The sequence below is a fragment of the Streptomyces sp. B6B3 genome (genome assembly GCF_039871525.1).
Lineage (GTDB): Bacteria > Actinomycetota > Actinomycetes > Streptomycetales > Streptomycetaceae > Streptomyces.
In genome coordinates this window covers 1-115,343 of sequence record NZ_JBDPLU010000021.1, presented here as the reverse complement: position 1 = coordinate 115,343, position 115,343 = coordinate 1, and the positions used below count along the sequence as shown (strand labels likewise).

The 115,343-nt window shown below is 72.1% G+C and carries 59 protein-coding genes; 18 read left to right on the top strand and 41 right to left on the bottom strand.

The features are described from left to right. Positions 1-290: 290 nt before the first annotated feature. The 3 genes from ABGB06_RS32000 (at position 291) to ABGB06_RS31990 (ending at position 5,180) form a co-directional block, all read left to right on the top strand. On the top strand, positions 291-566 hold the full coding sequence (locus ABGB06_RS32000; RefSeq protein WP_347596350.1) for a hypothetical protein: 276 nt from the start codon (positions 291-293) through the stop codon (positions 564-566). Between the two features lie 319 nt (positions 567-885). Next, positions 886-1,701, top strand: a complete 816-nt coding sequence (locus ABGB06_RS31995) for an endo-1,4-beta-glucanase (RefSeq protein ID WP_347596347.1) — start codon at positions 886-888, stop codon at positions 1,699-1,701. Positions 1,702-1,874: 173 nt separating this feature from the next. Further along, positions 1,875-5,180 carry a glycoside hydrolase family 2 TIM barrel-domain containing protein gene (locus tag ABGB06_RS31990; protein ID WP_347596344.1) on the top strand — a complete coding sequence of 1,102 codons (3,306 nt, stop codon included), beginning with the start codon at positions 1,875-1,877 and terminating at the stop codon, positions 5,178-5,180. Between the two features lie 91 nt (positions 5,181-5,271). Here ABGB06_RS31990 and ABGB06_RS31985 read toward each other — a convergent pair whose 3' ends face one another. Then, on the bottom strand, positions 5,272-5,943 hold the full coding sequence (locus ABGB06_RS31985; RefSeq protein WP_347596341.1) for a GntR family transcriptional regulator: 672 nt from the start codon (positions 5,941-5,943) through the stop codon (positions 5,272-5,274). After that, entirely contained in the window at positions 5,940-6,467 is a 528-nt protein-coding gene (locus ABGB06_RS31980; protein ID WP_347596338.1) for a peptide deformylase, read from the bottom strand. The genes ABGB06_RS31985 and ABGB06_RS31980 overlap by 4 nt, the downstream gene beginning before the upstream one ends. Positions 6,468-6,491: 24 nt before the next feature. Here ABGB06_RS31980 and ABGB06_RS31975 point away from each other — a divergent pair, with 24 nt between their 5' ends. Next, on the top strand, positions 6,492-7,463 hold the full coding sequence (locus tag ABGB06_RS31975; RefSeq protein WP_347596335.1) for a pyridoxal-phosphate dependent enzyme: 972 nt from the start codon (positions 6,492-6,494) through the stop codon (positions 7,461-7,463). Here ABGB06_RS31975 and ABGB06_RS31970 read toward each other — a convergent pair. From ABGB06_RS31970 to ABGB06_RS31960, 3 genes are read right to left on the bottom strand one after another with little or no spacing between them, the layout of a single operon-like run. Then, a complete protein-coding gene (locus ABGB06_RS31970; RefSeq protein WP_347596332.1) occupies positions 7,440-8,633 on the bottom strand; it encodes an amidohydrolase in 1,194 nt (397 codons plus the stop codon). The genes ABGB06_RS31975 and ABGB06_RS31970 overlap by 24 nt on opposite strands. After that, a complete protein-coding gene (locus tag ABGB06_RS31965) occupies positions 8,630-9,937 on the bottom strand; it encodes an MFS transporter (RefSeq protein WP_347596329.1) in 1,308 nt (435 codons plus the stop codon). Before ABGB06_RS31965 ends, ABGB06_RS31970 begins: the two co-directional genes overlap by 4 nt. 30 nt (positions 9,938-9,967) lie before the next feature. Then, positions 9,968-10,495, bottom strand: coding sequence for a peptide deformylase (locus ABGB06_RS31960; protein ID WP_347596326.1), 528 nt, complete (start codon positions 10,493-10,495; stop codon positions 9,968-9,970). A 124-nt stretch (positions 10,496-10,619) separates the two neighbouring features. On the opposite strand from ABGB06_RS31960, the gene ABGB06_RS31955 reads away from it, so the two are divergent. Further along, positions 10,620-12,902 carry a pyruvate dehydrogenase gene (locus ABGB06_RS31955; protein WP_347596323.1) on the top strand — a complete coding sequence of 761 codons (2,283 nt, stop codon included), beginning with the start codon at positions 10,620-10,622 and terminating at the stop codon, positions 12,900-12,902. On the opposite strand, the gene ABGB06_RS31950 is transcribed toward ABGB06_RS31955, so the two are convergent. From ABGB06_RS31950 to ABGB06_RS31935, 4 genes are all read right to left on the bottom strand, one after another. Further along, a complete protein-coding gene (locus tag ABGB06_RS31950; protein WP_347596320.1) occupies positions 12,894-13,049 on the bottom strand; it encodes a hypothetical protein in 156 nt (51 codons plus the stop codon). The two genes, ABGB06_RS31955 and ABGB06_RS31950, sit on opposite strands and share 9 nt — an antisense overlap. Positions 13,050-13,114: 65 nt before the next feature. Beyond that, a complete protein-coding gene (locus ABGB06_RS31945) occupies positions 13,115-14,362 on the bottom strand; it encodes a hypothetical protein (protein WP_347596318.1) in 1,248 nt (415 codons plus the stop codon). Then, positions 14,334-15,968, bottom strand: a complete 1,635-nt coding sequence (locus tag ABGB06_RS31940; protein WP_347596315.1) for an ABC transporter ATP-binding protein — start codon at positions 15,966-15,968, stop codon at positions 14,334-14,336. The genes ABGB06_RS31945 and ABGB06_RS31940 overlap by 29 nt, the downstream gene beginning before the upstream one ends. A gap of 119 nt (positions 15,969-16,087) precedes the next feature. Next, positions 16,088-18,019: an ABC transporter ATP-binding protein gene (locus tag ABGB06_RS31935; protein WP_347596312.1), complete on the bottom strand. Its 1,932-nt coding sequence runs from the start codon at positions 18,017-18,019 to the stop codon at positions 16,088-16,090. Between the two features lie 129 nt (positions 18,020-18,148). On the opposite strand from ABGB06_RS31935, the gene ABGB06_RS31930 reads away from it, so the two are divergent. Next, positions 18,149-19,306 carry a glycosyltransferase gene (locus ABGB06_RS31930; protein ID WP_347596309.1) on the top strand — a complete coding sequence of 386 codons (1,158 nt, stop codon included), beginning with the start codon at positions 18,149-18,151 and terminating at the stop codon, positions 19,304-19,306. A gap of 45 nt (positions 19,307-19,351) precedes the next feature. Here ABGB06_RS31930 and ABGB06_RS31925 read toward each other — a convergent pair whose 3' ends face one another. The 15 genes from ABGB06_RS31925 to ABGB06_RS31855 form a co-directional block, all read right to left on the bottom strand. Beyond that, entirely contained in the window at positions 19,352-20,458 is a 1,107-nt protein-coding gene (locus tag ABGB06_RS31925) for an FAD-binding oxidoreductase (RefSeq protein ID WP_347596306.1), read from the bottom strand. Between the two features lie 114 nt (positions 20,459-20,572). Continuing rightward, positions 20,573-21,553, bottom strand: coding sequence for a pyridoxal-phosphate dependent enzyme (locus tag ABGB06_RS31920; RefSeq protein WP_347596303.1), 981 nt, complete (start codon positions 21,551-21,553; stop codon positions 20,573-20,575). A 183-nt stretch (positions 21,554-21,736) separates the two neighbouring features. Next, positions 21,737-22,465, bottom strand: coding sequence for a hypothetical protein (locus tag ABGB06_RS31915; RefSeq protein ID WP_347596300.1), 729 nt, complete (start codon positions 22,463-22,465; stop codon positions 21,737-21,739). Between the two features lie 77 nt (positions 22,466-22,542). Beyond that, the gene (locus ABGB06_RS31910; protein WP_347596297.1) at positions 22,543-23,694 is read right to left on the bottom strand and encodes a hypothetical protein; all 1,152 of its coding nucleotides are present in this window, start codon (positions 23,692-23,694) and stop codon (positions 22,543-22,545) included. Between the two features lie 185 nt (positions 23,695-23,879). Beyond that, on the bottom strand, positions 23,880-25,292 hold the full coding sequence (locus ABGB06_RS31905) for a long-chain fatty acid--CoA ligase (RefSeq protein ID WP_347596294.1): 1,413 nt from the start codon (positions 25,290-25,292) through the stop codon (positions 23,880-23,882). Positions 25,293-25,302: 10 nt separating this feature from the next. Further along, positions 25,303-25,584, bottom strand: a complete 282-nt coding sequence (locus tag ABGB06_RS31900) for a hypothetical protein (RefSeq protein WP_347596291.1) — start codon at positions 25,582-25,584, stop codon at positions 25,303-25,305. A gap of 97 nt (positions 25,585-25,681) precedes the next feature. Next, complete coding sequence (locus tag ABGB06_RS31895) at positions 25,682-27,094, bottom strand: fatty acid--CoA ligase family protein (RefSeq protein ID WP_347596288.1); 1,413 nt, start codon at positions 27,092-27,094, stop codon at positions 25,682-25,684. Between the two features lie 303 nt (positions 27,095-27,397). Beyond that, positions 27,398-28,309 carry an aminotransferase class IV gene (locus tag ABGB06_RS31890; protein WP_347596285.1) on the bottom strand — a complete coding sequence of 304 codons (912 nt, stop codon included), beginning with the start codon at positions 28,307-28,309 and terminating at the stop codon, positions 27,398-27,400. Further along, entirely contained in the window at positions 28,306-29,457 is a 1,152-nt protein-coding gene (locus ABGB06_RS31885; RefSeq protein ID WP_347596282.1) for a glycosyltransferase family 4 protein, read from the bottom strand. The genes ABGB06_RS31890 and ABGB06_RS31885 overlap by 4 nt, the downstream gene beginning before the upstream one ends. Beyond that, the gene (locus tag ABGB06_RS31880; RefSeq protein ID WP_347596279.1) at positions 29,454-30,686 is read right to left on the bottom strand and encodes an FAD-dependent oxidoreductase; all 1,233 of its coding nucleotides are present in this window, start codon (positions 30,684-30,686) and stop codon (positions 29,454-29,456) included. The genes ABGB06_RS31885 and ABGB06_RS31880 overlap by 4 nt, the downstream gene beginning before the upstream one ends. 41 nt (positions 30,687-30,727) lie before the next feature. Further along, positions 30,728-31,168 (bottom strand): hypothetical protein, encoded by a 441-nt coding sequence (locus ABGB06_RS31875; protein ID WP_347596276.1) that lies wholly within the window; start codon positions 31,166-31,168, stop codon positions 30,728-30,730. 121 nt (positions 31,169-31,289) lie between these two features. Continuing rightward, positions 31,290-32,234 carry a ParB/RepB/Spo0J family partition protein gene (locus ABGB06_RS31870; protein WP_347596273.1) on the bottom strand — a complete coding sequence of 315 codons (945 nt, stop codon included), beginning with the start codon at positions 32,232-32,234 and terminating at the stop codon, positions 31,290-31,292. A gap of 184 nt (positions 32,235-32,418) precedes the next feature. After that, positions 32,419-33,498, bottom strand: a complete 1,080-nt coding sequence (locus ABGB06_RS31865) for a glycosyltransferase (RefSeq protein ID WP_347596270.1) — start codon at positions 33,496-33,498, stop codon at positions 32,419-32,421. A gap of 247 nt (positions 33,499-33,745) precedes the next feature. Then, positions 33,746-36,727: a BTAD domain-containing putative transcriptional regulator gene (locus tag ABGB06_RS31860; RefSeq protein ID WP_347596267.1), complete on the bottom strand. Its 2,982-nt coding sequence runs from the start codon at positions 36,725-36,727 to the stop codon at positions 33,746-33,748. Between the two features lie 115 nt (positions 36,728-36,842). After that, positions 36,843-37,013: a hypothetical protein gene (locus tag ABGB06_RS31855; RefSeq protein WP_347596264.1), complete on the bottom strand. Its 171-nt coding sequence runs from the start codon at positions 37,011-37,013 to the stop codon at positions 36,843-36,845. Between the two features lie 246 nt (positions 37,014-37,259). On the opposite strand from ABGB06_RS31855, the gene ABGB06_RS31850 reads away from it, so the two are divergent. After that, on the top strand, positions 37,260-38,027 hold the full coding sequence (locus ABGB06_RS31850; protein ID WP_347596261.1) for an FHA domain-containing protein: 768 nt from the start codon (positions 37,260-37,262) through the stop codon (positions 38,025-38,027). 490 nt (positions 38,028-38,517) lie between these two features. Here the strand turns inward: ABGB06_RS31850 and ABGB06_RS31845 are convergent, their stop codons facing one another. Together ABGB06_RS31845 and ABGB06_RS31840 are read right to left on the bottom strand one after the other, a co-directional pair. After that, positions 38,518-40,467: a family 43 glycosylhydrolase gene (locus ABGB06_RS31845; RefSeq protein WP_347596259.1), complete on the bottom strand. Its 1,950-nt coding sequence runs from the start codon at positions 40,465-40,467 to the stop codon at positions 38,518-38,520. 49 nt (positions 40,468-40,516) lie between these two features. Next, on the bottom strand, positions 40,517-41,413 hold the full coding sequence (locus tag ABGB06_RS31840; protein WP_347596256.1) for an alpha/beta hydrolase: 897 nt from the start codon (positions 41,411-41,413) through the stop codon (positions 40,517-40,519). Positions 41,414-43,476: 2,063 nt separating this feature from the next. Between ABGB06_RS31840 and ABGB06_RS31835 the strand changes: the two genes are divergently transcribed. From ABGB06_RS31835 to ABGB06_RS31825, 3 genes are all read left to right on the top strand, one after another. Beyond that, positions 43,477-44,550, top strand: coding sequence for a non-reducing end alpha-L-arabinofuranosidase family hydrolase (locus tag ABGB06_RS31835; RefSeq protein ID WP_347596253.1), 1,074 nt, complete (start codon positions 43,477-43,479; stop codon positions 44,548-44,550). Between the two features lie 725 nt (positions 44,551-45,275). Next, positions 45,276-46,484 carry a GNAT family N-acetyltransferase gene (locus ABGB06_RS31830; RefSeq protein ID WP_347596250.1) on the top strand — a complete coding sequence of 403 codons (1,209 nt, stop codon included), beginning with the start codon at positions 45,276-45,278 and terminating at the stop codon, positions 46,482-46,484. 68 nt (positions 46,485-46,552) lie between these two features. After that, positions 46,553-47,794 carry an MFS transporter gene (locus ABGB06_RS31825; RefSeq protein WP_347596248.1) on the top strand — a complete coding sequence of 414 codons (1,242 nt, stop codon included), beginning with the start codon at positions 46,553-46,555 and terminating at the stop codon, positions 47,792-47,794. Positions 47,795-47,848: 54 nt separating this feature from the next. On the opposite strand, the gene sbnA is transcribed toward ABGB06_RS31825, so the two are convergent. Continuing rightward, positions 47,849-48,814 (bottom strand): 2,3-diaminopropionate biosynthesis protein SbnA, encoded by a 966-nt coding sequence (sbnA, locus tag ABGB06_RS31820; protein WP_347596245.1) that lies wholly within the window; start codon positions 48,812-48,814, stop codon positions 47,849-47,851. A 719-nt stretch (positions 48,815-49,533) separates the two neighbouring features. Here sbnA and ABGB06_RS31815 point away from each other — a divergent pair. Next, entirely contained in the window at positions 49,534-50,118 is a 585-nt protein-coding gene (locus ABGB06_RS31815) for an AfsR/SARP family transcriptional regulator (RefSeq protein ID WP_347596242.1), read from the top strand. On the opposite strand, the gene sbnB is transcribed toward ABGB06_RS31815, so the two are convergent. From sbnB to ABGB06_RS31800, 3 genes are read right to left on the bottom strand one after another with little or no spacing between them, the layout of a single operon-like run. After that, the gene (gene sbnB, locus ABGB06_RS31810; protein ID WP_347596239.1) at positions 50,106-51,182 is read right to left on the bottom strand and encodes a 2,3-diaminopropionate biosynthesis protein SbnB; all 1,077 of its coding nucleotides are present in this window, start codon (positions 51,180-51,182) and stop codon (positions 50,106-50,108) included. The two genes, ABGB06_RS31815 and sbnB, sit on opposite strands and share 13 nt — an antisense overlap. Then, a complete protein-coding gene (locus ABGB06_RS31805; RefSeq protein WP_347596236.1) occupies positions 51,179-52,549 on the bottom strand; it encodes a cation:proton antiporter in 1,371 nt (456 codons plus the stop codon). The genes sbnB and ABGB06_RS31805 overlap by 4 nt, the downstream gene beginning before the upstream one ends. 22 nt (positions 52,550-52,571) lie before the next feature. Continuing rightward, the gene (locus ABGB06_RS31800; protein ID WP_347596233.1) at positions 52,572-53,513 is read right to left on the bottom strand and encodes a TauD/TfdA family dioxygenase; all 942 of its coding nucleotides are present in this window, start codon (positions 53,511-53,513) and stop codon (positions 52,572-52,574) included. Between the two features lie 205 nt (positions 53,514-53,718). Here ABGB06_RS31800 and ABGB06_RS31795 point away from each other — a divergent pair, with 205 nt between their 5' ends. From ABGB06_RS31795 to ABGB06_RS31775, 5 genes are all read left to right on the top strand, one after another. Beyond that, a complete protein-coding gene (locus ABGB06_RS31795) occupies positions 53,719-58,239 on the top strand; it encodes an amino acid adenylation domain-containing protein (protein ID WP_347596230.1) in 4,521 nt (1,506 codons plus the stop codon). 55 nt (positions 58,240-58,294) lie between these two features. Further along, positions 58,295-59,359: a ketoacyl-ACP synthase III family protein gene (locus ABGB06_RS31790; protein WP_347596227.1), complete on the top strand. Its 1,065-nt coding sequence runs from the start codon at positions 58,295-58,297 to the stop codon at positions 59,357-59,359. A gap of 20 nt (positions 59,360-59,379) precedes the next feature. Beyond that, positions 59,380-64,722: a type I polyketide synthase gene (locus tag ABGB06_RS31785; RefSeq protein WP_347596224.1), complete on the top strand. Its 5,343-nt coding sequence runs from the start codon at positions 59,380-59,382 to the stop codon at positions 64,720-64,722. Between the two features lie 32 nt (positions 64,723-64,754). Beyond that, on the top strand, positions 64,755-66,305 hold the full coding sequence (locus tag ABGB06_RS31780; RefSeq protein ID WP_347596221.1) for a tryptophan halogenase family protein: 1,551 nt from the start codon (positions 64,755-64,757) through the stop codon (positions 66,303-66,305). An 84-nt stretch (positions 66,306-66,389) separates the two neighbouring features. Then, positions 66,390-66,902 carry a flavin reductase family protein gene (locus ABGB06_RS31775; RefSeq protein ID WP_347596218.1) on the top strand — a complete coding sequence of 171 codons (513 nt, stop codon included), beginning with the start codon at positions 66,390-66,392 and terminating at the stop codon, positions 66,900-66,902. Positions 66,903-66,955: 53 nt separating this feature from the next. Here the strand turns inward: ABGB06_RS31775 and ABGB06_RS31770 are convergent, their stop codons facing one another. From ABGB06_RS31770 to ABGB06_RS31725, 10 genes are all read right to left on the bottom strand, one after another. Continuing rightward, a complete protein-coding gene (locus tag ABGB06_RS31770) occupies positions 66,956-68,299 on the bottom strand; it encodes an NAD(P)/FAD-dependent oxidoreductase (RefSeq protein ID WP_347596215.1) in 1,344 nt (447 codons plus the stop codon). Beyond that, positions 68,296-68,589 (bottom strand): phosphopantetheine-binding protein, encoded by a 294-nt coding sequence (locus tag ABGB06_RS31765; protein ID WP_347596212.1) that lies wholly within the window; start codon positions 68,587-68,589, stop codon positions 68,296-68,298. The genes ABGB06_RS31770 and ABGB06_RS31765 overlap by 4 nt, the downstream gene beginning before the upstream one ends. Before the next feature lie 36 nt (positions 68,590-68,625). Then, entirely contained in the window at positions 68,626-73,767 is a 5,142-nt protein-coding gene (locus ABGB06_RS31760) for an amino acid adenylation domain-containing protein (protein WP_347596209.1), read from the bottom strand. Between the two features lie 121 nt (positions 73,768-73,888). Further along, on the bottom strand, positions 73,889-94,324 hold the full coding sequence (locus tag ABGB06_RS31755) for an amino acid adenylation domain-containing protein (RefSeq protein WP_347596206.1): 20,436 nt from the start codon (positions 94,322-94,324) through the stop codon (positions 73,889-73,891). 87 nt (positions 94,325-94,411) lie between these two features. After that, entirely contained in the window at positions 94,412-94,630 is a 219-nt protein-coding gene (locus ABGB06_RS31750) for an MbtH family NRPS accessory protein (protein WP_347596203.1), read from the bottom strand. A gap of 173 nt (positions 94,631-94,803) precedes the next feature. Further along, complete coding sequence (locus tag ABGB06_RS31745) at positions 94,804-97,032, bottom strand: MMPL family transporter (RefSeq protein ID WP_347596201.1); 2,229 nt, start codon at positions 97,030-97,032, stop codon at positions 94,804-94,806. A gap of 247 nt (positions 97,033-97,279) precedes the next feature. Further along, positions 97,280-97,549: a hypothetical protein gene (locus ABGB06_RS31740; RefSeq protein ID WP_347596199.1), complete on the bottom strand. Its 270-nt coding sequence runs from the start codon at positions 97,547-97,549 to the stop codon at positions 97,280-97,282. After that, positions 97,546-97,860, bottom strand: coding sequence for a winged helix-turn-helix domain-containing protein (locus tag ABGB06_RS31735; RefSeq protein ID WP_347596432.1), 315 nt, complete (start codon positions 97,858-97,860; stop codon positions 97,546-97,548). Before ABGB06_RS31735 ends, ABGB06_RS31740 begins: the two co-directional genes overlap by 4 nt. 212 nt (positions 97,861-98,072) lie before the next feature. Further along, positions 98,073-98,636 carry a VTT domain-containing protein gene (locus ABGB06_RS31730; RefSeq protein WP_347596196.1) on the bottom strand — a complete coding sequence of 188 codons (564 nt, stop codon included), beginning with the start codon at positions 98,634-98,636 and terminating at the stop codon, positions 98,073-98,075. 141 nt (positions 98,637-98,777) lie between these two features. Beyond that, positions 98,778-99,581: an alpha/beta fold hydrolase gene (locus tag ABGB06_RS31725; RefSeq protein ID WP_347596194.1), complete on the bottom strand. Its 804-nt coding sequence runs from the start codon at positions 99,579-99,581 to the stop codon at positions 98,778-98,780. Between the two features lie 236 nt (positions 99,582-99,817). Between ABGB06_RS31725 and ABGB06_RS31720 the strand changes: the two genes are divergently transcribed. Then, positions 99,818-107,029, top strand: coding sequence for an amino acid adenylation domain-containing protein (locus ABGB06_RS31720; protein ID WP_347596192.1), 7,212 nt, complete (start codon positions 99,818-99,820; stop codon positions 107,027-107,029). Between the two features lie 32 nt (positions 107,030-107,061). Beyond that, on the top strand, positions 107,062-114,996 hold the full coding sequence (locus ABGB06_RS31715; RefSeq protein ID WP_347596189.1) for an amino acid adenylation domain-containing protein: 7,935 nt from the start codon (positions 107,062-107,064) through the stop codon (positions 114,994-114,996). Positions 114,997-115,107: 111 nt separating this feature from the next. Here the strand turns inward: ABGB06_RS31715 and ABGB06_RS31710 are convergent. Then, positions 115,108-115,343, bottom strand: a 236-nt coding sequence (locus ABGB06_RS31710) for a 3-hydroxyacyl-CoA dehydrogenase family protein (RefSeq protein WP_347596186.1), incomplete at its 5' end; no start/stop codon positions are given.

Genomic DNA, 115,343 nt, shown 5'->3' with positions numbered 1-115,343 from the left:
CAACGCGTTCTGGACGGCGATGGACGAGAGCATCGGCGTCCGCAGGAACTGGCGGATCCAGGACGGCAACGCCTACGGCGAGAAGCTCGCCGCCATGCTCGCCAGCAGCGAGATCCCGGACCTGGTGTGCATCCCCGACGGGGAGTTGGATGGCCAGATAGCCCAGGCCATCTCCAGCCGCTTCGCCGATCTCGGCTCGTTCCTCACCGGCGACAGGGTGCTCGACTTCCCCAACCTCGCCGCCGGTCCGCACCGAACAGGGCAACGCGGAGGTCGTTCCGGAGGCCCACGTGTTCATCTGCTCGCCCGAGAGCGTGGTCGCCTACCCCGACCTGCCGCAGATCGTCGAGTATCTCACCGCCTGGCGGCAGCGCAACCTCGGCTTCGTCCGGGACCCGGTCCTCGTCGGCCGGCAGATCCAGGAGCCCGCCCGGCCGGCCGGCATCTCCGACGGTTTCGAAGACCTGGTGAACGACGTGGTCCGCGGCCGCCAGTCCCTCCGCGACCTGCGCAACGCCGTGGACGAGTGGCGGCGCAACGGCGGCGACGAACTAGGGGCCACCTGATGGCCGCCGTTCCTTCGACCCCACAACACCACACGCGGAACTCCGGACGGCCGGCCGGGCCTCGCCGCGACGACCCACGCCTCAAGGGTGGCATCACCTTCCGGCACCAACCGCGCCGGCCACTTGAGGACGGCACCCCCACCGGCGCCGTCAAAGGCGGAAACCCACCCCCACAGACCCGCCTCCGCAACAAGAGGAGACAGCCGGTGGCCGCACTCAGCGACGCGCCCGGGAGGCGGTCGCACATCGTCAACGTCGCTGGGGCGCGAGCTGCCTTAACCCCCACACCCCCACACCCCCACAGGAAGGAAGAGCTGTCATGCGACGCTCACGACGCCCGCGTCTCCCGCGGACCCTGGCGCCGGTCACCCTCACGCTGGCGACCGTCCTCTGCGTCACCACGGTCACCATCGCCTCGGCGGAGGAGGACAACTCCGCGGCCCTGCTGGCCGAGGTCTGCGATGACTTCGGAACGATCGAGCAGGGCAAGTACTACCTGAACAACAACGTCTGGGGGCAGGACTCCGGCACCGGCTGGCAGTGTGTCCACGACTCCCCGCCCGCCCAGGAGGGCACCATCGCCTGGGGCACCAACTGGGAGTGGTCGGGCGAACCGACCTCGGTGAAGTCCTACGTCAGCTCGGTCCTCGGCTGGCACTGGAGCTCCATCGACCCCGACACCGGCCTGCCCGTCCAGATCTCCTCGGGCACCCCCGTCAACACCGTCTGGGACTACCAGGTCAGCGACAACCCCGGCACCATGAACGTCGCCTACGACCTGTGGCTGCACGCCATCGACAACCCCGGCTCGACGGACGACCCGACCGACGAGATCATGATCTGGCCCTACCGCAGCGGCGGCGCGGGCCCGATCGGCGAGACCGTCGCCACCGTCGAGATCGGCGGCGCCACCTGGGAACTGCACGAGGGCAACATCGGCTGGGACGTGTATTCCTTCGTCCGCACGGAGAACACCGAGTCGGTCGAGTTCAACCTCATGGACTTCCTGACCTACCTCGCGGAGAACCGCGGTCTGGACGCCAACAAGTACCTCAACAGCGTCCAGGCCGGCACCGAGGTGTTCACCGGCGCCGGGTGGCTTGAGACCAGCCGGTACGCCACCGACGTCGGCTGACGTCCCGAACCAGGACCCGCGAAGGCGAGCACACCGGCGCCCCCACGCGGCAGGCCGGCCGGTGGCCGACAGCACACAGCGGTCACCGGCCGGCCCTTCCCCGTCAGCCTCGGGTAGCCCACCTGCTCGCGGCCCGTCGGCCGGGGGCAGCGCGGAAACAGAAGGAGACAACGATGTCCAACCCGTCAGAGCGACGACCGCGGTTCCGCCGTCGCACGGTCCTCGGCGGCGGGCTCGCCGCTCTGGGAACCGCCGCCGTGCCACGGCTGACGGAGGCCACGGCGGCGGCACCGGCCCCGGCGCGGGAGTGGCCCGATCCGCCCAACGGTTACCCGGAGTGGCGCAACAACCTCGGGATCTTCGAGGTCAACTCGGAACCGGCGCACGCGACGTTCGTGCCCCACGGCACCCTCCAGCAGGCGCTGGACGGGGACCGGACCGCCTCGCCGTTCCGGCTCGACCTCGACGGCACCTGGCGGTTCCAGCACGCCGACAACCCCGACGCCCGCGACACCGCGTTCCACGAGCCCGACGTCGACGACAGCTCCTGGGGCACCATCCCGGTGCCGGCCAACTGGCAGCTGCACGGCCACGACTTCCCGATCTACACGAACATCGCCTACCCGTGGTGGGGCCCCAGCGGCCAGAGCGAGGCCCCTGAGCCGCCCGAAGTGCCGATGCTGTTCAACCCGGTCGGGCAGTACCGCCGAACCTTCGAGCTCCCCGCCGACTGGGAGGGCCGGCGGGTCCACATCCACTTCGAGGGCGTCAAGGCCGCCTTCTACCTCTGGATCAACGGCACGAAGGTGGGTTACCGCGAGGGCTCGTACACCCCGGCCGAATTCGACATCACCGACCACGTCCGGGCGGGCGGCAACCTGATCGCCGTCGAGGTCTACCGGTTCCCCGACGGGGACTGGTTGGAGGACCAGGACATGATCCGGCTGTCCGGGATCTTCCGGCCGGTCTTCCTCTACTCCCTCCCCGCGGTGCACCTGCGCGACTTCACGATCACCACGCCGCTGCGGGACGACTACACCAACGCCGACCTGGCGGTCGCGGCCAGCATCCGCAACAGCGGTGCCGAGCAGACCGGCACCTTCACGGTCGAGACCCAGCTCTACGACGCCGAGAACCAGCCGGTCTGGTCCACGCCGCTGAGCCTCACCCTCGACATCGGCTCCGCCGCACCCGGCGAGGACGTCACCGCCGAGGGCGCCCACGAAGTCCGAGGGCCGCTGCTCTGGTCGGCCGAGCATCCGAACCTGTACACCGCCGTGCTCCGGTTGCGCGACCCGTCAGGCGCCGCCATCCAGACCGTGTCGGCGCGGGTCGGCTTCCGCGAGTTCGCGCTGGTCGACGGCCTTATCCGGATCAACGGCCAGCCGGTCTCGCTGCGCGGTGTCAACCGGCACGAGTTCGACTCCGACCGCGGGGCGGCCCTGACACGCGAGGACATGATCCGCGACATCCACGTGATGAAGCAGCTCAACATCAACGCCGTCCGCACCTCCCACTATCCGAACAGCCCGGTGTGGTACGACCTCGCGGACGAGTACGGCCTCTACGTGATGGACGAGGCCAACCTGGAGACCCACGGGATCATGGACAGCTACCCGGGCTCCCACCCGGAGTGGACCGAAGCCGTCCTCGACCGGGCCAGGCAGATGGTCCACCGCGACAAGAACCACCCCTCGGTCGTCATCTGGTCGCTGGGCAACGAGGCCGGGCGCGGCGAGAACTTCGTCACCATGCGGAACTGGATCCGATCGGCCGACCCGACCCGGATCATCCAGTACCAGGGCGACAACCGCCCGGAGGTCAGCGACCTGCGCGTGGAGGGATACGAGTCCCCGTCCGCGGTGGAGGCCCGCGTCGCCGAGGCCGACCCCCGGCCGTACGTGATGCACGAGTACGCCCAGTCGATGGGCAACTCGAACGGCAACCTCAAGGAGTACTGGGACGTCATCCGGGCCCACGACATCCTCCAGGGCGGGTTCATCTGGGACTTCGCCGACAAGCCCCTGCGCTGGCCGATCCCGGGCGGCGGCGGGGACACGTACCTCTCCTACGGCGGCGACTGGGGAGACCGGCCCGACTGGCCGGGCTACTTCTGCGCCAACGGCATCGTCTCCGCCGACCGGGAGGCGTTCGGCAAGGCCGTCGAGGTCAGGCGGATGTACCAGGCGATCAACGTCGCCGCCGGCGACGACATCGCCGGCGGGGTGGTCACGATCACCAACGAGTACCTCTTCACCAGCGTCAACGCGTTCGAGGCCGCCTGGGCCCTGGTCGCCGACGGCGTGGTGGTCCAGAGCGGCACGCTCACCGCCGCTCAGACCGACATCCCGCCGCTGTCGAGCGCGACGGTCCAGCTGCCGATCGAGCGCCCGGCCGATCCGGCGCCCGGGGCGGAGCACTTCCTCCAGCTGTCGTTCACCCTCACGTCGGCGACGGCATGGGCCGACGCCGGATTCGAGGTGGCCAGGCAGCAGCTGCCGGTCACCTTCGACGGCCCGCCGATCGAGCCGACTCCGATCCGGAACGTGCCTGCGCTGACGACCGCGGTGACCGGCACCGCCATCACCGTCACCGGCGAGGACTTCGCGGTCACCATCTCCAGGTCCACCGGGGAGATCACCGCGTACGAGGCGATGGGCGTGCGACTGGTGAGCGCCGGCCCGGCGCCGAACTTCTGGCGGGCGCCGACCGACATCGACCGGGGCAACGGCCAGCAGGACCGCAACGCCACCTGGCGCCACGCCGGCACCGACCGGACCGTGACCGGTGTCACCGTCGAACGGCGGTCCCGCCGCGCGGTGCGGGTCGCCGTCACCGGCACCCTGCCGACCAGCACCGAGTCGTCGTACACCACGACGTACACCGTGTACGGCAACGGGGAGATCAAGGTCGACAACACGCTGCGCCCCGGCTCGTCGAGCCTGCCCTACATACCGGAGGTCGGCACCATCCTGTTTCTCTCCGGCGAGCTGCGGCAGCTGCACTACTACGGCCGCGGACCCGAGGAGAACTACTGGGACCGCAACAACGGCTCCGACGTCGGCGTGTACCAGTCGACGGTCACCGAACAGTGGACCGGCTACGTCCGGCCGCAGGAGAACGGCAACAGGACCGACGTCCGCTGGGTCGCCCTGGTCGACGACAGCGGCAGCGGCCTGCTCGCGTACCGCGAGCCGTCGGCGGGCGAGCCGCTGCTGGAGATGAACGCGTCGCATTTCACGCCGGAGGACCTTTCGGGCGAGATCAGGCACGACCACGAGCTGACGCCGCGGCGGGAGATCGTGCTGCGGCTGAACCACAGGCAGATGGGCGTCGGAGGCAACGACGGCTGGGGCGCGCAGACCCTCGACGCGTACAAGCTCTTCCCCGACCGCGACTACGCCTACACCTACCGGCTGCGTCCCCTGTCCGACGTCGGTCAGGCGATGGACCTGTCCCGGCGGCCCGTGCGGGGATGAGGGCCCGCCCGGCCCGCTCCCCGGGCGGGCCCCGGACACCTCCGCCCGCGCGACGGGGCGCGCGAGCCGGACCGACGCCTGGATCGGCCAGTCAGCCGGTGCGTTCCAGCCACTCCAGGACCAGGCGCATGCCGTGCTGCCAGTGGGTCTCCAGCAGCTCCGCCGCCCGGTCCGGCTCGCGCGCCTCCACCGCGGCCAGGACGTCCCGGTGCTGGTGGTCGGCCTCGTCGCGAACCGTGACCTCCCGCATGTAGGCGAGCTCGTAGCGGGAGACGTTGATGCGGAGCTGGCCGATCATGCCCTGGAGGTGCCCGTTCCCGCTGGCGGCCGTGAGCGTCCCGTGCCACCGGGTGTCCAGCTTCCAGCGGCGGACGGGGTCCTGGCAGCGCTCCAGCTCGGCGAGCGTGCCGCGCAGGGTCTTCACCGTCGGCTTCGGCACGGGGATGGCCGCCCGCACGGCGAGGGCCTCCAGGCTGGCCAGGATCGGATACAGCTCCTCGACCTCGCGGCGGACCAGCGGCCGGACGGTGAAGCCCCGGGCCAGCGCCGACCGCAGCACCCCCTCGGCCTCCAGGCGCAGCAACGCCTCGCGGACCGGGGTCCGCGAGACCTCGAGCGCGCGGCTGAGACTGGCCTCGGTCAGTGCGGCGCCAGGCGGGTACTCCCCCGACGAGATGAGGTCGACGATGCGGGCGTAGACGGCCTCGCGCAGCGGCTCGCCGCGGGCGATGGGTTCCCGGACGTCGGGGGTGTGCGAGGTCATGGTCGGTACGGGCTTTCGTCGCGGTGTCGCCGCTCGAACTCCGAGCGCATACACAGCGTATCCACCGACGTCATGCGATCAACGGCGAGGACGCCGTCCACATGGTCGATCTCGTGTTGCAGCAGCTCACCCAACTCGCCGTCGGCGCGCAGCCAACGCCGCCGCCCGTCCAGCGACTGGTACTCCACCTCCACCCAGACCGAACGCCGCACCCGGCAGAAGACCGACACGGAGAAGCTCAGGCACGTGTCCCAGGGTTCCCAGGTCTCCTCCGACCGCGCCACGATCTCCGGGTTCACCAGCACCGTGGGGCGATCGAAGGCGAGGTAGACGAGTCGCTGCCGCGCGCCGATCTGGGGCGCGGCGATGCCCCGTCCGTATCCGGTGCGCCGCACCCAGTCGGCCAGGGTGTCGGCGAGGTCCTCGGCGGTGGGGTGCGCGTCGGCCAGTTCGGCCTCGTCGATCGGGGGAACGGGGTCACGCAGTTCGGGGTCACCCAGCTGGAGTGTGGTCCGCACGGTCATGGAGATATCGTATACGATGAACAGATGCCGAACCATCTACGCGTCGAGTCCATCGAGGCCGCCGCCGAGCTGATCGACCCCGCGTTCCGGAACACCCCGCAGTTCACGGATGCCTCGCTGTCGCGCCGGATCGGCCGCGAGCTCGTCGTGAAGCTGGAGACGTGCAACCCGATCCGCTCCTTCAAGGGGCGGGGCGCCGACTACTACATGCGGGACGTGGCGTCGGACCAGGAGGTGGTGTGCGCGTCGGCGGGCAACTTCGGCCAGGCCATCGCCTACACGGCTCGCGCCCGGGGCATCGAGGTCACCGTGTTCAGCGCGCGGAACGCCAACCCGGTCAAGGTCGCCAGGATGAAGGAGCTCGGGGCGACCGTGATACCTGCCGGCGAGGACTTCGACGCGGCGAAGACGGCCGCCCGCGCGTACGCCGACGAGCGCGCCGGACGGCTGTTCGTCGAGGACGGTGACGAGCCCCGCATCGCGGAGGGCGCCGGCACCATCGCGGTCGAACTGGTGAAGGCCCGGCCGGACGTGGTGCTCGTGCCCGTCGGCAACGGCGCCCTGATCGGCGGCATCGGCTGCTGGATGAAGACGCGCGCTCCCCGGACCCGGATCGTCGGCGTCTGCGCGGCCAACGCGCCCGCGATGGCGCGGAGCTGGCGGCGTGGCGCCGCGGTGGCGACCGCGACCGCGCGGACCATCGCCGACGGCGTCGCGGTGCGCCTCCCCGTACCGGCGGCGGTCGAGGCCATGCGCGCGTACGTCGACGACGTGGAACTCGTCGAGGAGGACGACATCCGCGAGGCGTTGCGCGTGGTCCGGGACACGATGGGTCTCCTCCTGGAGCCCGCCGGCGCGCTCGGGATCGCGGCGGCGATGCGGTCCGACCGGGACCGCGGTCTCACCACGGCGACGATCGTGACGGGCAGCAACTTCTCGGAGGATCTGCTGGCCGAGCTCGTGGGCGTGCCCTCACCGGTGCGGCCGGTGGGGTGAGCCGCCGCACCGCGCGAGGACGATGCCGAGGAGCAGCGTCATGCCGACCCCGAGCGCGTCCTCGTCGAAGTCGAAACGGGGATGGTGGTGGGGATGGTCGGGCCTGCCGGCCCCGACCAGGAGGAACAGGCCCGGTATCCGCTCCTGGTACCAGGCGAAGTCCTCGCCGGCCATGATCGGGTCCATCTCGACGAGGGCGTCGTCGCCGAGGTGCTGCCGTGTCACCCGTTGTCCGACGGCGGCCACGGTGGGGTCGTTGACCACGGCGGGCGAGCCGAACGTGTAGGCGACCTCGGCCTCGGCACGGTGCGTGGCCGCGACCGACCGAGCGATCCGGGTGATCCGGTCGGCCGTCGTCCGCCGCACCCGCTCGTCCAACGCGCGCACCGTTCCGTACAGGCGGGCGGTTTCCGGCACGACCGCGTTGTGCTCGCCGCCGTGGAAGCCGGTGACCGCGACGACGAGCGCGTCCGCCGGGTTGGACTCCCGGGCCACGATCTGCCGCAGGTTCGTCACGGTGTGGGCGCCCGCCGCGATGGGATCGACGGTGTCGTGCGGAAGCCCGGCGTGCCCGCCCCGGCCGGTGATCGTGATGTCGAAGTAGTCCGTGCTGGCCATCAGCGGCCCGGCGGAGGCGCATACCCGCCCGAGCGGCAGCGAGGACCACAGATGCAGGCCGACGATCGCGTCGGCGCCGTCGAGGACGCCCTTCCCGATCAGCTCAGGCGCACCGCTGGGCAGCGGCTCCTCCGCGTGCTGGAACAGCAGCCGCACCTCGCCGGCCAGCCGGCCGGCGAGCGTCCTGACCGCCCGGGCGACTCCGACCAGGACGGCCATGTGTCCGTCGTGGCCGCAGGCGTGCATCACGCCGTCGTTGCGGGAGGCGAAGGAGTGCCCGGTGTCCTCCCGGACGGGCAGCGCGTCCATGTCCGCGCGCAGCACCAGCACCGGCCCCGGACGGCCGGTGGGCACCCGGCACACGATGCTGGTCTCGGTCGGCCGCGTGGGGGTGAACCCGACCGAGCGCAGCTCGTGTTCGACGCGCGCGGCCGTCTCGCGTTCCTGGTACGCCAGTTCCGGGTGCTGGTGCAGGTGCCGACGCAGCCGCGTCATGTGCTCGCGTTCCCGCGCCACCAGGGACCGCACCAGCGCGGCCTCGTCGCCGGTCACCGGACGGGCCCGAGGTCACGGAGGTCGTCGTCGCGGCGGTCGATCAGGGTCAGGCTGACCAGCAGCGACACCAGGCACAACGCCGCCATGTACCACGAGAACAGGCCGCGTCGGCCGATGTCGTCCAGCCATTCCAGGACGTAGGGCGACGTGCCGCCGAACACCGCGACGGCGAGGGCGTAGGGCATGCCGATGCCCGCCGCCCTGACCTCGGTGGGGAACATCTCCGACATCAGGGTGGGCGCGATCGAGCCGTAGAAGGCGAACACCAGCAGGCCGAGCGTCTGGACGAGGAGGACGCTGCCGACCGTCGGGGTGAACGCACTCATCAGCGGCACCGCCGAGACCGTCGCGACACCGCAGAACAGCAGCATCCACAGGCGACGCCCGAAGCGGTCCGAGGCCCGGCCGAAGAGCGGGAGCACGGCGCAGAAGACCACCAGCGCCGCGATCGAGGCGACGTCGATCCGGCTCTCGATGGACGGCTCGTCCGCCTTCGCGTTGACCGGGAGGTAGACCGCGAAGACGTAGTACCAGATGGTGATTCCCGCGGTCATCCCGAAGACCTGCAGGGACGCCTTCGGGTAACGGCGTATGCCGTCGAACAGCGAGGCCTTCGGCGCGTTCTCGATGGCGGAGAACACCTGGGACTCCACGAGGCCGACCCGGATCCAGAGCGCGACGACGCCGAGCACGGCGCCGAGCAGGAACGGGATCCGCCAGCCCCACGCGGCGAGTTGCTCGGAGGTCAGCGCCGAGTGCAGCACCAGCGACGTCGCGACCGCGAGGATCGTGCCGACCGCGGTGCTGATGTAGAAGACCGACGAGTACAGGCCGCGCTTGCCCGGCGGCGCGACCTCGGCCAGGTAGGTGGAGGCGGCGGCGAACTCGCCTCCCGCGGACAGGCCCTGCGTCACCCGCGCGACCACGAGGATGATCGGCGCGCCGATCCCGATCTGCTCGTAGCTGGGCGCGGCGGCGACGAGCAGGCAGCCGAGGGCCATCAGGCCGACCATCAGCGCCAGCCCTCGTCGCCGGCCGATCCGGTCGACGGCCGCCGCGAGCACGAGCCCGCCGAGCGGCCGGAAGAAGAACCCGATCGCGAAGACGAGCAGAATGTGCAGCAGGCCCGAGGATCCCTCGCCGTCCGCGAAGAAGCTGCCCGCGAGCGCGACGGAGAACACCGCGTAGATGTTCCAGTCGAACCACTCCAGGGCGTTGCCCAGCCCCGTTCCCAGCAGTGCCCTCCGGCGGTCCCCGCGGCTGAGCACGGAAGCCGGGGTGATGTCGTCAGTCGTGCTCATGGCATGACCCTTCTTCGCGGCGCGAGGCCCTCAACGGCGGTATGGGCTGTCGTCTCGATGGCGGCGTTCGAACTCCGAGCGCATGCACAACGTCCCGATCGAGGTGATCCGGTCGACGGCGACGATCCCGGCGAGGTGGTCGATCTCGTGCTGCAACAGGTGCGCCAGGTCGCCGGTCGCCCGCAGCGCGTGGCGTTCGCCGCCGAGCGACAGGTAGGAGATGTCGACCCAACGGGCTCGGCGCACCTGGCAGAAGATCTCGACGGAGAAGCTGAGGCAGGCCTCCCAGGCTTCCCAACTCTCCTCCGACCGCCCGGTGATCACCGGGTTCACCAGAACCCGGTGATCACCCAACGACGCACACACCATCTGGACGGCCGCGCCGATCTGCGGCGCCGCGATCCCGCGCCCGTAGGTGGTACGCCGCACCCAGTCGGCGAGCGTGTCGCGGAGATCCGCCGCGAGCCGGCGGGTCTCCGGCGCGCGAAGGTCGGTGATCTCGGCGCAGCGCGTGCGGAGCAGCGGATCCCCGAGTTGCAGGGTAGGTCGTACAGCCATCTGCGCATCGTATACGATAAGCAGATTGCGAGGAAGGGTGGTGTCGGCGATGGGCGTGACGGTGTCCGCGGGGACGGGGAGGTCGAGAGGGAGGTCGAAGGGGAGGTCCGGCGAAGAGGCCCGGGTGCTGCGCGAGGTCGAGGACCGGGTGCTGTGGTTGTCGACGGCGATCGTCCATCACGCCAACCGGGTGCGGCCGAACCCGTCCGGGTTGAAGGTCGGCGGTCACCAGGCGTCGTCGGCCTCGATGGTGTCGATCATGACGGCGCTGTGGTTCGGGCAGTTGCGTGCCGAGGACCGGGTGTCGGTGAAGCCGCACGCCTCGCCGGTGCTGCATGCGATCAACTACCTGCTCGGGCGGCTGGATCGGTCGTACCTGACGCGGTTGCGGGAGTTCGGAGGCCTGCAGAGCTACCCGAGCCGGTCAAAGGACCCGGACCCGGTGGACTACTCGACCGGTTCGGTGGGAATCGGGGCGACGGCGCCGATCTGGGGCGCGCTCTCACGCCGGTACGTGGACACCGCGTTCGGGAGCGCCGGCACCGGGCGGCAGTTCTCCCTGGTGGGCGACGCCGAGCTGGACGAGGGCGCCGTCTGGGAGGCCGTCATGGATCCGGCCGTGGCCGAGCTCGGGGAGGTCGTGTGGATCGTCGACCTCAACCGGCAGTCACTCGACCGAGTCGTGCCGACCATCGCGACCGACAGGCTGCGTGGCATGTTCGCGGCCGCCGGCTGGCAGGTGATCACGCTCAAGTACGGCCGGCTGCTGGAGGAGTTGTTCGCCCGAAGCGGCGGGGCGGCCCTGCGCGACCGCCTCGACGACATGAGCAACCCCGAGTACCAGCGCCTGCTCCGGTGCGGGGCCGACGAGCTGCGGCGACGGCTGCCCGGAGCCGGGCCCGGGGCCGACCGGATCGCGGAGTGGGTGGCCCAGCGGGACGACGCCACGCTGCTGGAGGCGATCGGCAACCTCGGCGGGCATGACCTCGACGCGCTGGACGACGCCTTTCGCGCGGTCGACGACAGCCGGCCGACCGTGATCTTCGCCTACACGGTCAAGGGACGCGGCCTCGCAACGCGCGGGCACCCGCAGAACCACTCCTCGTTGCTGACCGAGGAGCAGATGCGTGCGCTCGCGGCGCGGGTCGGCGCGGACCCGGACGACCCGTGGCGGAACTTCCCCGATGACAGCGACGCCGCGGCCCTGTGCGCGCGGGTCGCGGAGCGGCTGCGGCGGCCGGAGCCGCCGCCGCGCGCCGTTCCCGTGCTGCCGACCGACATCGGCCGCACACCGTCTGGTACCGCGACCACCCAGGCGGCACTGGGCCGGGTGCTGCTCGACCTGACCCGTGAGGCCCCGGAGGCGGCCCGCCGCGTGGTGACCGTCAGCCCCGACGTGAGCTCGACGACCAACCTCGGCGGCTGGGTGAACAAGGTCGGCGTGTGGTCGGCCAGCGAGCGGCCCAACTGGTTCGCCGACGATTCCGAGAGCATCCTGCAGTGGTGGGAGAAGCCCACCGGACAACACATCGAACTCGGCATCGCCGAGGTCAACCTGGTGGGGCTGCTGGGCGAGCTGGGCGCGACCTGGAGCAGGTGGGGCCAACCGCTGCTGCCCATCGGTGTGCTGTACGACCCGTTCGTCGCACGCGCGCTGGAACCGTGGTCCTTCGGCATCTACGCGGGCGGCCAGTCGATCCTGGTCGGCACGCCGTCCGGGGTGACGCTGGCACCCGAGGGCGGTGCGCACCAGTCGATCACCACGCCGTCGATCGGGCTCGAGCAGCCGGGCTCCGTCACCTACGAGCCGGCGTTCGCCATCGACACGGAGTGGACACTCCTGGCCAGCCTGGCTCTCCTCGGCAGACCGGACGGAACGTCCGCCTACCTGCGGCTGTCGACCCGCCCGGTCGACCAGACCCTCGCCGCGGTGCCCGCCGACCCCGCGGCGCGGGAACGACGGCGGTGTCAGGTCGTCTCCGGCGCGTACGCCCTGCGTCGTCACGACCGCGCCAGGGTCACCATCGCCGCGATGGGAGCGGTGGTGCCGGAGGCGCTCGCCGCGGCCGACCGGCTGGAGCGGATCGGCACGCCGGCCGACGTCGTCTGCGTCACCAGTCCCGATCTGCTGTTCCGGGCCGTGCGCGCCCGCCAGGGCCGAGAGCAGGCCGACACGTGGATCCTGGACCAGGTGTTTCCCGACGACCGGGCGAACCCCATGGTGACGGTGGTCGACGGCCATCCGCACACCCTGGCGTTCCTCGCCACCGTCAACCGCGTGCCGGCCATCTCGCTCGGCGTCACCCGGTTCGGGCAGGCGGGGTCCGTCGCGGACGTCTACCGACACCACGGCCTGGACGCCGACAGCATCGTCCGCGCCGCCCTCGACGTGACCGGCTCACCGTAGCCAGGGCGCCCGGCCGAAGTCGGGCAGCCGACCGGCGATGGCCAGGAACTCGCCGAGGCGGCCCGCAGGGGAGGCGAGATCGCCGACCCCGTCGAGGGCGACGGCGCCGACGATGGTGACCTTGCCGTCGCGGTGGCTGTACAGCACCGGCCGCGCTCGCGCGCCGCCGTGATGATCAGCCGATGACGGTGGGTGCCACGGTGAGTCGGCGATCACGTCGCCGGATCCCGCCGGCCGGGGCGGAGTCCCCCTCGTTCGCCGAGCGGACGGGGCTCCCCCTGGCGAGGCGGTGTCCGCCGATGGCGTGACCGAAATCGTTCGATGGCCTCCTCGGCGAAGACGAAACCGCCGATCTGCGGGCTCGTCGGGGTCATGCCCTCGCCGTTCATGAATGCCAGATGACGGTGTGTCTCCTCCGCGGGCACGCCCTTGCCCACGGTGGGTGGGAGGTGCTCGGCGGCCAGGTGAACCAGGGGCGACAGAATGCAACCGGGCATCTCCTGGGCGCTTGACCGACCGGTGGGCCAGCCATCCCTCTCCAGCAGCACCTCGGGGGCGGTGGTGTGAATCTCGAAGGGTTTCCGGAGCATCGCCGAGCCTCCGTAGGTGAAAAGCACGTCGCCGTCCGTCAGGGCTCGGTCCTTGGCGACCTCGACGCTGAAACAGTGGGGGACGGAATCATCCACGATGAGACACCCGGGAGCGACACGACGAACGTCCAGAATGTTGGGAGCGCTCGCACTGCCAACGATGAACGAGGCGTCGTACAGCGGCCGATCGTCCCGATCCGTCGCACAGAACTCGTAACGGACCTCGGGATGGCCGGCCCTCAGCCCGGACAACAGGCTCTCCACGGCCTCGCGCCTCGTCGCCAGATCACAGACGATGACCTCGTGCGGTGAGCCGAGACGCGCCAGCGCGGCGGCGAGGACGCTCAGCCCTATCGAGCCGGTGCCCAGGATCGCGACTCTCTCCGCCGACCAGTCCCGTCCCGAGAGGTGGAGGAGCGACTCAATGGCAAGGATGATGCAGGCGGTAGCGGTGGCGTGTCCCGTGGTCACGCCGATGTCGGTCCAGCTCGGAGCCACCAGTTCGCCGTAGTCCGCCAACGCGGCAAGCAATCCGGAAAGCGCGACACATCGCGCACCGTGATCACGCGCGACCCCTATGGCCCGGTTGATGTGGCCACGCGCCGCGTCACGATCCCGCAGGAGGTCGGACATCGTCAGAGGCAGTGTGACGACCGCCCCGACGCCATGCTCCGTATACGATCGTGCGCTGACGAAGGGGACGGCACCCAGCTTCTCTCGGATCTCCCTCCGGTCGGTCGGATTCGCCCCGGGGCGCTTGTTGAAGTAGAAGATCGCCGCGCCGTCGACGGACGGCTCCGTCGCGTGATCGCCCAGTCGCATGTCCCGCCCTTCCCACCCTTTACCGATATGCCCGAACCTGAAGTTCATACAGTTCGCTGTAACGGCCGCCGCGCCGAACCAGCTCCTCGTGGCTGCCCACCTCCGCCAGGCGCCCCTCGCGGAACACCAGGACGAGGTCAGCACTCACCCCCGGCGATATGCGGTGGGTCACGAGCACCGAGATCCCGGAACCGGTCACGATCCTTTCCCGCGCCCTCATGTAACGCTGGTACAGCCGGTCCTCGATGACGGGATCGAGGCCCGCGTTGGGCTCGTCGAAGACCAGCAGGTCCACGTTGCTCCTCATGAAACTGCGAGCCACCGCGACCTGCTGCCACTGGCCGCCCGAGAGTTCCCGACCACCCCACTGCCTGCCGAGTTGCGCGTCCAGATCGGCCACGGAGAACCGTGCCCCCGAGTCGGACAGCGCGCGCCGCACGGACTGGCCGTCGTCGAGGCGATCGATCGCTCCGACTCCGATGGACTCGCGGAGCGTGAACTCGAACCGTGCCGCGTCCTGGAAGGCGGCCGTGGCGGGGGTGCGGTCGCCGGAACGGGCATCAGATCCCGGGCCGGAGAACGTCACTTCTCCTCGCGTGGGCGTGGCAAGGCCCAACAGCAGCCTGACGAAGGTGCTCTTTCCTGCGCCGTTCTCGCCGACGATCATCACGGAGGTGCCGCCGGGAATGGACACGTTCACGTCGGACAGCGCATCGGCCTGGGCGCCCGGATAGCGATACGACACGTCGGTGAAGGTGATGCCGGTGGGTCCGGACGTGCGGTTCACGGTGGCTTCGCCGCGTGGCGCGCGGCGGCTGTGGCCCTCGAGCCAGAGGTACCGCTTCACCATGCCCGTTCCGCTGACGAGATCGTGCGTGAAGCCGGACATCCCGGTCACCTGATTCTGGATGACGTTCGCCATCGCGATCACCGTCGCGACCTGGCCAACGCCGATGTCACCCGATGCGGCCGAGGCCGCCACCCACCAGAGGGCGGCGCACCAGGCGGCGCCGAAGAAGATCCACCCAACGAAGACAAGACCGCTCGCCCGCAGATCCGCCCGGGAGAGAATCCGGTTCCCGTCCCGCCGCGCGGCCCGGTGGGCGCCGAGGAGGAAGCCGCCGCTCCCGAAGATCCTGACCTCCTTTCCGTGGTCCGGATCGGTCAGCACCGAGAACAGATGGTCGGACGCGCGGCGTGTGGTCGCCGCCTCGTCGAGGGCGCGGTTGCGCATCCGTCCCGCGACCCGGGTCGCGACTATCACCGGCAGCCCGGCGAGGGGAAGCAGCAGCAGGAGCGGATCGACATAGGCGAGGGCGGCCAGCGCGGCGCCGATTCCGACGATGAAGGAGGCGCTGGAGATGGAGCTCCAGACGACCGAGACGATGACGGAGGGCTCCCTGCGCACCGTCGTCAGTCGGTCGACGAACCCGGCATCCTCGAACGGCTCGATCGTGCCCATCCCGTTCGCGAGACCCATCAGGCGCTGGTCGACCTCGTGAATGGACCGTTCGGTCACCGTCGTCTGCACGGGAATCATGATGGAGAAGACGCCGAACATCAGCGCGACCAGGAAGGCGATCAGTACGCTGCCGGTGACGACGTGCGCCGTGTTCCCGTCGGCAACCCCCTCCACCATGACGCCGAGGGCCACGGCGGTCGCCGATCCGTGCACCGCCAGCAGCAGATGAGCGACGACGACGATCCCGATCCGCCACCAGCCGGACCGGCCGGCGATGCGCCATGCCCAGGCGTAGGCCCTGAGACTCTCCTTCATGACACGTACCTGCTCGCCTGCACCCGGTACATCTCCGCGTACCTGCCGTCGAGTCGCATGAGCTCGGTGTGCGACCCCGACTCGACGATCCTCCCGTTGTCGAGGACGTGAATCCGGTCCGCTCGCCGCACCGTCGAGAACCGGTGGGAGACCAGGATCGTGGTGACGGAGGACGCCACGGACATCAGCTCGTCAAAGAACTCGAGTTCGGCTCGCACGTCCAGGGACGCCGTCGGTTCGTCCAGGACCAGGAGCGTGGAGCCCAGTTCCAGTCCGTACAGCGCCCTGGCCAGGGCGATGCGTTGCCACTGGCCGCCGGAGACGTCCACGCCGTCGGGGTAGTCCGCGGACAGCACCGTGTCCCAGCCATGCGGCAGCCGCCCCAGCAGCGAGTCCAACCCCGCCGCCGAGGCGACCCGGCCGAGACGGGCCTCCCCTTCCGGACCGAGACCGCCACGGCCGAGACACACGTTCTCGCGCAGCGAGAGCTCGTACCGACCGAAGTCCTGAAACACCGCCGAGACCGTGGCGGCCGCTTCCCGTTCGTGGAGGCCGGTGGCCTCCGAGCCGTTCACCGTGATCGTGCCCGCGGACGGTTCCAGCAGTCCGGCGATCAGCTTGACCAGCGTGGTCTTCCCCGCCCCGTTCTCGCCGACCAACGCGACGGTTTCTCCCCTGTCGATGTCGAACGAGACCTTCTCGATCACCTGCTGGCCCGCGACGTAGCCGAAGGAGACGTCACTGACGGACACGGCCGCGGAGTGTGCCGGCTCACGGGGGGCGGCGGTCCGCGTCGGCCCTGGGATGGACTGGATCTCTCGCACCGCGGCAACGCTCTCGAACCCGTACCGGATGGGCAGGTCGGCCTCCGGCTGAAGACCGCCCAGATAGATGAGTGCGGTCAGCGCACCACCCAGCGCGATGGCGTCACCGGGCCCGATCCGGCCGTCGATGAGGCCGCGGGCGATCACCAGGGCCGCCAGGCACCCGACCACGAAGACGGAGCCGGCCACCGACACCATCTGGAGCCCGACCACGGACCTTCGCTTCCACACCTCCCGCATGGAGCGAAGCCACAGCTCGGTATGCCTCGCCACGATCCAGTGCGACAGTCCGAAGACCTGGATCTCTCGGGCGGTGTCCCGTTCCAGGGCGAGGTTTCTGACATAGTCCGCTCGACGGATTCCCTCGACGTCCCCGTGCAGCACCTCCAGGGAGCGGAACCACAGGACGAGCGTGACACGCCTGATGACCAACGCGCAGGCGAGCACGCCGACCCCCAGCCACCAGTGAAAAGAGGCGAGCAGGGCCACCAACAACAGTCCGGCCAGCTTGTTCGGCAGGAAGTAACCGTATCCGCGTATCGTCGCTCCGGGACTTCGGTCCTCGGAAACGAGACCTCTGGATTTCGCCACGAGATCCCGAACACGAGGCTGCTCGAGCTGACTCACCGGCAGCCTCCCGGACGTTGCGGTGAGGAGGTTGTGGCGGAATTCGAGCTCAATCTCCCGGGCAAGCGTGGACACCACCGCGTCCTTAACCGCCGGAACTGAGGCGATCAGGAAGGCGGCGATCGCAGCGGCCAGCACCCAGGGGACGTATCCCGTCCCGCGGCTGACCGAGTCGATGAGGCGGCCGGCAATCACGTAGCCGGCAGCGGGAATCAGGCCGACGACGAGAAGCACGATACAGGCAGCAGCGGTCAGCGCCGGCCGACGCCGTACAGAGAGCCTGACGACTTCGGTCAGCGCCCCCCTGCGGGAGAAGTCTCCAATACCGAACAGTGTGCGGAGACTTCTCCCGCCGTGTCCCGAGAGGACACCATCATTCCTGCGGTTCGGAACATGCAACGTCGCACCCTCATCTCGCCTCGCGTGGCCCCCCGGCAAACCCCGCACAAAGTACGCCGGGCTCCCGTTTCCTGGCAAGGTTTGCGGGACGCGGTCCGGCCTCGTTCGCTATCCCGCCACGGAATACCGCGGAAGACGACTGACCACTCGTCGAACGCATGCGCCTCCCGTACCATGAGCCGTTCCGCGGCACTTGGTTGCAGAGAGGTGACCGAATTGAAGCTGCTCTTCATGCCCTACGCCTCCGCGTCCGGAACCTGGGGCTGCACCGTCTACATGCTGTCGATAGCCCAGGAGGCCAGGAAACGGGGACACCAGGTGTTGTTCCACGTGTGTCCGCCGAGCTCCGGGTTGCTCGCGGAAAACGGCTTCGCCGTGCGCGAATTCGAGGGAGTTCCCAGCAGGAACACGGCGGCTCCGGTCGACGACATCTACGACGTCTTCGCCTCGCTCCGCCTGGACGACGCCGACTACTGGGCTCACCTCATGGAACGCGAACGTGAGGTCATCGAGGACTTCCGACCGGCCGCCGTCGTCGCCGACATGCGGCCGACCGCCACCATGTCCGCGCGGCGCCTCGGCGTTCCGCTGGTCGGCATGGCCTCGATCGGAACGGATCCCCGCTCGCAGAAGCGGACGCCCGGCCACCCCCTGGACGACCTCGCCCGACGGGCGACTCGACGGTATCTCGGGCGGGCCGTCGACACCTTCCCTGAGCTGCTGTTCTGGTCCGCGGACAGGAAACTCGCATCGAGCTTCGCGGAGTTCGAGCCCGAACTGGCCGACGTCCCCGGCCTGGCGTACGTGGGGTACCTCGACGGCACGAACCGACGGGGCCTGGACGGCCTGCCACCCCGTCCGGAGCGGCTGGTGGTGGCCTATCTCAGCACCGTCGGATGGAACTCCGACACCATGATCCGTTCGCTGGCCCGCACCGCCGAGCTCGCCGACGTCGAGATCTGGTGCGTGACGAACGCCAACGGGCGGACGGAGCGGGTCAACGAGCGTCTGACTCTCTTCGACTACCTCCCGCTCGACGAACTCCTGCCGGAATGTCGCGGCCTGCTGTTCCACGGTGGCCAGGGCACCGCGCTGTCCGCGCTGTTCCACGGGGTACCCGCCGTCGCGTGCCCCGGCCAGAACTACGAGCGCCGATACAACGCGGAGCGCATCGAGTCCCTCGGGTGCGGCGTCCACGCCTCGGTCCTGGACCTCAGGCCGCGCACCCTCTCCGGACTCCTGACGCGGATCGTCGACGATCCCGCCTTCGCCACCGCCGCGGCTCGGGGGCGGGACCTCCTCCGCGCCCTGCCGGGACGCGCCGGTGCCGTGGACGTCATCGAGGACCTCATCGAGAACCGCTGAGTCCGCCCCGCCGACGATGCCGGCGCATGCCGCGGGGCCCCGGGCTCAGGGCCACCGTTCGACGCGGACCCCGTCACCCGGGGGGTCGTCTCCAGCCACCGCCGCGACGACTCGGCGGGCGATCGCGGGAGCGTACTTGAACCCCACCCCGGAACACGCCACCAGCGTGGCGACCCGAGGGGCGACCCACCGCAGCACGAAGGCGCCGTCCGGCGTCTGCGTGTAGCCGGCCCGCACGGTCGTGTGGTTCCGCGCCTCACCCACTCGTGGATAGAAGCGCGTCAGAGCCTCGAGGTCCCTGCGCCTGGTCACGCGAACCAGCTCCTCGGCGCTCAGCCGGCTCGCCCCGGCGGGAGCCGCGAAGTGCCCGAACTGGAGCCGTCCTTCGGGGCCGAACGGGACGACGCAGAAGCGCTCGTCGCCGTGGGAGACCAGGTAGAAGGCCCCGGGTTCGGGGAGGCCCGGGCCGTTGCGGAACGTCGCGAGTTGCAGATGCGCGGGATCCACGCGCAGCCCGGGGAGGCGCGCCCACCCCGGCAGCCGCACGGTCCAGGCGCCGGCGCAGATCAGCAGCGTGCCGGCGGCCACCTCCTCGTCGCCGACGCGCAGGGTCACCGTCGAACGCTCCGCCGGCCGGTCCCCACCGAGTTCCACCCGCTGCCCGAAGACCAGTCGGGCTCCCGCCCGGCCAGCCCCCTCCCGGAGGGCGAGCACGCTCGCGGAGGCGTCCAACAGCGCGCAGTCGGGATCCCTGACGCACGCCCAGCCGTCCGCCAGCGCGAGCCCTCTCAGCAGCGGGTCGTCGGGAGCGACCCGTTCAAGCCGTCTCCCCCGGGCCCGGAGGATGTTCGGACGCCGCCGGTCCGCGCCCGTCGCGAGCAGGACCGCGGGCACGGACCGAACGAGCCGCCGTCCGCTCTCCCGGGACAGCAGCCGCCACTGCTCGGCGGACTCCCGCGCCAGCGGGCCGAGCGAGGCACGGTGCGGATCGTTCTCGCGGAACATCCGGACGGGGCCGCCCGACGCGCCCCACACCTGGTCGCGCGGGGACTGCTCCACCCCGAGAACCCGCCACTTCCGCGCGGCGAGCTCGCGGCTGACGGCGCTGCCGTGCACGCCCAACCCGATGACGGCGACGTCCGTCCGGATCATCGTCCCCTCTCCTCGCGGTCGCCGATCCCTGAGGTCCGCCGCCGCCCCGAGCACGGCGTGCTCGGGGCGGCGGCGGAACGATCCGCGCGGCACCCGAAGGTCCCGCGCCGGGAGCTACGACTGCCGATCCTGCGGAGCGGAACCACTCACCACGATGGTGAGGCGCTCGTGGGGACTCAGCAGACCCTCGCGGGCCGCCTCCACGAGGCCGGCCCAGCAGATATGGGCGGACTTCTCCAGCGCGTAGTCGAGCGGCACGCCCGCTTCCGCGCAGCCGTCGGTGAACGTCGCGGCACTCCGCTCCACGCGATCCGGCGTCACGGCGTCGATCCGCGAGCCGGTCCGCGCCAGGAACCTCCTCATCAGCGGCAGGGTCCGGTTCGGATTGGTCGACTGGAGCGTGGGCTCGAAGGCGCGCTCCGGCGGCACCATGTCGTTCGGGTCGATCTCGTCCCGGCCCTCGCGGATCGCCGCTCCCATGACCCCGGCGTCGTCCGCCTGGAAAAGCCGGTAGGAATGGGTACTCACCGAGGGCAGACCGACCGAACGGGCTCTCCGTATTCCGCGTTCCATGCCCAGCGGTCCGTATCCGCTCGCGATGGTCACCGCGATCAGCGTCGTGTCCCGGCAGTGCTCGGCGATGGCCAGGCCCAACGGGACCTTCCCCTCGATCTTCCACTGGCTCGGGGTCAGCCGGACGGCGTCATGCGCCTCGCTGTGCGCGATCGCCGCGTTCGCCGCGGACACCATGTTCCCGGATACGGCCACGATGGCGGAACGCCCCAGTGACATCGTGGGGCACTTGTGCGCCGACGCCTTGGGAACGAATCCGGTGCAGGCGATTCCGGCGCGCTCCAAGTAGTGTTGGTAGGCTCGCGCGGTGTTCCCGGAGCTGTGCATGGCGACGGACCGGAGTCCCCATTCCCTGCACTTCGCCGCCACCAGCACGGCCTCGTTGTCCTTGAAGGTTCCCGTTTCGTTCCGCGTCTGCGGCAACAGGCTCACCGACGTCACGCCCAGCACCTCCGCCAGGCGGGGCGCTTCCACGGGTCGGAGCGCCGCGTCCGAACTGGCCAGGGGCCCCGGGTCAGCCACCGGCAGGAGGCTTCCGTACCTCCCCACACCCGGTACGTCGAGTACCGCATCGTCCCATTTCTCGTACGTGTCGAACGTCGGCTGGAGAGACCCGTCACAACGGGGACAGGTCCATTCCGTCGGGCCTTCCGTATCACGCACGACACCGCGGCAGTCAGAGCAGAGGAACGTCACCGTGGCACCTCACTTCCCACTCGTTCGACCGAGAACCGGGCGCGACGCCGTCCGACAGGCCCTCAGCACGTCCGAGATCCGCCGTCCGACGGACGCGGGATCGTGCTGCCGGTCGCCGAGCAGTGCGCTTCCCATGGTGAAACCCCATGCCCCGGCCCTTGCTATCCGTTCGATCTGGGCCGTCTCCGACACGCCCCCGGCGACCAGCACCGGCGCCGTCGCGGCGGCCGTGACGGCGGCCAGGAGCTGAGACGGTTCGTGCGCCTCCTGGCGGTACGGCATCAACACGACGCCGCCGACGCCGCTCTCGCGGCCGAGTTCGTCGGCCAGCGCGTACAACTCCTCGGCGGAGCTCCCAAGCCTCAGCGGGCTGCCGGAGAGGGCGCCGAGGAAGGGCCAGTACTGCGGGGCGTCGTCGGACTTCAGGGCGTCGAGGAAGTCCTCCCGCCAGGTCGCCACGACCTTCTCCACGCCGAGGTCGATCGCGAGTTGCACCCCCGCCTCCTGTCCCCGCGCGCTCATGTCGGCGACCTCCAGGAGGACGGACCTGCCGTCGGCGTGGGCCGCGTCCGTCACGTCCCCGAGCAGGCCGGGGTCCGCCCCGACGTCCTTGACGGCGATGTGGTGGAGGTCGTGGAGGTCCCGCTCCGCCAGCCTGGTGTACACCTCCAGCGCGTCCGGGATGGTCACGTCCCGCTCGGTGAGCATCAGGACGAAGTTCGTCGCCGCGTCACTCATGTACTCGACCCCTTGCTGTGTCGGCGGATGTCGGCGGATGTCGGCGGGGCGTGCGGAACCGGCCGAGGGCAGCGCTGTCACGGCGCCTCGTCTCCCTTCCGCACCGGGGGGATCGGCAGCGGAACGACGCTCCACGTCGTCCCGTCCTCGAACCTCACGGTCCCGTCCGGGGGTACGTCCACGGGCAGGTGCGCGAAGCAGAGGGCGCGCCGGTCCCTCGGCGAGTAGCCGGCCGACGTCACGTACCCGGTCAGGCCGTCGGACGCGCCGCCGAAGAGGCGTTCCCCGACGGTGCGGCAGGGCGCGTCGGGGCTCGTGGGGCGCAGCCCCGCGATCCGCATCCGGCCGCCGGCCTGGGCCGGCTTCTGGAGGGCCTCGAAGCCCATGTAGGGCGGGTGCTTGCGAGCCGACACGACGTGCCCCAGGCCCACGTCGAAGAGGTGGGTGCCGCGATGGATGTCCAGGGGGCACAGGAAGAAGGAGAACTCCTGGCACTCCAGCCGGTAGGTGGCCAGCACGTCCCAGCCGCACGGCGCGTACGTCTCCGGGGCCGCCACCATCGCTCGCCATGCCAGGTGGATGTCTTCGGGGGCGGCCCACATCTCGACGCCGATGAGGGTGCGGACGACCCACACCCGCGCACCCCACCGCGTGCGTGCCCGCAGACCACGAAAGCGACCCAGACGGGCCAGGGGCGTGGCGAACTCCTCGGCGAGGAGCGCCGCCATCGCCGGCAGCCTCGCGGATCCCTTGATGTTGAAGGAGCTGATGTCGACCTCCTCGACCCGGGTGCCGGGGTGGTGGTCGATGGCGTCATGGAGCCACGTCGGTGGTCGGGCCTCTCCTCCGATCGACACGTGGAAGCCGTCATCGCCCACCCGCAGCACGACGCCCTCGGTGTCCACCGTCCCCTCCGGGGTCGTGAAGACCACGAAGGCGGCCTGGCCCACCTCCAGCAGGTCGACCCGGCGCGGCGTGAGCAGGTTGAGGACGTCCGAGGCGTGGGGCCCGGTCACGGAGAGGTAGTACATCCCGCCGCAGGGGAACACGCCGGCGCCGCGTGTCACCGCGGCGTACTGGTCCTCGAACGAGATGCCCCGCCAGGTGCTGACGGAGGCGACGTTGCCCCCGAGCACGCAGTAGGACTCCGGTTCGCCGTATCTCTCCGCGATGGTGCGGATGGCGTCACCCGGATCGTTTCTCCGCAGCGTCCTGGGGCTGTCCCGCATGGCGGGGTGATCGGGGGGCAGCGTGCGCCAGGTCCACCCGTCGGCCGGAAAGGGGATCTCGGGCCCGGTGTCGAACCGCGGCCCCAGGTCCCACGGACGAAGGGCGACGGAAGGGGATGCGTGAAGTGTCAATTCTCAGTCCTCACATGTCGGTCGTCACCGCGTTCCTGTCGGAAGAGCGACGCTCACCTCTGCCCGGCGTCGGTCAGCCGGACCTTTCCGGTGTCCGTTCTCGGAATCACGTCCACGACGCGGACCTCCCGCGGCACCTCGACGTCCCGGAGCACGGAGCGGCAGAAGTCGATGACCTCCCGGGGCGAGGCCGTCAGCGAGCCGGATTCGGCCAGCAGGATCGGCACCGGGCCGAGGCGGGGATGGTGGCCGACGGTCAGTGCGAAGTCGCCGAGCCCGGGACATCCGCTCACCAGCCGATGTACGTGGGAGAGGTCGATGTTCTGCCCGGCGACCTGGATGACCTGGTCGGCACGCCCACTGAGGGTGAGTGTCCCCTCCCTGAGCGATCCGAGGTCGCTCGTGCGCACCTCTCCCCCCGGGAAGGGCTCGAGCCTGCCGGCCCTCCGGTACCCGAGTCCGTGGTTGACGCCCCCCACGACGATCCGGCCCGCAGCGTCACCGGGACTCACGGGTTCGACCCGGATCGTCACGCCGTCCAGGGGCTCGCCGACGGTCTCGCGCAGCGTCCGGTCGGAGGTGGCGGTGTTGAGGGTGACGGTCCCCGCCTCGGCGAGGCAGTAGGAGTTGCGCGGAGGAACGCCGAGGTGCCGTCGGATGCGGTCGAAGGTGGGCGCGGGCAGGGGTGCGGAGCTGCAGATCGCCCACCTGAGATCGTCGTACCCGCCGGCTCCGGCCTTCCTGGAGAGGACCTCGTACGTGTACGGCACGCCGTAGACGAGCGTGGGCCGCGCCAGCCTCACCTGCCGGTGCGCGTTCGCGATCCGCGATCCGCTGAGCCGCCCGACGTGAACGATGGCGTCCGCCAGGAGTCCCGGCAGCACGACCATGCCCAGCACGCCGGCGACCGACAGCGGAAGCGGCGAGTACAACACGTCGTGCCGCGTCAGCCCCAACCGGCGTGCGTAGGCGCTGACGTTGTGGGACAGCCCAGTGTGGGCGAAGCTCACGCACTTGGGGGTGCCGGTGGTTCCGGAGGAGACGAGGTCGAGGGCGACGTCCCCGGGGGCGCAGGTCGCCTCCGGGGCCGTCACGGCATCACTGGCCAGGAGATCGGCGTACGTGGGTCCGTCGTGGTGGATCGTGGGCAGGCACCGGAGGGAGAGCGCCGCACCGGTCTGGTTCCGGATCGACGTCAGCTCCTCGGGCGCCGTCGCCCCGCCCACGACGGCCGGGCGAGCGCCGACCCACCAGGCGCCCAGGACACACGCCAGGAGGTCCGCGCCGTCGCCGTCGTCGACCATCACGACGCCGTCGTCGTGGCCGACGCCTCGCGCCCGGAGTCCGGCGGCCGCCGCGCGGGCCGCCGAGACGAGGTCGGTGGCGCGATACTGCTGACCGCCCATCACGACGAAGCCGCGGCTGGCACGGACGAGTTCCAGGAGGGTTTCCGCTGGGAGAGTCATCGGGCGTGTCCTAACCGGGCTGCTGCTCCTCGACCTGTTTCCCCCTGCTGAGCGACGCGATCGAGGCGACCAGGCCGTCCAACGAGGTCCACCAGTCGAGTTGGGTGTCGATGATCTCGTCGGAATCGATGTCGAACTCCTCCTCGAGCAGGACGAGCAGTTCCAGGACCTGAAGGGAATCGAGGTCGTTCAGGTCGTTCTTCTCCGCGTCCGGACGAAAGCCGAGTACCTGGTCCACGACGGTGAGGACGCGCTCCCGGATGCGGTGCTCCTCGATAGGCCGATCTGGCATGAGTGTTCGCTCTCCATGTCCTTGAGGACGCAACCGACCACGGATTCCTGTCGCTGCGTACTCGAGCCGTCTGTGAGGCTTTGGTTTGCGGGGATGGTTACTGATCGAACCGGACGTACCTCGGCCGTACCGGCTGGCCCTTGAAGTCCTTTGGTATTTCCACGACGAACTCGATCCGCTGCGGAACCTTCGTCGCGCTGAGCTGCTCCCGGCAGTGCCCCAGCAGTTCCTCGGCCGCCGTGCCCGGCGAGGCCACGACGCGCGCCGTGGGTGTCTGTCCGAGCCGCGGGTGGTCCTCGCCCACCACCATCGCGTCGGTGACCGCCGGATGGCGGAGCAGGGCGTCCTCGATCTCCTGCGGGTCGAGCTTCGCGGCACCGAAGTGAATCTTGTGGTCGTTCCGGCCCGTCAGATGGATGAACCCCTGCTTGTCGCGATAGCCGATGTCGGTGCTGACCACCCAGTCGCCCTGGAACACCGAGGCGGTCTCCCGCGGGTTCTTCCGGTACCTGGTCGCGGTGAACGGACTCCTGACGCAGACGCGGCCCTCCCGCGTGTCCGGCAGCACCGCGCCGTCCTCCCCGCGGATCTCGACCTGCACCCCGGGGAGCGGCCTGCCGACGGAACTGGAGATGACCTCGGGATCCTCCGACTGGTTGTACGCGATGTGCCCGGACTCGCTGGAGCACATGATGTTCCGAGGAATGATCCCGGCGTCCGCCATGAGCTGACGAATGGTCGTGGGCCGCAGCCGTGCGGAGGTGGTCAGCGCGAGACGGACGGTGCTGACGTCGCTCGGACGGGGCCGCTTCCGAATGGCGAGCTCGTAGGCGTAGGGCGTCCCGGAGACCACGGTGATCCGCTGCTCGCCTATCGCCTGCCAGAACTGGCGGGGCGACTGCAGCGGGATCGTCACCACGGTGGCCCCGGCGTAGAGGGCGGGGAGAACGGACGTCGTGGAGAGCGCCGTGGTCATGGCCGTGACACGGTCATCCGCCGTGATTCCGGTGGCGGCGACCAGCTGGTCGATGTCGTGGCTGAGCCGGCTGACCCGCCGGTCCACGCACTTGGAGCGACCCGTCGTGCCGCTGGTGAACGTCTCGTGCCAGGCGCTGTCCTCCGAGGTCGCGACGGGGCCCCGCGAGGCCCGGAGCAGCGTGGCGAACGACAGCGATCCCGGCGCGTCGATCGTCGTGTCCGAGACCTCCATCACGGGTTCGCACGCAGCGAGGACGGATTCGCGTTCCCGAGCCTTCAGATAGGGCGGGAGAACCGCGACGCGCAGCCCGAGCGACCATCCCGCCAGGGTCAGCGCCAGCGACTCCTCGAGGTCGGGGTGGGAGACGACGAGGCACACGTCGCCGGCCTCCCGGACCCTGGGCCGAAGTCCCTGTGTGAGCCGACCCGTGAGATCAGCGAGTTCCCCGTACGTCGTCACGCTGCCGTCCCTGACGATGGCCGGACGTTCGGCCCTGTCCGCTTCCAGCACTGCGTTCACGATGCTTGCCATGTGCTCTTCCTCTATCGCTCTTTCCGGGCTGCGCGGATGCGCCGGAATCGATTGGGAGACGGTTTCGCAGAGGGGCAAGAGACGGAGGTTTGTTCGTCGGCAGAAAGTTGCGCTCGCGTCGCCTCTTGGAATCGCATAAGACACCACGGTCTGGCGGGCTGTCAACTAATGCCGATCACACCTGAACACGCATTCTCATGCTCTTGCCGGACCACTGGAAAACCGCTATGGCGGTCGTCATCCATCGCCTTGGGAGGCGTGGGGTGTGTCCGGGGAAGAAGCGGGAACCGGTGGCGCGTCGGATCAACGTGACGAGAATTCCGAGAATTCGAGGAGCGGGGACAGCTCACTGCCCGAGAGTGCGGACCGGAAGTGCCGTCGAAGTGTGGCGATTGTCGGGCCCGGCGGAATATCCGCGTCGTCCAGGCAGGAGACGTCCACGAGGTCGGCGAGCGTGCCCGCCAACGCGACGCCGTCCGCCGCGGTGACGTCCGGCAGCGGGATCGGCGCTCTGCTGAACGGTATTCCGACCTCGGCCGCGATGCGCTCCATGACGTCGACGGTGATGGACGGCAGACAGCCCTCCCAGGATGGCGGGGTGAACACCCGGCCGTCTCGCTCGACGAGCACGGCGGCGCCCGCGGCCTCCGCCAGGCGCCCCTCCGGGTTGAGGAAGAGGGCGTCGTCGAAACCCGCGGCCCGTGCGCCCAGGCGCGCGAGACGGGAGAGCTGGTAGTTGGCCACCGACTTCACCTGCGGCGGCAGGGAGTCCGGCCCTGGCCGCCGGAGGGCGGAGACCTGCACGCGCACCGTCGCGTCGTGGTCGGCGGTCTCCTGCGCGAACGCGGCGATCGTCAGGCTGCACGGCCCGGCCTCGTCCGTGAGGCGCGCGCCGAGCGCCATGGGCCGGACGTAGGCGAGAGTCCTCCCGGTGGCGTCGAACTCCGCGCGGGCGACGACCGACGCGGCGCGGAGAATCTCCTCCTCGTCGTAGGCCACCGCGATCCGGAGGGAGCGCGCGTGTCGGAGGAGACGTCGCGCGTGCGCCCGTCCGCTCAGCAGCCGGACCCGGCCGTCACCGGTCAGGTCCGCCCGCATGCCGTCGAACACGGCGGCCGCCCGGACCACGGCGTCCGACATGAGGGGTACCGAGAGCGAGCGCCACTCGCGGAGGCTGCCATCGGCCCAGGCGGTGCCGTTCTGCTCGTCGCTCATGTTTCCTCTCCTTGTGTCCACGGGTCGCTGGTCGGCGCGTAACACCACGCGGCGGTGACCGATCTCAGGCGTTCCTCGGTCTGCGAGAGCGCCTGGGGCAGCGCGAAACTGCTCTCCACGTGGGCCCGCGCGCCCCTGCCCAGGTGCACGCGGACGGGCGCCTCGGCGAGGAGGTAGTCCAGCTTGTCCAGCCACTCGTCCGGTCTTCCCGGCTGCGCCAGGACCCCGTGCCGGACGCTCCTGACCACGTCCCGGTTCTGCGGGCAGTCGGCGGCGAGGAGCGGCCGGCCCGCCGCCAGGGCGCGCAGTGCCGGAAGCGTCTCGTCGACGGTCGCGCTCGGCACCACGACGACGTCGCTGTCGGCGTAGCGGGCGGGGAGTTCCCCGCGGTCACGCACCAGCGTGATGTCGCCGCCGCTCCAGAGATCTCCGGTCTCGCCCGGACGGTCGCCAGGAGCGAACACCACCGTGTGGACCCGCCGCCGGCGCTCGGCCCGGACGCGGTCGAGCAGGGAAGCCACGAAACGTTGATCGTCGAGCGGCGTGGCGGACGCGTCGAAGAAGACGCGGAGGCGGTCCCGTGCCGGCGACGTCGTCGTGCGGCGGCCGCGTTCCGCGGGCCCGACGCTCGTCTCCAGCCGGATACCGGGCGGCACCACGAAGACCCTGTGCCGATCGGCGCCGTGCCGAACGGCGGCTCGGGCGTGGCGGTCGGACTCCACCAGGAGGCAGTGAGCGGGCAGGTGCCGGCAGACGAGTCGGCGGTAGCCGGGCGCGGGCGGGGCGGGGCCGAACAGGTTCGCGGGGAGGCAGAGAACGAGCGGAACCCCGAGGGAGTCGGCGAGGATCGCCGAGGGGACGGGCGCGGCCATACCCATCGACAGCACCGCCTCCGGCTTCGGGGCGAGGCCCGTCAGGCTCCACCACGTCGCCGCCGGATGCGGCGACATCCTCTCCTCGGGCTCGGATCCCGGTGACGACCGCCCGCCCGTGTGTTCCCCGTCGGAGGCGGACGACCCGGTGTCCGCGAGGACGTAGAGGGTCACCTCATGCCCAAGATCGCGCAGTCCGTCGGCAACGACGTGCGGATCTCGGGAGCAGTCTCCCTCCGCCGGAACGGCGCCGTCCGCGACGAGAGCGATTCTCATGGGGCGTCGTCTCCCTGGAAGAGGGTGTCCCGCCGCAGGAGCGGAGTCACCTCCCATTCCTCGGGTCCCCACCGTGCGGCGGGAAGCAGGGAGAGAGCGCCGTCGGAGCACGGTGCCGGCGCGCTCCGGCCGTCGCACGACCGGGCATGTGGAAGGACGGCGTCCGCCAGTCGCTCGGCGAGGAGCGGCGCGAGGACGAGTTTCCCCGGAAGCCCGACCAGGACGTTGTCGAACGAGGTGGGCAGCACGGCCATGTTGGACACGCCGAGTGCGAGGTCCCTCCGCGGCTCCACCTTCACCGCCGGATAGATCCCCCACAGGGCGTCGTCGTCGTGCCAGACGTCGGGCAGGAAGCGCCTGATGACACAGCGGATCCCCGCCAGCCAGTGGGAGCGCGAGAGCGTGGCGTCCGCGCTCGGCGCGTAACTGATGAAGTTCGATATCAGCAGGTACCGGCCTCGCTCCTGATCGCGGGTCCGCGGCACGGCGAAGAGGCCGAGGGCCTCCTGCTCCGGGACGGCCAGACCTGTGGCGCCGACGGCGTTCGACCGCACCACCAGCATGAACGAGAGGCGTCTCGTGACGCGGGAGGAGATCCGCGCGTCGGGGAGCGCCGCGGTGAGGCCCTCGCCGTTGGCGAGGACGAAGCTGTCGGCGCGAATCCGAAGCGTTCGCTGCCCGGCCCGCACCACGAGGGAGGCCGCTCTGGTGCCCGGACGGTCGGGCACAAGGCTCACCGCCCGGCCGCTGCGCAGGGTCACGCTGGAGGGCGCGAGCGTGTCCCGGAGGACGTCCAGCGGCCTGATCGCCGATTCCGGTCCCGACAGGAGCCACCTGAAGGGTCCCGCGACGACGTCGTCGGATCCGCGGTACTCCAGGCCGAGACGGTCCCAGGTTCCGGTGATCACGTCGTGCGTGCGCTCGTGCACCCCGCCGACGCGACAGCCCACCAGGGTGTGATGGCCCGGTGCTCGTCGCACGATGCGATCCCAGCGCCGGGCGCCCCTGTCGAGCTGGTCGACGTCCTCGGCCTCCGCGTCCGGGAACACCGCGCCTCGGTGGAGCCATCCGTGGCATTTCCCGGTCTGTCCCGAGCACAGACTCTCCTGCTCGACGACCAGCGTGGATATCTGACGCCTCTCCAGTTCGAGGGCCGTGAGCAGCGCGGTGACGCCGCCTCCGGCGACGACCGCGCCGGGCCAGCGGATCTCCGGCGTCGGCTCGGGCACCGCCCCGGCCCTCTCGTGCCTCGTCCGCGTCGGCCGCCTCGTCATCGGCCGTCCACGCCGATGCGGGTGATGTACGTCATGTGCAGGCCGCGTCGGATCAGCATGCTCTGCAGGCGCGGCAACGTCCCCTGGGGGATGCTGCAGTACCAGGGGTCACGTCGCCGGAGGACGCCGATCTCGAGCCAGCCGGGCACGGGCTGGAGAGGATCGCCGAGCGTGGACTCCACCGCGGCGCACCAACCGGGTTTGGGAAGGGGATCCAGCGGGGTGGGCTCGCCCCTGTCGAGCGAGAACCGCAACGTCCGGTCGGAACCGGCGGTGGCGACGAGGACTTCGGTTTCCTTGCCGACGAGGTAGCTGGTGGCACAGAGCCCGGCGAGCACCGTTCGATTCCTTCGCGGGGACCCGAAGCGCACGGTCCCCGACTCGGGATTCGCCCACACCATCGAGGAGCCGACGCGCAGCGGCGTGCGAGCGAGCATGGCGTTCCCCTTCCCTTCACTGAGCGGACAGCGGACACAGGCGGCGCGACGCGGGGCGGAACATCGATCGGCCACGAACGCACCCGTCCGCTCCACGTCGCGGGCGCTTCGGCTCCCGGTCTCAACCCGCCCTCGGTCCCTCGGACCTCCGCGCCTCCAACGCGTCCGCCAGGCTCAGCCAGCCGGCGGCGCACTGCCGTGCCACCCTGGCGACCAGCTCGCTCCGGTGGGCGGGCACGATCTCCGCCAGGAGGGCCCACTGCTGTTCGTCGGCCTGGACGCTCAGCAGGCGCAGCAGGGCCCGGCCCTGCTCGGTGAGTCGCAGCGCCGGATCACGGCGCAGCCTGAGGACCATGGACTTGGTGTGCTGCCATCCGGACGTCGGACGCTGGGGCATGTTCCCGCCGGTCCGGTGCCGCGTGATCCCCACCGGAACGTTCCTCCTGCGCTGCGAGTCCGGAACGGGATCCAGCCCCTGCCGCAGCCGCTCGCGCACGTCCATGGCGGTGGCCGGAGCGATTCCGGCGGCCGCGGCGACCTCCCGGACGGAGGCCTCCGGATGGTCGGCCAGGAACCTCTCCGCGCGCTCCCGCCCCGCGGCCGCGTCAACCGGGCGGGATCGGCCGTCTCGACCGACCCGCCGGGTGTTCAAGTGGCCGATCTGATCACTTGAACGTCGAAGCGTCCCCACGGTAGCGGGGGCCAGGCCGGCCACGGACGCTATCCTCCTGTCCGACCAGGAGGGGTGGCTCCGCATGATCCTCACGGCCGCCGCCGAACGGTCCTGCTGGCTGAGTGGCAGTCCGTGGCGCGTGTTCTGCCTGACGGCCTCCACGAACTCGTCCGCGGCGACCCCCTCGTAGAACCGGGCCTCGATGAACGTGTCGCCCCGCAGCTGCGCGGCCCTGAGGCGATGCATCCCGTCGATGACGCGCATGGTCACGCGGTCGACGAGGATGGGCGGCAGCCTGCTCTCGACGCGTGCCAGCAGCTCGACATGCTGCGGGTTCTCTCCCTCCAGACGAGGCGAGTCCGCTGGCTGGAGTGAACTGATCTCCACGCTCACGACAGAAGAATCCGACCGCGCCGCCCGGGAATCGCCGCCCTGCCTCCGGACGTCGAGCCTGACGGGGAGGTCTGTCGACGTCTTCCGGTTTCCTGCTGTCCTCTCAGCCACGACATGACCTTTCGCGAGTTCTTATCGGCACAGGCACCCGGTGCCCCACAATTCCGCTCGGTCGCGGTCGCGATCAGCCTCGCCACGCGAGTTCGTCCGGCAGCTCACCGGTGCGGAACCAGTCGACTATCAGTCCCGGATTGCCGCGCACTAGGGCCAGAAACCGTTCGTAGTAGGCCTCTTCCCGGCGCAGGTCCGCCCCGGTGCACCGCCGGATAGCCCTCTCGTACAGTGGCCCCGTGAACTGCCGCAGGATAAGACGCCAACGGAGAAGAAGCTCGTACGGCCTGCGGTACTTCTCGACGAAGAACTCGTAGTTTCGCACCCAGTCCGACCATTCCTGTTCGAGGTCGTGGTGGTGCGACAGGCCGAACGCCGGAACATCGATGATCCGGTACTCGGCGCCGGCCCGGAAGAATCGGTAGCCGATCTCGTTGTCCTCCTCTCCCCAGCCGACGAATCCCTCGTCGAAGCCTCCCTGGGAGTCGACCAGCGAGGAGCTGAAGCCCGCGTGTCCGGTGGCGAACGACACCCAGGGATGCCGCACCGCGCCCCTGGAGATGAGCGAGAGCCATCGCCCGTGGACATCCGGGGACCACGACAGCTCGTTGAATCCCCTGTCGCCGGGCTGGTCGAGGAAGAAGTCCCGCGGCACGCCGTCCGGGTAACCGAGCTCCCCCATTCTCCTGTTCAGAGCCGACAGGACCTCCCTCGGCGCGTCCCGCAGGCGGTCCGACGGTTCGCCGTCCCCGGTGTGTTCCCGGATCGGGGAGGTGGCGACATGCCGGACGCGCCCTATGGTCACGAGCGGCGCGTTCGCGCTCCGAGCAACGCGATCGTGTTCGGCGAGCAACGACTCGGAGGGCACGACGTCGTCGTCAAGTGAGACGACGTACTCCCCGCGTGCCAGGCGGAGGGCCTCGTTCCGCGCCGCCGATCGTCCGGCGTTCGTCGCGAGGTGAGCGACCCGCAGAGCCGCCCAGGTCGCGTCCCAGCCAGCCGCCCGGTCGAGGAGTTCCAGGGTTCCGTCTGTGCTGCCGTCGACGGCCACGACCACGTCGTAGTCCACGTCACCGCGTTGCCGAGCGAGCCGGCGGAGCGTCCATTCGAGGGCGTCTCTCTTGTTGTACGTTGCGATGATGACGCTGAGCACAGCGCAGTCTCCTTTCGCATGACCCGATTCACGGGGACACTCCGTGCGGTGTCGCCGTGCGGGGCCGGCGCGGGTGAGGGCGTGGTCATCGGCGCCCGGGGCAGGGAGATCACGGTGATCTGCGCGGCATCGTCGACCACCTACGTGCCCACGGCGGTCCCTCCCTTCGCCGTCGGTGGAACGCGTGACGCACCCTGCTACACCGACAGCCGACTGACTACCTCGTAGGTCATAGGGGGTGCGAGGGTCACAGGCCGCTGGAGGCCCTTATCCGGTCGAGCCCTTGCCGCGCCCGCGTCGCGCGGAACGCCAGCCCGTTCCGTTCGGTGATCTCCAGCACGCGCCGGAAGCACGTCTCGGCCGCCGCCGGGTCGTTCCCGGCGGCATGGATGTTCCCCAACACGTTGAGGGCGAGCGCCTCGATGTCGGCGCTGGCCATCTCCCGCGCCAGGGCGAGCGCGGCACGGCATTCGACGAGTGCCTGGGCGGTGTCGCCGTCGCGTCGCAGGCAGTCGGCGAGGTAGGCACGCCCGCGCGCTTCGAGCTCCTTGCTGCCGACGTCCCGGTTGAGCTCCAGGCCCTGACGCAGGTGCCGCAGCGCGGATCGCAGCTCTCCCTGCTCGGTGCACGCCCATCCGAGGTTCGTCAGGGCCAGGAGCTCCGCATGACGGTTCCGCATCCGCTGGGCGAGTCCCAGCATCTCGAGGTACGTGGCGACCGCCTGGTCGTACTCACCGAGGTAGGTGTACGCGACGCCCAGGTTCCCCAGCAGGATCGCCTGGTCGCGCGCCGAGCCGGCGTGCCAGATCAGGTCCCTGGCCTGGAGCAGGATGGCGAGGGCATCGGAGGGCTGCCCCAGCCGGATGTGGACGATGGCGAGATTGTTCAGGATGCGCCCGGCACCCAGATCCGTGCCGCGTTCGCGCTCGAGCGCCAGCCCGTCCCGCAGCGTCCGCAGGGCGTCCGCGAAACGCCCGGCGCCGATGTACCCGAAGCCGAGGCTGCGGTGGATGGTGGCCTCGCCCTCCGCGGAGTCCGCGGCCCGCGCCGCGCCGAGCCCCAGCTCGTAGCCGGCGAGCGCCTGGTCGACGTCCCCCTGCCGCAACAGGCAGGAGCTGAGGACGGCCGCGAGTTGCCAGGTGAGCTGGAGCAACCCGTGGGCATGAGCGGACTCGATCACGGGGAGGAAGTTGTGATGCGTGGCGGCCACCACGGCCTTCGCGTCGGCCATGGTGCGCAGCGGCGGCAGCTCCGAGCGGTGGCGGGGGCCGGGCGCGATCAGCTGCCGGCCGGGATCCACCAACTGCTCCACGGCGTAGCCGAGGTCCAGGTAGTGCTGGGAGAGCCGACGAACCGCCGCCTCCCGCTTCGTCGCCGGCTCCTCGCGGCACACCGTGTCCCGGGCGTGATGCAGCACCAGGTCGTGGAAGTGGTAGCGGCCGGGAACGCGCTGCGCGAGCAGATGTCCGTCGAGCAACGCCTCCAGCAGCCGCTCGGCCTGATGCACCGGGGCGGCCAGCAGCGCCGCCGTGTCGTGGGCGTCGAAGTCGGTCCCCGCGTGCAGGGCGAGCAGCCGGAACAGGCGCTGCTGCTCGGCCGGAAGATGCCCGTAGGAGACACTGAACGCGGTCCGGACGCTGCGGTCTCCGGCCGACAGCTCGGAGAGCCGGCGCTGTTCGTCCCGTAGCCGCTGCGCCAGGTAGGCCACGGTCCAGGCGGGTCGATGGTGGAGGCGCGAGGCGGCGATGCGGACGGCGAGCGGCAGCAGGCCGCACAGCTCGACGACCTCGTCGACGTACTCCGCCTCCGGCTCCGTGCGCCGGACGCCGGCCACCCGGCGGAACAGGTCCACGGCGTCGGCACGCGCCATCAGGTCGAGCGACAACGAGGTCACGCCATCGAGGGAGACCAGCCGCCGCCGGCTGGTGATCACGACGCCGGAGCCCGGGGAGCCGGGCACCAGGGCGCGGACCTGGGCGGCATCCGACGCGTTGTCGAGCAGGAGCAGCATCCGGCGGGTCGCCGTCTCGGAACGCCACCGGTCCGCCCGCTCCTCGGGATCCGAGGGGATCTCCTCGGGCGGCACGCCGAGACCGAGCAGCAGCAGTTGGAGCGCGGCGGCCGTGCTCAACGGACTTCGGCCGGGCGTGTGGCCGTGGAGGTCGACGAACAGCTGCCCGTCCGGGTACTGGTTGGCGATCAGGTGGGCGACGCGCACCGCCAGCGTGGTCTTGCCGATGCCGGCCATGCCGTCGAGGGCGGTGATGAGCAGCGCCGTCCGGCCGGACTCGCCGGCCACGGCCAGCAGCCGGCTCAGCTCGCTGGTTCGCCCCATGAAGTCGGCGAGATCGCGCGGCAGGGCGCGCGGGTGCCGAGGGGCTCGCCGGGCGAGGTGCGAAAGCTGGGCGGGTTCAACGGTGTGCGGAAGGTCCGAGACCGGCTGGTCACCGCCCAGATCACCGGCCCGGTCCTGCGCGAGGCCCAGCGTGCCGTGCGGGGTGGCGGATCGCGGGGGCGGTTCCGGGACGTTGCGCAGGACCCGCAGGTGCAGCGCGCGCAGCGCCGGTCCCGGCTCGATGCCCAGTTCCTCGTCCAGCCTGCGGCGCGCGCGCTGGTAGACCTCGAGGGCGTCCGGCTGCCTGCCCGACCGGTGCAGCGCGAGCATGAGGTGGCCCGCGAGTCCCTCCCGCAGCGGGTGGTGCGCGACGAGCTCCGTCAGCTCGGGCACCAGGCCGGCCGCCTCACCCACCGCCAGACGCAGCTCAAACGACAGTTCCTGTGCGGCCAGGAGCTGCTCGTCGAGCCGCGAGGCCATCGCCTCGATCGCCTTTCCCGTCAGGCCCGCCAGCGCCGGGCCCCGCCACAGCGCCAGGGCCTCGGCCATGGTCTCGACGGCCGCCCGCTCGCGGGCGGCCTCGCGGTGGCGCAGCGCCGTCTCCACGGCGCGGTTGAACCGGTGGGCATCGATCTGTTCCTCGGCGATCTCGACGCGGTACCCAGGGCCGTCGGTGACGACGAGGGCACGGGCCGGCCCGAACTCCCGACGGAGCGTCGCGATCGCGTTGTGCACCTGGCGACGCGCGGTGTCGGGAGGGGCGTCGTCCCACAGCGCGTCGACCAACTCCTGGGTGGTCACCACGCGGTGAGGGTGGAGCAGGAGCATGGCGAGCAGCCGCAGCTGCCTGGGGCCCGGGAGATGCTGGCGCACGCCGCCGATTCGGATCTCCATCGGTCCGAGAATCCGGAACTCCGGTCCGCCCGCCGCGGCCTGGTTGCTCGTCGGAATCCTGATTCTCTCCGCGCGTTCCCCGTCCGCCATCGCCCCATGAAGAGCTGGCGTAACGTCAGCAAATCCCCCCGCCCAGAGGACCGCAGCCGTGGTCCAGGACGCCGATGGACCGCGCCGTCGTCGCGTCGGCGTGCGGTTCGGCGCCCGTAGCCCAGGCGCCCGAGGCCAGCGCGATGGCGCAGCCGAGCACGACGAGGGTCCCGGTCAGCTTCGTGATGCGTGCCATGGTCTTCTCCCGTTTCGTTCGCGGTCCGTCCCACTCGGCCGCGGTGCGCCGCCGAGTGGGACCCAGGCTCACGAACGGCGCTATCGATCCGGCATCGGTCGTGCATCGGCGGAGGGCGCCGGGATGCCACGCCGAGGCCCGGGCGAGTGCGCCGAGATGCCGGGGGGATGCCGTCGGGCGGCAGCATGGGCGCCCACGCGGCCAGGGCGGCGGTCAGGCGGGAGACGGGGAACGGGGGACGGGACCGTGCACACCATCATCGTGATGTACGAGGGCGGCACCCGACCCGAGGAGCAGATCCGACTGCGGCCCGGGGAGTCCCTGGAGTTCGGCAGCGGTGGCCGGCCGTCCGGTGCGGACCGACCGTACCTCGCCATCCCGCATGACGGGGTGTCGCGCACCGCCGGCCGTATCACGGCTACGGGCGCCTTCTGGACGCTGAGCAACCTCAACTGCTGTAACACGTACGTGGTGGAGAATCCGGAGGGCGCCGGCGAGCACATCAAGGTGGCACCGGGCCGGCTGGACGCTCCGGTGCCGTTCGAGTTCGCCCGGCTGGTGGTGCCAGCCGGCGGCGAACTGCTCAGCTGCCAGGTGTGGGCGCCCCGCCACGACTACGCCGAGCCGCCGGCGTCGCCCGCCGACGGCGAGCCCATGCTCCCGGCGTTTCCGCTCGACCGCAGCGCGCGGTACTTCCTGGTGCTGGCGGCGCTCACCGAGCCCCGGCTGCGAGGCGCGCCGCACGCCCCGATCCCCACGGTCTCCGAGGTCGTGCACCGGCTGCTCCCGGTGTGGCCGGAGGCGAATCCGACCACGGTGCAGTGGAACATCGACTACCTGGCGGTCAAGATGCGCCTGAAGCCCGCGTCGGGAGCGCCGGGCTCGTGCGGACGACGACTCAACGGCAAGAAGGAGGCCCTGGCCTCGCTCGCCCTCCGGTTCGATCTCATCCGCGAGGAGGAGCTGACGGTCCTGGAGGGACGCCATGCGGACGCCGTGCCCGGCTGGCGCTGAACCCGCGCCGCTCACGGGCCAGCACGATCCCGCCACGGCACCGCGCGGCCCGCGTCCCAGCCTTCCGTCGACACGCTCTGGAAGTCCGCCTCCGAAATGGTGGGCCCGGGTCCCATGAGTTGTTCTGGGAGTCCGTGCCGTCCATGTCCTCCGTCTCGGTGCCGGTGTAGGCGATGTTGTGGCGCAGAGTGCCCCGGCCGACGACGGCGCCGCTCTCGTCGACTCCCAGCATGTCGAAGAGATCGATGGTGTTGTTGCTTTCCGAGATCCACTTTCCGAGATCCAGATTCCCCAGGACTCGGCGTTCAGGTTGTGTTGTTCTGCGGCACGCCCGTGGCTTCCAACCCTTGGGGTGTATCCAGCTCCCGGTGACGCTGAAGCCCTCGATCCGACAGTCGTCCGTCATGCCCTCGGGGTGCCGGCCCGCGGCCGGCACCCCGAGGCGACGCCCGCCGGTCGGATCAGGCGGCGGGCGGCGGCTCTCAGTCGGTTACTCGCTCTGCTGGACGAGTGAGAGCGCGTCGACGGTGAAGCCGCCCGAACCCGCCGCCCGCACGGTGACGGTGACGTCCCCGCCGGGCAGTTCGATGCCGGTCAACTCGTGTTCGGACCAGTCGCCCGACGAGGAGACGTCAAGGGTCCTTTCGTTGCCGTCGGCGTCGGTGACCACGACCTCCCCGGCCTCTCCCCTGGCGGACAGGGACAGGGTGTAGACGCCTGCGGGCATCTCCTCGATCCGCTGCTCGGCGCCGCCGCCGTCGCCCATCTGGAGGGCGAAGCGGCTGGAGTTGGCGCCGCCCTCGACGTTGGTCACCCAACCGCCGGTGTTGGTCCACCCGCGCACCTCGGAGACGATGATCCGGTCGGCCTGGAAGTCGGGGTTGAGGAGGTAGTTGTTCTGCGGCCCGACGCGCCATTGGCCGGTGGCGGCGTTGAACTGCCACTGGCTCATCGAGTGGAACTGGAGCTCGCCCGCCTCGTTCTGGTTGATCGGCACCCACTGGTTGTAGCCGATGCCGTTCCAGGCGAAGTCGGCCCAGCGGTCGCCGGCGTAGAGCACCGTGGTCTCCTCGGTGCCCTCGACGGTCACGAAGAACCCGGTCTGGGTCACGTGGCTGTAGTCCATCTCGGTGCCCGACATCGTGTACCAGTCCGTGTAGTCACCCTGGACGTCACCGGAGGTGGACTCGAGGACGTAGTTGACCGAGGTGTTCCAGCCGTGCAGGTCCGAGGCGGCCATGTAGTAGGTGCCGTCGAGCTTGAACATGGCGTTGCCCTCACGGCCGTCGGCATGGCGGCCGACCTCCACCGCCGGCTCCGCACTCAACGAGTCGGACTCGGCGAGCCGGGAAACGAAGGCTCGGGAGCGTCCCTCTCGGTTGGAGAAGATCAGGTAGTCCTGCCCGTCGTCGTCGGTGAAGACGGTCTGGTCCCCCGTACCCGTCGTTGGTGAGTTCTGGACCTGCGTCTGGAAGTTGCCGTAGACGAAGTCGTCGGTGGGCGAGTCGCCCTGGAGGAACAGCACGCCGTGGTCGTGCGTCGGGTGCCACATCTGCACGGGAAGCACGTACTTGCCGGTGTTCTCGTTGTACGCGACGCCGAGGCGTCCCACCCAGCCGGCGGCGCCGAGGTTGCCGCCCAGCTCGCCCAGGCCGGTCTCGGTCGTGGCGATGTCGTTCTCGAACGTCCAGTTCACCAGGTCCTGCGAGGAGTACACCGGGATCGACACGAAGGACGCCTCGTTGTCGTACTTCCGTGACGGATCCTCCCGGTAGGACTCGGCGCCGGCGTAGTGCACGCCGTACCAGTAGTAGGTGTCGCCGAACCTGAACACCCCACCGCCCTGGGAGTAGATGGGGTTGCCGTCGGTGTCGTTCCAGAACGTGTCGTTGGTGATCGTCTCGAACGACGCCTGGAGTGGCTCCAGTTCCGAGGCGGCCGTCTGCAGCTCCGTCTTGGCCGCCGCCACCTCGGGCGCGGTCGCCGACGGATCGCCCGCGACATCGGCCGCGGTGGTCAACGCCTCGGCGAAGGGCCGCCAGGAGTCGGCCGGGTAGTCGGTGGGGACGCGGGTCTCGTAGTCGGCGACCAGCGTGTTCAGGCCGCGGATCATCACCAGGTCGTCCGTGGCAGCCTGCAACTCCGCCCGCGCCAGGGCTCGCTCCGCGGCGGTCGCGGCGTCCTGTTCGACCAGCCGCGCGGCCTCCTCCCGGGCCGAGGCGAAGGGTGCGAAGGAGTCGGCCGCATAGTCCGCCGTGGCGTAGTCGGAAACCTGCTCCGACAGCTCGGCGAGGGGCCCGGTCGATGCCGTCTCACCGCTGACCGCGTTCCCGGCGGCAACCGGACCGGCTGCCGAGAACAGTCCCGCTACCAACGCGAACGACGACGCGGCGACCAACAGCCTCCGCCGCCCCGCACGCACACGTGATCTGTGGCTCATGTCGTCCTTTCCTCTCGTTTCTTCTCGCTTCTCGTTCTCGCTGGCGGGCCTATTCCTGGATGAACTCCCAGGAGGTGTCGTCGCCGCTGGCGTCCTCGGGGAGGCGGTCGCGGGCGGCGGTGTCGCCGTACAGGCTCCAGCGCATCCAGTCCACGCAGGTGACGGGGAACCGGTCGTCGCTCCAGAAGCTGACGTGGTCCCCGCCGAGGAAGGTCAGGAACGCCTTGGGAGCCGACAGTTCCTCGTAGGCCTGACGGCCCTGGTCGTAGGGGCAGGTGGGGTCCTGGTCGCCGTGCACGAACAGCACCTTGGCCGTGACCTCGCTCGCCGGGTCACCCATGTCCACGGTGGACTGCGGGATCGCGGCGGTGATCCGGTCGTCCGGCCAGGCGGTCAGCAGGCCATGGGTCGTCATGCCGCCCATCGAGTGGCCGGACACGCCGACACCGGGTGCGGCGTCGATGTGCCCGGCCAGCGGGTCGTCGGCCTCGTTCAGCGCGAGGGTCCGGGTGATGATCTCGGAGACGTCCCGGGAGTACTCGCCGCTGTAGATCTGGCCGAAGTCGAACTGGAAGTGGGGCGCGGGGACGACGAAGCCGGCCTCGGCCAGGGGACGGATCACGAACTCCGAGCCCTGCGGGCTGGCGCCGTAGCCGTGGGTGAAGTTGCAGACGGGGAAGGCACCCTCGGCGACGGGCGCGTCGGTGACGGGATCGCCCCCCGGCTCACCGGTGGCCGGGTAGTAGACGAACGTGGTGCACCGGCGGTCGCCACGCGTCCAGGCGTACTCACGCACGCCCACCGCGAACGGCTCCGCCGGCGCGTCCAGCGGCGTGACGGTGCGAGCGGCCGGGGAACGGCCGAGTGCCTGACCGGCGCCGACCAGCGAGAGACCCACGCCGGTCGCGGCGCCGAGCGAGAGGAAGGTACGGCGTTGCATGGGCATGTTCCGACTCCTTGTGGGGGGATGTGGGGGTGTGGGGAGCTGGGCCCGGGATCGAGATGAGCTCGGCGGGGCGGGACGACCCTGGCGCGCCGGTCGGCTCGCCCGGCGTTCGGACCTGACCAGGGCCTGGCGTCCTGACCAGGGCCCTGCTCCTGCCCGGTGGGGGTCCTCGGCTGGCAGACCCCCACCGGAGTAGCCACGCTGCTGTACCGGAGCCCTGGCTGCCGCCGGTCCGCGACCGGGGCTACCCGGCTGAACCGCGATCAGCACCGCGCCCAGCCCGCTCTGTCCTCCCCTATGGCGCTGCCGCACCCGGCGGCCGGCCGCGGAGACATGACGCCGCGACCTCGGTCACGGTTGGTCGCATGGTGATCCTCCTGTCTACGGAAGTAAGGGCAGTGAAGGGCACCACCCTCACGGACTTCGTGCGAGCGCACGGATCGATCCTCATCCGACGTCGTGCCGACGGCCCTAACCGCCCGAGCCGGCTCGGGCGTCGCCGATGTGCGGCAGCCCGGGCCTTCTCACGCCTCGCCGGGGAAGTGGCAGAGGCCGAGGAACACGTTTACCCGAGCTCAGGTTCGACCATCGCGTTGCACTATGGATCAGAGTTGAACACTAGTCAATAGAATTGAAAGAATTATATCGTATATGAGCAGATTCAGTCAGAACGTTTCATGAGGTGCGCAGTTGTGGATACCGACTCCCTCCCGCTGCCGGATCGACCGCCTGGTCTGCGCCCGGCGGGGCGGACGCCGGGCTCCGCCTTCACGGCGAGCCGGATGCAACGACGCGCCGCTCGCCCACGTGTCCGAACCGGGTCGGGTGGTCAAGGAGTCGGCCCCCGGTCCGGACCAGTTGGAACGTCGTCAGCGGCGCCACGCCCACCGAGCCTCGCGGTGACCTCCAGGCCAACCCGAACGACTAGTTGACCACCCTGATTCGAAGCGCTTCGACGCCAGCTCGGAACCCGCTTCTGCCGTGCTTCTGGCCGTGAGACTGTGCAGCAGCAACCGGGAAGGCTTCGCATCCGCTGCCCAAGAGGCACTCAGACTCGTTCGTCGAACTTCTGCCCCAGGGCTTGTGCGAACCGCTGTTGGATCCTAGCCTCACCGGATATCGAAGCGCTTCGATCACTCGTCACACGTATGATGCGCAGGACGCAGAACAAGGCGGGGGGGAATGAAGGGTTGTCCGCGCCCAGGACAACCCGAACGCCTGCCCCGCCGCACTCCCCCACCCCCCACATGCGGCGTTCCGTCCGGGCGGCCCTTCCTCCCGCCCGAACCGGAGCTGTCACGGACTGCAAGGAGCACTCCATGTCATGGAGCAGGATTTGCGGACCTCACCTACCGCGCGTGACCGTCCCGACAGCGCGGGACTGCCACGGCGGCCAACCAGCGATTGACGATCAGGCGGCCCACCTGCCCTGATCCGTTGTCCGTCATGTACGGCCTTCATGAGGAAGTGCGAGGACGGTCGACCAACGGCCGGATCCAGCACCGCTCAGTTCTTCGCCAAGGCGCGATTGCCGCCTTGCCCCCACGCGAGGAGATTGATCTTCCATGTCCTGCCTCTCTGCGGAGCCCTCTCTCCGCCCGGTCTTCGCGGTGGTCACCGGTTTGATCGCCGACGAGGTCCCCTCCGGTGGCCGGCACCACAGATCCGCGGTCCCTACCGCCAGCGCCCTGAGAACGCGGGTGGCTGAGCAGCGGCGCTGATCCGGTTCGACGGCGGCAGCCGGGGATCCGCATCCGCAGCGTCCCGCGCGGGTCCCGAAGGGCTCGCGGAGAACGTGCGGGCCCCCGTGCGGCGGTCCAGCACCGCGACGATCAACCTCCGACACGGGCCGGTGCGTTCCGCGGCGGCCCGAAGACACCGGAGCCACCGGTCCTTCGGAAGGTCTCGCGGGAACCGGACGCCACAAAGGCGTCAGTCCGGTGCCCACGGACCGCCACGCACCCCACCCCATCGACAGTTCGGACAGCCTCTCGCGAGAGGGGCCGACCGGAGCCGCTTGCTCAGGAATCCGTCAGGAATCAGTCAGGGATCAGGAGGTCCCCATGCGAAAAGGACGTATCAGCCGCGGACGTCTGTCTGCGGTGCTCACCGCCGTGATCGCGGCACTGGTCGCGTTGGCGGCGATGCCCGCCGAAAACCCGGCTCATGCCGACACCAGCGGCACCCTGCGCGGTGCCGGTTCCGGCGACGTGTCCGCGGACAGTCAGTGTTCTCTTCCGTCGTCGTACAACTGGTCATCGACGGATGCGCTGGCGCAGCCAGCCAACGGGTGGGTCTCGCTGAAGGACTTCACCAGCGTCGTCCACAACGGCCAGCACCTGGTCTACGGCTCTCTCGTCAACGGGTCCGGGTACAGCTCGATGGGCTTCGCTCCCTTCACGGACTGGTCGGACATGGCCTCGACCACCCAGACCCAGATGAACGTGGGGACGGTGGCGCCCACGCTGTTCTACTTCGCGCCCAAGGACATCTGGGTCATGGCGTCCCAGTGGGGTCAGTGGCCCTTCTTCTACAGCACCTCCACCGACCCCACCGATCCCACCAGCTGGTCCGCGCCTCAGGAACTGTTCACGGGCAGCATCCCCGACTCCGGCACCGGCCCGATCGACCAGACCCTGATCGCTGACGGCGAGAACATGTACATGTTCTTCGCCGGCGACAACGGCAACATCTACCGGGCCAGCATGCCGATCGGGGACTTCCCCGGCAGCTTCGGCTCCTCCTACGACACCATCATGACCGACACCAGGGAGAACCTGTTCGAGGGAGTGCAGGTCTACAAGGTCCAGGACCAGGAGCAGTACCTCATGATCGTCGAGGCGATGGGCGCCAACGGACGCTACTTCCGCTCCTTCACCTCCTCCAGCCTGAGCGGTGAGTGGACCCCGCAGGCCGCCACCGAGGACAACCCCTTCGCGGGCAAGGCCAACAGCGGAGCCACCTGGACCAACGACATCAGCCACGGCGACCTGGTCCGCAGCAACCCCGACCAGACCATGACCATCGACCCCTGCAACCTGGAGTTCCTCTACCAGGGCCTGCCCCTCGACACCCCGCCGGGCACCCCCTACGACCAGCTGCCGTGGCGGCCGGGCCTGCTCACCCTGCAACCATGACCAGCCTGATCCACGGTGATCGCGATGTGGTGCGGCCCGCCGACGCGTAGCCGAGCGGTTCACGGCCTAGGCGACGTCACCCGCTGACCGATACCCACCGTCCTGAGGAACCCCAGCCGCGCGTCGGCCGGGGTTCCTCACTTTCGTGGACCATCAAGGTGGGCACGGACCGAAGCCCCATGACGCCACCGGAGATCCACTCGCCAGCCGTGGCGTGCCGCGAGTTCCACAACTCATCTGCCGGCGACGCCTCCACCAGACACGCGCCAGCTCCACGGAGCAAATGGCAGGCAGGCTGTAGTCAGCCTGGCGCGCCGCCGAACCCGATCTCGTTCCCGTCGGGATCCCGATCCAACCGGTCGCTGACCAGCGTGGGTTCGAATCCCGCCGTCCCGACCAGCGTCTTCGCAGGTCAGAGGTCGTCTTCGCATAGGGCGAGGGCGGCCTTTCGCATGTGTCCGCTCCCCGCAGGTCACGAGCGACGACACGCTGGCGGCGATGTCGTCCGGCAGCCTCGCCTCGGCCGGGTGGGGTTGTGGGCTGCTGGTGGGTCGGCGGCGGTGGGGGCGCGACGATCGGGTCCTGCCCGCCGTCGTGCCGGTGGCCCCGGCGGCGCTCTCCGGGGCCCTCGTGGTGAATCCGGTGCCGCCCGGACGCGTATAGAACGGCCATAGCCGACCGTTGGAGGCTGGCGTGCGCATCATCACGCGACGGGAGGGCGGCTCATGGTCGAGGTCGACGTCCGGATTCTCACGAGCTCGGATCATCGGGCCGCACATGACCTGGCGCGGGCCGCGCATCACAATCCGCCGGTCTCCGACGCGGAATGGGCGTACGCGCGGGATCTCCACGAGTCGGGGTTGACGCTCGGGGCGTTCCTCGACGGAGGGCTGGTCGGCGCGACCCATCTGCTGCGGTCCCGGCTCGCACTGCCCGGCGGGGCGACGGTCCCCATGGCGGCCGCCACCGGGAGCGGCGTCCGGGCCGACCAGACGCGACGCGGGGTCTTCACCCGGTTGAAGCGCGAACGCCTGGCGCTGGCCGCCGAGCAGGGGTTCGCCGTGCTGGGCAACATCGTCAGCGAGGCGACCATCTACGGCCGTTTCGGCCACGGGGTCGGCACCCTGTCGCGCGCGGTGCGCCTGTACCCGCGAGAGACACGGATGCGGCCTGAGGTGCCCTCGGGCGGCGACGTCCGGCTGGTCGACGGCGCGTCCTCGATCGACCTGCTGCCGCGGCTGTACGAACGGCTCGGCCCTTACCGGCCCGGCGTGATCGAACGGTCGGCGAGCTGGTGGCGGGCCAGGTGGGAGCCGCTGGTGCGCGCCGGCAGGGGGCCCGTGGTCGCGGTGCACTCGGGGCCGGACGGCGACGACGGCTTCGTCGTGTACCAGACGATGCGGAGTGGGGACTCCGGCGCCCGCGTCACGCTGATGGCGACGGACTTCCACGCGGCGAGTCCGGAGGCCGTGGGCGGGCTGTGGCGCTTCCTGCTCGGCGTGGATCTGGTCGAGGAGGTCTGTGTGCGCCGCCGGCCGACCGACGAGCTCGTCGAGGGCATGCTGGTGGACTGGCGGGCCTGTCGCACCCACGCGCTGAACGACGACCTGTGGCTGCGGCTCGTCGACGTGCCGAAGGCACTGGGCGCGCGCGCCTACGGGGACGGCGACCCGCTGGTGGTGGAGGTCACCGACGAGTTCCTGCCGGCCAACTCCGGCACCTACCACGTCTCGTCCGACGGCGTGCGGCCGACCTCGGACCACGCCCAGTTGTCTCTCGGCGTCGAGGCGTTGGCCATGGCCTATCTCGGCACCACGAGCTTCACGACCCTCGCCGGCATCGGTGCCCTGCGCGTGATCGACAGCAAGGCGCTGCCGAACGCCGACCGGCTGTTCGGCACGCGGGCCGCGGCGTTCTGCGGCACCACCTTCTGATCTCGGCCGAGGGGACTCACCATGAGCAGCGTCACGAACGGGCACGGCGGTATACGGGCGGGCGGCAGGTGACCGGCGCCGCCGAGGCCGAGGCGGTGGTCGCACCGCTGCGGCGCAACCGCGACTTCTGGTTCCTGTGGACCGGTGTGGGTCTGGCGACCTGGGCCAACACGGTGACCACTGCCGTCTATCCGCTGCTGATGATCTGGGCCGGCGGCTCCGCGTCGGGCGCTGGGCTGGTGGGCTTCGCCTCACTGCTGCCGCTGCTGCTCTTCCAGTTGCCCGCGGGGGTGCTCGTGGACCGGCTGGACCGGCGGCGCACCATGATCGTCTGCAACGCGGTCTGCGCGGTGACGATGACGAGCATCGGCCTGGCGCTGGTCTTCTGGCGCCTGTGGCTGCCGCAGTTGCTCGTCGTCGCCTTCGCGGAGGGCTGCGCTTTCGTGTTCTACCGGCTCGCGGAGCGGGCCGCCGTGCGCAACGTGGTGCACCCCAGCCAGCTGTCCGTGGCCATGGCGCAGAACCTGGCCAGGGGTCGGGCCGCGGGCCTGGCCGGACAGCCGACGGGCAGTGCGCTGTTCGTCGTCTCCCGCTGGGCCCCGTTCGTCTTCGCGGCGGTCTTGCACGCCGCCGCGCTGGTCAACCTGTGGCGTGTCAGGTCCCGGTTCCAGCGCGCACGGACGGCCCGCAGGTCCAGGCTGCGCGCCGAAATCGCCGAAGGGATCACCTGGTTGTTCCACCAGCGGTTCCTGCGGGCGGCGATACTTTTGATATCGGTCACCAACGTGCTGTTCAACGCCCTCCGTCTCGCCATCGTCGTCATCATCAACGAGGACGGCGGCTCGCCCGCGGTCATGGGCATCATCGGGATCATCTCCGGGGTGTGCGGCATCGGCGGCGCGCTGCTCGGGCCTTCGGTGGTCCGCCGGCTGCGACCCGGCGCGGTGATCATCGGCGTCTTCATGGTCTGGACCGTGGCCATGCCGTTCGTGGCGGCGACGTCCCACCCCGTCGCGCTGGGCGCGCTGCTGGGGGTGATGGTGTGCGTGGGCGCGCTGATCAACGTGATCGCCGGTGTCTACCAGGTGCAGGTCACGCCGGACGAGTTGCAGGGCCGGGTCGGCGGCGTCGCCAACCTGATCAGCTCCGGCGCGAACTCCCTGGGTCCGCTGATCGCCGGCCTGGTGCTCGCCTCGTTCGGCGGGACGAGGACCGTGCTGGGGTTGAGCGCGGTGATGGCGATGGTCACCGTCGCCGCACTGCTGAGCCCGCCGATCCGCACGGCGCGGCTGCGGCCGGCGGACGACTGAGCGGCCTGCCCCGAAGCGGTCCCCGGGGGAGCGATGCCTCGCCGCGGTCGTCGGTCATTGTTCCGGCAGGACGTCCACGCCGTAGGACCGGGCCAGCCACTCCTCGTCGTAGACGGTCTCCAGGTAGTTGCTGCCGAAGTCGGGCGAGATGGCGACCGCGGTGGTGTCCTCCGCCACCTGGTTCTCCGCCATCCAGGCGAGCGCGCCGCTGACGACGGTGCCCGTGGAGCCCCCGAAGAGGAAGCCGCGGCTGACGAGCCGGTGGCACGTCCTGATGGTCTCCGTCTCGGAGACGTGGACGACGTCGTCCACATAGGCCGTGTCGAGGATGCCGGGCCGCACGCTCGTGCCGAGGCCGGGTATCAGGCGCCGGCCGGAGGGCGCCCCGAAGGTCACCGACCCCATGGCGTCCACGGCCACGATGGTGACCGACGGCCGGTGCTCACGGAAGTAGTTCGCGCATCCCATGAGGGTCCCGGTGGTGCCCGTGCCGATGAACAGGACGTCCAGCATCGGGAACGCCTTGGCTATCTCGGGGGCGGTGGTCCGGTAGTGGCCCATCCAGTTGCCCTCGTTGGCGTACTGGTTGAGCCACACGTAGTCCTGGTTCTCCGCGCACAGGCTCCGGACGTGCGCCAGGCGAGCCCCGAGGTACCCGTCCTCGGGGTCCGGTTCGGTGATGACCCGGACCTCGCTGCCCAGGGCCTTCATGAGCCGGATGGCGGCGGGCGTGCAACGGACGTCGGTGACGCAGACGAAGCGGTAACCGTGGCTGGCGGCCACCAGGCTGAGGGCCACGCCCATGTTGCCCGAGGAGGACTCGATCAGCGTCGCGCCCGGGACGAGCTCCCCGGCGCGCTCCTTGGCCTTCACCATCTCGGTGGCCGCCTTCAGTTTGACGGAGCCGGCGAAGTTGAACCCCTCGCATTTCAGGAACAGCTTGCGTCCCACACTGCCCCGAAGATCGATGTAAAGATCATCAACATTGAAGTCCACGGCATTCGAGATGATAGCCGCCATCCAATACCCATTCCTCGTCGCGACAAACTCCCCGACTCGCACACCAACTTTCTCAAATGGCTCAATATTTGACCTATAGCGCAGCTATGAGGCCGGATCCGCCACCACACTCCCTCCAGATCTGGGAGTGTGATTTGCAATCGAAAATTGTCTCGAAGTCAGGCATAATGGACTTTTTGCATTGTGGCACTCACTATGCATCCCGCAGGACTTCGCTGTTAGAACACTTGACTCCCTCGTTGAGCCGCGCCTACTCTCCCACCGAGGCTGTCGCAAAATCGACTGTCGCTGAGCTTAACGAGAGCTCTGGGCCACGGGGGGCACTAAGCGTGAGAGGGACATATCACATCATCGCCTTTCATCACGCCGTTCCATCACTTCTCCTCCCGACCGTTGCTTATTCTGCACAGGCTCCAGCCGTTTGCTTCCGCGAGAGATCAAGTCGAGGAGGAGTCCGTCTGATGGAGTTCCGAATTCTCGGCCCAGTCGGGCTGTGGTCGGAGGGTAAGGAGATTCCACTTAATGGCACGAAGCAACGCACCATGCTTGCGACTCTGCTACTGGCCGGCGAACGCGTGTTACCGGACTATCGCCTGGGTGAAGCGCTCTGGGGAAAGAGACCGCCGGGTACCTATCAGGCACAGATATACACTCACGCATCACGACTCCGGCAGCGCCTTGAGGGCCACGCCGAGATCGTCCGCAGGGGACCCGGCTACATGATGCGCGTCATCTCGGGACGTTTCGACTACGGGGACTTCTGCGCGCTGTCGCGTTCCGGCCAGGGCCATTTACGAGTAGGGCAGTACGTCCAGGCCGAGCATCGACTGCGGGCCGCCCTCGCGCTCTGGCGCGGCCCTGCCCTCACCGATGTGACCGAGTACCTCGCGGAGACCGAGAGACCGAGCATCGACGAGGCGTACATGGAGACCCTGGAGTGCCGGATCTCCGCGAATCTAGCGCTCGGCCAACACGCCCAGCTCACCAAGGAACTGGTTGGCCTGGTCCAGGCCTATCCCCTGCGAGAGCGGCTGCGCGCCCAGCTCATGATGGCGCTGTACGCGAGCGACCGGCAGGCGGACGCCTTCGCCGTGTTCCACGAGGGTCGGCAGCGGCTCGCTGAGGAACTCGGGGTCGACCCCGGAGCGGCGCTGCAACGCACCTATCAGGCGATTCTCACCGGCAGGATGGGCGACTCCGCAAGCGAGACGTCCCTGGCACCGATGGACAGCGACACCTCCGACGACCTCTCCCATCAGTATCCGACGCCGTTCCTCGTGACGACGGGCGACTACACACCGTAACGATCGAGTTCACTGAAGAAGTCAGGGACGGTGTGCAGCGCGCCGTCCCTGACCACTTCCCGGTGGACGAACATGCCGACGGCCAGGTCGAGCACTCCCAGGCCGAACGGCGAGAAGACCACCGTCCGGTCGGCCGGGCAACCCACCTGGTCCGTCAGCACGTCGAACAGGGTGCCGGCCACGAACGAACGGTCGCCGACGCGCTGTTCCGTCAGGTGCAGCGACGTGGCGGCCTTCATGCAGTGCTCGGTGTCGTCGGTGATGTTGTGCGATGCCAGCACGACGTCCGTCGACAGGTCCCGCAGGGAGATGTGCAGCACCAGCGGGTGATGATCGAACCAGCCCGGGTCGGTCACGTGCGGCTGCCCCGCGGTGGTGGCGAACACCACCAGATCAGAGGAGCGCACGAGGTCCTCGGGGGTGGCGTGGACGGTGATGCGGCCCTTCTCCGGTGACCTCTCCAGATAGGCGCGAAATCCCTTGGCGTGCTCGTCCGCGTGGTCGTGAATGCCCACCGCCTCGAATTCCAGCCCGACTCCGACGAGATACGTGTGGATGAACCGGGCGATGAGCCCGGTGCCGAAGAAGCCGACCCGGGTCGGGCGGGCGCCGCGTGCCCTGCTCAGCTCGACGGCGGCCAGCGCCGCCGACGCCGCGGTCCGCGCGGCGCTGATGATCGAGCTCTCCAGGCACGCGAACGGGTAGCCGGTGCGGGTGTCGTTGAGTATCAGCACCGCCGAGGCCCGCGGCACGCCCCGGGCGACGTTGTCCGGAAAGCTGGAGATCCATTTGATCCCGTCCACGTCCACGTCGCCGCCGACCGAGGCCGGGAGGGCGATGATCCGCGAGGACGGGCGGTCGGGAAAGGTCAGGAAGTACGAGTCAGGGTTCCGCGTCTGGCCGGTTCCGTGCAGTCGATAGGCGTCCTCGACGATCCGGATGACCTCACGCTCCCGCCCGCTGGTCACCTGGCGCACCTGGGCGCCCGGGATGACGCCGAAGGGCGGCGGGAACGCGGACGGATCGGCGGACGAGGCGGCGGACGGGGCGGACACGTGGCTCATGAGCTGATGCCTTCCTGGGGTCGTGACGATGTCTGTTCCGCGGCTCTGAGGTCCCCGTGTCGCAGGACGGACTCGAACTCGGAGCCGCGCAGTGTCTCCTCGCTGGTCACCTCGATCCGCTCGGCGGCCGTGCGCAGGATCGGCGCCGCCATCAGGGACGTCGCCACCGCGATGAGCAGGATGACGGTGTACATCTCGGTGTTCAGCACGCCTGTGCGCAGCCCGACCATCGCCACGATCACCTGGACGACCCCGCGCGCGTTCATACCGGCGCCGAGCGCGACCGCCTCCCAGCGGCTGAGGCCGCAGGTCCAGGCGCCGACGAAGGCGCCCGCGAACTTGCCCACCACGGCGACCAGCAGCAGCGCCAGCCCCACCGCCGCCACCGTCGGGTCGGCGAGCGCGGTCAGGTCCATCCGCAGGCCCGCCGCCGCGAAGAACATCGGCGCCAGGACCGCCACGACGAACGTGCGCAGCGGCGCCAGCCGGGCGAGTACGTCGGTGCCCGCCCCGCGGATCAACATTCCGGCCACCAGCGCCCCGAAGACCGCCTCGAAGCCCAGGGCGTGGGTCGTCGCGCTGAACGCGAGCATCGTCACCACCACCGCGGCGAGGGTCACCCCCGGCTCGGCGGACCGCACCGTGAACCGGAGGGAACGACACACCAGCGGCCGGCCGAGCACGGCCACTCCGACGAGGAAGAGCAGCAGCGAGCCGACCAACCAGACCAGGTTGCCCAGCCGCAGCCCCGTCGTGGCCATCGCGGTGACGACGGAGAGGCCGACCCAGCCCAGGATGTCGTCCACCGTCCCCGACATGAGGACGAGTTGGCCCACGTTGCGGTGCAGCAGCCCGAGGTCCATCAGCGTCTTGGCTATGACCGGGAGCGCCGTGACGCACAACGCGACGCCCAGGAACGCGGCGAAGACCATGCGCTCGTCCGGGTCCACGAGCAGCGACGCGGGCAGCAGACAGCCCGCGGCGACGCCGAGCCCGAGCGGGAAAACGAAGCCGGGCAGGCTGATCCGCGCCGCCACCGACGCCCGTCGGCGGATCAGCCCGGTGTCCATCTGCATGCCGGTGACGCCGACCAGCAGCAGGACGCCGATCTGGCCGAAGGCGTCGAGGAGATGCATCTGCTCGGCCGTCGGGGGGAAGAGCGACTCGGACAGTCCGGGCAGGGTGTTCCCGAGCACCGAGGGGCCGAGGAGCACGCCGGTCAGCAGCTCGCCGACGATCGGCGGCAGCGACAGCCGCACCGCCAACCGTCCCAGTGCCACGGCGACCAGGAGCAGCAGGCCGACCTGCACGAGAAACAGGAGGAGCACATGCTCGCCCATGGGGGGCACCGGCCCCGCCGCCGTCATCACGGTCGCTCCTCGAAGGTGACTAGTCGGACATGGCGACGAGAACCCGGCGCCGGCCGGTGAAGGACCGGCGTCCGTGACCGACCAGCATGTTGTCGATGAGCAGCAGGTCACCGGCCCGCCAGTCGACGTCGACGGCGGCGTCCAGGCCCCGGTCCCGAATCTGCGTGACGTACTCCGGCGGGATGGGCGAGCCGTCGGCGAAGGTCACCGACTGGGGCAGGTCCTCCTCGCTCAGGACGCGGTGGAGTGCGGTCGCGGTGTCGTCGCCCAGTCCGGCGGGGTGCCACTGGTCGGCCTGGTTGAACCAGACCTCGGCACCGGTCACGGGATGCCGGGCCGTCGCGGGCCGCACCTGACGCACCCGGAGTCCGCCCTCCCCTGTCCACTCGTGCTCCGCGTCGGTGGTGCCGAGCAGGGCCTCCACCTCCTCGCGGGAACTGGTCTCGAAGGTGTCCTGCCAGGACTTGCCGAAGCCCGCGCCGCCGTGCAGGTTCTGCGTGTAGCGCACGCCGCCCGCGAAGCTCTCCCGCACCTCGGGATCGAGGGCCGCGAGCCAGCGTTCGCCGTCCACGACGGGCGTCGCGCCGCCCGTCTCGGCGGCCAGTTCGCAGAAGAAGAGCAGCCGGGCCGGCCACGTCTGGGCGTAGCTCAGCTCGTTGTGCATCGAGATGGTGTACTCGGGCGGGTACTCGGTCGAGGTGTAGACGTTGCGGCCGACCTTGGTGCGGGGCGAGTTGCCGTGGACGTACGCCAGCCGGTTAGGCAGCAGCAGGTCCATCACCTCGTCCAGCCGGTCCGGGGTGACCTCGAAACCGCGGAAGACGATGGCCTTCTCGCGGACCAGCAGGTCGCCCAGGGTGTCGAGATCACCCAGATGACCGATCAGGGCGTCCGCCGAGGCTTTCGTCCCGATTTCGGCTGGAGTCACGACGAGCGGCCTCCAGTCGGAATGGTGTCCCATGGGGTCTCCTTCGGCTGACCTCGAGCCCTGACTCGGCAAAGCCCCATGGTGGGGACGCCGTCTATATTTCTTCGCTATCCGGGCTACGAGCCGCGTTCCGGCGCCCGTGGGATACGAGGCGGAACAGCCACCGTATAGGCCGGCTATAGCCCCGGTATCCATCGTGGCCGCCACCGTGCTGGGACACGCGAGCTACGGAGTCGGAATGGCCGAAGGGGACGCGGAACTGCTGCCTTTGTCCGCCGGACAACAAGGGGTGTGGTTCGCCCATCAGATGGACCCGTCCGGACAGAAGTACACCTGCGCCGAGTACATCGACATCGAGGGACCCGTCGACGTCAGTCGGTTCCGGGCCGCCTGGTCGCTGCTGCGGGACGAGGCGGACGTGCTGCGCGTCCGGCACGTGGTCCAGAACGACGGATTGTGGCAGGCGCTCGTACCCGACCACGGGGCCCATCTCGACCTGGTCGACTGCACGCCTTTCGACGATCCGGTCGGGCGGGCGCTGCGGCTGATGCGTGAGGACGTCACGACGCCGGTCGATCTGGCGGCCGGGCCGCTTTCCGCCTTCGCGCTGTACCAGGTCTCCGCGTCGCGATTCCTCTTCTACTACCGAATTCACCATGTCGTCGTCGACGGCTACGGCGTCCATCTTCTCGGCCAGCGACTCGCCGAGATCTATTCGGAGCTGGCCGACGGGGAACAGGATGTCACCCCGGCGTTCGGCCCGTTGTCCGCGCTGCTGGCCGAGGAGGCCGCCTACCGTGACTCGCCGGGATTCCTGGCGGACCGCGACCACTGGGTGCGGCGCCTCGACGATCTGCCGGAGCCGCCGCGGGTCCCTGGGCGGCAGGACGGGAGGGCCGGTCCGCCGGACGGGTCGCTGCGGCTGCGGCTGACCAGCACGCTGTCCGGGAACGACTTCGAACGGCTGCAGAAGACCGCCGCCACCGTGGGCACCACCTGGCAGATCCTGATGATGACGGTGATCGGCGCCTACCTGCACCGGGCCACCGGCCGCCGGGACCTGGTCCTCGGCGTCCCGGTGACCGGACGGCGCAGCGCCGAGGCGCGCAAGGTGCCCGGCATGGCGACCAACACCGTGCCGGTGCGGCTGCGGGTGTCCCCCACGGCCGGGTTGGCGCGTCTGGTGCCGGAACTGACCCGGGAACTCGCCGACGCGCTGCGGCACGAGCGGTTCCGTCTCGAGGACATCCAGCGGGCCCTGGGACTGGCCGACGAGGCGGGCGCGCTGATCGGCCCCATCGTCAACCTGATGCCGTACGGGGGCGCGCTCCGCTTCGGGGACGCCCCCGCCACCAGCCACAACCTGGCCTCGGGACCGGCCCTGGACCTGTCCGTCACGGTCCGTCCCGAGCCCGGTGGGGAGGCCATGTCGCTGGTCCTGGAGGGCAATCCCGACCTGCACGACCGGGAGAGCCTGGCGGCCCACCAGGAACGGCTCACGGCGTTCCTCCGGACCGCGGTGTCCGTTCCCGGCGCCCCGGTGGCGTCGCTCGACCTGCTCCTGCCGGCGGAACAGCGCCGGTTCCTCGTGGCGGCCAACTCCACCGCGCTGCCGCTGGACGACGAGACGCTGCCCGGACTCGTCCGCACCCGGGCGGCCGTCGCCCCCGAAAGCCTCGCCGTCGTCTCCGGCACCACCACCCTGACCTACGGGGAACTCGACGCCTGGTCCGACCAGTTGGCCGGGCGGCTCGCCGAACGGGGCGTCGGCCCCGAGGACCTGGTCGCGCTGGCGCTGCCGCGGTCGGTGGAGAGTGTCGTCGCCATGCTCGCCGTGTGGAAGGCGGGCGCCGCCTTCCTGTCGTTCGACCTGGCGTACCCGGCCGGGCGCATCGCCCACACGCTCGACGACGCCGCGCCCAACTGCCTGCTCACCACGGCGGACGCCGAGCCGTCGCTGCCGCCGGGCGTGCCCCGGCTGCTCCTCGACGGCACGCGTCCGCGGCCCGGCACGGGCCGCCACCCGGCGGTCCCCCCGGCCGGCCCGGCCCCGGACAGTGCCGCGTACGTCGTCTACACCTCGGGGTCCACCGGCACGCCCAAGGGCGTGGTGGTGCAGCACCGCGGGGTGCGGAACCTGGCCGAGGACGCCGTCCGGCGGTACGGGCTCGACGCGGACAGCCGGGTGCTGCAACTGGTCTCCCTCAGCTTCGACGTGGCCATGGGTGACATCTGGCCGACCCTGCTGGCCGGCGGCCGACTGGTGCTGGTGCCCGAGGGGCGCACCCTCACGGGCGAGGAACTGGCCGGACTGCTGCGCGCGGAGGGCGTCACCAAGGCGTCGATCCCGCCCGTCTACCTCGCCCGCACCCCGGCGGAGGACCTGCCGCGGCTGGAGGACCTGATCACCGGCGGCGAGGTGCTGCCCCCCGAGGTGCTGCGCCGCTGGGCCGCCGGACGACGGATGTACAACGAGTACGGAGTCACCGAGGCGACCGTCACGACGACGGTGAGCCCGCCGCTCGACGCCGCCGCCACGCCGTCCATCGGCGGGCCCGTCGCCAACACGCGGGTGTACGTGCTGGACGAGGGCCTCGCGCCGGTGCTGCCCGGCGCGGTCGGGGAACTGTGCGTCGCGGGCGACGGCGTCGCGCGCGGCTATCTGGGCATGGCGGCGCGGACGGCCGAGCGGTTCGTGCCCTGCCCCCTCGGAGCCCCCGGCTCGCGGATGTACCGCACGGGCGACCTGGTGCGGTGGCGGGCCGACGGCCGGCTGGAGTACGTCGGCCGCGACGACGACCAGATCAAGATCCGCGGCTTCCGGATCGAGCCGGGGGAGATCGAGGCGGTGCTGACCGGCCACGAATCCGTCGCCGCCGCGGTCGTCGTCGTCCGGGAGGACGAACCCGGCCGCCGGCGGCTCGTCGCCTACGCGGCGCCGGCCGCCGGTGCCGGGTGCGACCCCGAGGAGCTGCGGCGCTTCGCGGCCCGCCAACTTCCCGACCACATGGTTCCGCTGGTGGTCGTGCTGGACGCGCTGCCGGTCACGCCGAACGGCAAGGTGGACCGCCGCGCCCTGCCCGCCCCCGACCTCTCCGCCCACTCGGGCAGGAGGCCGCCGCGCGACGCCGTGGAGGAGTCGCTGTGCGCGGTGTTCGCGGGGGTGCTCGGACTGGACCGGGTGGGAGTGGACGACTCGTTCTTCGACCGGGGCGGCGACAGTGTGACCGCGCTCCAGCTCGTCGCCCGAGCCCACGAGGCGGGCCTGCGGCTGACGGTGACCGACGTGTTCCGGCATCCGACGGTCGCCGGACTGGCGCCGCGCGCCGAGGCCACCGACGACCGGTCGGCGGCGCCCCCCGGCCGGGACGCCGCGAACGCCGCCGACGCCGTGGGATCGCCGCTGGTCGTGCTGGAGCCGGCGGACCTCGACGCGTTGGCCGCCGCCTACCCCGGCATGTCGGACGTGCTGCCGTTGACCCCGCTCCAGGAGGGCCTGCTGTTCCACAGCATGGTGACCGGGCAGGGCGTCGACGCCTACGCGGCGCAGCTCCGCCTTGACCTCGAAGGGCCGCTCGACCCGGCCACCCTGCGGCGGGCCGCCGACCACCTGCTGCTGCGCCATCCCGCCCTGCGGGCCGCCTTCCGGCACGAGGAGACCACCGGGCCGGTCCAGGTCATCTGCGAGGGGCTCACCGCTCCGTGGGCCGAACGCGACCTGTCCGCGGTGCCGCCGCGGGACCGCGAGGTCGAGGCGGCGCGACTCGCGGCCGAGGAACACGGCCGCCGGTTCGACATGACGGCCCCGCCGCTGGTCAGGTTCCTGCTGCTCAGACTCGCCGACGGCCGGCACCGGCTGCTGGTCACGGCCCATCACATCCTGTGGGACGGCTGGTCGACGCGGATCCTCGTCCGTGAGCTGATGACGTGCTACGCCGGCCGCGACGACTCCGCCCTGCCGGCCGCCACCCCACACCGCGCGTACCTGCGGTGGCTGTCCGCCCGGGACACCACGGCGGCCCGCGAGGCGTGGGCACGGGCACTGCGCGGGGTCACCGGGCCCACGCTGGTGGCCGCGGACGTCACCGAGCCGTCCCGGGAGCCACAGCGGCACCTCACTCAGGACCTCGGCACGGAGCTCACCGACGCGCTCGTGGCGTCGACGCGCGCGCACGGCCTCACCCTCAGTACCGCGGTGCACGGCGCCTGGGGCATGTTGCTCACGCAGATGACGGGCCGCGACGACGTCCTGTTCGGCACCTCGGTCTCCGGGCGCCCGCCGGAGCTGCCCGGGGTCGAGGGCATCGTCGGGCTGCTCAGCAACACGGTCCCCGCGCGGCTGCGGCTGCGCGCCGGCGAACCGCCGTCGGAGACGCTGGCACGGCTCCAGGAGGAGCAGGTGGCGCTCGTCCCGCACCATCATCTGGCGCCGGCCGACATCCGGCGCCAGGTGGACTCCGGCGCCGGGGCGGGGCACGGCTCCCCCGAGCTGTTCGACACGGCCATCACCTTCGTCAACGACTCCCTGGACAACCGTCCGCTCGGCGACCGTGCGCGCGCGGCGGGCACCGGAGGGCTCCGGCTGGCCGCCCTCGACGTCGAGGACGGCACCCACTACCCGCTGCGGCTGGCCGCCGTGCCGGACCGCGGCCTCACGCTGCGGCTCGGCTACCGGCCCGACGCGTTCTCCCGCGCGCAGGCGAGGGCGCTGCTCACCCGGCTGGTGCGGACACTGACGACGTTCGCGGACGGGCTCTGAACCACACGGCGGCAGCGCACAGGTTGCCATTCCATCCCGAGGAGGCGAGGCGGCCTTGCGGACGCCAGACATCTACATCAAGGGGATCGGGGTCCACCTGCCCCCCACGGTCACCATCGACGACGCCGTCCGGCAGGGCCGCTACCCGGCCTTCGAGGCCGAGGTGCACGAGTTGGGCGGCGCCGCCGTCGCCGGCGAGGTCCCGGCCCCCGAGCTGGCGTTGCGCGCCGCCGAGCAGGCGTACAAGCGCTGCGGCCACCGGCCCGACGAGACCGACCTGCTGCTCTATGCCGACTCCTGGCACCAGGGGCCCGACGGCTGGCAGCCGCAGTACTACCTACAGCGGCACCTGGTCGGCGACGACGTGCTCGCGGTCGAGGTGCGGCAGGGCTGCAACGGCATGTTCGGCGCGCTGGAGCTCGCCGCCGCGCACCTGCGCGGCCGGCCCGCGCCGGCCGACGGCGACGCGCGCCCGCCGGTCGCCCTGCTGGTGGCCGCCGACAACTTCGGCACGCCGATGATGGACCGCTGGACCATGGGCCCCGGCTATGTCGCCGGAGACGCCGCCAGCGCGCTGCTGCTCACCACCGAGCCGTCGTTCGCGCGGCTGCTCGCGGTCGGGTCGGCCGCCGTCTCGGAGGCCGAGCAGATGCACCGCGGCACCGAGCCGCTGTTCCCGCCGGGGCCGACCACCGGGCGCCCGCTGGACTTCCGGGCCCGCAACGACGAGTACAAGAAGGCCGCGCTCGCCGCGGGCAGCGGCACCGGGGCCCTGGTCAGCGTGCACGTCAAAACGCTGGACCTGGTCGAACGCACCCTGGCCGAGGCGGGCATCGGCAAGGGCGACCTGACCCGCGTCGCCTACATGAACTATTCCCGGGAGATCGTCGAGCAGCGCTGCATGGCGGCGCTCGGCCTCCCCATGGAGAAGTCCACCTGGGACTTCGGCCGGACCGTCGGCCATCTGGGGGCGAGCGACCAGATCGTCTCCCTGGACCACCTGCTGCTGACCGGTGAACTCACGCCAGGGGACCACCTGCTGATGCTCGGCGTGGGCCCCGGGGTCACCCTTTCGTGCGCCGTCGTGCGCGTTCTGCACACCGCTCCGTGGTTCAACTAGACAGGCGAGGAGGCCACGTCGTGCCTACGCGAGACACCAGGAACACCGAGGCCGGTGCCACGATGCCCGAACCCGTCGCGGTGATCGGCGCGGGCTGCCGCCTCGCCGGTGACGCGGACACCCCCGAGGCGTTCTGGGACATGCTGGTCTCCGGCCGCGACGGCATCGGGCCGGTGCCGCCGGACCGCTGGGCGACCTACCGGGACCTCGGGCCCGAGCACGGCGGGGCGGTGCGTCGCGCCGACATCCCCGGCGGGTTCGTCCGGGACGTCGCCGGGTTCGACGCCGCGTTCTTCGGGCTGACTCCCCGTGAGGCGGAACTGATGGACCCGCAGCAGCGACTGCTGCTGGAGGTGGTGTGGGAGGCGCTCGAGCACGCCGGTATCCCGCCCCACAGCATCGCCGGCGGAGACACCGGCGTCTTCGTCGGCATCGGGTCGGACGACTACGGGCGGCGGCTCCTGGAGGACCTGCCGCGGATCGAGGCGTGGACCGGCATCGGCAGCGCCATGTGCGCGGCGGCCAACCGCATCTCGTACGCCTTCGACCTGCACGGCACCAGCATGGCCATCGACACCGCGTGCTCCGCCTCGCTGGTGGCAGCGCATCTGGCCTGCCAGAGCCTGCGGGCCGGGGAGAGCGAGATCGCCCTGGTCGGCGGCGTCAACCTGATCATCTCCCCCGGGCTGTCCCTGACCCTGGAGTCGGCGGGCGCGACCGCCCCCGACGGCCGCTGCAAGCCCTTCGATGCCAAGGCCGACGGCTACGGCCGGGGCGAGGGCGGGGCAGTCCTGGTGCTGAAGCGACTGTCCGCCGCGCGGCGCGACGGGGACCGGGTGCTGGCCGTCATCCGGGGCAGCCACGTCAGCCAGGACGGCCGCACCAACGGCATCATGGCGCCCAACGGCGCGGCCCAGCGGGCGCTGTTGGAGGAGACGCTGCGCCGCTCGGGCGTCCCGGCCGACACCATCGACTACGTCGAGGCCCACGGCACGGGCACCCGGCTGGGCGACCCCCTGGAGGCGGGCGCGCTCAGCGCCGTGTACGGGGCCGGCCGGACCACCGAGGAACCGCTGCTGCTCGGCTCGGTGAAGCCGAACGTCGGGCATCTGGAGGCCGGGGCCGGCGTGGTGAGCCTCCTCAAGGCCGTCCTCGCGCTCGGCAACGCGGAGATACCGCCGAGTCTCAACTTCGCCGAGGGCAACCCGGCGATCGACTGGGACAGCGGGCTGCGCGTGGTCACCGAACGCACCCCCTGGCCGGAGCGTGACCACCCCCGCCGCGCCGGTGTCTCCGGCTTCGGCTACGGCGGCACCATCGCCCACGTCATTCTGGAACAGCCGCCGGCGCCGGCGCACCACCCCGTGCCAGGGACGGACACCGGATCACCCGAACCGGCCGCCTCCGCACAGCTGTTCCCCCTGTCGGCCCGGTCGGGCCCGGCCCTGCGGCAGCAGGCGGACCGGCTCGCCGACTGGCTGTCCGGGGACGGACGGGAGGTGGGCCTGGACGCGCTCGGGCACACCCTGGCGCTGCGCCGGTCGCACCTCGGCGACCGGGCGGCGGTCGTCGCGGGCAACCACGAGGAGTTGATCACCCGGCTACGGATCGTGGCCGGCGGTGAGCGGAGCCGCGAGGCGGCGAGCGGATCGGCCGGTGGCGGCCTGGGCGCGGGGCTGGTGTGGATCTTCTCGGGGCACGGCTCGCAGTGGGTCGGCATGGGCCGTGGCCTGCTGGCCACGGAACCGGCGTTCGCCGAGGTGATCGACGCCCTGGAGCCCGTCTTCCAGGAGGAGATCGGCTTCTCGCCCAGGCAGGTGCTCCTCGACGGTGACTTCCCGACGGTGGACCGGGCACAGACCATGATCTTCGCGGTGCAGACAGGGCTGGCGGCGGTGTGGCGCTCGTACGGCGTCGAACCGGACGCCGTCATCGGCCACTCCGTCGGCGAGATCGCCGCGGCCGTCGCGGCCGGCGCGCTCTCCCTCACGGACGGCGCCCGGTTGATCTGCCGCCGCTCCCTGCTGCTGCGCCGCGTGGCCGGCCGGGGCGCGATGGCGATGGTGGCCCTGTCGCTCGCGGAGACCACCGAACGGCTGGCCGGACGCGCGGACGTGGTGCCCGCCATCGCCGCCTCCCCGCACTCCACGGTGGTCTCGGGCGGCGTCGCCGCGGTCGAGCGACTCATCGAGGAGTGGCAGGCCGAGGGCGTGCAGCTGCGCCGGGTGGTCTCCGACGTCGCCTTCCACAGCCCGCAGATGGACCCGCTCGTCGACGAGCTCGCGGCCCGTGCGAGCGATCTGACGCACCGCGAGCCGACGGTGCGGATGTACTCGACCGCGCTCGACGACCCCCGGACCACGCCGGCCGCGGACGGCGCCTACTGGGCGACCAACCTGCGCGGCACGGTGCGGCTGGCGGCGGCGGTCAGGGCGGCGGTCGAGGACGGCTACCGCGGTTTCCTGGAACTCTCCGCCCATCCGGTGGTGACCCACTCCGTGGGCGAGACCCTCGCGGAGGCGGGTGTCGACGACGCGTTCACCGGCGCCACGCTGCGCCGCGACCAGCCGGAACCGGCCACGCTGCTGGCCGCTCTCGCGGCGGCGCACACGGCCGGCGTCGAACTGGACTGGGCCCGCCTGCACCCGACCGGGTCCCTGGTCACCCTGCCGCGGACCGCGTGGCAGCGGCGGCCGCACTGGCGCGAGACGGTCCCGCCCGGGGCCGGCCAGGGCGGCGGCCACGACGTGGCCGCGCACACCCTCCTCGGGGCCCGGGTGTCGGTCTCCGGCAAACCACTGCGGCTGTGGCGCACTGTCCTGGAGGACGCGAACCGCCCCTATCCGGGGAGTCACACCATCAACGGGACGGAGATCGTCCCGGCCGCCGTGCTGCTCACCAGCTTCCTCGCGGCCGGCGCCGACGACGCGACCTGCCGGGCGCTGTCCGGGGTGCAGCTGCGGGTGCCGCTCACCGTCGCCGAGCGGCGCGAGGTCCAGGTCGTCCGGGACGACGCCGGCCTGGCCCTCTCCTCGCGCACCGCCGAACCACCCGGGAAGGCGACCGCGGAGGGCGACGGCGCGTGGCTGACCCACGCGACCGCCACCGCCGCCGCCACCGCCACCGAACCGGGCGACGACGGCCCACCGACGGGCGTGCTCCGCCCGCCGTCCGGCGCCGAGGCCCCCGCCGATCCGGAGGAGATCCAACGGCATCTGGCCTCGGTCGGCGTGCCGACCATGGGATTCCACTGGACCGTGGAGGGGTTGCTGCGCGGTGACGCGGTGCTGCGCGCCCGCGTCCGCCCCGACCAGCCCGAGCGCTCCCCCGCGACCTGGGCCCCGCTGTTCGACGCCGCGTTGTCCATCGCCCCGTCCGCCTTTCCGGGACCGGCCACGCTGCGCATGGTGGCGGGTCTGTCCCGGGTGTGGACCGGGGGCCCACCACCGGCCGTGGCGGACATCCAGGTCACCCACGATCCGGACGCCGACGCGGTCGACGTGCTGGTCGCCGACCCCGACGGGCGGGTGCTGGCGGCGCTGACCGGCGTCAGGTACGGCTCGATCGGCGACGGCGCCGTGGGGACGGCGCAGCCACGGGACCTGGTGCACGAGGTGACCTGGCGTCCGCTGGACCTCGCGGCGAGCGAGGCGCCGGGACGGCATCTCAAGGACGTCGTGCTGGTCGGCGCTGTCGACGACCCCCTCGTGACCGCCCTGCGAACGCGGTTGACCGCCGCGGGAGCGGACGTGCGGAGCGCGGCGGGCCCCGCCGACCTGGACGCCCTGCGCCCGCTCGGCGAGTCCGCCGATGTCCTGGTGTTGCCCGGGCCGCTCCCGCCGGGTGGCGCGGTGCCCGAGGCCGCCGCCGACCACGCCTGGCTGCTGCTGGACACCGTGCGCACGTTGGTCCGGCCGGACGCCGTGGCCCTCCCCCGGGTCTGGGCGCTCACCCGCGGCGTGCGGGAGAGCGACGACCGCACCGCGCTCTCCCACTCGGCGCTGTGGGGCCTGGGCCGGATCGTCGCCGGCGAGCACGGCGAGCTGTGGGGCGGCATCGTGGATCTCCCGGCCGCCGGGCCCGACGCCCCGGCGGACCGGTCCGAGACGGTGGACGACGCGTGCCTGGACGTGCTCCTCGACGTGCTCCGCGCCGCGGGCGACGAGGACGTGATCAGCGTCCGGGACGGCGCCGTCCACACGCCCCGGCTGACGCCCACGCGGCGGGAGGCGGTGCTCGAGCCGGTGGCCTGTCGGGGGGACGGCACGTACCTGGTCACCGGGGGTCTCGGGGCGCTGGGCCTGGAGGTGGCCCGCTGGCTCGCCGACCGGGGCGCCCGGCGGCTGGTGCTGGCCGGACGGCGGGGCCTCCCGCCGCGTGCCGGGTGGCGCGACGTCACCGACCCGGCGACGCGCGACCGGATCGCCGCCGTCCAGGCGCTGGAGGCCAGCGGCGTCACCGTGCGCGTGCTGGCGCTGGACGTCGCCGACCCCCTGGCGGCGGCCAGGGCGCTGACGCCCGACGCGCTTGGCCTGCCACCCGTCGCCGGCGTCGTGCACGCCGCCGGCGTCCTCGACAACCGGCTCGTCCCGGGCACCGACGAGGCGTCGCTGCGGGGCGTGATGCGGCCCAAGGCCGAGGGCGCGTGGGTGCTGCACGAGCTGTTCCCGCCCGGGAGCGTGGACTTCTTCGTGCTCTTCTCCTCCTGCGGCCAGTTGCTGCGCCTCCCGGGGCAGGCCAGTTACGGCTCCGCCAACGCCTTCCTCGACGCGCTCGCGCACCACCGCAACGCCGCGGCCGCCCCGGGGTCGGGCGATGCGACGAGCTTCGCGTGGACGTCGTGGCGCGGACAGGGCATGGCGGTCAACGCGGTCGTCGACCTGGAGCTGCGCGCACGCGGGGTCACCAGCGTCTCCCTGGACGAGGCGTTCGGGGCGTGGGACCACGCGGCACGCCGCGGCGCCGGCTGCTACCCGGTGCTGCGGACGGTTCCCCCGGAGGGCGGGGGACGACGGCTTCCGCTGCTGGACGAGCTCGGCACGGCCGAGCCCGCGGCCGACCCGGCCGCCTCCTCCGCACCGGGGGGCCATTCCTTCGCGGGACTGTCCCCGGAGGAGGCGGGGGCGCGCCTGCTGGAGGAGATCGCCGCGCAGATCTCCGACGAGATGCGGATGCCGGTGGCGTCACTCGACGTCCGCCGCTCGCTGGTGGAGCAGGGACTCGACTCGGTGATGACGATCGTCATCCGCCGGCGCCTCGAAAAGCGGTACGGGTACGAGCTGCCCTCCACCCTGCTGTGGCATGAGCCGACGGTCGCCGCCATCAGCGAGCACATGTCGCGGCTGCTCACCGAGTCGCCGTGACAGGTCACTCATCAACAGGATTGGGGACAGGCATGCTCAACAAGGTTGTCATCGTGGGAGGCGGTACGGCGGGGTGGATGACCGCGTCGTACCTGAAGGCCGCCTTCGGTGACCGGGTCGACGTCACGCTGGTGGAGTCCGGCAGGGTCGGCACCATCGGCGTGGGCGAGGCGACGTTCAGCGACATCCGGCACTTCTTCCAGTTCCTCGGTCTCAAGGAGAAGGACTGGATGCCGGCCTGCAACGCGACGTACAAGCTGGCCGTGCGGTTCGAGAACTGGCGCGAGAAAGGGCACTACTTCTACCACCCGTTCGAGCAGATGCGTTCGGTCAACGGCTTCCCGCTGGCCGACTGGTGGCTGCAGGACGGCCCCTCCGACCGGTTCGACAAGGACTGCTTCGTGATGGCCTCGGTCATCGACGCCGGCCTCAGCCCGCGTCGGCTCGACGGCACTCTGCTCGACCAGCCCTTCGACGAGGCCGCGGAGGAGATGCAGGGGCTGACGATGTCCGAGCACCAGGGCAAGACGCAGTTCCCCTACGCCTACCACTTCGAGGCCTCGCTGCTCGCCAGGTACCTGACGACGTACTCGGTGGAGCGCGGGGTGCGGCACATCATCGACGACGTGCAGGACGTGAGCCTCGACGAGCGCGGCTGGATCGCGTCGGTGCGCACCGCCGAGCACGGCGACCTGACCGGTGACGTGTTCGTGGACTGCACCGGCTTCAAGGGGCTGCTGCTGAACAAGGCGCTGGCCGAGCCGTTCGTCTCCTACCAGGACACCCTGCCCAACGACAGCGCGGTCGCCCTGCAGGTCCCGATGGACATGGAGAAGCGAGGCATCCGCCCCTGCACCACCGCCACGGCGCAGGACGCCGGGTGGATCTGGACCATCCCGCTCATGGGACGGGTCGGCACCGGATACGTCTACGCCCGCGACTACATCGAGCCGGACGAGGCGGAGCGCACGCTGCGGGAGTTCGTCGGCCCGGCCGCGGCGGACGTGGAGGCCAACCACATCCGGATGCGCATCGGCCGCAGCCGGCGCTCGTGGGTGAACAACTGCGTGGCCGTCGGGCTCGCCAGCGGGTTCGTGGAGCCGCTGGAGTCGACCGGCATCTTCTTCATCCACCACGCGATCGAACAGCTCGTCAGGTACTTCCCGGGCCCCGGCTGGGACGCGGCGCACCGCGACCAGTACAACGACTCCGTCGCCCATGTCATGGACGGCGTGCGGGAGTTCCTGGTGCTGCACTACGTGGGCGCGAAGCGGTCCGACACCCAGTACTGGCGGGACACCAAGACCCGGACCGTGCCCGACGGGCTGGCGGGCCGCATAGAGCAGTGGACGACCCAACTGCCGAACAGCGAGACGATCTTCCCCTACTACCACGGACTGCCGCCCTATTCGTACATGTGCATCATGCTCGGCACCGGCGGACTTGAGCTGAAGCCGTCCCCGGCCCTCGCGCTCACCGACCCCACGGCGGCCCAACGGGAGTTCGCGGCCATCCGGGAGAAGACCCGGGAGGTCATGGGAACCCTGCCGACGGCGTACGACTACTTCTCGCGGATGCGCTGACGCCGAGACCGGCCGTGGCGGGGCGGAAGGACCCCGCCACGGCCGGTCCCGCACCGGCGCCCGAACCTCACAGAGAGGCGAGCGATGACCGATCCGGCCACCCCGACCCCGCTCAAGGTCACCTCGGACGACTTCCGGACGCTGATGAGCGGATTCCCGACCGGGGTGGCCGTCGTGGCCGCCACGGACCGCGGCGGCGGACAGCGCGGTATGACCTGCTCCTCGCTGTGCGGCGTCTCGCTGGACCCGCCGGTGCTGATGGTATGCCTGCGACGGGGCAGTCCCACGCTGGACGCGGTGCTGGACACGGGCCGGTTCGTGGTGAACCTGCTGCACGCGGACGCCCGGGGCACCGCGGAGCTGTTCGCCTCCGGTGATCCCTACCGTTTCGAACGGACCCCCTGGGAGACGGACGCGCACGCGGCCGGGCCGCATCTGACCCGGGACGCCCACACCGTGGCCGACTGCGAGGTGTCGCTCGGCCAGCCCGTCGGCGACCACGTGTCGGTCTACGGCGTGGTCCGCCGCGTCACCTCTCGGGGCGAGCGGGTCCCGCTGCTCTACGGGCTGCGGCAGTTCCGTCGCTGGCGAGACTGACGGGGCGCCCCCGGCCGATCGGCCGGGGGCGCCCCGTCACGTGCGCCGACCGGTCAGAAGACCGGCGCCGACGTGGGTGCCTTGAGGGTGCCCAGGTAGGGGTGCCAGAGGTGGTTGGGGTTGTTCTCCACCTCCCTGACGACCTCCCGCATGGCCGCGAGCGCCTTGGGCTCCTCACCGTCGTAGACGTCGCCCTGCAGCATCTTCAGGACGTCGACGCGGTAGCGCGGGTCCTGCACGAACGCCGTGAACAGGACGTTCAGGCGGTAGTAGATGGAGATGAACTCGTACCAGTACCGCACCGCTCGCCGCAGCTTCGTCTCGTACGTCTCGAACCGCTTCTTCGAGAAGTCCCCGGCCTCGTGCCCGGCGATGATGTCCTGGGCGGCGATGCGGGCGCTGTTGAGCGCGACGCTCACCCCGCTGGAGAAGATCGGGTCCACGAAGCGGGCCGCGTCGCCGATGAGCACGAACCGGTCGCCGCAGATCTGCCGCATGGCGTAGCTGTAGTCGCCCTCGGCCTTGAAGTCCCGGATGCGCTTGGCGCTCCGCAGCGCCTCCTCCAGTTCGGGACGGCTGGAGACGAATTCCCAGAAGAAGCCCTCACGGTCGGTAGCCGCCGCGGCGAAGCGCTTCTTCTGCGTCACCACGCCAAGGCTGGTGATCGTGTCGGTGATCGGGATCTGCCACAGCCAGGTGTCCTTGATGGGCAGGAAGTGGACGAAGATGTGGTCGGCCTGCGAGACCTCACGGGCCATCGTGTTCCGGTCCAGGCCCTCGAACCAGGTGTGGACGGCGTACTGGTCGAACACCGGGTCGGACACCTTGAACTTGAGTTGCCGCCCGAGGTGCGTGTGCCGGCCGGAGGCGTCCACCACCATGCGCGCGGTGACGTCCGTCTCCTTCGCCGCCATCCGGACGGTCAGCCGCACCGCCTCGGGGTCGGCGAAGTCGACGTTCAGCACCCGGGTGCCGGTGAGCACCTGGGCGCCCTGTTCGGCGGCGTGCCGCAGCAGGATGGCGTCGAACCGGCCCCGGTCCACGTGGAACGTGTAGTCGCGGTCGACGCCCGGCTGGTCGCGTTCCACAAACGCGATGTCGGCGGTCCAGCCGTGGCTGAGCCCGGAGTACCCGAGGCGGGGGATGTCGCGCGACTCGGCAGACGTCCAGGAGGCGCCGTACTTCTTCGGGAACCCGGCCTCGTCGATCTTGTCCAGGGCCCCGATCTCGTACAGCACGGGTGTGGTCGCCGGCACCAACGACTCCCCCACGTGCGGCCGGGGGAAGGTCTCGCTCTCGAAGACCACGACGGACAGGTCCGCTCTGGCCAGGTAGGAGGCCATGGTGGAGCCCGCGGGCCCACCTCCGATGATCGCGACGTCGAAGTCGGTCGTCATGCCGTCTCTCCCTGGACCTCGGACTCGGTCTCGGACCGCGCGGACAGTTCGTGGAGCATGCGGGCGATGGTGCGGACGTCCCTGAAGTGGTCGACGTCGAGATGCGCCGGCGAGATGTACAGGCCCAGCTCGTCGCGGATCCAGGTCATCAGGACCGCGACCCGCAGCGAGTCGAGCAGGCCCGACTCCATCAGCGGGTAGCTGTCGTCAAGCGGCTGCTCGGCGTCGGCCGGAAGGAACTCCTCGCCGATGAACTTGACGAGCACGGACACATAGTCGTCTTCGGTCATCCCTCTTCGCTTTCTACGCGGTGCCGTTGTCCGGCCTTACTGCTCTGGCGCGTGCTGCTCGTCCAGTTCCCGTGCCTCGGCCGCCAGTTCCTCCGGCGACATCCGCCCGATCTCCGCCCGGATCTCCGCCTCGACCACCTGGGCCAGTCCGGCCACGGTGGCGTCCTGGAACAGGGCGCGGGTGGGGAAGTCGATGTCGAAGGTCTGTTGGAGGGCGGCGACGAGCCGGATCCCGAGGATGGAGTTGCCCCCGCTGCGGAAGAAGTGGCTGTCCGCGCCGACCGGCTGCCCGAGGAGTTCCTCGAACAGCTCGGCGACGCGTTCCTCGATGACGCCGCGCGGTGCCACGCCCTCGGCCGTCGCGGTGTCGGACCGGCGCGGCAGCGCCGCCCGGTCGAGCTTGCCGTTGGCGGTCAGCGGCACGGACGGGATCGCCGTGAACGTGCTGGGGACCATGTAGTCGGGCAGGCGCTCGGCGCAGTGGGCTACCAGCTCGTCCCGCAGCGTCGCGGGCTCCCCGATGCCCTCGGCCGGCACCCAGTAGGCGGCCAGGCTCGCGTTGCCGCCCGCGTCGTCCACGACGATCACGACGCCGTCGCGGACCGCGGGATGCGCGGCGAGCACGCCGCTCACCTCGCCCGTCTCCACCCGGTAGCCGCGGATCTTCACCTGGCCGTCGCGCCGGCCGACGAAGTCCAGATTCCCGCCGGGCAGCATCCGCACCAGGTCTCCGGTCCGGTACAGCCGCGCCCCCGGTGGGCCGTACGGGTCGGGCACGAAGCTCGCCGCGGTCCGCTCGGGACGCCCGCCGTAGCCCCGGGCCACGCCCGTCCCGCCGACGTACAGCTCCCCGACGACCCCGACCGGCAGGGGCCGCATCAGGTCGTCGAGCACATGCGTCGACATTCCGGGCAACGGCCGTCCGACGGGCACGGACTCCCCGGACACGGGGGCCGTGACCGGGAAGACGCAGGTGCCGACGGACGCCTCGGTGGGCCCGTACTCGTTGACCAGCCGTCCCGGGCCCAGCGCCGTCGCCCAGTGGTCGGCCCGGGACGGGGGCAGCGCCTCACCCGCCACCACGACCACCTCCGCGAGGGCGGCCAGCCGCTCCGGGGCGAGCTGTCCGGCGATGATGTCCAGATGTCCTGGAGTCAGCTTCAGGAAGGAGAACGGCGCGGCCCCCGCCAGCCGGTGTCCGAGGTCCTTCAGGTCCAGGTCCTGTGGCAGCAGCCGCATCGGCTGGCCGGCGAGCAGCGGCGCCCAGAGGTTGGGTACCACCAGGTCGAAGGCGACCGACGAGAACACCGCGCCGCCGCCGGCGCCCCTGGACGCCAGCTCATCGACGGCCCAGCGGACGTGGTTCGCCAGTCCCCGGTGGGTGACCTGCACGCCCTTGGGCCGGCCCGTGGAGCCGGAGGTGTAGATGACGTACGCCAGCAGGTCCAGATCGTGCCCGCGCTCCGGGTCGAGGTGCGCGGGGTGGCTCAGCGGGTCGCCCAGCTGTGCCGCGATCAGGTCCGCGTCGTCGTCCGTGGCCACGAACCGCCCGTCGAAGCGGGCGGCGAGCCGTTCTCGGTGGCCGCCGCGGGTGATCAGGACCTTCGCCCCCGCGTCCGCGAGCACGTCGCCGACGCGTCGCTCCGGGGCCGACGGGTCCAGCGGCAGGTAGGCGCCGCCGGCCTTCCACACCGCGAGCAGCGCGGTCGGCAGGTCCACGTCCCGGTCGAGCAGCACGCCGACCACCGACTCGGGGCCCACGCCGTGCCCGCGCAGCAGCCGGGCCAGCCGGTTCGAGTTCTCCTCCAGCGCGGCGAAGGTGACCGTCTCGTCGGCGGTGACCAGGGCCGGCGCGTCCGGCACCGCCGCCGCGCGGGCCGCGAACGACGCCGGGACGGAGCGCGTCACCTCGGCCGCCGGCCCGTGGTTCCAGCGCGCCAGGGCACCCCGTTCCTCGTCGGGCAGCAGGTTCAGGGTGTCGAGGCGGGCGCCGGGTTCGGCGGCCACGGAGGCCAGCAGCTGCTGGAAGTGCTCCGCGAGCCGTTCCACGGTGCCGCGTTCGAAGAGCGAGGTGGCGTACTCCAGGGCGCCGACGAGCGTGCCGTCGGGCTGTCGGCGCATGTAGAGGGTGAGGTCGGTCTTCGCGACGGTCGACACCTCGACCACGGTGTCCAGGTGCTCCGCGTCGGCCGCCGAGCCGCCGAGTTCCTCGTCGTGGTAGTCGAACGCCACCTGGTAGAGGGGGGTGCGGGACAGGTCGCGTTCCGGCGCGAGTTCGGCCACCAGCGTCTCGAAGGGCAGCTCCTGGTGGGCGAACGCCTCACGGCAGACGTCCCGCACCCGCTCCGTCGCCTGCTCGAAGGTGAGCGAGCCCGCCAGCCGGCAGCGCAGCACCAGGCTGTTGAGGAAGAACCCGACGAGGTTCTCCAGTTCCGGGCGTTCCCGGCCGGCGACCGGGGTGCCGATCACCACGTCCCACTGCGCGGTGTAGCGGGCGAGCAGCGTGCCGAACGCGGTGAGCAGCACCGTGAACGGGGTCGCCTCGCCGCGCTTGCCGAGGAGGACCAGCGTGTCCGCCAGCGGGGCCGGCACGGTGAACGTCACGACCGACCCGCGTGCGTCACGGGCCGACGGCCGGGTGTGGTCGGCCCGCAGGGCCAGCGGGGCGGCGCCGTCGAGCACCGTCTTCCAGTGGTCGAGTTCGCCGGCGATCACCTCCTCGCTGAGCCGCTCCCGTTGCCAGACGGCGTAGTCGGCGTAGCGGACGGGCAGCTCCGGCAGGTCCGGCGGCAGCCCGTCGCGCAGCGCGTCGAGGATGGCGTGGAACTCCCGGCGCAGCACGGTCGCGGACCAGCCGTCGCTGACGATGTGGTGCATCAGCAGGACGAGGGTCCGGTCGGGGGCCGCTCCGGCGGCGTCGGCCGGCTCGACGAGCAGCGCGCGGACCAGCGGACCACGCTCCAGGTCGAAGCCCTCGGTCGCGTCCCGCTCCACCTCCGCGCCGGTCTCGGACGCCGGGACGATGACCGTGCGCAGCGGCATCGGGGCGGGCGGGTCGATGACCTGCAGCGGTTCGCCGTCGGGTCCGCCGCCGGGCACGAAACGGGTGCGGAGCGTCTCGTGCCGGTCCCTGAGCAGGTCCAGGGCCCGCCGCACCAGGTCCTCGCCGTCGGCGGCGGGGACCCGCAGGAACAGGCCGGTCACCCACTCGCGGCCGCCCGGGTCGATCCGTTCCAGCAGCCACAGCCGCCGCTGTCCGAGCGACAGCGGCAGGCCCACCCCGGTGCCGTCCACGAGGCGCACCACCCCGGTGCCGGGGGCGCCGGCACTCAACTCGGCCGCCCCCCGGGTCTCGTCAACGGTCTGGTACTCGGTGACCAGACGGGCCTGTGCCGCGACGGTGGTGGCGCGCAGCAGCCGGTGCAGGGGGACGTCCCGGCCGGTCGCGGTGCGGAGCCGGTTCGCGAGACGGGTGAGCTGGAGGGAGCTACCGCCGAGCCGGAAGAAGTCGTCGTGGACGCCGACGGCTTCGGTTCCCAGCAGCTCCCGCCACAGGGTCACGAGCAGGTGCTCGACCTCGGTGTCGGGCGCCGCCTGCGGATCGCCCGCCACGTCGGGCTCGGGCAGGGCCAGCCGGTCCAGCTTCCCGCTCGGCGTCCTCGGAAAGGACGTCAACTCGACGTAGACAGCCGGGAGACAGTACTCGGGCAGGCGCTCCCCGAGGAAGGCGCGCAGTTCCTGGGAGGCCGGGACGGCCTCGCCGGTCCTGGCGACGAGGTACGCGGCGAGCCGGACGGAGCCGTCAGGCGTGCGGTACGAGGTGACCGCCGCCTCCCGGACCGCCGGATGGCCCGCCAGCGCGGTCTCCACCTCGCCGGGCTCGATCCGCACCCCGTTGACCTTGACCTGGTGGTCGGTCCGCCCGACGTACTCCAGGGCGCCGTCCGCACGCTGCCGCACGAGGTCGCCCGTCCGGTACAGCCGTGCCCCGGCCGGCCCCTCCGGGTCGGGCAGGAAGCGCTCCGCGGTGAGGTCCGGCCGGCCGAGGTAGCCGTGGGCCAGGCCGACGCCGCCGAGGTACAGCTCGCCGCGGTCGCCGGCGGCCACGGGGCGGAGATCGGGCCCGGCGACGACCAGGCGGATGCCGTCGAGGGGGGCGCCGATGGGGACGGGCCCGGTGCGCTGGATGGGGTCGAAGCGGTGCCCCGTGACCTCGTTGCTGCACTCGGTGGGTCCGTAGGTGTTCCACACCTCGACCTCGACCGGGCTGTCCGCCAGCCGGCGCAGGAGACGCTGGACGACCTCGGCGTGCAGCTGCTCGCCGCCGGAGGAGAGCAGCCGGAGCGCGGTGCAGCGCTCCCAGCCAGGCTCGTCGGCGAGCAGCCGCAGCAGCGAGGGAACGACCTGGAGCACGGTGACCCCGTGCCGCTCGACCGTGCGGACCAGTTGGGCGGGGTCCCGTTCGGCGCCCGGCGGCGCCATGACCACGGTGCCGCCGGCCAGCAGCGGGGCGAAGATCTCCCAGCCGGCGGCGTCGAAGGTCAGCGGCGTCTTGTGCAGAACCCGGTCGCCCGGGCCGAGCCGGTGGGTGCGCGCCCGCCAGTCCACCTGGTTGGCCAGGCCACCGTGGGCGACGACGACGCCCTTGGGCGCGCCGGTGGATCCCGAGGTGTACAGCACGTACGCGGCATGGGCGGCGGACACGTCGGGCGCCGGGACGACGTCGCCGTCGTCCCCGGCAGCGTCGTCCGGCAGGCCGTCGAGGGCCGTGAGGGCGGGGTCCAGCGGCACGGTCCGCGCCCCCTGGGCCGTGGCGCGGTGGGCCAGGTCCGGTTCGGCGATCACCACGGTGGCGGCGGTGTCCGCGAGTAGCGCCGCGGTCCGGGCCTGGGGATGGCCGGGATCGAGCGGCGTGTAGGCAGCGCCCGCGCGCCACACGGCGAGCAGCGCGACGGCCAGGTGCGCGCCGCGGTGCAGCAGGATGCCGACCGGTGCCTGCGGTCCCGCCCCGGCCCGGACCAGCAGGCGGGCCAGTCGTCCCGCGGCGCGGTCCAGCTCGCCGTAGGTCAGGACGCGGTCGTCCGCGACGACGGCGAGGGCGTCGGCGGACTCCGCGGACCGGCGGGCGATCCGCGTGTGCAGCGGCTCCGTCACGTGCGGATCCGGGCGGTGATTCATGGACTCTCCCCAGTGGGTAACGGTGCTGTGTCGGGCCCGGGCCGTCACGGTGTCCGGTCGGGGCGTGCCCGGACCATCCCGTCGGGACCGCGACCGTCCGGACCACTGCCGGCCGCTGCCGTCATGACGTCCGCTCCGCGTGGCCGCTCGGCTCCAGCAGCGGGACGTGGCTCTTCACCACGGCCGCCCCTCCGTCGCCGTTGGTGAGCGCCACGAAGCCGGTGCCCGCCGCCAGGCGGCACATGGCCAGGGCGTGATAGCCCCCGCTCGCGCCGCCGTGGCCGAACTGCGTGTCGTCGCCCAGGTCGTCGACGACCACGCCCAGGCCGTAGGCGCTGTAGCGGTGCTGCGGGGTCAACAGCTCTCGCGCGCTCCGCTGGGTCAGCAGCGTCAGCGGTCGGCCCAGGTGCGCCCGGCGGATCTCCAGCAGCAGCCGGGCCACGTCCGCCGCCGTCGTCCACAGGCCGCCCGCCGCGGCCTCGGGCCACTGCCGCCAGCCGCCCCGCACCGGTTCGCCCCGCTCGTCGTGGCCCAGGGCCGCCGGGCGGCCGGCGTGCTCGGGGAAGGACTGGTCGAAGTCGCTGCCGGAGAGCCCCAGGGGCTCGAACACCAGCCGGCGCATCAGCGCGTCGAACGGTTCGCCCGTCGCGTCCGTCAACGCCTGCTGGACGACGCTGAAGTGGATGTTCGCCTTGCGGAAGACCGTGCCGGGCGTCAGGTCGGGGCGGGCGCCGGGTGAGGCGTCCGGATGCCTGCCGTGCAGCAGGTCGGGCAGGGCCAGCGGCGTCTCGCCGCGCTCCTGACCGCGGCTCGGGGTGGGTGCCAGCCCCGACATGTGCCCCAGCAGCTGGCGCAGGGTGATGCGCGTCCCCGACGGCACCCGCCAGCCGGTCAGGTACCGGTTGACGTCCTCGTCGAGGTCGACCACCGCCTGTTCGGCGAGCCGCAGGGTGCCCACCGCCGTGACCAGCTTGCTGAGCGAGCCGACCTGGAAGAGGGTGTCCGCGGTCACCGGCTCGGCGCCGCCGGCGGCGAGGACGCCGCGCTGCTCGACGGCCACCAGCTCACCGCCCGCGATGACGGCCAGGCTCACGCCGGGCACGTGCTCGGCGTGCTCGGCGACCAGCGTCCGAGCCGGACTGGTCGGGGTGCTCACGGGGGCGCTGGCCGGGGCGCTGGCCGGCCTGCCGGCGGACGCCGCGTCGATGGCCGCGGCGACCGCCGCCACGCTGTCGTCCCGGTAGATCGCGAGCAGCGACAGCGGCCGCTCGGCCCGCCGGGCGGCGGCGATGACCTTGAAGACCGCGATCGAGTGGCCGCCCAGGGCGAAGAACCTGTCGTGGACGCCGACCCGGTCCACCCCGAGGACCTCGGACCACACCCCGGCGAGCCAGGCTTCCGTCGGCGTGCGTGGCTCCTCGTACGCGCTCTGTGCGAAGGCGGTGTGGTCCGGCGCGGGCAGCCGGTGCCGGTCCAACTTGCCGTTGTCGGTGAGCGGGAGGGAGTCCTGCGTCACGAACGCCGCCGGGATCAGGTACGCGGGCAGGGTCCGCGCGAGCGCGTTCCGCAGCTCCTCCGGGTCGAGGGTGTGCGCGCCGTCGGCGACCAGATAGGCGACCAGGCGCTTGCCGGTGTCCGGGTCGTCCTGCGCGACCACCCGGGCCGCGGCGACGTGCGGGCGGGCGAGCAGCGCGGCCTCGATCTCGCCGGGCTCGATCCGGTAGGCCTGGATCTTGACCTGCGCGTCGTTGCGCCCGAGGAAGTCGACGCTGCCGTCGGGCAGCACGCGGGCCAGGTCGCCGGTCCGGTACAGCCGCGCTCCCGGCGGGCCGTACGGGTCGGGCACGAACCGCTCGGCGGTCAGCGCCGGCCGGCCCAGATAGCCGCGAGAGACGCCGACGCCGCCGACGTACAGCTCGCCGGCCACGCCGCGCGGCACCGGCCGCAACCAGCCGTCCAGGACGCGGGCGGTGGTGTTCGGCAGCGGGTGGCCGATCGGCACCGTCTCGCCGTCGGGTTCGCCCGTCACGCGGAACTCGTTGCTGGTGACGGTGATCTCGGTCGGGCCGTACGAGTTGAGCATCCGGCCGTGCTCGCCCAGCAGGAGCCGGGCCTGCCGCACGCTGCGCCGGGTGACCGTCTCGCCGCCGACCACCAGGACCCGGGTCAGCGGGGCGGCGGCCGTGCCGTCCAGCTCGTCCAACTGGTCGGTGATCGCGTCGAGATGGCTCGGGGTGACGTGGACGAAGTCGAACGGGCCGCTGCTCGCCAGCCACGCGCCGAGTTCGCCGAGGTGCCGGTCCTGCGGGAAGACGTGCACCGGCAGGCCGGTCATCAGCGGCGTCAGCATGGCCGAGACCGCCATGTCGAAGGCCACGGACGACAGCAGCGGGGCGCCGTGTGAACCGTCGGGCAGGTACTCGGCCATGCCGTGGGCGAGGAAGTTCGCCAGGCCCCGGTGCGTGACCGCCACGCCCTTGGGGCGGCCGGTGGAGCCGGAGGTGTAGACGACGTAGGCGAGCCCGTCGGGGTCGGCGTGCCGCCCGAGGGGCGTGTCCGGCTGCGCCGCGATGGCCTCGGCGTCGCGATCCAGCAGCACGGTCGGACCGCGGAAGTCCAGGCCGTCGGAGTCCAGGCCGCCGAGGTCGGGGCCGGCGTCCAGCCAGGCCGACTCGCTGACCAGGGCAGCCGCCCCGCTGTCGTCGAGCAGGTAGCTCAGCCGCTCGGCCGGGAACGACGGGTCGAGCGGCACGTAACCGGCGCCGACCTTCCAGGCGCCGAGCAGGGCGGCGATGAACCCGGGGCCGCGGCCGAGCAGCAGGCCCACGGTCGACTCGGGGCCGGCGCCGGCCGCCCGCAGCCGATGCCCGAGCCGGTTGGCCAGCTCGTCCAGTTCCCGGTACGTCACCGCCGTGCCGTCGACGACCACCGCCGGGGCGTCGGGGGTGCGCGCCGCCTGCTCCTCGAACCGCTCCAGCGGCGTCCAGGACGGCGTCCCGACGGGGCCGGCCGCCCACCGCTCCAGCCGGGCCGGTTCGCCCTCGGGCAGCAGGGCCGCGCGGGCGTCGCCGTCCGGGCCGGCCGCCATGTCGGTCAGCACGGCCCGGTACATCGAGGCCAGGCGCTCGCCGTCGGCGCGGCCGAGCGCGTGGCTGTCGGCCTCCAGGATCAGCCGGGAGTCGTCGGCGGTGACGGAGACCGGGAACTCGTTGCGGCTGAAGCCCATGGCCCCGGTGTCGTCGTGGGAGGGCTGACGGGTGTCGGGGGAGCGGAAGTCCTGGTAGCTGAAGTAGACGTCGATGAGCCGGTCGACGCCGGCCAGCTCGTGCTGGATCGCCGGCATCGGGAAGTTCCGGTGCGGCCACTGCCGCAGCTCGGTGTCGAAGACCCGCCGCACCAGCTCCCGCCAGCTGCCCGCCGACGCCTCGAAGGGGAACGGCAGGGTGTTGAGGTGGGTGCCGTAGACGCGCTCGGCGCCCGGCGCCTCGGGACGGCAGTGGGTCACCAGCCCGGAGAAGAACCGGGGTTCGCCGGTGAGCGCGCTCAGCACCCGCAGGTGGGCGGCGAGCAGGACGCTCTTGATCGGGACGCCGGCGGCCGAGGCGAACGCCCGCAGTGGCTTCGTCAGTTCGTCCAGCGGCAGGTGGATCTGGTAGCCCTCGCGCGGCGTTTCCGGGGCGTCGCCCCAGCCCTCGGGCAGGGTGAACCGCGCGTGCCCCTCGACGACGCCGCGCCAGTACGCGCGGTCCTCGTCGCCGGCCAGCGCCCGCAGCTCACCGGCGACGGTGTCGGCGAACCGGACGGTGGGCGGCTCGTACGGTGGGAGCGGGTCGCCGTCGCGGAACGCGCGGTAGAGCTCCAACAGTTCGGCGCGGAGCAGGCTGAAGGTCCAGCCGTCGACGATCAGATGCGACTGGGTCAGGGTGAGCTGCCAGCCGCCGTCGGCGAATCGGTGGACCACCAGCCGCAGCAGCGGGGCGGCGTCGTGCGGCAGCAGGGTGCGGCTCTCGGCGTCGAGCAGTTCCCGCAGCGTCCGTTCCCGTTCCCGCTCGCCGGCGCCGGTCAGGTCGACCACCCGCAGCGGGGCCTCCGCCGTGGCGTGGACCAGCTGGACCGGCACGGAGTACGACTCGGTGTCGACCGAGGTGCGCAACGCCTCGTGCCGGTCGGCGAGTTCGCGCAGCGCGCGCTCGAACGGCTCACGGGAGAAGGGCTCGTCGGCGCCGATCCGGATCGACGCCACCCGGTGGTAGCTGGGCGGGCCGTCCTGGCTGGACAGCATCTCGACGAGCATGCCGGTCTGCGTCTGGGTCAGCGGGTAGGCGTCGACGACGCCTTCCGGCAGCCGGGCCCTGTCCGCCTCGCTCAGCAGCTCGAACGGCTCGACCGGCGCCGGGGCCGTGACCGCCGTCCGGCCCGCGGCCCTGGCGCACAGGGCCTCGACGGTCTGGTGCTCCAGCACCTCGCGGGCGGTGACGGCCACGCCCACCCCGCGCATCTCCCCGACGACCATGACGGCCTTGATGGAGTCGCCGCCGAGGTCGAAGAAGCTGTCCCGGACGCCGGCCTTCGCCACGCCCAGCACGTCCCGCCAGATGGCGGTGACCCGCTCCTCGACGGGCGTGCGGGGGGCCACGTATCGCGTGCGGGCGACGGAGTCGTCGCCGGGCGCCGGCAGCGCCCGGGTGTCGAGCTTGCCGTTGGCGGTCAGCGGAATCCGCTCGATGGCCTGGTACGCGGCCGGGATCATGTACCCGGGCAGCGTGCGGCCGAGGTGCGCCCGCAGTTCGGCGGGGTCCAGCGCCGCCGTGTCCGGCGCGGCGGGGTCCAGCGCGGCCGTGTCGTCGGCGTCGGCTGGCACGAGGTAGGCGACGAGCCGCGTGTCGCCGGGGGTGTCCTCGCGGGCGATGACGACGGCGTCCCGGACGCTCGGGTGGGCCGTGAGCGCGGACTCGATCTCGCCGAGTTCCACGCGGTAGCCGCGGATCTTCACCTGGTGGTCGATCCGGCCGACGAAGTCCAGGCTGCCGTCGGGGCGCCGGCGCGCCAGATCGCCGCTGCGGTACAGGCGCGACCCCGGAGGGCCGAACGGGTCGGGCACGAACCGCTCGGCGGTCAGCTCGGGCCGGTTCAGATAGCCGCGCGCCGCGCCCCAGCCACCGATGTGGATCTCGCCGAGGTCGCCGTCGGGCACCGGGTCGCCGTGCGGGTCGAGCAGATGGGTGGTGAGGTTGCTGAGCGGCCGCCCGATCGGACTGCCCGAACCAGCCCGCAGGTCCTGTCGGGTGATGCGGTGGTACGTCGAGTACACGGTCGTCTCGGTGATGCCGTACATGTTGACCAGCGCCACCCGGCCCAGGCCCAGTCGCTCGGTCCACGGCCGCAGGTCGGCCGTCTCCAGCTTCTCACCGGCGAAGACCACGGCCCGCAGTGACAGCCGTTTGACGCGCGGGTCGCCCTCCTCGGCCGCCGGGGCCAGCAGCCAGCGGAACGCCGACGGCGTCTGGCAGAGCATCGTCACCTCGTGCTCGACGAGCAGGTCGAGGAAGTCGTCGGGCGAGCGCGCCAGATCCTGGTCGACCACGACGAGGGTCCCGCCGTGCAGCAGCGCGCCCCACAGCTCGAACACCGACACGTCGAAGGCGTAGCTGTGGAACATCGCCCACACGTCCGCCTCGTCGAAGGCGTAGTGCTCCTGCGCTGTCGCCATCAGCCGCACGACGCTGGCGTGGGCGAGGGTGACGCCCTTGGGCCGGCCGGTCGAACCCGAGGTGTACATGACGTAGATGGCGTTGTCCACGTCGCCGGCGGTCACCGGGGCGGTGTCCGGCTCGGCCGCCAGCGCCGCGCGGTCCCGGTCGAGGACGACGAGCGGACCGTCGTGGGCGTCCCTCACCAGCGGCAGCGAGGCCGCGTCCGTGACCAGCACCGACGCCGCGGCGTCCGTCAGGATGTACGCCAGCCGGTCGGCCGGGTTGGCCGGGTCCAGCGGCAGGTACCCGGCGCCCGACTTCAGCACGCCCAGCAGGGTGGGGGCCAGGTCGGCGCCGCGCGGCAGGCACACGCCGACGAGCCGCTCCGGGCCCGCGCCCATGGCGATGAGCCGGTGGGCCAGCTGGTTGGCGCGCGCCTCGACCTCCGCGTACGTCAGCGACACGTCGCCCGCCACGACCGCGACCGCGTCAGGCGTCCGGGCGGCCTGCCGAGCGAACAGCTCCTCCACGCGGTCCCCGCTCCCCCCGGGGACGTGGCCCGCCGCCGGGGCGGCGGACTCGGCGGCGCGGGCCAGCAGCCGCTCGCGCTCGCCCGCCGGCAGGTACACGGACCGGGCGTCGCCGTCCGGGTCGGCGGCCATCGCCTCCAGCACCGCCCGGTACATGCCGGCCAGCCGCCCGGCGTGCTCCCGGGTCATGACGTCGTCGCGGGTGTTCACGTAGAGCCGTTCCCCGCGGTTGAAGACCGAGAGGTCGAACTCGTTGGTCGCGCTGGACATCCGTGTCCCGGTGGCGACCGTCTCGGTGTCGACCTGGTGGAAGTCGAGGTAGTTGAAGTAGGTGCTGACGAGCCGCCCGCCGCGCCACTCCGCCTGGATGGCGGGCATCGGGTAGCGGCGGTGCGCCCACAGCTCGACCTCGCGGTCGTAGACCTGGGAGACCAGCTCTCGCCAGGTGCGCGCGGAGCGGTCGACGGCCATCGGGAGGGTGTTGAGGTACATGCCCAGCACCCGCTCGGCGCCGGTGACCTCGGGGCGCGTGTCGACGACGAGGCCGGCGTGGTACGCGGGGGCGTCGGTGACCTGGCCCAGCACCTTGAGGTGGGCGGCCAGCAGCACGCTCTTGATCGACGTGCGCGCCGACGCGGCCAGCCCGCGCAGCTTCTCGGCCAGGTCGTCGAACGGCACCTCGTGGTAGATGCGTTCGTCGGTCCGGCCGGCCCATGCGGCGGGCAGCGTCACCGGCACGTGTTCGGAGGTGATCCGCCGCCAGTACGCGCGGTCCTCGGCGGACTCCAGGGCGGCCACCTCGAGGGCGACGGAGTCGGCGAACCGCACCCTCGGGGTGTGGTACGGCTCGGGCTCGACGCCGTCGCGGAACGCCCGGTAGCAGTCGAGGAGTTCTACCAGCAGCTGGTGGTAGCTCCACCCCTCGGTGATGGCGTGCGACTGGGTGAAGGTCACCCACCACGCCTCGTCGCTCTCGTCATGGGCGACGATCCGCAGCAGCGGCGCCCGTTCGATGTCGAAGGGCTCGGCGCGCTGCCTTCTGATCAGCTCCAACCGGGCCGCGGCGAGTTGCTCCTCGTCGAGCCCGCGGACGTCGTGGATCTCCACCGGGAGGTGCGCGGTGGCGTGGACCAGTTGCAGCGGCGTCGAGTAGCCGGTGAGCCGGAACGAGGTGCGCAGCACCTCGTGGCGCTCGACGAGCGTCGCGGCCGCCAGCCGCAGCGCGACCGGGTCCAGCCGGCCGCCGTCGACGACCCGGAAGGTGTTGATGATGTGGTAGACGCCGCCGGGGCTGTCGGCCATCTCGATGAGCATGCCGAGCTGGGTGCGGCCCTGCGGGTACGCGTCCACGACGCCGTCCGGCAGCTTGGCCCGGTCCTCGGTGGAGATCAGCGCGAACGGCTCGACGAACGACTGGCCGGTGAGCGGGTCGCGCTCGGCAAGCAGTTCGCACAGCTCTTCGACGGTACGGGTGTGCAGCACGTCCTGGACGGAGACGTCGTAGCCCTCCTCCCGCAGGGCGCCGACCAGGGCGACGGCGCGGATCGAGTCGCCGCCGAGGTCGAAGAAGCCGTCCCGCACGCCGACCCGCTCCAGGCCGAGTGCCTGCCGCCAGACCTCCGCGACCCGGCGCTCGGTCGGGGTGCGGGGCGCCACGAACGTGCCACGGGTGAACGAGTCGTCGTCCGGTGCGGGCAGGGCCCGCCGGTCGACCTTCCCGTTGGGCGTGAGCGGCACGGCGTCCAGCCGCACGTAGGCGGCGGGGACCATGTAGTCCGGCAGGGTCCGGGCGAGCAGGTCGCGCAGTTCCTCCGGGCTCACCGCCTCGCCGTCGGGCGTGATGACGTAGGCGACGAGACGCTCCTCGTGGACGACCACGACGGCCTGGCGGACCCGGGGATGGGTGGCGAGCGCCGCCGCGATCTCGCCGAGTTCGACGCGGTGGCCGCGCACCTTCACCTGGTCGTCGACGCGGCCGAGGAAGTCCAGGCCGTGGTCGGGGCGCCAGGCGGCCAGGTCGCCGGTGCGGTAGAGCCGGGATCCGGGCGGGCCGAAGGGATCGGGGACGAAGCGTTCCGCCGTCAGCGCGGACCGGCCGAGATAGCCGCGGCCCACGCCGATGCCGCCGGCGTACAGCTCGCCCGGCACCCCGGCGGGGACCGGGTGCAGCGCCGCGTCGAGCACGTACAGGCGCATGTTCCTGACCGGCGCACCGATGGGTATCCGGCCGTCGCCCGGCGGAGTGTCCAGCACCGCGTGGGTGATGTCGTCGGAGCATTCGGTGGGGCCGTAGGCGTTGACGAGCGGGATGCCCGGGAAGCGGGTCAGCCAGCGCTCGGCCAGCTCCGCGGGCAGCACCTCGCCGGTCACCACGAGGCGGCGCAGCCGGGGCAGCAGCGGCGCCGGCGCCCCGGAATCCCAGAGGTCCAGGGCGGTACGCAGCAGCGACGGCACGACCTCCAGGATCGTGACCTCCTCCCGCGCCACCCGGCCAAACAGGCCCTCCGGGTCGAGCACGGTCTCCCCGCCGACGACCCGGACCCGGCCGCCGGTCACCAGGGCGGCGAGCATCTGCCACACCGAGATGTCGAACGCGGGCGGCGCGTTGAACACGACGCGGTCCTCGGGGCCCAGGTCGAGGTCCTCGATCTTGGCCAGCAGGTGGTTACCCATGCCGTCGTGGCGGACCATCGCGCCCTTGGGCCGTCCCGTCGAGCCCGAGGTGTAGATCACGTAGGCGAGGTTGTCCGGCTCGGCGACCGGTCCCGGGTCGTCGGCGGCCAGGTCGCTCCATCGGTGCTCGTCGTCGAGCAGGACGGTCGTGATGTCCTCGCCGCCCTTGACCGCGTCGGCGTGCTGCGTGCGGGTCACCAGCAGGCGCACCCCGGCGTCCTGGGCCATGAAGCCGAGGCGTTCGGCGGGCGACTCCGGGTCGAGCGGCAGATAGGCGCCGCCCGCCTTGAGCACCGCAAGCACCGCGACGACCAGCAGGGGCGAACGTTCGAGGCAGAGGCCGACCAGGCTCTCCTGCCCCACGCCCAGCTCCCGCAGGTGCCGGGCGAGCCGGTTGGCGCGGGCGTTGAGCTCCCGGTACGTCGTCACCGTGTCGTCGTCGACGAGCGCGACGGCGTCGGGCGTGGTCGCCGCCCAGTGCTCGAAGCGCTCTGGCACCCGGATCTCCAGCGGCTCCCGTCCGGTCGCGGTCACCTCGTCGAGCAGCAGTCGACGCTCGTCCTCGGGGAGGTGGGTGGCACGGGCGTCGCCGTCGGCGTCGGCGGTCATCGCCTCCAGCACCGCCCGGTACATGGCGCTCAGCCGCTCGCCGTCGGCCCGGCCGAGCACGGCGGTGTTGGTGGTGAGGTTCATCCGGTCGGCGCGGCAGTGCAGGGTGATGTCGAACTCGGTCTGCGAGGTCCCGAACCGGACGTCGGCACGAGCGTTCCCCTGGTCCGACGGGTCCGCCTCCCGGCGCGGCAGATCGACGTAGTTGAAGGCGACGTTGACCAGTCGGCCGCCGTGCCACTCGCGTTGCAGCGCGGGCAGCGGGTAGCGCCGGTGCGGCCACAGCTCGGCCTCGCGGTCGTACACCCGGGTCACCAGTTCCCGCCAGGTGCGCGCGGAGCGGTCCACCGGGAACGGCACGGTGTTGAGATGCATGCCGTACACCCGGTCGGCGCCGGTCAGTTCGGGGCGCGCGTCGCACACCAGACCGATCTGGAAGGCGGGAGCCTCGGTGAGCTGGCTCATGACCTTGACGTGGGCCGCCAGCAGCACGCTCTTGACGGAGACCCGCAGCCGGGTGGCCAGGTTCCGCAGCCCGTCCGTCAAACCGTCGAGGGGAACCTTGAGGTCATAGCTCTCCCCCGGACCCGGATCCGGCCGCCATCCGTCGGGCAGGGCGAGCGGGGGGTGCGTCTCGATCACGTTCCGCCAGTAGGCGGCGTCCTCCGCCGAGGCCAGGGAGGCCCGTTCGGCCGCGATGTGGTCGGCGTAGCGGGCGGCGGGCGTTTCGTGGGGCGCCGGAGGGCGGCCGTCGCGCACGTCGCGGTAGACGTCAAGAAGCTCCGTCAGCAGCCAGTGGTGGCTCCAGCCCTCGGTGACGGCGTGCGGTCGGGCGATCGACAGCCACCAGCCCTCGTCCCCGGCGTCCTCACCAACGTACGCGGCGACGCGCAGCAGCGGGGCCCGGTCGAGTGGGAAGTCGGCGTCGCGCTCCGCCCGTAGCCGGTCCATCAGCTGCTCGGCGGGTGCGCCGTCGGGTCCGTCCTGCGTCGTCGGCACGCGGTGCACGGCGACCACGGGGTCCACCTCGGCGTGCACCAGCTGCGTCGGCACCGCGTAGGAGTGCAGGTCGAACGAGGTGCGCAGCATCTCGTGGCGGTCGATGACCACCCGGGTCGCCCGGCGCAGCGCGTCCTCGTCGAACGGACGCCGGTCGGAGATCCGGTACGAGACGAAGCTGCGGTAGGCGTCGCCGCCGCCCAGCATCTCGACGACCATGCCGATCTGCACCTGGGACAGCGGGTAGGCGTCGGTGACACCGGCGGGCAGCGCCGCGCGGTCCTCGGCGGAGATCAGCGCGAACGGCTCGACCAGGGCGTCCGGCCTGGCCAGTCCGTCGCGTCCGGCGAGGAACCCGGCGAGGTCCCCGACCGTGCGGTGGGTGAGGACGTCGCCCACCGAGACGTCCAGGCGCTCCTCGCGCAGGGCGCCGACGAGCACGACGGCGCGGATGGAGTCGCCGCCGAGGTCGAAGAAGCTGTCCTCCACGCCGACCCGCTCGACGCCGAGCACGTCGCGCCACACCGCCGCGATCCGTTCCTCGGTGGGGGTGCGGGGGGCGACGTAGGGGGCGTGGGCGAGGGCGTCGTCGCCGGGCGCGGGCAGGGCGCGCCGGTCGAGCTTGCCGTTGGGGGTGAGCGGCAGCGCGTCGAGGGCGACGAACGCGGCCGGCACCATGTAGGGCGGCAGGCTGCCGGAGCAGTGCGCGGCCAACTCCGCGCCGGACGGCGCCGCAGCCGGGCTCACGGCCACGAGGTAGGCGACGAGCCGGGTGTCGCCCGGAGCGTGTTCGCGGGCGATGACGACGGCCTCCCGGACGCCCGGGTGGGCCAGCAGCACGGCCTCGATCTCGCCGGGTTCGACGCGGTAGCCGCGGATCTTGACCTGGTGGTCGATCCGGCCCAGGAAGTCGAGACTGCCGTCGGGACGCCGCCGCGCCAGGTCACCGCTGCGGTACAGCCGCGACCCAGGCGGCCCGAACGGATCGGGCACGAACCGCTCGGCCGTCAACTCCGGCCGGTTCACATAACCACGCGCCACTCCCGGACCACCGACATGGATCTCCCCCGGCACCCCGATCGGCACCAGGTTCCCGTGCCCGTCCAGCAGGTGCAGCGACAGATCGGACAGCGGCCGGCCCACGGGACTGGTGAGGGGCTCCGCGAGATCGGCGGCGGTGACGCGGTAGAAGGTGGTGTGCACGGTGGTCTCGGTGATCCCGTACATGTTGACCAGCACCGGCGCGTCCAACCCACGCCGCGCCACCCACGGCACCAACTCACCGAAGTCCAACCGCTCACCCGCGAACACCACATACCGCACAGCGAGCCGATCGATCCGCTCATCCCCCGCCGCGGCCGCCGCCACCAACGACCCGAAAGCCGTCGGCGTCTGACTGAGCACCGTCACCCCCCGACCCACCAACAGGTCCAGGAACTCCTCAGGAGAACGCGCCACATCCCGCTCGACCACGACCAACGTCCCGCCGTGCAGCAACGCCCCCCACATCTCGAACACCGACACGTCGAACGCGTAACTGTGCGACATCGTCCACACATCCGCCGCACCGAACCCGAAACGCTCCTGCGCCGACGACACCAACCGCACCACGTTCGCGTGCGTCAACGCCACACCCTTGGGACGCCCCGTCGAACCCGACGTGTAGATCACATAGATCCCACTGTCAGGACCCGCCCCCGACACCGGCGCAGACACCGGGGCAGACACCGACTCAGCCGCCAGCTCCTCCCGATCCCGATCCACCACCACGGTGTCACCCGAATGGACCGACTCCACCAACGGCAACAGCTCCGACCCCGTCACCACCACCGACACACCCGCGTCCGCCACCACATACGCCAACCGCTCCGCCGGGTTCACCGGGTCCAACGGCACATACGCCGCCCCCGACTTCAACACACCCAACAACGACGGAACCAGCTCCGGACCCCGCTCCAGACACACCCCCACCAACGACCCGGGCCCCACACCCAACGCCCGCAACCGGTGCCCCAACCGATTCGCCCACGCATCCACCTCCGCATACGACAGCGACACCTCACCCGCCACCACCGCCACCGCATCCGGCGTCCGCGCCACCTGCTCCTCGAACACCTCACACACCGTCCGCGACACCGGTTCGGCCGGCACGGCGGCCCGGCCCGCGGCGAGCAGGAGGTCCCGCTCGCCGTCCGGCAGGTACACGGCCCGGGCGTCGCCGTCCGGGTCGGCGGCCATCGCCTCCAGTACCGCGCGGAACATGCCGGCGACGCGGTCGGCGTTGGCCTGGCTCAGCACGTGCGAGGTGGAGCGCAGGCTCAGCACGCCGCCGAGCGCCGTGATGGTGAGGGCGAACTCGTTGGGCGCGTCGCTGATGCCCCAGCCGTCCTCGGCGTCCCGCTCGTCCATCTCGTGGAAGTCGAGGTAGCTGAAGAAGACGTCGACCAGACGGCCGCCGCCCGGTTGTTCGATGGCGGGCATCGGGAAGTGCCGGTGCGGCCATGCCTCGATCTCCCGGTCGGAGACCTGCCGCACGAGCTCCCGCCAGGTGCGGGCCGTCCGGTCGGCCGGGAACGGCAACGTGTTGAGGTATGTGCCGTAGAGCCGGTCGGCGCCCGGCGCCTCGGGGCGGGCGTGGGTGACCAACCCGGCGTGGTAGGCCGGTTCTTCGGTGAGCTGGCCGACGACCTTCAGGAACGCGGCGACGAGGACGCTCTTGACCGACGCCCGGGCCGCGCCGGCGACGCCGCGCAGCCGCTCCTGGAGATCGCCGAAGCGCACCCCGGCGCGGACGGTCTCGGCCGGCGCGGTCAGGTCGCCGTGCCAGCCGGCGGGGACGCCGGCCCGGGTGTGGTCGGTGACGACGCGTTCCCAGTAGGCCCGGTCCTCCGGCGACCGCAGGGCGGCGAGCTCCGCGGCCACGGCGTCGGCGAACCGCACCGCGGGCGTCTGGTATGGCTCGGGTTCCAGGCCGTCCCGCAGCCGCCGGTAGACGCGCACCAGGTCGACCAGGAACAGCTGGTTGCTCCAGCCGTCCATGACGGCGTGGCTCTGCGTGAAGGTGCACAGCCAGCCTGCGTCGGTCAGGTGCGCGGCGACCCGCAACAGCGGTGCGGGCGCGGTGAGGTCGAAGGCGTGGGCGCGTTCCGCGGCGACGTAGGCGGCCATGTCCCGCCGCAGTCGCTCCTCGTCCGGCGCGCCGAGGTCGTGTACGGCGACGGGGATCTCGACGTCCTCGTGGACGAGTTGCAGGGGCGCGGAGTAGCCGGTGAGCGCGACGGAGGTGCGCAGCGCGTCGTGCCGGGCGACGACCGTCCGAACGGCCTCCGCGAACGCGTCGGCGTCGAACGGCTCGTCGTCGTGGACCCGGTAGACGTTGACGTTGTGGTAGTTGTTGCGGTCCCGGTTGGCGAGCGTCTCGACGAGCATGCCGGTCTGGATCTGGGACAGCGGGTAGGCGTCGGCGAGGCCCGCGGGCAGCTTCGCCCGGTCCTCGGCGGAGATCAGCGCGAACGGCGCCACGCCCCGGTATCCACCCTCCGACAGGTCCGCCCTGCCGGACAGCAGGGCGCACAGCCCGGCGACCGTGCGGTGCTGGAAGACGTCCTTGACGCTGACGTCCAGACGCTCCGCGCGCAGGGCGCCGATCAGGGCCACGGCCCGGATGGAGTCGCCGCCCAGATCGAAGAAGTCGTCGTGGACGCCGACGGGTCCACTGCCCAGCTCGTGGCTCCACACCGCCGCGACGCGCTCCTCCAGTGGGCTGCGCGGCGCGGTGTAGGGCACCCCCGCCCAGGCGTCCTCGTCCGGGTCGGGCAGGGCGCGGCGGTCCAGCTTGCCGTTGGCGTTGAGGGGGAAGGCGTCCACCGCCACGAACGCCGAGGGCACCATGTAGTCCGGCAGCCGGCGGGCCAGCGCCGTCCGCAGGTCCGCGGCGGACGGCGCGTGCTCGCCGCGCGGCACGACGTAGCCGACGAGCCGGCTCTCTCCCGCGGCGGGGCCGCCCGGGCCGCCGGGGCCCGAGGAGTTCTCGCGCAGCACCACCCGCGCGTCGGCGACGTCCGCGTGCTCACCGAGGGCCGCCTCGATCTCGCCGAGTTCCACGCGGTAGCCGCGGATCTTGACCTGCCCGTCGCCGCGCCCGAGGAAGGCGACGGCGCCGTCGGGCAGCACCCTGGCGAGGTCCCCGCTGCGGTACAGCCGTGCGCCGGGCGGTCCGTACGGGTCGGGCAGGAACCGGTCCGCCGTCAGCGCGGGGTCCCCGAGGTAGCCGCGGGAGACCCCGTTGCCGCCGACGTACAGCTGCCCGGTGACGCCCGTCGGCACCGGCCGCAGCCGGTCGTCGAGCACGTACATCGACACGCCCGGCAGCGGGCGGCCGATCGGCATCACCTCGGGCGGCTCCCCGCCCCACTCCTCGGGCGCCGGAACGGGCCAGACGCAGGTGCCGACGGAGGTCTCGGTCGGGCCGTACTCGTTCACCAGCCGGGTGTCCGGCGTCAGGGCACGCCAGGACTCGACGACCCGGCGGCGGAACGCCTCGCCCGCCACCACGAGCAGGGGCGCCAGGGCGCGGGCCTGGTCCGGCGACAGCTGGTGGGTGAGCACCTCCAGGTGCGCCGGGGTGAGCTTGACGAAGGCGTACGGGGCGTGGGCCGCCAACGCCTCGCCGAGGCGGCCGAGGTCCAGGTCCTGCGGCATGACGTGCACCGGCTGTCCGACGAGCAGCGGCGCCCAGACGTTGGGCACCACCAGGTCGAAGGCGATCGAGGAGAACAGCGGGGCGCCGCCGCCGGCCGCGGTCAGCTCCTCGACGGCCCAGCGGACGTGGCCCGCCAGCCCGCGGTGCGGCACGAGGACGCCCTTGGGCTGCCCGGTGGAGCCGGACGTGTAGATCACGTAGGCCAGTCCGTCCGGATCGGCCACCCGCTCCGGCGGCGTCGCCGGCAGCGCGTCGAGGGAGTCCAGGTCCAGCGCCACGACGTGGCCGGCGAAGTCGTCGCCCGCCCGCGGTCCGTACTCGGACTGGGTGAGCAGCACGCGGGCGCCGGCGTCCGCCACCATGTGCGCGACGCGTTCTGGCGGGGACGCCGGGTCCATCGGGAGGTAGGCGCCGCCGGCCTTCCAGGCCGCGAGCAGCGCGACGACGAGGTCGGTGTCGCGGTCGAGCAGCACGCCCACCACGGACTCGGGTCCGACGCCCAGCGCCCGTAGCCGGTGGGCCAGCCGGTTGGCGTCGGCGTCCAGTTCCGCGTAGGTGAGCCGCCGGTCACCGCAGACGACGGCGAGCGCGTCGGGGGTGCGGGCGGCCTGCTCCTCGAACAGTTCGCGGACGGTCCGGTCGGCCGGTTCGGCGGGGTTGACCGCCCAGGCGCCGACCAGCCGCTGGCGTTCCGCGGCGGGCAGCAGCGGGATCCGCGGATCGCCGTCGGCGTCGGTGGCCATCGCCTCCAGCGCGGCGCGGAACATCGCGCCGACGCGCTCGGTGTTCCGCCGGCTGAGGGACCGGGAGTCGGCGGTCAGGAAGATGTGCCCGACCCGGGAGGAGATGGTCAGTGGGAACTCGGTCGGGCTGTCGTCGATGCCGACCTGGTCGTCCACGAGCGAGGCGTCGACCTGGCGGAAGTCCTGGTAGTTGAAGAAGACATCGATGAGACGGTCGCCGCCGACCTCCCGTTGCACGGCCGGCAGCGGGTGGCGCCGGTGCGCCCACGTCTCGACCTCGCGGGCGAACGTGCCGCGGACGAGGTCCAGCCAGGTGGCCGGGATCCGGTCGAACGCCAGCGGCAGCGTGTTGAGGTACATGCCGTACACCCGGTCGGCACCGGTGACCTCTGGTCGGACGTCGAAGACGAGGCCCGCGTGGAACCGTTCGGCGTCGGTGAGCTGGCTCATCACCTTGCCGAACGCGGCGAGCATCACGCTCTTCAGGGAGGCGTTGGCACGGGTGGCGAGCGCGCGCAGCCCGGTCTCCAGGTCGTCCCAGGGGATCTGCGCGTGGTGCTTCACCTGCGGGGACCCCGCCTCGTCACCCCAGCCCGACGGGAGGGTGAACTTCTCGTAGCCGTCGACGATGCCGCGCCAGAAGGCACGGTCCTCCTCGGAGGCGAGCGAGGCCAGCTCCCCGGCGATGGCGTCGGCGAACCGCACCGCGGGCCGCTCGTACGGCTCGGGCTCCTGGCCGTCGCGCATCCGCCGGTAGCAGCCGAGCAGCTCCATGAGGAGCGAGTGGTAGCTCCACCCCTCCATGATCGGGTGGCACTCGGTGATCGAGATCCACCACGTGGTGTCCCCGGTGACGTGCGCGTGGAAGCGCATGAGTCCGGGAACCGTCAGGTCGAAGGCGTCGGCGCGCTCGGCCCGGACGAAGTCCCGCAGCGCGGCGTCCTGGTCGTCGAGGTGGGTGAGGTCGTGGACCCCGACGGACACCTCGGCGTGCCGGTGGACCATCTGGAGCGGCGCCGAGAAGCCGGTGAGGTGGACGGATGTGCGGAGCATGTCGTGGCGCTCCACCACCTGTGCGACGGCCCGCGAGAAGGCCTCCGGGTGCAGCGGCTGGTCGTCGAGGATCCGGAAGCAACTGCAGTTGTGGTAGTGGTTCTTCTCCTCGTCGGCCAGCATCTCGATGACCATGCCGGTCTGGATCTGGGACAGCGGGTAGGCGTCGGTGACATCGTCGGGCAGCGCCGCGCGGTCCTCGGCGGAGATCAGCGCGAACGGCTCGACCAGGGTGAGCCCTTCGGCGGGCAGCGCGGAGCGGCCGGTCAGCAGCTCGCTCAGTTCGGCGACCGTGCGGCGGTCGAAGACGTCCCGGACGGAGAGGTCGAAGCCCTCGGCGCGCAGGGCGCCGACGAGCGCGACGGCCCGCATGGAGTCGCCGCCGAGGTCGAAGAAGCCGTCGTGCACCCCAATGCGCTCCACCTCCAGGGCGGTCGCCCACACGGCGGCGACCTGTTCCTCGACGGGGGTGCGGGGGGCGACGTAGGGGGCGTGGGCGAGGGCGTCGTCGCCGGGCGCGGGCAGGGCGCGCCGGTCGACCTTGCCGTTGGGGGTGAGCGGCAGCGCGTCCAGCACGACGAACGCCGCCGGCACCATGTACTCCGGCAGGTCACGGCCGAGGCGGGTGCGCAGGTCGGCGGGGTCGAGCGAGGCGTCGCCGGCGGGGACCAGGTAGGCGGTCAGTCGCCGGTCGCCGGGGACGTCCTCGCGGACGGTGACGACGGCGTCGCGTACTCCGGGGTCGAGGGCGAGCACGGCCTCGATCTCGCCGAGCTCGACGCGGTAGCCGCGGATCTTGACCTGGTGGTCGATCCGGCCCAGGAAGTCGAGACTGCCGTCCGGACGCCGCCGCGCCAGGTCACCGCTGCGGTACAGCCGCGCCCCGGGCGGCCCGAACGGATCGGGCACGAACCGCTCGGCCGTCAACTCCGGCCGGTTCACATAACCACGCGCCACTCCCGGACCACCGACATGGATCTCCCCCGGCACCCCGATCGGCACCAGGTTCCCGTGCCCGTCCAGCAGGTGCAGCGACAGATCGGACAGCGGCCGGCCCACGGGACTGGTGAGGGGCTCCGCGAGATCGGCGGCGGTGACGCGGTAGAAGGTGGTGTGCACGGTGGTCTCGGTGATCCCGTACATGTTGACCAGCACCGGCGCGTCCAACCCACGCCGCGCCACCCACGGCACCAACTCACCGAAGTCCAACCGCTCACCCGCGAACACCACATACCGCACAGCGAGCCGATCGATCCGCTCATCCCCCGCCGCGGCCGCCGCCACCAACGACCCGAAAGCCGTCGGCGTCTGACTGAGCACCGTCACCCCCCGACCCACCAACAGGTCCAGGAACTCCTCAGGAGAACGCGCCACATCCCGCTCGACCACGACCAACGTCCCGCCGTGCAGCAACGCCCCCCACATCTCGAACACCGACACGTCGAACGCGTAACTGTGCGACATCGTCCACACATCCGCCGCACCGAACCCGAAACGCTCCTGCGCCGACGACACCAACCGCACCACGTTCGCGTGCGTCAACGCCACACCCTTGGGACGCCCCGTCGAACCCGACGTGTAGATCACATAGATCCCACTGTCAGGACCCGCCCCCGACACCGGCGCAGACACCGGGGCAGACACCGACTCAGCCGCCAGCTCCTCCCGATCCCGATCCACCACCACGGTGTCACCCGAATGGACCGACTCCACCAACGGCAACAGCTCCGACCCCGTCACCACCACCGACACACCCGCGTCCGCCACCACATACGCCAACCGCTCCGCCGGGTTCACCGGGTCCAACGGCACATACGCCGCCCCCGACTTCAACACACCCAACAACGACGGAACCAGCTCCGGACCCCGCTCCAGACACACCCCCACCAACGACCCGGGCCCCACACCCAACGCCCGCAACCGGTGCCCCAACCGATTCGCCCACGCATCCACCTCCGCATACGACAGCGACACCTCACCCGCCACCACCGCCACCGCATCCGGCGTCCGCGCCACCTGCTCCTCGAACACCTCACACACCGTCCGCGACACGGAGTGCGGTACGTGGGGTGCGCCGAGGATCAGGGCGCGCTCGTCGTCGTCCAGGAGGTCCACGCGGGACAGCGGCAGCGTCTCCGCCGCGGTGACCTGCTGGAGCAGCCGCACCAGGTGCCGGGTCATGCGGTGGACGGTGTCTCGTTCGAACAGGGATGTGGCGTAGACGAGTTGGCCGCGGAGGGTGCCGTCGGGGGCGATGTCGATCTGGAGTTCCAGATCGCACTTGGCGACGCCACCCGTCACGGCGAAGGGCTCGATACCCAGCCCGGGGAACTCCAGCCGTTCGGCGCCACGCTCGTGCAGGGTGAACGCCACCTCGTAGAGCGGGGTGCGGGACATGTCCCGTTCCGGGCGCAGCTCGTCGACCAGGTGGGCGAAGGGGACGGCCTGGTGCGCGTAGGCCGCGGCCAGGGTGTCCCGGGCCCGCTCCACCAGGTCGGCGAACCGCGGATCGCCCTCCCACTGGGCGCGCATGACCAGGTTGTTGATGCCGTAGCCGATGAGCCCCTGGAGCTCCGGGCGGGTGCGCCCGGACGCGACGGTGCCGACGGCGATGTCTCTTCGGCCGGTGTAGCGGGAGAGGAGCGCCTGGTAGGCGGCGAGCAGCACGGCGAACGGGGTGGTGTCGTGTCGCCGGGCCAGCTCGGCGACCTTCCTGGAGACGTCGTCGGGAAGTTCGAAGGGGACATCCGCGCCCTCGTGGCCGCGCCGCGCGGGACGAGGCCGGTCGGTGGGCAGGTCGAGGGGGTCGAGGCCGGCGAGCCGCTCGCGCCAGAACGCGAGGTCCGCGTCGAGGGCGCCGCCGCTCTGCTGGGCGCGCTGCCAGGCGGCGAAGTCGGCGTACTGCGTCGGGAGCGCGGGCAGTGAGGGTTCGTTGCCCTGGCTGAACGCCTCGTAGAGAATGCCGAGTTCGGATATCAGGACGCGGCTGGACCAGGCGTCGAAGGCGATGTGGTGCACCACGACGCTCAGGACGTGGTCGTCGTCAGCGACGCGTAGCAGGCGGGCCCGTGCGGGCCAGTCGTGCGCCAGGTCGACGGGGGTGACCGCCTCCCGAGCGACGGCCTCGGCGACGTGACGCTCGCGCGCGTCGGCGGGAACCCCGGTCAGGCGGTCGAGCGGAAGCGGCACCGGCCGGGGCGGGTCGACGACCTGGGCCGGGGCACCGTCGGTCCAGCGGTAGCGGGTGCGCAGCACCTCGTGACGTGCCGTCAGCTCGGTCCACGCGCGGGCCAGGGCCTCGGCGTCGAGCGGCCCTCGCAGCCGGAAGGCCAGCGGCACCAGGTACTCGGCGCTGTCCGGCTCCAACCGGTGCAGGAACCACATCTGTTGCTGCCCGAACGACAGCGGCAGCGGCCCTGCCGACCGGTCCACCGGAGGAATGACCGAGCGGCGGCGGAGGCGGGGGGCACCGGCCAACCTGCGGCGGAGAACCGCCTCCGCGAGATTCTCTCCGAGGGCGCCGACGTCGTCCTGTACTTCCTTCTCGACGCTCATCCGTTCCAGTCCTCCCGCTGCCGCCGCTGTGGTGTGAACAAGGGATTGAGGCAATCGCCCGGCGCCTGGAGCCCGAGCGGCGAGCGGTCAGTGCGCCGCTTGCTCTTCCATGCGTCGCCGAAGACTCAGGGGACGCATGTCCGTCCACACCTCACCGATGCGCGCGAGGCATTCCGGGCGTTTTCCCTCGGTGCCCTCGGCACGCCAACCGGCGGGCAACTCGCGGTCCGCCCACCAGATGGAATACTGCTCCTCATCGTTGACCACGACGCGGTAAATCTGGTCGTCGTCCTGCTCATCAGCCATGAGAAATCCTGCTCCATACGTGGTTTGGAGAATTCCACATCCTGGCGCAGCAGTTTTCTCGGGCAGCCAATACTCCGTCTATACCGAAGCTATGGGGGCCGGCGGGAGGAAGAAGCCCTCCGGCCCGGGCCCGATGGTGTCGGGCCGGGCCGGAGGGCACATGAAGGACCGGGTCAGCGCGGCGCGCCCGGCGGGGCGGCGCCGACCCGTTCGGCCGGGGCCCCGGCCGCGGCTTGCGGGGGGTCGGCCGGTTCCGCGCGGCGGCCCGGCAGGTGCCAGGCGCGCTCGCCGAGCAGTGCCATCGCGGCGGGGAGCAGGACACCGCGGATGAGCGTCGCGTCGATCAGGATGGCCACGGCCATCCCCACGCCCATCATCTTGTTCTCGATGGCCGACAGGGTGATGAAGACGCTGAACACGGCGATCATGATGACGGCCGCGCTGGTCACCACTCCGGCGCTGGCCGAGACGCCGCCGACGACGGCCTCCCGGGCGGTGGCACCAGCCAACCGCCGCTCGCGGATTCTGCTGAGGATGAAGATGTGGTAGTCCATGCTCAGGCCGAACAGGACGACGAACATGAACAGCGGCAGCCAGCTGGACACGCCGCCGTACGCGGTGAAGCCGAGCAGCGAGCCGAGGTGGCCGTCCTGGAACACCCAGGTCAACACCCCGTAGGCGGCCGCCATCGACAGCAGGTTGAGCACGATCGACAGCAGCGGGACGGCCAGCGAGCGGAACACCAGCAACAGCAGGACGAAGGCCAACACCAGGACGAACCCGACGACGAGGGCGGTCCGCCCGGTGACCTGGTCCTTGAAGTCCTCTGCGAAGGCGGTCCGGCCGGCGACGGCGTAGTCGACGTCCTCGACGTCGTCGAAGACCTCCGGCAGGACGACCTCGCGCAGCAGTTCCAGTGCCTCGTTGGAGACGTCGTCGGTGCCGCTGCCGGCGAGCGGGACGCGCACCATGAGCACGTCGTCGATCCGCACGGTGGAGACCGGCCCGGCCAGCAGGCCGTCGCTCTCCGCGATCTGCTGGTCCAGCGCGTCGACCGCCGCGAGCACCTCCGGGCTGTCCGCGCTCCCACCGTCGACGCCCCACACCGCGATGCGCGCCGGGGTCGGCGCGCCGGTGAAGGACTCCTGCATCCGGATCGCGGCGTCCACGGTGGGCGCGCTGCGCGGCAGGCTGCTGACGACCGGCGCGTCCTGCAGCCTCATGTTCATCGCGGGGATCGCCATCACGAGCAGCACCAGCACCGCGCCGCTGCCCCACAGTGTCGGCCGGGCGACCACGGAACGCGCCAGCCGCTGCCAGCCCCGGGACGGCTCCGCGCTGGTCCGCCGCCTGCCGAGCCAGGGCACCCTGCCCTTGTCGACGCGGTGTCCGAGGGCGGCGAGCAGGGCCGGCAGCACCGTCACGGAGGCGGTCATCGCCAGCACGACGACCAGCGCCGTGCCGAGCGTGAGGCCCCGGAACACGTCGAGGCCGGTGAGCAGCAGGCCGGACAGGCACAGCACCACCGTCACCCCGGAGACGATGACGACGTGGCCCGACGTGCGCGACGCGATGTGCAGCGACTCCAGGACGCCGCGTCCCGCGGCCCGTTCCTCGCGTTCGCGCCGCAGGTAGAACAGCGAGTAGTCGACGCTGACCGCGACGCCGACGAGCAGGATCATGGCCGTCACGGCGCTGTTGACGGCGACCCACTGCTCGAACACCTGCAGCAGGCTGAAGGTGGCCACCACCGTGGTGGCGGCCAGCAGCAGCGGTATCGACGCGGCGACCAGGGCGCCGAAGACCACCAGGAGGATCAGCAGGGTGAGCGGCAGCGACGTCCTCTCGGCGCTGGCGAAGTCGTCCTTGACGGCGTCGTCCACCGCCCGGGACAGGCTCACGTCGCCGGCCTGCGCCACCCGGACGTCCTGGTGGCGCTCGGCCACCGCCTCGACGGCCGCGATGACGCCGTCGATGTGCGCGTCCATCTCGTCGTTGGGTCCGGCGACGAAGAAGGTGACCAGGCCGGACCGGCCGTCGTCGGAGATCAGTTCCTCGGCCCCCGGGTCGAGCGGGGTGCGCAGACCGGTCACCATGCCCGGGGTCCTGGCGAACTCGTCCACCAGGTCCTCGGTCGCGCTGACGAGGGCGGGGTCGTCCAGGAAGTCACCGCCGCCGTCGCCCAGCGGCTGGACGAGCACGTTCTCCAGGACCGGTTCGTAACTCTCCTGGGCCCGCACCACCTCTCTCACCTCACCGGACTCCCCGGGGTCGGCCACGCCGGCGCTGCCGCCCGCGAGCAGGCCGCTGGCCAGCACGGAGACGAGGACCAACGCCAGCCAGCCGCCGATCGCCAGGCCGCGGTGCCGGATCGACCATCCGGCGATCCGCTCGATGAACACGCCCTGGCCGCCGTGGCCGCGCGATGCCCCGTCCGGGGACTCCTCCGTCGTTAAGCGACTCGGCGGACCGGCGGCCCCCTGCTCTCCTTGCGCTCCTAAGCCGCTGTCTTCGGGCAGCATGTGACCACGGTCCTTCCGTGAAAGGTGAAAAGAGGCGATGCTTCGACAACTCGCCGGGCGGCGAGGTGGGGTGTCTCCCGCCGAGTCGTCACCAGGCGCTCGGCGGTCCGGGGTGTTCCTCACCCGGTCACTCGATCTCCTTGATGATCCGCTCCATCGACCGCACCCGGTCCTGGAGATCGGTGATGCGGTCAACGATGTCGGCCAACTGGCGCTGGAGGGCTTCCTGCTGCTGGACCGCCTGGTCGGCGAGCGTCCGGTACTCGTGGTCGCGCGCCAGAGTCGCCCGCGCCCGCCAGGTCGCCGCCATGTTCCAGACGACGATGGTGACCACCACGGAGATCATTCCGAAGATCCCGACGGCGCCGATCACTTCCGTCACGTCCCGGTCGTTCATGACGGGGTTCCCTTCTCGCCGTTCTGTTGGGCGTCGTCGGGCGAGCCGAGCGTCAGCGCGGCGGCCGCGAGGCTTTCGGGGGTGAGGTGCAGCACGAAGGGCGTCACCTCGTAGTACTTCATCAGCTTCCCGTCGCTCGACACCTCCAGGTCGGCCTGGACCAGCCCCGCGACCTCGAGTTTCTTGAGATGGGCCTGGAGGAGCGGACGGCTGATGCCGAGCTCACGCGCCAGCCGGCTCACGTAGGTGCGCCGACGGGACAGGGCCGCGATCACGCGCAGCCGGTGCGGGTTGGACAGCGTGCCCAGCATCAGCAGCAGCCTGTCCCCGTCGGGGAGCGGGGCGTTCACCGCGCACCACCCGAGGGTCCGTAACGACGACTCCGCCGCCCGGGGGACGTCCGAGACATCCCAGCCGCTCCGGGTGCCCCAGTCGTTCCGGATGCTCCGGACGCTTCCGATGCCCTGGGGCGCTGCCACGTGTGTGACGTCGTCATGGTCGGGCGCACTCACCACCATCCCGCTCACAGGGCCGTTCCCAGGCGTCGGTCGAGCCCTCGCCGCAGGACCACGGCGACGCCCGCGACGAGCAGCGACACCACAGGACCGATGACGAGGGGGGAGACGTCGTGCGCGGGCAGGCGCCCGCTCACGTAACCGGACCCGGTGGTGTACGACACGAAGATCGCCTCGGCGATTGCCGCGCCGATCAGGTAGTCACGCAGCCGGAAGCGGGTGACCCCCGCGGCGAGCCCGCCCAGCCCGCGGCCCGCCGGCACGAAGCGCACCGCGATCACCGCCGGCACACCGTGTCGCTGGAGCCGCCCGGTCAGCCACTCCAACATCGAACGGCGCCGGGCACCGCGCGACAGCCACGCCCGCGCGCGGCCGCTCGATCTGTGCCCCACCCAGTAGACGAGGGCGTCGCCCACGACCATGCTGCTCAGCACGACGAGCAGCAACGGTATGAGGCTGAGGACGTCGGTCGCGGCGAGCGTCCCCGCGCCGACCAGCAGCGCGGAGTTCGGCACCATGGGCGGCAGGGTGACGAGGACGAGGATCGCGTACATCCACCACGCGTCTGTCATGTCGACCACTCCCACGGTTACGGCTCGCCGGACACCACCTGCCTAGAAAAGCTTGCAGGTGCCAAAACTGAGAAGCAACACCGGGGAGACCGACTCGGGGGAAACTGCGGACTGGCCCCTAGGGGTCGCGGACGAGCGGCCTCAGGGTCTCTCGGCGGGGCTCGGCTCGTCCCCGGCGACCAGGGCGCCCGCCGGCGGGCGCTCGGTGGGCAGGAGCCGGTCCGACAACAGCGTCACCAACCGGGGCAGCGAGTCGTCGAGGTAGAAGTGCCCGCCGTCCAGGACCTGTACCTCGGCACCGCCGATGGCGTAGTCCTGCCACCGGGCCAGGTCGGCCGGGCTGACGGACGCGTCCTCGTGGCCGCCGACGGCGATCAGGGGGCAGGTCAGCGGGGCGCCCGCCGCGAAGCGGTAGGTCTCGACCAGTCGCAGGTCAGCGGCGAACGCGGGGTAGGCGATCCGCCACAGCTCCTCGTCCCGCTCCATCGCCCGCGCGCCCTCGCCACCGATCTCGCGGAGGAAGGACCGGACGTCGTCCTCCCCGAACGACAGACCCCTGGGGGTTCGTTCGGCGGGCGCCTCGCAGGCCGAAACGAAGAGGGCGTGCAGCGGCGAGGGGAAGCGGGGCCGGAGCCGACGGGCGGCCTCGAAGGCCACCAGGGCCCCCATGCTGTGCCCGAAGAACGCGGTGGGGCGATCGAACGGCGCGTCCATCACCGCCACGATCTCCTCCGCCAGTTCGGCGACGGACTCCGGGGCGGGCTCTCCGTGCCGGTCCTGGCGCCCCGGGTACTGAACGGCCGTCACCTCGACCGTCTCCGGCAGCGCGTGCGCCAGGTCGCGGAACGCGCTGGCCGCGCCCCCGGCATGCGGGAAGCAGTACAGGCGCACCCGCGAGCCGGGACGCGACACGAACCGCCGGAAAGGACCGGTACCGCTCATCATGCGCTCCTGCGCTGTCGCGGGGAAAAACGCTTCACGAACCCGTGCCGCCGCATTAGGCATGCCGGCCGTGACGCGGGTCCTTCCAGTATCGGCCTTCGGACTATACGGCCGCTATAAGCGCCGAATTCGTCGACGACAGGGGAGACAAGGCATCGGCCGACTGGTACTTTCCTGACGGCAGTCCCGGTCATCGTGATGGGCCGTGAGTTCGGCCGGACCGAACGGGAGGGTCGGGCATGGGAATGCGCGCGATCGCAGATATCTGGCCGTTGACCGCCACCCAACAGGGGATGCTCTTCCACGCGGAGTACGACCCCGAGACCACCGACGTCTACCGCGGACAGGGCTGGCTGGAATTAGCGGGACCACTCGATCTCGACGCGTTGCGGGCCGCTTTCCGGAAGGTGACGCTCCGGCACGCGTCGCTGCGGGCCGGATTCGGCACTCTGGACACGGGCGAGACCGTGCAGGTGGTCCTGCGCGACGTGGCGGCCCCCTGGACCGAGTTGGACCTGCCCGGCGCGGACCGGGCCGCCGTGGAGGCGGCGACGCGCCGGGAGTGGCTCCGCCGGTTCGACCTGACCAGACCTCCGCTGCTGCGGGTGCTCGTGCTACGGCTCGGCGAGGACCTGCACCGCGTGGTGCTCACCCTCCATCACCTGATCTGTGACGGCTGGTCGCTGCACCTGCTCTTCGAGGAGTGGCTGGCGCTGTACGAAAGCGGCGGCGACGACTCGTCGTTGCCGCCCGCCACGCCCTTCTCGGAGTACCTTGCCTGGCTCGCCGGCCAGGACCGCCAGGCCGCCGCCGCGGCCTGGCGGTCGGCACTTTCCGGGGCGGAGCCGACGCTGGTCGCGCCGGGCAAGGGCACCGGCGCGCCCACCGATCCGGTCCGCCTGTCCCTCCCCCTCTCCCCCGCGCTCACCGCGGCGTCGCGGCGGCAGGCGCGGCGGCTCGGGGTGACCCCGAGCACGCTCGTGCGCGGCGCCTGGGGGATCCTGCTCGGCCGGCTGCACGGTCGGGCGGACGTGGTGTTCGGAACGACGGCCTCCAGCAGGCCGCCGGACGTCCCGGGCATCGACCGCGGCGTCGGCATGTTCCTCACCACTCTGCCGGTTCGGGTGCGGTGGGCCGAGGACGAGTCGCTGGCGCGTCTCCTCGGCCGGCTCCTCGATGAGCAGACCGCGATGCTGCCGCACGAGCACCTGAGCCTCACCGAGGTGCGACAGCTCGTCGAAACCCGCGGGTTGTTCGACACCCTGACGGACTTTCAGAGCTCCCCGGCCACCGTGGGGGGCTTCGACCCCGACGCGGCCCGTACCCTCCGCGACGGTGTGCGGGTGCTCGCGACCGGCGGCCGGAGCGCGGCCCACTACCCGCTGGTGCTGTCCGCGACGGCCGTCGACGTCCAGCTGACCTACCGGCCCGACCTGTTCGACCGGGACGAGGTCGAGACGCTGGCCGCCCGTCTGGTGCGGGTGCTGGAGGGTGTCGCCGGCGACGCCTCGCTCCCGGTGGCCGAGATCGACGTGCTGCTCCCGGGCGAACGGGAGCGGCTCACCGCCGGCGCCGCCGCGGTCCTCCCCGCCGCGGAGGGTGAGGCCGCGGACGATGCGGCCGCGGACACGGTGCTCGACGCCTTCGACCGGGTCGTGGCCCGCCACCGCGACCGGGAGGCCGTCGTGTCCCGCGACACCAGTCTCACCTACGGCGAACTCGACGGTCGCGCCAATGCGTTCGCCCACGTGCTGGCCTCCCTCGGAGTGACCGCGGGTGACCTGGTCGCGGTCGCCCTGCCGCGCTCCGCCGAACTGCTGGTGGTGTTCCTCGGCATCGCCAAGGCCGGTGCCGCCTTCGTGCCCGTCGATCCGAACGAGCCCGCGGATCGCGCCGACGCCCTGCTCGCGGACGCCGCGCCCACTCTCGTGGTGACCGAGGATGTCCTGCGGAGGGCCGCCGCCGGCACCGCCGACCCGGCCCCGCCGCCCTCGGTCCGCGTCACCGCCGACTCCGCCTTCTACGTGATGTACACCTCCGGCTCGACCGGCACCCCGAAGGGCGTCACCGCCACCCACGGCGGTGTCGCGGCCCTGGCGGCCGACCCCTGCTGGGGTGGCGTCCCCACGGGCCGGACGCTGTTCCACGCCCCGCACACCTTCGACGCCGCGACCCTGGAGATCTGGGTGCCGCTGCTCAACGGCGGCACCGTCGCGGTGGCCCCCGCCGGGGTCGTCGGGCCGGTCGAACTCCCCGCCCTCGTCGCCGACCTGGGCCTGACCGCCGTGCACCTGACGGCGGGCGTCTTCCGCGTCGTGGCTCAGGAGAACCCCGCGTGCCTCGCCGGCCTGCGGCATGTCCTCACCGGAGGCGACGTGGTGCCCGTCCGGGCCGTCGCCCAGGTGGCCGAGGCGTGCCCCGAGGTGGAGATCCGCCATCTGTACGGCCCCACCGAGACGACCCTGTGCGCCACCGTCCACACCCGACCGCCCGGCACCCCTGGCCCGTGGGACGTCCTGCCCCTGGGCTCGCCTCGGGCGGGCTTCGGGCTGCACGTTCTCGACCACCGCCTGCGCCCCGTGCCCCCCGCCGTCCCCGGCGAGCTGTACGTGACCGGACCCGGCGTCGCCCGCGGCTATCTCGGCCGCCCCGGCCTGACCGCCGAACGCTTCGTCGCCAACCCCTTCGCCCCGGCTACGAGCACCCCCTCCCAGGCCGCCAGGGCCTGGGGGAGGATGTACCGCACCGGCGACCGGGTCCGCCGGACCGCGGACGGTGACCTGGTGTTCCTCGGCCGCGCCGACGACCAGGTCAAGATCCGCGGCCACCGCGTCGAACCCGGCGAGGTCGCCGCCGTGCTCGGACGGTGCCCGACGGTCGCCCAGGCGGCGGTGGCGGTCGGCACGGCCCCCGACGGCGGCCGGCGACTGGTCGCGTACGTGGTGCCCGAGAGCCCGGGAACGCCCGGCGACGAGGTCGCCGGGGAGGTCGCCGAGACCGCGCGGCGGTACGCGGCCGAACGGCTGCCGGACTTCATGGTGCCCACCGCTTTCGTGCCGCTGGACGCCATGCCGCTGACGCCGAACGGCAAGGTGGACCACGCGGCGCTGCCGGCCCCCGACCTCGCCGGCGGGTCCGCCGGCCGCGAGCCCCGCACCCGGACCGAGGCCGCCCTGTGCGCGCTCTTCGCCGAGGTCCTCGGCCGGGAACGGACGGGCGCGGAGGACGACTTCTTCGACCTCGGCGGCGACTCGCTGCTGGCCATGCGGGTGGTCGCCCGGGTCCAGGCGGACCTCGACGCCGGGATCAGCATCCGGGAGTTCTTCGCGGAACCGACCGCTGCCGGACTGGCCCGGCGGATCGAGGCGGCGGGACGCGGGCCACGGACGGCGTTGCGGCCGGAGCCGCGGCCGGAGCGGGTGCCGTTGTCGTTCGCGCAGCGTCGGATGTGGTTCCTCAACCAGTTGGACGCCGACCGGCCGGACGGGGCGGCCGCCGCGTACCACCTGCCGCTCCCGCTGCGGGTGTCGGGCCCGCTGGACGTGGCCGCGCTGCGCGCGGCGTTGGGAGACGTGGCCGACCGGCACGAGGCGCTGCGGACGGTCCACCCGGCCGTGGACGGCACGCCGTACCAGCGGATCCTGACGGGTGAGGCCGGTCGCCCGGGGCTCGTCGTGCGGGACGTGCCCGACGAGGACGAGCTGCCCGGACTGCTCGCCGAGCTGAGCGGCCGCGCGTTCGACGTGCGGGTGGACCTGCCCTGGCGGGTGTGGCTGCTGCGGCTGGCGCCGGCGGACGCCGTGCTGCTGCTGGTGATGCATCACATCGCGTCCGACGGGAGGTCGCTGGACGTGGTGACGCGCGACCTGACGACCGCCTACGCCGCGCGGCGGGCGGGCCGGGCGCCCGCGTGGCCGCCGCTGGACGTGCAGTACGCCGACTTCGCGCTGTGGCAACGCCGGGTGCTGGGCGAGTGGCACGAGCCGGACGGTCTCGCCGGCGCCCAGGTGGCGTACTGGCGCACGGCCCTGGCGGGCCTGGCACCCGAAACGCGGTTGCCGAGGGACAGGCCCCGCCCGGCGGTCGCGTCGTTCCGCGGCGCGGCGGTGCCGGCGACGGTGGACGCCGGGACGCACGCGCGGCTCGTGCGGTTGGCCGCCGAGCGCCGGGCGACGGTGTTCATGGTGGTGCACGCCGCGCTGGCGGTGACGCTCGCCCGCACGGGGGCGGGCCGGGACGTGCCGATCGGCACCGCCATCGCCGGGCGCGGGGAGGCTCGGCTGGAGGAGTTGGTGGGTTTCTTCGCCAACACCCTGGTGCTGCGTGCCGATCTGCGCGGCGACCCCACGTTCATCGAGGTGCTGCGCCGGGTGCGGGAGACGGACCTGGCGGCGTACGCGCACCAGGACGTCCCGTTCGAGCGGCTGGTGGAGGTGCTCAACCCGGCCCGGTCGCTGTCCCGCAACCCGCTGTTCCAGGTGATGTTGGCGGTGCGGAGCACGCCGGACGCCCGGTGGGAGCTGCCCGGCCTGACCGTGTCGCCGGTCCGGTCACCGACGCCGCCGCCGGCCCGCTTCGACCTGTCGGTCGAGCTGGTCGAGCGGCACGACCCGGACGGTACGCCGGCTGGCCTGGAGGGTGGGGTCGTCTACGCCGCCGACCTGTTCGAGGCGGCCACGGCGCGGGCCCTGACGGACCGGCTGACCCGCGTGCTTGAGCAGGTCGCGCGGGATCCGGGGCTGCGGCTGAGCGGGATCGACGTGCTGGACGGGGCCGAACGGGCGCTGCTGGTGTCGGGGGGAAACGCCACGCCGTCTCCGGCGTCCCCCGGCCCGCCGGAGACGTGGCTTGAGCTGTTCCGGGCCCGGGTCGAGGCGTCGCCGGCCGCGGTGGCGGTGCGCTGTGGCGCCGAGACCGTGACGTACGCCCAGTTGGAGGAGCGGGCGGACCGGCTGTCCCGCTTCCTGACCGGCCTGGGGGTGGGCCGGGAGACCCGGGTGGGGCTGTGCCTGCCGCGTGGGGTGGGCATGATCTCGGCGATGCTGGCGGTGCTCGGGGCCGGCGGGGCGTTCGTGCCGCTCGACCCGGACCATCCGGCCGAACGCCTCGACCTCATGGTCGCCGACTCCGGCGTCGCCGTCGTGCTCGGCGCCGGCGGCCTGCCCCGACTACCGTCGCGGGTGCGGGCGGTGACCCTGGTGGACGCCGAACACGCCGCGGCGCGGGTCCCCTCGGGGGACACCCGGGGACCTGACGGCCCGACCGGCGCCCCGCCGGGCGGGACGATCCTGCCTGACCAGCTGGCGTACGCGATCTACACCTCGGGCTCCACCGGGCGGCCCAAGGGCGTGGCGGTGTCCCACCGGGGCTTGGTCAACCTCGCTCGTGCCATGCGACCCGTGCTGGATGTCCGCGAGGGCGTGACGGCGTTGCAGTTCGCGTCGTTCAGTTTTGACGCCGCGGTCCTGGACGTGGTCACCACGCTGGCCGCGGGCGGCACGCTGGCCATCGCGGTCGGCGCGGAGCGCACCGAGCCCGAGGCGCTGGCGGGCCTGATCCGCGCCGCGGGCGTGACGGTGGCGAGCGTGGTGCCGTCGCTGCTGGGCGTGCTGGACCCGGAGTCGGTGCCGGGGGTGTCGACGTGGGTGCTGGGCGCGGAGCGGCTGAGCGCCGGCCTGGCCTCGCGCTGGACGCCGCGGGCACGAGTGTGGAACACCTACGGGCCGACCGAGGCCACCGTCATCACCACCGCGGCGCCGGTGGACCCCGGGATCACCCCGGAGGACGCGCCGCCGTCGATCGGCCGCCCGATCGGCGCCATGCGGGTGTTCGTGCTGGACGACGTCCTCCAGCCGGCTCCCGTCGGCACCGTGGGCGAGGTGTACATCACGGGCCCCGGACTGGCCCGGGGCTACGTCGACCAGCCGGGAGCGACCGCCGGACGGTTCGTGGCCTGCCCGTTCGTCGAGGGCGGGCGGATGTACCGCAGCGGGGATCTGGCCCGGTGGACCGCCGAGGGCCGGCTGGACTTCGCGGGCCGGGCGGACGACCAGGTCAAGGTGCGGGGCTTCCGCATCGAGCCCGGCGAGGTCGAGGCCGTGCTCGTCGCGCATCCCGCCGTCGCCCAAGCCGCCGCCACCGTCCGCGAGACCCGCCACGGCGACCGACGCCTGATCGGGTACGTCGTCCCCGCGGGCGACGGCGTCGACCCCGCCGCCGTCCGGGACTTCGCCGCGGCCCGGCTGCCGGCGTACCTGGTCCCCGCCCGGGTGGTCGCCCTGCCGGCCCTGCCGTTGACCCCCAACGGCAAGATCGACCGGGCCGCCCTGCCCGACCCCGCCACCGCCACCCGGGAGACCGGGAGTGAGACGGCGGGCGCGGACGAGCCGGCGGACGACGTCGAAGCGGCGGTGCGCGGCCTGTTCGCCGAGGTGCTGGGCGTGACGCGGGTGGCCGCCGACGCCGACTTCTTCGACTCGGGCGGCGACTCGCTGCTGGCGGTCACCCTCACCGCACGCCTCCGCGACGAACTCGGCGTGCCGCTGAGCGTGCGGGACCTCTTCGCCGCGCCCACGCCCCGCGGCGCGGCGCGGACCGTGCGAACGCGGGCCCCGCGGGCCGGGGCTCTCCCCGCGCCGCGCCGGGGCGACCGGACCGGGCGGCACCCAGACGACCTGGCCGTGCTGATACCGCTGCGGCCGGCCGGTGACCGCGCCCCGCTGTTCTGCTTCCACCACAGCACCGGACTGAGCTGGGGTTATTCGGCCCTGCTCCCCCACCTGCCGCCCGACCAGCCCGTCTACGGGCTCCAGGCGCGAGGGCTGGCCGGCCCCGAGTTCCTGCCTGACGGCATCCCCGCCATGGCGGCCGACTACGCCGACCGGATCGGCGAGCTCCGGGCCACCGGCCCGCACCACCTTCTCGGCTGGTCGCTGGGCGGCGTGCTGGCCCACGCCGTCGCCACCGAACTCCAGGGGCGGGGCCAGGAGGTGGGACTGCTCGCGCTCCTCGACGCCTTCCCGCCACGCCCCTCGTCGGAACCCCTGACGGACATCCCCGAGGACCTTCCCGAGGACCTTCCCGAGGACTTCGACTGGGGCGACGGCGAACGGGACGAGCACGCCGAGGACGACCCGTTCCAGCAGCGGACGAGGACGGTCACCCGGCACACGGCGCGGCTGCTCCGCCGCCACACGCCCCGCCGCTTCCACGGCGGCCTGCTCCTCTTCCTCGCGACCGAGGACCGGCCGGCCGAGCTCCCCCTGGCCCGGGCGCGCACTCTCTGGAGCCCGTTCGTCGCCGGGGACATCGAGACCCACGAGGTGGCCGTCGACCACGCCGGCATGCTCCACCCCGACCCCGTGGCGCGCATCGGGCGCCTGGTCACACGGCGGCTCCAGGCCCTGCCGGACGCCTCGGCTGCGACGACCCGTCGCCCGGCACGCCCGTGACTCGCGAGGACCGGCAGCAACGGAGGGGAACGATGGACGAGCGGTCCGGACACGCACTGCCGCTGTTCGACAGCCAGGAGGAGATCTGGCTGGCCCAGGGCATGCGGGGCTCCCAGCTGTACAACGTCGGTCAGCACGTCGAGATTCGGGGCCCCGTGGACATCGGCGTCCTCCAGGCGGCGCTGCGGCTGGTCGTCGCCGAGACGGAGGTCTTCCGGGCGCGGTTCGCGGAGGGCGGTGACGGCGTGTCGCAGAGCTTCGGGCCGCCGCCGGACCCCGGGCCGCGGGTCGTCGACCTCAGCGCCGAACCGGACCCCCGACGGACGGCCGAGCTGAGGATGCGTGCGGAGCTGTGGCGGGCCTCCGACCCGACGCGGGACCGGCTGTTCTCCTTCACCCTGTTCACGCTCGCACCGGATCACTTCCTGCTCTTCCAGTGCCACAACCACCTGCTGGTGGACGGCTTCGGCTGCGCGCTGGTGGCCCGCCGGGTGGCCGAGGTGTACACCGCGCTGCTGCGCGGTGAGACCCCGGGGCCAGCGGGACACGCACCGCTCCGCGACCTGTGGGAGCAGCGGGCCGCCTACCGGGAGTCGGACGTCTGGTCCCGCGACCGACGTTACTGGCACGACCGGTTCGCCGACCGTCCGGAAGCGACCGGCGTGCCCGGTCGCCCGTCCCTGGCGCGCGAGGGCGCCCTGCACGAGACGGGATGGCTGCCGGCACCGGCGGTGGCGGCGCTGACCGCCGCGGCCGACGGCGCGGGCGTGCGGCGGTCGCGGGTGCTGCTGGCGACCGTGGCGGGCTTCGTCAGCCGCCTGACGGGGGCGCGCGACGTCGTGCTGAGCCTGGCGGTGCCCGGCCGGGTCACCGCCCAGGAGCGCGCCACGCCGTGCACGATGGCGAACATGCTGCCCTTGCGGCTGACCGTGGAAGCGGGCGCGGACCTGGCCGGGCTGGCCCGGCAGGCGGAGTCGGCGGTGCGCGACCTGCTGGACCACCAGCGGTTCCGGGGCGAGCGGCTCCGCCGCGAGCTGGGCTGGCCCGGCGGCGAAGGGTGGTTCTTCGGGCCGTACGTCAACATCCTGCCGACCGGCGCCGACGACGTGTGGTTCGGCGGAAGCCGGGGGGTCATCCGGGACAACCTGGCCATCCGCCGGGTGGACGAGTTCGGGGTGCTGGCCGACCGGTGGACCCGCCAGGCGCTGCGGATCACCCTGGACGCCAACCCCGATGTCTACGACCGCGACTGGGCCCGGGGCGGTCACCGGGCGTTCCTGCGCTTCGTGGACCAGGCCGTCGCCGACCCCGCCGCGCCGCTCGGCCGGAGCGACCTGACCGGTGCCGGCGGGCGTTCCCGCCACCGGGCGGCCGAGCCGGACCCCGCCGCCGCCCGTCCGCCGGCCGACGAGCTGTGGCTGGACCTCTTCCGTGCCCAGGTGGCCCGCACGCCGGACGCCGTCGCGCTGCGCTGCGGGGAGGAGGCGCTGTCGTACGCCGAGGTGGCGGGGCGCGCGAACCGGCTCGCCCACCACCTGGCCGGTCTCGGGGTGGGCGCGGAGTCCCGGGTGGCCCTGTGCCTGCCCCGTGGGGTGGACACGGTCGTCGCGATGCTGGCGGTGTGGCTGGCCGGCGGCGCCTTCGTACCGTTGGATCCCGACCATCCGGCCGACCGTCTCGCCCACGTGGTCGAGGACGCCGACGCGACCGTGGTTCTGGCCACCGAAGCCACCCGTGCCCGGCTCCCCGCCGCCGCGCGCGTGGTGCTCCTGGACGACCCGCACGCCCGGGACGCCGGCGCGGCGGCGCCGGCCGCCGCGCCGGAGACGCACACCACCCCGGCGCACCTGGCGTACGTCATCCACACCTCGGGCTCCACCGGGCGTCCCAAGGGCGTGGCCGTCACGCACCGGGGCCTGGCCGGCCTGGCCCGGGCCATGCGCCCCGTGCTGGGCGTGGGCGAGGGCGTGACGGCGTTGCAGTTCGCCTCCTTCGGCTTCGACGCCGCCGTCCACGACGTGGTCACCACGCTGGCGGCCGGCGGGACCCTGGCGATCGCCGGCAGCGGCGAACGCACCGAACCGCGAGCCCTGGCGGACCTGATCCGCCGGGCGGAGGTGTCGGTCGCGCTGGTCTTCCCCTCCCTGCTGGCCGTCCTCGACCCCGAGGCCGTCCCCGGCGTGCAGAACTGGGTGCTGGGCGCGGAGCGGTTGACCGCCGGCCTCGCCGCCCGGTGGACGCGACACGCCCGCGTCTGGAACGCCTACGGCCCGACCGAGGCCACGGTCGTCGCCACCACCACCCCCGAGCCGATCAGCCCGGGCCTCGCCCCCCACGACCCCGCCCCGGCCATCGGCCGGCCGCTGCCGCACACCCGGGCCCACGTCCTGGACGCCTTCCTGAGCCCCCTGCCCGCCGGCGTCACCGGCGAGCTCTACCTCTCGGGGCCCGGCCTGGCCCGCGGCTACGTCGGCCAGCCGGGCCTGACCGCGGAACGCTTCGTCGCCTGCCCCCACGGCGACCGGCCCGGCCAACAGATGTACCGCACCGGCGACCTGGCCCACTGGGACGACGCGGGGCAGCTGCACTTCGACGGCCGCGCCGACGCCCAGGTCAAGATCCGCGGCCACCGCGTCGAGCCCGGCGAGATCGAGGCGGCCCTCACCACCCACCCCCGCATACGTCAGGCCACCGTCGTCGCCCGCGACGACCGGGCGGGCGAACGCCGCCTCGTCGGCTACGTCGTGGCCGACGCCGCCGACACCTCCGACGGGCCCGACCCGGGTCCCGACCCCGAGGCGGTGCGCGACCATGTGGCCGGGATCCTGCCCGCGCACCTGGTCCCCGCCACCGTCATGGTCCTCCCCGCCCTGCCGTTGACCCCCAACGGCAAGATCGACCGCACGGCCCTGCCCGCCCCGGAGGCGGCCGGCCGGCACCGGGGACGTGCCCCCGCCACCCCCGTGGAGGCCACGCTCTGCCGGCTGGTCGCCGAGGTTCTCGGGCTGGACGACGCCGAGGAGGTCGGCGCCGACGCGTCCTTCTTCGAGCTCGGCGGCGACTCCATCCTGGCCATGCTGCTGGTCTCTGGTGCCCACCGCGCCGGCCTGGCCCTCACCTCCCACCAGGTGTTCCGGCTGCGCACCCCCGCCGCCCTGGCGGCCGTCGCCGTCCCGACGGACGGGGCGGCACCGGACGCCGGCGAGCCGGGGGTGGGCGAGGTGCCGCTGACCCCGGTGGCGCGTCAGGTGCTCGACCGGGTCGGGCCCGACGGGATGGGCGAGCTCGTGCAGTGGGGCGTCGTGGAGACGCCCGCCGAGCTGAGCCTTGAGGTGCTGGTCGCGGGGCTGCGGACGGTGGTGCGGCGGCACGACGTGCTGCGGGCGCGGCTGGAGACGGAACCGGACGCGCGGCTGGTGGTGTCCGAGGCGGAGCCGGTGCCCGTCGAGTCGTGGGTGCGCCGGATCGAGGCGGCCGGGCGGGACCTGACCGACCTGGTGCGGGCACACGAACGCGCGGCGGTGCGCCGACTGGACCCGCTGGCCGGGGTGATGGCGCAGGCGGTCTGGCTGGACGCCGGGCGGAACGCTCCGGGGCGGCTGCTGATCGTCGCCAGCCACCTGGTGGTCGACACGGTCTCCTGGGGGGTGCTGCTGCCGGAGCTGGCGCAGGCGTGCCGGGCGGTGGCGGGCCGGGAACCGGACACCCCGCGGGCCGGCACGTCGTTCCGGGCCTGGGCACGGGCCCTGGTCAGGGAGGCCGGCGACGAGCGGCGCCTGGCCGAGCTCCCGCGTTGGCGGCGGCTGGTCGGAGAGCGCGACCCGGCGCTGACGCCCGAGCCCGTGGACCCGGATCGCGACCTGGAGGCGACCGTGCGCCAGGTGTCGGTCACCGTTCCGCCGGACGTCACCCACGCGTTGCTGCGGACGGTTCCTGGGGCGTTCCACGCCGGGGTCGACGAGGTGCTGCTGGCGGGGCTGGCCGCGGCGGTGACCGAATGGCGGGGCTCCGAGGTCGCCGCCGGCTTCCTCGTGGACGTGGAGCGCCACGGGCGGGTGCCGCTGGGCGAGGGGATGGAACTGTCACGGACCGTGGGCTGGTTCACCGCCCTGCATCCGGTCCGGCTGGACGCGGGGGCCGTGGACCCGGCCGAGGTGCGGGCGGGCGGCCCGGCCGCGGGTCGGGTGCTGAAACGCGTCAAGGAGCAGGTGCGCGCCGTTCCGGGTGACGGACTCGGTTTCGGGCTGCTGCGTCACCTCAACCCCGCGACCGCGCCCACCCTGGCCGCGCTGCCGACGCCCCAGATCGGCTTCAACTACCTGGGCCAGCGGACCGGCGGGGCCGAGGTGGGCGCGGACGCGCCCGCGCGGGCGCCCGTGATGCACGCGCTGGAGATCCTTTGCGCGGTCGGTGACGGGCCGGAGGGGAGGCCGGTGCTCACGCTGCGCCTCGGGTGCCCCGCGCGGCTGCTGGACGAACCGGAGGTGCGCCGGCTGGTGGCCGGCTGGGCGGCGATGCTGGCCGGCCTGGCCGCGCACGCCGCACGGCCGGGCTCCGGCGGCCACACCCCGTCCGACTTCCCCCTGGTCACGGTCGACCAGGCGCAGATCGACGCGTGGCAGAGGGAAACACCCAGCCTGGCCGAGGTGTTGCCGGTCTCTCCGCTCCAGGAGGGGCTGTTCCTCCACTCCCTGTTCGACGAGCCGGGCGCCCCCGACGTGTACGTGGAGCAGCTGGTCATCGACCTGGCGGGACCGCTGGACGCGGCGACGCTGCGGGTGTCCTGGCAGGCGCTGGTGGAACGGCACCCCACGCTGCGGGCCGGCTTCCGCCGGCTGGACGGGTCGGAGCGGACGGTGCAGCTGATCGCCGGGGATGTGACGCTGCCCTGGCGGTCGGAGGACCTGACCGGGCTCGACGGTGCGGCGGCGCTGGCCGCGGCGGAACGGCTCTGTGTCGAGGATCGGGCCAGGGGCTTCGACCTGGCGCGGCCGCCCCTGCTCCGGGTGGCCCTGCTGCGCACGGCGCCGGATCGGCACCGGATGGCGGTCACGTTGCATCACATCGTGCTGGACGGCTGGTCGCTGTCGGTCCTGCTCCGTGAGCTGTGGGCCGGGTACGCCGCCGGCGGCGACGCGGGCGGGCTGCCGCCGGTCACGCCCCACCGCGCGCACCTGGCCTGGCTGGGGCGGCGGGACCTGCGGGCGGCGCGGCGGGCGTGGCGGCGGGCGCTCGACGGCGTCGCGGAGGCCACGCTGGTCGCCCCGCACCGCCCGAGGGCCACCCCCGACCTCACCCGTATCGTGACCAGCGAGCCCGATCCGCGGCTGGCGGCGGCGGTGCGCGCGACGGCGCGGCGGTGCGGGGTCACGGTCAACACCCTCGTCCAGGTCACCTGGGCCCTGGTGGTCCGGCAGCTGACCGGCCGACGCGACGTCGTGTTCGGCACGACCGTGGCCGGCAGGCCGGCCGAACTGCCCGGCATGCGGGACATGGTGGGCCTGTTCACCAACACCGTCCCGGTCCGTGTCCGCCTCGACCCCGCTGACTCCCTGGAGGAGCTGCTGGTGCGGACGCAGGCCCAGCAGTCGGCGCTCCTGGAGCACCAGCACCTCGGGCTCACCGAGATCCACGGGCTCGCCGGGCCGGGAGCGGGCTTCGACACGCTGGTGGCGTTCGAGAACTATCCGGGTTCCCTGGCGGAGCGGCCCGCCGTCAGCGGCCTCACCGTCACCGGCTCGGTGCTGCGGGAGTCGTCCGAGTTCGCCCTCGCGCTCGTCGTCCTCCCGGCCGAGGACCTGAAGTTCTGGCTCAACTACCGCGCCGACCTCGTCGAGGAGGACGACGCCAGGGCCGTCATCGCGCGGGTGGCCCGGGTGCTGCGACAGATCGCCGACGACCCGGGGGCGCCGCTGCGGGACATGGAGCCGCTCGACCCGGCCGAGCGGTCCCTGGTGGTGTCGGAGTGGAACGACACGGCGTCGCCGGTCTCAGCCGGCACGCTGCCCGAGGCGATCCGGGCCCACGCCGAACGGTCACCCGACGCGGTGGCCGCCCGACGCGGCGACGAGGCGGTGTCGTACGCCGAGTTGGACGCCCGCGCCAACCGGCTGGCCCGTCACCTGACGAGCCTGGGCGTGGGCCCCGAGGTCCGGGTGGGGCTGTGCCTGCCGCCGGGGGTGGACATGATCGTCGCGATCCAGGCGGTGTGGCAGGCCGGCGGCGCCTTCGTGCCGCTCGACCCCGAGTACCCGGCCGACCGGCTCGCCTACATGGTCTCCGACAGCGGAGCCGCGGTGGTGCTGGGCGACGCGCGGAACCTGGCGCGGCTGCCGACGGGCGGGGCCCGGCCGGTGTCGCTGAGCGACGCCGAACGCGCGGCGGCGGGCGAGGCGCCCGAGCCCCCGGAGGCGGCGGCCGAACTCGACCGACTCGCCTACGTCATCTACACCTCGGGGTCAACCGGCCGGCCGAAAGGTGTAGCGGTCGCCCACCGGGGCCTGATGAACCTGGTCGACGCCATGCGTCCGATGCTGGGCACCGACGGGCACGTCACCGCCCTCCAGTTCGCCTCGTTCAGCTTCGACGCCTCCGTGCTCGACGTGGCCCTGGTCCTGGGCACGGGCGGGACGCTGGCGATCGCGTCCGGCGAGGAGCGCGCCGACCCCCAGGCGCTGGCGCGGATGGTCCGCGCCTCCGGCGTGACGGTGGCGAGCGTGGTGCCGTCGCTGCTGGGGGTGCTCGACCCCGCGTCCGTGCCGGGGGTCGCGACGTGGATCGTGGGCGGGGAATCGCTGACCGCGGACCTCGCCAGCCGCTGGACCGCCCAGGCCACCGTGATCTACGGCTACGGCGTCACCGAGGCCACCGTCGTCACCACCGTGGGTCCCGTGGACGCGGGCGTCTCCCCCGACGACCAGCCACCGCCCGTGGGCCGCCCGATCGGCAACACGCGGGTGTATCTCCTCGACGACTTCCTCAACCCGGTGCCGGTCGGGGCGATCGGCGAGGTCTACGTCTCCGGCCCCGGACTCGCCCGCGGCTACGTCGGCCAGCCGGGCCTGACCGCGGAACGCTTCGTCGCCTGCCCGTTCGGCGACGCCCCGTTCGGCGACACCTCCCAGGCCGCCAGGCCGCCGGGTGGGGGCACCTCCCAGGCCGCCAGGCCGCCGGGTGGGGGCACCTCCCAGGCCCCCAGGCCGCCGGGTGGGGGCACCTCCCAGGCCGCCAGGGCCTGGGGGAGGATGTACCGCACCGGCGATCTGGCCAGGTGGACGGCCGACGGCCGCCTGTGCTTCGTGGGCCGGGCCGACGCCCAGGCCAACCTCAACGGCTACCGCATCGAACTCGGCGAGGTCGAGGCCGTCCTCGCCGCCCATCCGGATGTCGCCCAGGCCACCGTGGTCGTCCGCGAGGACCAGCCGGGCGACCGACGCCTGATCGCCTACGTGACCGGCGTGACCGGCGCCGCGCGGGAGGTCCGGGCCCGCCCGCTGCACGAGTTCGCCGCAGCCCGGCTGCCCGGCCACATGGTGCCCGCGGCGATTGTGCCGCTACCGAAGCTGCCGCTGACACCCAACGGGAAGATCGACCGGGACGCGTTGCCCACCCCCGGCGACGAGGCGACCGCTCCCCCAGCGCCAGACCATGACGGCCCGGCGCCCACCGCCAGGGGCCCCCGCACCGAGACGGAACGGGCCGTCCACCGGATCTGGTGCCAGGTCCTGGGACACGGCGGCTTCGGGACGCGCGACAAGCTCTTCGAGATCGGGGGGAGTTCGTTGACACTGCTGACGATCCGGGGAGAACTCACCCGCCTCTGCGGTGAGGAACTGCCCGTCGCACTGTTCTTCGAGCACTCGACCATCGAGGCCATGGCGGAGCTGGTCGACCAACGCGATCTCCGCAGGGTGCCCGACGGGCCCGGCGGACCCGACGAGGGCGACGCGCGCAGCCATGAGCTGTAGACCGCCGCGGCCGGTTCATCGGGCCGACCAGGGTCCGGGCCTTAGGTACGCCGCTGACGTGTCGGTATCGACCCTTGGACACGTCGTGGGACCTGGTTTTCGACTTCGGTCTCAGCCCATGGCCGTCGGGTAGTCGTGGAAGCCTGCGGCTCGTTTGCGTCCGGTGCGGCCCTGGGCGATGAGTTTCAGGAGTAGCGGGCTGGGGTGGAAGCGCGGGTCTGAGGTGTGTTCGTGCAGGACGTTGAGGGTGTCGACGATGGTGTCCAGGCCGATGAGGTCGGCGGTGGCCAGCGGCCCGGTGGGGTGGCCGAAGCAGTCGCGGAAGATCCGGTCGACGGTGGCGGGGC

Coding starts and splice junctions, on each gene's coding strand:
- ABGB06_RS31985 (WP_347596341.1), bottom strand. CDS start 5,943: ATGACCTCGCACACCCCCGACGTCCGGGAACCCATCGCCCGCGGCGAG.
- ABGB06_RS31995 (WP_347596347.1), top strand. CDS start 886: ATGCGACGCTCACGACGCCCGCGTCTCCCGCGGACCCTGGCGCCGGTC.
- ABGB06_RS31720 (WP_347596192.1), top strand. CDS start 99,818: ATGGGAATGCGCGCGATCGCAGATATCTGGCCGTTGACCGCCACCCAA.
- ABGB06_RS31770 (WP_347596215.1), bottom strand. CDS start 68,299: ATGACGACCGACTTCGACGTCGCGATCATCGGAGGTGGGCCCGCGGGC.
- ABGB06_RS31915 (WP_347596300.1), bottom strand. CDS start 22,465: ATGAGTGACGCGGCGACGAACTTCGTCCTGATGCTCACCGAGCGGGAC.
- ABGB06_RS31990 (WP_347596344.1), top strand. CDS start 1,875: ATGTCCAACCCGTCAGAGCGACGACCGCGGTTCCGCCGTCGCACGGTC.
- ABGB06_RS31815 (WP_347596242.1), top strand. CDS start 49,534: ATGATGCGCGTCATCTCGGGACGTTTCGACTACGGGGACTTCTGCGCG.
- ABGB06_RS31740 (WP_347596199.1), bottom strand. CDS start 97,549: ATGAACGACCGGGACGTGACGGAAGTGATCGGCGCCGTCGGGATCTTC.
- ABGB06_RS31840 (WP_347596256.1), bottom strand. CDS start 41,413: ATGCCCATGCAACGCCGTACCTTCCTCTCGCTCGGCGCCGCGACCGGC.
- ABGB06_RS31875 (WP_347596276.1), bottom strand. CDS start 31,168: ATGCTCGCTCGCACGCCGCTGCGCGTCGGCTCCTCGATGGTGTGGGCG.
- ABGB06_RS31975 (WP_347596335.1), top strand. CDS start 6,492: ATGCCGAACCATCTACGCGTCGAGTCCATCGAGGCCGCCGCCGAGCTG.
- ABGB06_RS31765 (WP_347596212.1), bottom strand. CDS start 68,589: ATGACCGAAGACGACTATGTGTCCGTGCTCGTCAAGTTCATCGGCGAG.
- ABGB06_RS31835 (WP_347596253.1), top strand. CDS start 43,477: ATGCGAAAAGGACGTATCAGCCGCGGACGTCTGTCTGCGGTGCTCACC.
- ABGB06_RS31755 (WP_347596206.1), bottom strand. CDS start 94,324: ATGAGCGTCGAGAAGGAAGTACAGGACGACGTCGGCGCCCTCGGAGAG.
- ABGB06_RS31725 (WP_347596194.1), bottom strand. CDS start 99,581: ATGATGAGCGGTACCGGTCCTTTCCGGCGGTTCGTGTCGCGTCCCGGC.
- ABGB06_RS31960 (WP_347596326.1), bottom strand. CDS start 10,495: ATGGCTGTACGACCTACCCTGCAACTCGGGGATCCGCTGCTCCGCACG.
- ABGB06_RS31750 (WP_347596203.1), bottom strand. CDS start 94,630: ATGGCTGATGAGCAGGACGACGACCAGATTTACCGCGTCGTGGTCAAC.
- ABGB06_RS31890 (WP_347596285.1), bottom strand. CDS start 28,309: ATGAGCGACGAGCAGAACGGCACCGCCTGGGCCGATGGCAGCCTCCGC.
- ABGB06_RS31800 (WP_347596233.1), bottom strand. CDS start 53,513: ATGGGACACCATTCCGACTGGAGGCCGCTCGTCGTGACTCCAGCCGAA.
- ABGB06_RS31910 (WP_347596297.1), bottom strand. CDS start 23,694: ATGCGGGACAGCCCCAGGACGCTGCGGAGAAACGATCCGGGTGACGCC.
- ABGB06_RS31965 (WP_347596329.1), bottom strand. CDS start 9,937: ATGAGCACGACTGACGACATCACCCCGGCTTCCGTGCTCAGCCGCGGG.
- ABGB06_RS31900 (WP_347596291.1), bottom strand. CDS start 25,584: ATGCCAGATCGGCCTATCGAGGAGCACCGCATCCGGGAGCGCGTCCTC.
- ABGB06_RS31860 (WP_347596267.1), bottom strand. CDS start 36,727: ATGGAGATCCGAATCGGCGGCGTGCGCCAGCATCTCCCGGGCCCCAGG.
- sbnA (WP_347596245.1), bottom strand. CDS start 48,814: ATGGCGGCTATCATCTCGAATGCCGTGGACTTCAATGTTGATGATCTT.
- ABGB06_RS31925 (WP_347596306.1), bottom strand. CDS start 20,458: ATGATCCGGACGGACGTCGCCGTCATCGGGTTGGGCGTGCACGGCAGC.
- ABGB06_RS31795 (WP_347596230.1), top strand. CDS start 53,719: ATGGCCGAAGGGGACGCGGAACTGCTGCCTTTGTCCGCCGGACAACAA.
- ABGB06_RS31895 (WP_347596288.1), bottom strand. CDS start 27,094: ATGGCAAGCATCGTGAACGCAGTGCTGGAAGCGGACAGGGCCGAACGT.
- ABGB06_RS31845 (WP_347596259.1), bottom strand. CDS start 40,467: ATGAGCCACAGATCACGTGTGCGTGCGGGGCGGCGGAGGCTGTTGGTC.
- ABGB06_RS31760 (WP_347596209.1), bottom strand. CDS start 73,767: ATGAATCACCGCCCGGATCCGCACGTGACGGAGCCGCTGCACACGCGG.
- ABGB06_RS31885 (WP_347596282.1), bottom strand. CDS start 29,457: ATGAGAATCGCTCTCGTCGCGGACGGCGCCGTTCCGGCGGAGGGAGAC.
- ABGB06_RS31945 (WP_347596318.1), bottom strand. CDS start 14,362: ATGAACTTCAGGTTCGGGCATATCGGTAAAGGGTGGGAAGGGCGGGAC.
- ABGB06_RS31905 (WP_347596294.1), bottom strand. CDS start 25,292: ATGACTCTCCCAGCGGAAACCCTCCTGGAACTCGTCCGTGCCAGCCGC.
- ABGB06_RS31830 (WP_347596250.1), top strand. CDS start 45,276: ATGGTCGAGGTCGACGTCCGGATTCTCACGAGCTCGGATCATCGGGCC.
- ABGB06_RS31980 (WP_347596338.1), bottom strand. CDS start 6,467: ATGACCGTGCGGACCACACTCCAGCTGGGTGACCCCGAACTGCGTGAC.
- ABGB06_RS31775 (WP_347596218.1), top strand. CDS start 66,390: ATGACCGATCCGGCCACCCCGACCCCGCTCAAGGTCACCTCGGACGAC.
- ABGB06_RS31735 (WP_347596432.1), bottom strand. CDS start 97,860: ATGCTGGGCACGCTGTCCAACCCGCACCGGCTGCGCGTGATCGCGGCC.
- ABGB06_RS31855 (WP_347596264.1), bottom strand. CDS start 37,013: ATGGCACGCATCACGAAGCTGACCGGGACCCTCGTCGTGCTCGGCTGC.
- ABGB06_RS31805 (WP_347596236.1), bottom strand. CDS start 52,549: ATGACGGCGGCGGGGCCGGTGCCCCCCATGGGCGAGCATGTGCTCCTC.
- ABGB06_RS31780 (WP_347596221.1), top strand. CDS start 64,755: ATGCTCAACAAGGTTGTCATCGTGGGAGGCGGTACGGCGGGGTGGATG.
- ABGB06_RS31715 (WP_347596189.1), top strand. CDS start 107,062: ATGGACGAGCGGTCCGGACACGCACTGCCGCTGTTCGACAGCCAGGAG.
- sbnB (WP_347596239.1), bottom strand. CDS start 51,182: ATGAGCCACGTGTCCGCCCCGTCCGCCGCCTCGTCCGCCGATCCGTCC.
- ABGB06_RS31730 (WP_347596196.1), bottom strand. CDS start 98,636: ATGACAGACGCGTGGTGGATGTACGCGATCCTCGTCCTCGTCACCCTG.